The sequence below is a fragment of the Botryobacter ruber genome (assembly GCF_003347595.2).
In the GTDB taxonomy this organism is placed as follows: Bacteria; Bacteroidota; Bacteroidia; order Cytophagales; family Hymenobacteraceae; genus Pontibacter; species Pontibacter ruber_A.
In genome coordinates, this window is record NZ_QCZK02000024.1 from 287,920 (window position 1) to 403,262 (window position 115,343).

At 50.6% G+C, this 115,343-nt stretch carries 100 protein-coding genes and 3 tRNA genes (2 of these 103 only partly in view); 40 read left to right on the forward strand and 63 right to left on the reverse strand.

The genetic code is table 11. The features are described from left to right. The 5 genes from DCW36_RS06555 to DCW36_RS06575 all read left to right on the forward strand — a co-directional run. Window positions 1–406 carry the 3' portion of a VPS10 domain-containing protein gene (locus DCW36_RS06555; protein ID WP_114777544.1) on the forward strand. 2,408 nt of this gene lie to the left of the window's left edge, so only the last 406 of its 2,814 coding nucleotides appear in the window; its start codon lies beyond the left edge, outside the window; its stop codon occupies window positions 404–406. A gap of 387 nt (window positions 407–793) precedes the next feature. Then, the gene (locus DCW36_RS06560) at window positions 794–1,789 is read left to right on the forward strand and encodes an arabinan endo-1,5-alpha-L-arabinosidase (RefSeq protein WP_114777741.1); all 996 of its coding nucleotides are present in this window, start codon (window positions 794–796) and stop codon (window positions 1,787–1,789) included. Between the two features lie 46 nt (window positions 1,790–1,835). After that, complete coding sequence (locus tag DCW36_RS06565; RefSeq protein ID WP_114777545.1) at window positions 1,836–2,624, forward strand: SDR family oxidoreductase; 789 nt, start codon at window positions 1,836–1,838, stop codon at window positions 2,622–2,624. 162 nt (window positions 2,625–2,786) lie between these two features. Continuing rightward, window positions 2,787–4,058, forward strand: coding sequence for a chloride channel protein (locus DCW36_RS06570; protein ID WP_114777546.1), 1,272 nt, complete (start codon window positions 2,787–2,789; stop codon window positions 4,056–4,058). A 103-nt stretch (window positions 4,059–4,161) separates the two neighbouring features. Next, window positions 4,162–4,833: an HPP family protein gene (locus DCW36_RS06575; RefSeq protein WP_114777547.1), complete on the forward strand. Its 672-nt coding sequence runs from the start codon at window positions 4,162–4,164 to the stop codon at window positions 4,831–4,833. A gap of 69 nt (window positions 4,834–4,902) precedes the next feature. Here DCW36_RS06575 and DCW36_RS06580 read toward each other — a convergent pair whose 3' ends face one another. The 3 genes from DCW36_RS06580 to DCW36_RS06590 form a co-directional block, all read right to left on the reverse strand. Next, window positions 4,903–7,140 (reverse strand): S9 family peptidase, encoded by a 2,238-nt coding sequence (locus tag DCW36_RS06580; protein WP_114777548.1) that lies wholly within the window; start codon window positions 7,138–7,140, stop codon window positions 4,903–4,905. A 119-nt stretch (window positions 7,141–7,259) separates the two neighbouring features. Beyond that, window positions 7,260–8,855 (reverse strand): OmpP1/FadL family transporter, encoded by a 1,596-nt coding sequence (locus DCW36_RS06585; RefSeq protein WP_128396955.1) that lies wholly within the window; start codon window positions 8,853–8,855, stop codon window positions 7,260–7,262. 19 nt (window positions 8,856–8,874) lie between these two features. Next, window positions 8,875–10,002 (reverse strand): hypothetical protein, encoded by a 1,128-nt coding sequence (locus DCW36_RS06590; RefSeq protein WP_114777550.1) that lies wholly within the window; start codon window positions 10,000–10,002, stop codon window positions 8,875–8,877. Window positions 10,003–10,194: 192 nt separating this feature from the next. On the opposite strand from DCW36_RS06590, the gene proS reads away from it, so the two are divergent. From proS to floA, 3 genes are all read left to right on the forward strand, one after another. Next, a complete protein-coding gene (proS, locus tag DCW36_RS06595) occupies window positions 10,195–11,673 on the forward strand; it encodes a proline--tRNA ligase (RefSeq protein WP_114777551.1) in 1,479 nt (492 codons plus the stop codon). Between the two features lie 439 nt (window positions 11,674–12,112). Next, window positions 12,113–12,589, forward strand: a complete 477-nt coding sequence (locus DCW36_RS06600; RefSeq protein ID WP_114777552.1) for an NfeD family protein — start codon at window positions 12,113–12,115, stop codon at window positions 12,587–12,589. Window positions 12,590–12,593: 4 nt separating this feature from the next. Continuing rightward, on the forward strand, window positions 12,594–13,583 hold the full coding sequence (floA, locus tag DCW36_RS06605) for a flotillin-like protein FloA (protein WP_114777553.1): 990 nt from the start codon (window positions 12,594–12,596) through the stop codon (window positions 13,581–13,583). A gap of 83 nt (window positions 13,584–13,666) precedes the next feature. Here floA and DCW36_RS06610 read toward each other — a convergent pair whose 3' ends face one another. After that, window positions 13,667–14,509, reverse strand: coding sequence for a hypothetical protein (locus DCW36_RS06610; protein ID WP_114777554.1), 843 nt, complete (start codon window positions 14,507–14,509; stop codon window positions 13,667–13,669). A 104-nt stretch (window positions 14,510–14,613) separates the two neighbouring features. Between DCW36_RS06610 and DCW36_RS06615 the strand changes: the two genes are divergently transcribed. Both DCW36_RS06615 and chrA read left to right on the forward strand, forming a co-directional pair. After that, on the forward strand, window positions 14,614–15,588 hold the full coding sequence (locus DCW36_RS06615) for an isopenicillin N synthase family dioxygenase (RefSeq protein WP_114777555.1): 975 nt from the start codon (window positions 14,614–14,616) through the stop codon (window positions 15,586–15,588). Between the two features lie 60 nt (window positions 15,589–15,648). After that, window positions 15,649–16,818 carry a chromate efflux transporter gene (chrA, locus tag DCW36_RS06620; protein WP_114777556.1) on the forward strand — a complete coding sequence of 390 codons (1,170 nt, stop codon included), beginning with the start codon at window positions 15,649–15,651 and terminating at the stop codon, window positions 16,816–16,818. Window positions 16,819–17,231: 413 nt separating this feature from the next. Here chrA and rfbA read toward each other — a convergent pair whose 3' ends face one another. The 6 genes from rfbA to prmC form a co-directional block, all read right to left on the reverse strand. Continuing rightward, a complete protein-coding gene (gene rfbA, locus DCW36_RS06625) occupies window positions 17,232–18,092 on the reverse strand; it encodes a glucose-1-phosphate thymidylyltransferase RfbA (RefSeq protein WP_114777557.1) in 861 nt (286 codons plus the stop codon). A gap of 24 nt (window positions 18,093–18,116) precedes the next feature. Then, the gene (locus tag DCW36_RS06630) at window positions 18,117–19,112 is read right to left on the reverse strand and encodes an SDR family oxidoreductase (RefSeq protein WP_317127239.1); all 996 of its coding nucleotides are present in this window, start codon (window positions 19,110–19,112) and stop codon (window positions 18,117–18,119) included. An 18-nt stretch (window positions 19,113–19,130) separates the two neighbouring features. Further along, a complete protein-coding gene (rfbB, locus tag DCW36_RS06635) occupies window positions 19,131–20,180 on the reverse strand; it encodes a dTDP-glucose 4,6-dehydratase (RefSeq protein ID WP_114777559.1) in 1,050 nt (349 codons plus the stop codon). Between the two features lie 3 nt (window positions 20,181–20,183). Then, window positions 20,184–21,221 carry a UDP-glucose 4-epimerase GalE gene (gene galE, locus DCW36_RS06640; protein ID WP_114777560.1) on the reverse strand — a complete coding sequence of 346 codons (1,038 nt, stop codon included), beginning with the start codon at window positions 21,219–21,221 and terminating at the stop codon, window positions 20,184–20,186. A 63-nt stretch (window positions 21,222–21,284) separates the two neighbouring features. Further along, on the reverse strand, window positions 21,285–21,869 hold the full coding sequence (locus tag DCW36_RS06645) for an acyltransferase (RefSeq protein ID WP_114777742.1): 585 nt from the start codon (window positions 21,867–21,869) through the stop codon (window positions 21,285–21,287). 114 nt (window positions 21,870–21,983) lie between these two features. After that, the gene (prmC, locus tag DCW36_RS06650; protein ID WP_114777561.1) at window positions 21,984–22,838 is read right to left on the reverse strand and encodes a peptide chain release factor N(5)-glutamine methyltransferase; all 855 of its coding nucleotides are present in this window, start codon (window positions 22,836–22,838) and stop codon (window positions 21,984–21,986) included. Window positions 22,839–23,021: 183 nt separating this feature from the next. Between prmC and ribD the strand changes: the two genes are divergently transcribed. Further along, complete coding sequence (gene ribD / locus DCW36_RS06655) at window positions 23,022–24,062, forward strand: bifunctional diaminohydroxyphosphoribosylaminopyrimidine deaminase/5-amino-6-(5-phosphoribosylamino)uracil reductase RibD (RefSeq protein WP_114777562.1); 1,041 nt, start codon at window positions 23,022–23,024, stop codon at window positions 24,060–24,062. A 95-nt stretch (window positions 24,063–24,157) separates the two neighbouring features. After that, window positions 24,158–24,640: a GAF domain-containing protein gene (locus tag DCW36_RS06660; protein ID WP_114777563.1), complete on the forward strand. Its 483-nt coding sequence runs from the start codon at window positions 24,158–24,160 to the stop codon at window positions 24,638–24,640. Between the two features lie 147 nt (window positions 24,641–24,787). Here the strand turns inward: DCW36_RS06660 and DCW36_RS06665 are convergent, their stop codons facing one another. The 3 genes from DCW36_RS06665 to DCW36_RS06675 all read right to left on the reverse strand — a co-directional run bounded on the left by DCW36_RS06665 (window position 24,788) and on the right by DCW36_RS06675 (window position 27,586). Then, window positions 24,788–25,471: a phosphatidylserine decarboxylase family protein gene (locus tag DCW36_RS06665; protein WP_114777564.1), complete on the reverse strand. Its 684-nt coding sequence runs from the start codon at window positions 25,469–25,471 to the stop codon at window positions 24,788–24,790. Between the two features lie 252 nt (window positions 25,472–25,723). After that, window positions 25,724–26,554 (reverse strand): phosphatidate cytidylyltransferase, encoded by an 831-nt coding sequence (locus DCW36_RS06670; protein WP_114777565.1) that lies wholly within the window; start codon window positions 26,552–26,554, stop codon window positions 25,724–25,726. Window positions 26,555–26,620: 66 nt separating this feature from the next. Further along, window positions 26,621–27,586, reverse strand: a complete 966-nt coding sequence (locus tag DCW36_RS06675; protein ID WP_114777566.1) for a CPBP family intramembrane glutamic endopeptidase — start codon at window positions 27,584–27,586, stop codon at window positions 26,621–26,623. 53 nt (window positions 27,587–27,639) lie between these two features. Here DCW36_RS06675 and dusB point away from each other — a divergent pair, with 53 nt between their 5' ends. The 5 genes from dusB to DCW36_RS06700 all read left to right on the forward strand — a co-directional run bounded on the left by dusB (window position 27,640) and on the right by DCW36_RS06700 (window position 40,281). After that, window positions 27,640–28,623: a tRNA dihydrouridine synthase DusB gene (gene dusB / locus DCW36_RS06680; RefSeq protein WP_114777567.1), complete on the forward strand. Its 984-nt coding sequence runs from the start codon at window positions 27,640–27,642 to the stop codon at window positions 28,621–28,623. Window positions 28,624–29,083: 460 nt separating this feature from the next. Further along, window positions 29,084–29,926: a DMT family transporter gene (locus DCW36_RS06685; RefSeq protein WP_240676080.1), complete on the forward strand. Its 843-nt coding sequence runs from the start codon at window positions 29,084–29,086 to the stop codon at window positions 29,924–29,926. A gap of 263 nt (window positions 29,927–30,189) precedes the next feature. After that, the gene (locus DCW36_RS06690; protein WP_114777569.1) at window positions 30,190–34,212 is read left to right on the forward strand and encodes a S8 family serine peptidase; all 4,023 of its coding nucleotides are present in this window, start codon (window positions 30,190–30,192) and stop codon (window positions 34,210–34,212) included. Between the two features lie 889 nt (window positions 34,213–35,101). Further along, window positions 35,102–38,110 carry a heparin lyase I family protein gene (locus tag DCW36_RS06695; RefSeq protein ID WP_114777570.1) on the forward strand — a complete coding sequence of 1,003 codons (3,009 nt, stop codon included), beginning with the start codon at window positions 35,102–35,104 and terminating at the stop codon, window positions 38,108–38,110. A 203-nt stretch (window positions 38,111–38,313) separates the two neighbouring features. Continuing rightward, on the forward strand, window positions 38,314–40,281 hold the full coding sequence (locus DCW36_RS06700; RefSeq protein WP_114777571.1) for a Na+/H+ antiporter NhaC family protein: 1,968 nt from the start codon (window positions 38,314–38,316) through the stop codon (window positions 40,279–40,281). A gap of 96 nt (window positions 40,282–40,377) precedes the next feature. Here DCW36_RS06700 and DCW36_RS06705 read toward each other — a convergent pair whose 3' ends face one another. Then, window positions 40,378–41,334, reverse strand: a complete 957-nt coding sequence (locus DCW36_RS06705) for a GNAT family N-acetyltransferase (RefSeq protein ID WP_240676081.1) — start codon at window positions 41,332–41,334, stop codon at window positions 40,378–40,380. Window positions 41,335–41,444: 110 nt separating this feature from the next. Next, on the reverse strand, window positions 41,445–42,620 hold the full coding sequence (locus DCW36_RS06710) for a sensor histidine kinase (RefSeq protein WP_114777572.1): 1,176 nt from the start codon (window positions 42,618–42,620) through the stop codon (window positions 41,445–41,447). A gap of 113 nt (window positions 42,621–42,733) precedes the next feature. On the opposite strand from DCW36_RS06710, the gene hemA reads away from it, so the two are divergent. After that, a complete protein-coding gene (gene hemA / locus DCW36_RS06715) occupies window positions 42,734–44,011 on the forward strand; it encodes a glutamyl-tRNA reductase (RefSeq protein ID WP_114777573.1) in 1,278 nt (425 codons plus the stop codon). A gap of 132 nt (window positions 44,012–44,143) precedes the next feature. On the opposite strand, the gene DCW36_RS06720 is transcribed toward hemA, so the two are convergent. Next, entirely contained in the window at window positions 44,144–44,452 is a 309-nt protein-coding gene (locus DCW36_RS06720; protein ID WP_018476478.1) for an ArsR/SmtB family transcription factor, read from the reverse strand. Between the two features lie 121 nt (window positions 44,453–44,573). On the opposite strand from DCW36_RS06720, the gene DCW36_RS06725 reads away from it, so the two are divergent. The 3 genes from DCW36_RS06725 to DCW36_RS06735 all read left to right on the forward strand — a co-directional run bounded on the left by DCW36_RS06725 (window position 44,574) and on the right by DCW36_RS06735 (window position 48,086). Further along, complete coding sequence (locus DCW36_RS06725) at window positions 44,574–45,644, forward strand: anhydro-N-acetylmuramic acid kinase (RefSeq protein WP_114777574.1); 1,071 nt, start codon at window positions 44,574–44,576, stop codon at window positions 45,642–45,644. Between the two features lie 64 nt (window positions 45,645–45,708). Continuing rightward, on the forward strand, window positions 45,709–46,935 hold the full coding sequence (locus DCW36_RS06730) for a Glu/Leu/Phe/Val dehydrogenase dimerization domain-containing protein (protein WP_114777575.1): 1,227 nt from the start codon (window positions 45,709–45,711) through the stop codon (window positions 46,933–46,935). Between the two features lie 8 nt (window positions 46,936–46,943). Beyond that, window positions 46,944–48,086 carry a mechanosensitive ion channel family protein gene (locus DCW36_RS06735; RefSeq protein ID WP_114777576.1) on the forward strand — a complete coding sequence of 381 codons (1,143 nt, stop codon included), beginning with the start codon at window positions 46,944–46,946 and terminating at the stop codon, window positions 48,084–48,086. Between the two features lie 471 nt (window positions 48,087–48,557). Here DCW36_RS06735 and DCW36_RS06740 read toward each other — a convergent pair whose 3' ends face one another. Next, a complete protein-coding gene (locus DCW36_RS06740; RefSeq protein WP_114777577.1) occupies window positions 48,558–51,071 on the reverse strand; it encodes an AsmA-like C-terminal region-containing protein in 2,514 nt (837 codons plus the stop codon). A 185-nt stretch (window positions 51,072–51,256) separates the two neighbouring features. Here DCW36_RS06740 and DCW36_RS06745 point away from each other — a divergent pair. Together DCW36_RS06745 and DCW36_RS06750 are read left to right on the forward strand one after the other, a co-directional pair. Beyond that, window positions 51,257–51,331, forward strand: a tRNA-Val gene (locus tag DCW36_RS06745). 165 nt (window positions 51,332–51,496) lie between these two features. Next, window positions 51,497–51,571 (forward strand) — tRNA-Val (locus DCW36_RS06750). 3 nt (window positions 51,572–51,574) lie between these two features. On the opposite strand, the gene DCW36_RS22505 is transcribed toward DCW36_RS06750, so the two are convergent. From DCW36_RS22505 to DCW36_RS06795, 10 genes are all read right to left on the reverse strand, one after another. Further along, window positions 51,575–51,733, reverse strand: a complete 159-nt coding sequence (locus DCW36_RS22505) for a hypothetical protein (RefSeq protein ID WP_164891048.1) — start codon at window positions 51,731–51,733, stop codon at window positions 51,575–51,577. Beyond that, a complete protein-coding gene (locus tag DCW36_RS06755) occupies window positions 51,726–52,193 on the reverse strand; it encodes a hypothetical protein (RefSeq protein ID WP_114777578.1) in 468 nt (155 codons plus the stop codon). Before DCW36_RS06755 ends, DCW36_RS22505 begins: the two co-directional genes overlap by 8 nt. A 269-nt stretch (window positions 52,194–52,462) precedes the next feature. Further along, window positions 52,463–53,059 (reverse strand): dephospho-CoA kinase, encoded by a 597-nt coding sequence (gene coaE / locus DCW36_RS06760; protein ID WP_114777579.1) that lies wholly within the window; start codon window positions 53,057–53,059, stop codon window positions 52,463–52,465. 4 nt (window positions 53,060–53,063) lie between these two features. Further along, window positions 53,064–54,005 (reverse strand): YbbR-like domain-containing protein, encoded by a 942-nt coding sequence (locus tag DCW36_RS06765; RefSeq protein ID WP_240676082.1) that lies wholly within the window; start codon window positions 54,003–54,005, stop codon window positions 53,064–53,066. Between the two features lie 50 nt (window positions 54,006–54,055). Next, a complete protein-coding gene (yajC, locus tag DCW36_RS06770; RefSeq protein WP_114777581.1) occupies window positions 54,056–54,358 on the reverse strand; it encodes a preprotein translocase subunit YajC in 303 nt (100 codons plus the stop codon). 33 nt (window positions 54,359–54,391) lie between these two features. Further along, a complete protein-coding gene (locus DCW36_RS06775) occupies window positions 54,392–54,931 on the reverse strand; it encodes a DUF1573 domain-containing protein (protein ID WP_114777582.1) in 540 nt (179 codons plus the stop codon). Window positions 54,932–54,954: 23 nt separating this feature from the next. Further along, window positions 54,955–55,953 carry an isocitrate/isopropylmalate dehydrogenase family protein gene (locus tag DCW36_RS06780; RefSeq protein WP_114777583.1) on the reverse strand — a complete coding sequence of 333 codons (999 nt, stop codon included), beginning with the start codon at window positions 55,951–55,953 and terminating at the stop codon, window positions 54,955–54,957. Window positions 55,954–55,957: 4 nt separating this feature from the next. Further along, on the reverse strand, window positions 55,958–56,263 hold the full coding sequence (locus DCW36_RS06785) for a YtxH domain-containing protein (RefSeq protein ID WP_114777584.1): 306 nt from the start codon (window positions 56,261–56,263) through the stop codon (window positions 55,958–55,960). Window positions 56,264–56,349: 86 nt separating this feature from the next. Beyond that, window positions 56,350–57,492 (reverse strand): transcription antitermination factor NusB, encoded by a 1,143-nt coding sequence (gene nusB / locus DCW36_RS06790; protein ID WP_240676083.1) that lies wholly within the window; start codon window positions 57,490–57,492, stop codon window positions 56,350–56,352. A 180-nt stretch (window positions 57,493–57,672) separates the two neighbouring features. Next, a complete protein-coding gene (locus tag DCW36_RS06795) occupies window positions 57,673–58,773 on the reverse strand; it encodes a Glu/Leu/Phe/Val family dehydrogenase (protein WP_114777586.1) in 1,101 nt (366 codons plus the stop codon). A gap of 152 nt (window positions 58,774–58,925) precedes the next feature. Here DCW36_RS06795 and DCW36_RS06800 point away from each other — a divergent pair, with 152 nt between their 5' ends. Beyond that, window positions 58,926–60,710, forward strand: a complete 1,785-nt coding sequence (locus DCW36_RS06800) for an ABC transporter ATP-binding protein (protein WP_114777587.1) — start codon at window positions 58,926–58,928, stop codon at window positions 60,708–60,710. Between the two features lie 137 nt (window positions 60,711–60,847). Beyond that, window positions 60,848–61,249 carry a helix-turn-helix domain-containing protein gene (locus tag DCW36_RS06805; RefSeq protein WP_114777588.1) on the forward strand — a complete coding sequence of 134 codons (402 nt, stop codon included), beginning with the start codon at window positions 60,848–60,850 and terminating at the stop codon, window positions 61,247–61,249. A 310-nt stretch (window positions 61,250–61,559) separates the two neighbouring features. Here the strand turns inward: DCW36_RS06805 and DCW36_RS06810 are convergent, their stop codons facing one another. From DCW36_RS06810 to DCW36_RS06830, 5 genes are all read right to left on the reverse strand, one after another. Beyond that, window positions 61,560–62,081, reverse strand: coding sequence for a GyrI-like domain-containing protein (locus tag DCW36_RS06810; protein ID WP_114777589.1), 522 nt, complete (start codon window positions 62,079–62,081; stop codon window positions 61,560–61,562). Continuing rightward, entirely contained in the window at window positions 62,078–63,847 is a 1,770-nt protein-coding gene (locus DCW36_RS06815) for an ABC transporter ATP-binding protein (RefSeq protein WP_114777590.1), read from the reverse strand. The genes DCW36_RS06810 and DCW36_RS06815 overlap by 4 nt, the downstream gene beginning before the upstream one ends. Window positions 63,848–64,080: 233 nt before the next feature. Beyond that, the gene (gene truA / locus DCW36_RS06820) at window positions 64,081–64,833 is read right to left on the reverse strand and encodes a tRNA pseudouridine(38-40) synthase TruA (RefSeq protein WP_114777591.1); all 753 of its coding nucleotides are present in this window, start codon (window positions 64,831–64,833) and stop codon (window positions 64,081–64,083) included. 56 nt (window positions 64,834–64,889) lie between these two features. Beyond that, window positions 64,890–65,504, reverse strand: a complete 615-nt coding sequence (locus tag DCW36_RS06825; RefSeq protein ID WP_114777592.1) for a hypothetical protein — start codon at window positions 65,502–65,504, stop codon at window positions 64,890–64,892. Between the two features lie 23 nt (window positions 65,505–65,527). After that, a complete protein-coding gene (locus DCW36_RS06830; protein ID WP_114777593.1) occupies window positions 65,528–66,727 on the reverse strand; it encodes a thiolase family protein in 1,200 nt (399 codons plus the stop codon). A 64-nt stretch (window positions 66,728–66,791) separates the two neighbouring features. Here DCW36_RS06830 and DCW36_RS06835 point away from each other — a divergent pair, with 64 nt between their 5' ends. Continuing rightward, the gene (locus DCW36_RS06835) at window positions 66,792–67,292 is read left to right on the forward strand and encodes a DUF4293 domain-containing protein (protein WP_114777594.1); all 501 of its coding nucleotides are present in this window, start codon (window positions 66,792–66,794) and stop codon (window positions 67,290–67,292) included. Window positions 67,293–67,622: 330 nt separating this feature from the next. Here the strand turns inward: DCW36_RS06835 and DCW36_RS06840 are convergent, their stop codons facing one another. Then, window positions 67,623–68,384 (reverse strand): DUF4476 domain-containing protein, encoded by a 762-nt coding sequence (locus DCW36_RS06840; RefSeq protein ID WP_114777595.1) that lies wholly within the window; start codon window positions 68,382–68,384, stop codon window positions 67,623–67,625. A gap of 199 nt (window positions 68,385–68,583) precedes the next feature. Next, on the reverse strand, window positions 68,584–69,753 hold the full coding sequence (locus tag DCW36_RS06845) for an AIR synthase related protein (protein WP_114777596.1): 1,170 nt from the start codon (window positions 69,751–69,753) through the stop codon (window positions 68,584–68,586). Between the two features lie 292 nt (window positions 69,754–70,045). On the opposite strand from DCW36_RS06845, the gene DCW36_RS06850 reads away from it, so the two are divergent. Then, window positions 70,046–70,525, forward strand: coding sequence for a hypothetical protein (locus DCW36_RS06850; protein ID WP_114777597.1), 480 nt, complete (start codon window positions 70,046–70,048; stop codon window positions 70,523–70,525). Between the two features lie 66 nt (window positions 70,526–70,591). Here the strand turns inward: DCW36_RS06850 and DCW36_RS06855 are convergent, their stop codons facing one another. The 4 genes from DCW36_RS06855 to DCW36_RS06870 form a co-directional block, all read right to left on the reverse strand. Beyond that, the gene (locus tag DCW36_RS06855) at window positions 70,592–72,541 is read right to left on the reverse strand and encodes an OmpA family protein (protein WP_114777598.1); all 1,950 of its coding nucleotides are present in this window, start codon (window positions 72,539–72,541) and stop codon (window positions 70,592–70,594) included. Window positions 72,542–72,562: 21 nt separating this feature from the next. Next, window positions 72,563–73,045, reverse strand: coding sequence for a hypothetical protein (locus DCW36_RS06860; protein ID WP_114777599.1), 483 nt, complete (start codon window positions 73,043–73,045; stop codon window positions 72,563–72,565). A 533-nt stretch (window positions 73,046–73,578) separates the two neighbouring features. Then, window positions 73,579–74,364 (reverse strand): (Fe-S)-binding protein, encoded by a 786-nt coding sequence (locus DCW36_RS06865; protein ID WP_114777600.1) that lies wholly within the window; start codon window positions 74,362–74,364, stop codon window positions 73,579–73,581. A 243-nt stretch (window positions 74,365–74,607) separates the two neighbouring features. Beyond that, window positions 74,608–75,981, reverse strand: a complete 1,374-nt coding sequence (locus DCW36_RS06870) for a 4Fe-4S dicluster domain-containing protein (RefSeq protein ID WP_114777601.1) — start codon at window positions 75,979–75,981, stop codon at window positions 74,608–74,610. Window positions 75,982–76,145: 164 nt separating this feature from the next. On the opposite strand from DCW36_RS06870, the gene DCW36_RS06875 reads away from it, so the two are divergent. Then, window positions 76,146–76,218: transfer RNA gene (locus DCW36_RS06875), tRNA-Phe, on the forward strand. Window positions 76,219–76,602: 384 nt separating this feature from the next. Here the strand turns inward: DCW36_RS06875 and DCW36_RS06880 are convergent. Further along, window positions 76,603–77,697 (reverse strand): J domain-containing protein, encoded by a 1,095-nt coding sequence (locus DCW36_RS06880; protein ID WP_114777602.1) that lies wholly within the window; start codon window positions 77,695–77,697, stop codon window positions 76,603–76,605. Between the two features lie 149 nt (window positions 77,698–77,846). Here DCW36_RS06880 and DCW36_RS06885 point away from each other — a divergent pair, with 149 nt between their 5' ends. The 3 genes from DCW36_RS06885 to DCW36_RS06895 are packed head-to-tail and all read left to right on the forward strand — an operon-like array spanning window position 77,847 to window position 79,547. Continuing rightward, window positions 77,847–78,227, forward strand: a complete 381-nt coding sequence (locus DCW36_RS06885) for a phage holin family protein (protein ID WP_114777603.1) — start codon at window positions 77,847–77,849, stop codon at window positions 78,225–78,227. After that, complete coding sequence (locus DCW36_RS06890) at window positions 78,224–78,802, forward strand: hypothetical protein (RefSeq protein WP_114777604.1); 579 nt, start codon at window positions 78,224–78,226, stop codon at window positions 78,800–78,802. Before DCW36_RS06885 ends, DCW36_RS06890 begins: the two co-directional genes overlap by 4 nt. After that, window positions 78,792–79,547, forward strand: coding sequence for a geranylgeranylglyceryl/heptaprenylglyceryl phosphate synthase (locus tag DCW36_RS06895; protein WP_114777605.1), 756 nt, complete (start codon window positions 78,792–78,794; stop codon window positions 79,545–79,547). The genes DCW36_RS06890 and DCW36_RS06895 overlap by 11 nt, the downstream gene beginning before the upstream one ends. On the opposite strand, the gene DCW36_RS06900 is transcribed toward DCW36_RS06895, so the two are convergent. Both DCW36_RS06900 and DCW36_RS06905 read right to left on the reverse strand, forming a co-directional pair. Then, window positions 79,544–80,467 (reverse strand): AraC family transcriptional regulator, encoded by a 924-nt coding sequence (locus DCW36_RS06900; RefSeq protein ID WP_114777606.1) that lies wholly within the window; start codon window positions 80,465–80,467, stop codon window positions 79,544–79,546. The genes DCW36_RS06895 and DCW36_RS06900 overlap by 4 nt on opposite strands. 161 nt (window positions 80,468–80,628) lie before the next feature. Then, the gene (locus tag DCW36_RS06905) at window positions 80,629–81,768 is read right to left on the reverse strand and encodes an acyl-CoA dehydrogenase (protein ID WP_114777607.1); all 1,140 of its coding nucleotides are present in this window, start codon (window positions 81,766–81,768) and stop codon (window positions 80,629–80,631) included. Between the two features lie 215 nt (window positions 81,769–81,983). Between DCW36_RS06905 and DCW36_RS06910 the strand changes: the two genes are divergently transcribed. Beyond that, complete coding sequence (locus tag DCW36_RS06910) at window positions 81,984–82,169, forward strand: hypothetical protein (RefSeq protein WP_125185099.1); 186 nt, start codon at window positions 81,984–81,986, stop codon at window positions 82,167–82,169. A 261-nt stretch (window positions 82,170–82,430) separates the two neighbouring features. On the opposite strand, the gene DCW36_RS06915 is transcribed toward DCW36_RS06910, so the two are convergent. The 5 genes from DCW36_RS06915 to panC form a co-directional block, all read right to left on the reverse strand. Continuing rightward, entirely contained in the window at window positions 82,431–83,111 is a 681-nt protein-coding gene (locus tag DCW36_RS06915; protein WP_114777608.1) for a zinc metallopeptidase, read from the reverse strand. Window positions 83,112–83,119: 8 nt separating this feature from the next. After that, a complete protein-coding gene (gene rfaE2, locus DCW36_RS06920) occupies window positions 83,120–83,608 on the reverse strand; it encodes a D-glycero-beta-D-manno-heptose 1-phosphate adenylyltransferase (protein WP_114777609.1) in 489 nt (162 codons plus the stop codon). Further along, window positions 83,592–84,638 carry a lysylphosphatidylglycerol synthase transmembrane domain-containing protein gene (locus DCW36_RS06925; RefSeq protein WP_114777610.1) on the reverse strand — a complete coding sequence of 349 codons (1,047 nt, stop codon included), beginning with the start codon at window positions 84,636–84,638 and terminating at the stop codon, window positions 83,592–83,594. The genes rfaE2 and DCW36_RS06925 overlap by 17 nt, the downstream gene beginning before the upstream one ends. Before the next feature lie 9 nt (window positions 84,639–84,647). Continuing rightward, window positions 84,648–84,995 carry an aspartate 1-decarboxylase gene (gene panD, locus DCW36_RS06930; RefSeq protein ID WP_114777744.1) on the reverse strand — a complete coding sequence of 116 codons (348 nt, stop codon included), beginning with the start codon at window positions 84,993–84,995 and terminating at the stop codon, window positions 84,648–84,650. An 89-nt stretch (window positions 84,996–85,084) separates the two neighbouring features. Next, on the reverse strand, window positions 85,085–85,939 hold the full coding sequence (gene panC / locus DCW36_RS06935) for a pantoate--beta-alanine ligase (RefSeq protein ID WP_114777611.1): 855 nt from the start codon (window positions 85,937–85,939) through the stop codon (window positions 85,085–85,087). Between the two features lie 138 nt (window positions 85,940–86,077). On the opposite strand from panC, the gene DCW36_RS06940 reads away from it, so the two are divergent. The 3 genes from DCW36_RS06940 to glmS are packed head-to-tail and all read left to right on the forward strand — an operon-like array spanning window position 86,078 to window position 90,157. Next, window positions 86,078–86,890, forward strand: coding sequence for a glycogen/starch synthase (locus DCW36_RS06940; RefSeq protein ID WP_114777612.1), 813 nt, complete (start codon window positions 86,078–86,080; stop codon window positions 86,888–86,890). Next, window positions 86,874–88,268, forward strand: a complete 1,395-nt coding sequence (locus tag DCW36_RS06945) for a DUF4270 family protein (RefSeq protein WP_114777613.1) — start codon at window positions 86,874–86,876, stop codon at window positions 88,266–88,268. Before DCW36_RS06940 ends, DCW36_RS06945 begins: the two co-directional genes overlap by 17 nt. Before the next feature lie 53 nt (window positions 88,269–88,321). Next, entirely contained in the window at window positions 88,322–90,157 is a 1,836-nt protein-coding gene (glmS, locus tag DCW36_RS06950) for a glutamine--fructose-6-phosphate transaminase (isomerizing) (protein ID WP_114777614.1), read from the forward strand. Between the two features lie 281 nt (window positions 90,158–90,438). On the opposite strand, the gene DCW36_RS06955 is transcribed toward glmS, so the two are convergent. Beyond that, complete coding sequence (locus DCW36_RS06955) at window positions 90,439–91,116, reverse strand: 3-hydroxyacyl-CoA dehydrogenase family protein (RefSeq protein WP_114777615.1); 678 nt, start codon at window positions 91,114–91,116, stop codon at window positions 90,439–90,441. Between the two features lie 45 nt (window positions 91,117–91,161). On the opposite strand from DCW36_RS06955, the gene DCW36_RS06960 reads away from it, so the two are divergent. Beyond that, window positions 91,162–91,542: a RidA family protein gene (locus DCW36_RS06960; RefSeq protein ID WP_114777616.1), complete on the forward strand. Its 381-nt coding sequence runs from the start codon at window positions 91,162–91,164 to the stop codon at window positions 91,540–91,542. Window positions 91,543–91,642: 100 nt separating this feature from the next. Here the strand turns inward: DCW36_RS06960 and DCW36_RS06965 are convergent, their stop codons facing one another. After that, window positions 91,643–92,665, reverse strand: coding sequence for a YihY/virulence factor BrkB family protein (locus DCW36_RS06965; RefSeq protein ID WP_114777617.1), 1,023 nt, complete (start codon window positions 92,663–92,665; stop codon window positions 91,643–91,645). A 181-nt stretch (window positions 92,666–92,846) separates the two neighbouring features. On the opposite strand from DCW36_RS06965, the gene gltX reads away from it, so the two are divergent. The 3 genes from gltX to DCW36_RS06980 all read left to right on the forward strand — a co-directional run bounded on the left by gltX (window position 92,847) and on the right by DCW36_RS06980 (window position 96,169). After that, on the forward strand, window positions 92,847–94,388 hold the full coding sequence (gene gltX / locus DCW36_RS06970; protein WP_114777618.1) for a glutamate--tRNA ligase: 1,542 nt from the start codon (window positions 92,847–92,849) through the stop codon (window positions 94,386–94,388). Window positions 94,389–94,583: 195 nt separating this feature from the next. Then, window positions 94,584–94,973 carry a hypothetical protein gene (locus DCW36_RS06975; RefSeq protein ID WP_114777619.1) on the forward strand — a complete coding sequence of 130 codons (390 nt, stop codon included), beginning with the start codon at window positions 94,584–94,586 and terminating at the stop codon, window positions 94,971–94,973. Between the two features lie 428 nt (window positions 94,974–95,401). Continuing rightward, on the forward strand, window positions 95,402–96,169 hold the full coding sequence (locus DCW36_RS06980; RefSeq protein WP_114777620.1) for a TIGR00266 family protein: 768 nt from the start codon (window positions 95,402–95,404) through the stop codon (window positions 96,167–96,169). A 32-nt stretch (window positions 96,170–96,201) separates the two neighbouring features. On the opposite strand, the gene DCW36_RS06985 is transcribed toward DCW36_RS06980, so the two are convergent. The 6 genes from DCW36_RS06985 to lptB all read right to left on the reverse strand — a co-directional run bounded on the left by DCW36_RS06985 (window position 96,202) and on the right by lptB (window position 101,914). Further along, window positions 96,202–97,938 (reverse strand): zinc metalloprotease, encoded by a 1,737-nt coding sequence (locus DCW36_RS06985; RefSeq protein WP_114777621.1) that lies wholly within the window; start codon window positions 97,936–97,938, stop codon window positions 96,202–96,204. A 400-nt stretch (window positions 97,939–98,338) separates the two neighbouring features. Further along, window positions 98,339–99,823: a GH3 auxin-responsive promoter family protein gene (locus DCW36_RS06990; protein WP_114777622.1), complete on the reverse strand. Its 1,485-nt coding sequence runs from the start codon at window positions 99,821–99,823 to the stop codon at window positions 98,339–98,341. A gap of 189 nt (window positions 99,824–100,012) precedes the next feature. Next, complete coding sequence (locus DCW36_RS23020; RefSeq protein ID WP_114777623.1) at window positions 100,013–100,255, reverse strand: DUF2442 domain-containing protein; 243 nt, start codon at window positions 100,253–100,255, stop codon at window positions 100,013–100,015. Window positions 100,256–100,257: 2 nt separating this feature from the next. Continuing rightward, on the reverse strand, window positions 100,258–100,563 hold the full coding sequence (locus DCW36_RS07000; RefSeq protein ID WP_114777624.1) for a DUF4160 domain-containing protein: 306 nt from the start codon (window positions 100,561–100,563) through the stop codon (window positions 100,258–100,260). 91 nt (window positions 100,564–100,654) lie between these two features. Then, window positions 100,655–101,062, reverse strand: coding sequence for a hypothetical protein (locus DCW36_RS07005; protein WP_114777625.1), 408 nt, complete (start codon window positions 101,060–101,062; stop codon window positions 100,655–100,657). Between the two features lie 120 nt (window positions 101,063–101,182). Then, window positions 101,183–101,914 carry an LPS export ABC transporter ATP-binding protein gene (lptB, locus tag DCW36_RS07010; RefSeq protein ID WP_114777745.1) on the reverse strand — a complete coding sequence of 244 codons (732 nt, stop codon included), beginning with the start codon at window positions 101,912–101,914 and terminating at the stop codon, window positions 101,183–101,185. A gap of 209 nt (window positions 101,915–102,123) precedes the next feature. Between lptB and DCW36_RS07015 the strand changes: the two genes are divergently transcribed. Next, on the forward strand, window positions 102,124–102,936 hold the full coding sequence (locus DCW36_RS07015) for a glycoside hydrolase family 25 protein (protein WP_114777626.1): 813 nt from the start codon (window positions 102,124–102,126) through the stop codon (window positions 102,934–102,936). Between the two features lie 57 nt (window positions 102,937–102,993). Here DCW36_RS07015 and recJ read toward each other — a convergent pair whose 3' ends face one another. From recJ to DCW36_RS07055, 9 genes are all read right to left on the reverse strand, one after another. Continuing rightward, a complete protein-coding gene (gene recJ / locus DCW36_RS07020; protein WP_114777627.1) occupies window positions 102,994–104,703 on the reverse strand; it encodes a single-stranded-DNA-specific exonuclease RecJ in 1,710 nt (569 codons plus the stop codon). A gap of 257 nt (window positions 104,704–104,960) precedes the next feature. After that, entirely contained in the window at window positions 104,961–106,778 is a 1,818-nt protein-coding gene (locus DCW36_RS07025; RefSeq protein ID WP_114777628.1) for a tetratricopeptide repeat protein, read from the reverse strand. Window positions 106,779–107,253: 475 nt separating this feature from the next. Beyond that, window positions 107,254–109,359 carry a peptidylprolyl isomerase gene (locus DCW36_RS07030; protein ID WP_114777629.1) on the reverse strand — a complete coding sequence of 702 codons (2,106 nt, stop codon included), beginning with the start codon at window positions 109,357–109,359 and terminating at the stop codon, window positions 107,254–107,256. 217 nt (window positions 109,360–109,576) lie between these two features. Next, on the reverse strand, window positions 109,577–110,872 hold the full coding sequence (locus DCW36_RS07035) for a hemolysin family protein (RefSeq protein WP_114777630.1): 1,296 nt from the start codon (window positions 110,870–110,872) through the stop codon (window positions 109,577–109,579). An 18-nt stretch (window positions 110,873–110,890) separates the two neighbouring features. Continuing rightward, window positions 110,891–111,064 carry a hypothetical protein gene (locus tag DCW36_RS22510; protein WP_164891049.1) on the reverse strand — a complete coding sequence of 58 codons (174 nt, stop codon included), beginning with the start codon at window positions 111,062–111,064 and terminating at the stop codon, window positions 110,891–110,893. Further along, on the reverse strand, window positions 111,061–111,597 hold the full coding sequence (lptC, locus tag DCW36_RS07040) for an LPS export ABC transporter periplasmic protein LptC (protein ID WP_114777631.1): 537 nt from the start codon (window positions 111,595–111,597) through the stop codon (window positions 111,061–111,063). The genes DCW36_RS22510 and lptC overlap by 4 nt, the downstream gene beginning before the upstream one ends. Window positions 111,598–111,753: 156 nt before the next feature. Next, window positions 111,754–112,983 (reverse strand): hypothetical protein, encoded by a 1,230-nt coding sequence (locus DCW36_RS07045; RefSeq protein ID WP_240676084.1) that lies wholly within the window; start codon window positions 112,981–112,983, stop codon window positions 111,754–111,756. 64 nt (window positions 112,984–113,047) lie between these two features. Beyond that, entirely contained in the window at window positions 113,048–113,767 is a 720-nt protein-coding gene (locus DCW36_RS07050; RefSeq protein ID WP_114777633.1) for a type III pantothenate kinase, read from the reverse strand. 4 nt (window positions 113,768–113,771) lie between these two features. Beyond that, window positions 113,772–115,343, reverse strand: partial view of a pseudouridine synthase gene (locus DCW36_RS07055; protein ID WP_114777634.1) — the 3' portion only. Its footprint extends 114 nt past the window's final position; 1,572 of the gene's 1,686 nt are visible here — the last part of the coding sequence; its start codon lies beyond the right edge, outside the window; it ends in the stop codon at window positions 113,772–113,774.

The following is a 115,343-nucleotide window of genomic DNA, read 5'->3' on the forward strand; positions in this document are numbered from 1 at the left end:
TAACAATATTCCCGCTGTTCCTGAATTTGTATCGGCAACCACAATTAAAGTAGTAGTACCACCAGGCGCCAAAACAGGACGCGTGCGTGTGGTTACACCGGCAGGCACAGCTACGAGTAAAAACGACTACATCATCACTACTGTAACAGGCATTGCCGGCGCAAACGAAAACAGCAAAATAGAGGTTTACCCGAATCCGGCCTCCGATAGGGTAAGGATCAGCCTCAATGCTGTTCCAATTAAAGAAATTGTCGTTTTCTCGGATTTAGGGGCAGTGATAAAAACAATGCGTGTTACCGGCGATATGGTAGACATACCTGTAGCAGGCATACCGGCGGGCGTTTACTTTATCAGGCTTCAGGCGAACGACGGAAGTTTGTACATGAAACGTTTTGTAAAACTATAACAAAAGCAGCTACTGCATTTGGGTGCGCATTATGGCTCCCCGCGAGGAGGTAAGGCTATGGTGACAGTGGCTGCAGTGCTTTTTTGCAGCTGAATGGCTTGTTTTGTTCTGCAGCTACTGTCACCATTGTCTTTGCTCCTGCTCTGGTATGCCTGTAATCCTAAAAACTGGTATTTTTCTGCAAGTTTGCATATCTTTAAACTGTTATTCCGACAGCTATTCGAACTACTGTTTTTTTCGTAACTGAACATCCCTGGCGAAAATAGAGTTTGCCTTAAACTGCATCCTGGCGCAACAGCAGTGCTTGCAGGTGAAGCTGCAAATCATGCCTGAGCCAATAATTCCGGAATGATCTTTTGCTATAATCAAATCAAAAAACCAAGCTTTATGAAGATCAGAATTCTGTTTCTGTTCACATTGATACTTGTGCAGCAGGTCTGGGCACAGGACCAGCAGCTACGGGAAAATATTCCGGTGCACGACCCGGTGATGATTAAGCAGAACGACACCTACTACCTTTTCTGCACAGGCCGCGGCATTGGCATGTGGTCGTCGAAAGACATGCAGCACTGGAAGCGGGAGAAGCCGGTTTTTGCAGAAGCGCCTGCCTGGGCCGTGGAGGCGGTACCCGGTTTCCGGAACAACCACATCTGGGCGCCGGACATCAGCTACCACAAGGGCACCTATTACCTGTACTACTCCATTTCGGCTTTCGGCAAGAACACTTCTGCCATTGGCCTGGCAACCAACACCACCCTCAACCCCGAGGACAAAGACTACAAGTGGATAGACCACGGCAAAGTAGTAGAGTCGCAGCCCGGCCGCGACAGGTGGAATGCCATCGACCCGAACCTGATTACCGACAGCTCCGGCACCCCCTGGCTTAGCTTTGGCTCCTTCTGGGACGGGCTGCAGCTCGTAAAGCTGAACAAGGATCGCCTGCGCGTGGCGGAGCCGCGGGAAGCTTACCGCACCATCGCCAGCCGCAAGTCCGAACCTACTGAGCGCGGCAACAATCCTATTGAGGCACCTTTTATCATCCGCAAAAACAAACACTACTACCTCTTCGCCTCCATCGACTACTGCTGCAAAGGCGCCGACAGCGACTACAAAATGATTGTTGGCCGCAGCAAAAACATCGAAGGACCCTATGTTGACAAAGCAGGCGTGCCTTTGGCAAAAGGTGGCGGGACGCTGGTACTGCAAGGCGACCAGAACTGGCATGGCGTAGGCCACAACGGCATCTTCAGCGAAAAAGGCAAAGATTACCTCGTTTTCCATGGCTACGACGCCAACGACAACGGCAGGTCCAGACTGCGGATAGAGCAATTGAACTGGGGGAAAGACGGTTGGCCGGTGCCGGTGGTGGTGGTGGAGCAGTAGCAACGGGCTTCCTTCGTTTTTCCTTTTTCCTCTTTACTTTAGCAGCATGAACTTAGACCTTACAGATAAAAAAGCCATCGTGTGCGGCAGCACGCAGGGCATAGGCAAAGCTACCGCCATCGAACTGGCGCAGCTGGGCGCCAACGTTACGCTGGTAGCCCGCAACGAGCAGAAACTGCAGGAAACCGTTAAAACCCTCGACAGCAGCAAAGGCCAGCAGCACAGCTATGTTGTAGCCGATTTTGAAAATCCTGAGGAAGTAAAGCGGCAGCTGGAGGCATATCTGCAGCAACAGGAAACAGTACACATCCTGGTGAACAACACCGGTGGACCTCCCGGAGGACCTATTGCAGAAGCAAAACAGGAAGAGTTTCTGAAGGCAATTAACATGCACCTCATCAACAACCACCAGCTGGTGCAACTTGTGCTGCCCCTCATGAAAAAGGCTGGTTACGGGCGCATCCTCAACATTGTAAGTACATCCGTAAAAGAGCCGATTCCGGGACTGGGGGTATCGAACACCACGCGCGGGGCTGTAGCGAGTTGGGCTAAAACCATGGCGAGCGAGTTGGGCCCGTTTGGCATTACGGTAAATAACGTGCTGCCGGGCTCCACCAAAACAGGCCGCATCTACTCCCTGATCGAGAACCGTGCCCAGAAAGCAGGACGCGACAAGGCCGAGGTACAAAAGGAGATGGAAGAAGCCATTCCGGCCCGACGCTTTGCTGAACCCGAAGAGGTGGCTGCTGCCGCTGCTTTCCTGGCTTCGCCTGCCGCAGCTTACATTACTGGCGTGAGCCTGGCAGTGGACGGTGGCAGAACAGGCTGCCTGTAATAGAAAACTAAGCACTTCCGGGTCCGGAAAAGCGTCCGGCCCCGGGAGTGCTTGCCTGCCATGCTGAGTGACTGAAGTTTGTGTTGCTCAACAGGCGTTTCGTTTTCTGCTGAGCTTTTGCCTCTGTTCCGGCAGCTCATATTTTCTCCGTACCTTTGCCCGATGGACTTTAAAACAAGAAGATTAGCTGCTACGCTTCGGAACCAGATTAACTATCCGTTACAGTTAAACCCTTTTGTGTTCAGCCGAATATTTTTGCTGTGGGTGGCGATCGGCATCATTGGCGGCTTGATTGCCGGTGCATACTGGACTGTGTTAGAAAGCTTTCTGCACTTTCTGAAGCATGTGGAAGGGCTGTATGTTATCCCGCTGATGACTGTTGCAGGCTTGCTGGCCGGCCTCATCATCCACTTCCTCGGCGATCCCGGCGAAATGGATCTGATTGTAAATAACATCCGGTTTAAAGGCGGCCGCCTGGAACCCAAGAATAATCTTTCCATGATCCTGTCGTCGCTGCTGTGCATTGCAAGTGGCGGCAGTGCGGGTCCGGAAGCCCCGCTGGTGCAGGTTACCGGCTCTACCGGCTCCTGGATTGCCCGAAAGCTTAAGTTTAAAGGAGAAGATCTGCGCTCGTTAAGTATAGCCGGTATGGCCGCAGGCTTCACCGCTTTGTTTGGTGCTCCACTGGGCGGCAGTTTGTTCGCCCTCGAGATCCTGCACCACAAGCATGTGGTGGAATATTACCAGGCGCTTATACCAGCTTTTGTTGCCAGTTGCTCCAGCTATGTTATCTTTATCCTTATCACCCACATCGGCATCGGGCCCACCTGGCAATTTCCCGTATATGCCACTCCTGAACTGAATGATTTCTTTTATGCTGTATTGTATGCGCTGGCAGGTACTGCAGCAGGCTGGCTCTTCATCTTTACGGTGCGGCAGTGCCGGTACCTGTTCCGGAAATTCGGAGTTCCTGTTTATATCAAGATGGCGGTTGGGGGCCTCCTGATTGGCACCATCGCCTACTACGTGCCCCTCTCCCGATACTTCAGCCACGACGAACTCAACATCCTGCTGGAGAAAAGTTTTACGCTGGAGTTTCTGCTTGTACTGCTGGTTGCCAAAATTCTTGCTATCAGTTTTACCGTTACTTCTGGCTGGCGGGGCGGTTTTATCATTCCGCTTTTCTTTGTCGGGGTTACGGCAGGCATGATCATCAATGCAGCTTTTCCAGGACAAAACCTGCCGCTGATCCTGGTAAGCTGTATGGCCGCCATTAATGCCTGCGTTACCCGCACCCCTATCAGTACCATTATCCTGCTGTCTACCTTAACCGGCTTTCATTATTTTATACCAATTATGTTTGCCAGCCTGACAGGCTTCTTCCTGGCTCCGAAAACGCCACTGATCAATGCACAGCTGGGCGTAAAAGAATAGTGCTATTTGCAGTCTTAGCTTTACGGTGTTACCTTTGTAGTTCACCTTATGAATACAACCCGCTGGTTCTGAGCTCTTAGCTCTGTAAGCAGCGCAGCAAAGCATGAGTAAAATTAAACGAAGATACAGGATAGCCCGGTACGTGGTTTACCGGCAAACCATTGTTAACCCTACCGATCACCTCTGGACCTTTATTGGCTCTCTTTTAGGAATAGGCATTATTGGCTTTATTCAAACGCACAACAGTTTTATTTCTGCCTCTGATCAGCTCTTCCTGATTGGCTCCTTTGGTGCCTCGGCTGTTCTTGTTTATGGCGCCACCAACAGTCCGCTTGCGCAGCCACGAAATTTAATAGGAGGGCATGTCATTTGTGCTATTGTGGGCGTTACCATCTGCAAGCTGTTCAATAACCCGGACCTGCTCTGGCTTTCGGCAGCTTTGTCGGTGTCGGTGTCTATTGTGCTGATGCAGATAACAAAAACACTTCACCCGCCGGGCGGCGCTACTGCGCTTATCGCCAACATTGGCTCCGAACAGATCAAGTCGCTGGGGTACTACTATGTGCTGGCACCGGTGTTTCTCGGGGTGATGGTGCTGTTTGCCATTGCCATTGTGGTAAACAATATTCCCGAAAACAGGAATTATCCTTACCGGAAAGGCAAGCCGCACTTCCGCCCTAAGAAGCACGCAAAAGCAAAGAAAAACCAGTCTGCTCCTTCACATTCCGCCTCTTATAAAAGAGCAGAGGCAGTGGTGGCAGGTGCAGAAAACTGATTTTGTTCTGCTGCGCCTGCCACCATTGCCTCTGCTGCTCCTGTCGGCTTCTAATATCCTTTATTACAGTTAATCCTGCCCATTTCCCGTTTCCGGGTTTATGAGGTTGCGCTCCAGGAAGTTGGTCATCATCGTGAAGCGGTGCAGGGTGGTAACGCCGCCACTTACGCCGTGGCTGCGGTTGGGGTAGTAAAAGCTCTCGAATTGTTTGTTGGCACTTATCAGGGCGTCCTGCATGGCCACCGCATTCTGGAAATGTACGTTATCGTCGCCGGTGCCGTGGATGAGCAGCAGCTTGCCCTGCAGTTTATCGGCGAACAGCAGCGGTGAATTTTCGTCGTAGCCTTCCGGGTTGTCCTGCGGCTTTTTCAGGTAACGTTCGGTGTAGATGGTGTCGTAGAAGCGCCAGTTGGTTACAGGTGCTACCGCTATGCCTGCCCGGAACACGCCGTTGCCTTTGGTCAGGCCCAGTAGCGTCATATAGCCGCCGTAGCTGTGGCCCCAGATGCCGATGCGGTTTTTATCGACGTACGGCTGCCGGCCCAGCCATTTTGCTGCTTCTACCTGGTCTTCTATTTCGTATTTCCCCAGGTTGGCATAGGTTACTTTTTTAAAGGCTGCGCCCCGTGCTCCCGTTCCCCGGTTATCCACACTTACCACTATCACACCTTTGCCTGCCAGTGTCTGGTGCCACAGGTAATTTGCGCCGCCCCAGCTGTTGGTTACTGTCTGCGAACCCGGACCACCGTACACGAACATCAGCACCGGGTACTTTTTGTTAGGGTCAAAATCGGTTGGTTTCATCATCCAGCCGTTCAGTTCTGTCCCGTCTGCGGTTTTCATAGTGAAAAACTCCTGCTGTGCCATGTCGTACTGCGCCAGCCGGTTTCGCAGCACCTGGTTGTCTTCCAGCACCTTCACCAGCTTGCCGTCTTTGGCCGTGTGCAGGCTCACCGTTAGCGGCACGTTGGCGGCGGTGTGGTAGTCTAGGTAGTATTTGAAGTCGCGGCTCATGTTGATGGTGTGCGTACCGGCCACATCGGTAAGGCGTTTTTTGTTTTTGCCTTTGATGCTGATGCTGTAGAGGTGCCGGTCGAGCGGCGATACTTCCGTAGACATATAATAGAGCACGTCGTTCTTTTCGTCGAAGCCGGTAAAGCTGCTGACTTCCCAGTTGCCTTTCGTGAGCTGGCGCACCAGTTTACCGTTCATGTTGTAGAGGTACAGGTGGTTGTAGCCGTCTTTTTCGGAGGAATGAATAAAGCTCTTGCCGTCTTTCAGGTACGTCAGGTCGTCAGTGATGTCGATGTAGGCTTTGTCGGTTTCGGTGAGGATGACGCTGGCGTTGCCGGTGGTGGCGTTGGCGTGCAGCAGTTCCAGCGTGTTCTGCAGACGGTTCATGCGCTGCATGGAAAGCAGGTTGCTGTCGCTGGTCCACTTAATGCGCGGAATGTAATTATCTGTCTCCGTGCCGGTATCCATCTTCACCGTCTGCCCCTTGCCGATATGGTAAACCGAAACCGTTACGACCGAGTTAGCCTCGCCTGCTTTCGGGTATTTAAAGCGGTAATCCTGCGGGTACAGCTCGCCCCACACCTGCATGTTAAACTCCGGTACCTGCCTTTCATCAAAAGTATAGAAGGCGATTTTAGAACCATCGGGCGCCCAGGTAAAAGCCTGCGCAAAGCCAAATTCCTCTTCGTACACCCAATCGGTATAACCGTTGATCACCTCGTTGTACTTCCCGCTGGTGGTAATCTGCGTTTCCTGCATCGTGTTCAGGTCTACAAAAAACAGGTTGTTATCTCGGGCAAAAGCTACGCGGCTGGCATCGGGCGAGAAGGTGGCATAAAGCTGTTTGCCGCCGCTACTGAGCCTGGTCAGTTTTTTGGAGGCAATGTCGTACACGTAATACTCTGCCCGGTAGGAATGGCGGTAAATCTGCTCGTGCGCCGTAGAAAACAGCACCTTCTGCTCATCGGAGCTAAAGGTATAATCCTCGTAACGGATGGGCTGGCTGCTGCCTTGCGGTACCAGGTTTTCGCCTTCGATAATGGTGTTTACGGGCTGCCCTGTGGTCACATCAAACCGTACAATGTCTACCACCCGGTTCTGCTCATCCACCACTTCGGAGCTGTAGTAGCGGCCATCGTTCATCCAGTTCACGCCATAAACCGACTTCGCCACAAAAGTACCTTTGCGGTAAATATCGTCGAGGGTGATTTCCTGCTTTTGCTGCGCCTGCGCTACAAAGGCCAGGCAAAAGAACACGACAAACAGGTAAGTTGCTTTTATTTTCAGGTACATATGTTTTGTGATGATTTCTTTATTCCAGGTTAGCAGAATATGCCGGATTCCGGAAGATTTCAAAAAGAACGCGGCAGTCCTTGCAGGGGCTGCCGCGTTATAATAGTTTTTAATTTTCTTTAGAAGTTGAAGCCGGCTGTAAACATGATGTTTGTTAACCTGTCGGTGATGGCTACTTCCGGCGATGGTCCTTCATTAAAGGAGTAAGGTACATAGCGGTTGTCGGAGTTGCTGCGGGAGTAAGCTGCATCCAGGTAAAAGTTCTGAAGCCGTATGCCTGTTCCCAGGGTAAAGGTATTTACAGTGCCGTTTAAGCTGGAGCTTTTGTACGGGTCGCCGGTTCTGGCATAACCTGCCCGGAAGCGGAATACCTCATATCGTGCTTCTGCTCCCAGCCGGAGGTTCACAGCAGACTGGTAACTATTGGCAACACCGTCGTTGAGGTTGCTGAAGAAACTGCCGCTGCTACCAAAATCACTGTCTCTTTCGCTGAAGCGGGCGTTGCTGTAGTTTACATACTCCACATCGGCCGTTAAAAAGCCATTTTTCGAAATAAAGTAAGCTAAACCACCCGTCGCCCGGAAAGGCGTAACGAGCGTGTACGAAAACTGCCCCGGCATTTGTGCCACAGATTGATCCCCGATATCGCTGTGCGTTGTATGCAGGAAGGTATCGTAATTTTCATCAAAGGTATAAAGGGTCGGGGTCTGGATAGAAAGACCGGCACGGAAGGCATCTGAAAAGCGGTAAATGGTACCAACTTTCAGGTTTATACCGCCGCCCCTGGAATTAATTTCATCGCGAAGCGACAAATCTGTTGTTACATTTGAGGTGGAGCCATCGTCGTTTGTAACCTGGTGCGTAAAGCTCTCGCGGTAAATGCGCTCCTGTTTAAAATTTGAACTCGTGATGCCGATGGCCGCTCCTAAATAAAGTTTATCCCGGTAATTTGTACCAGCGCCAAAATCAAACTGTTTCTGCGAACCGCTCCGGAGCACCTCCTCTTCAAAATCTACTCTTCCTATTTTATTTAGTGGAGCGGCAAACTCACCCTGCTCATCTTCAAAAACATCTATCAGAAAAGCACCATAGGCCATTCCCTGCAAAGTAGCGTAACCTCCCAGCGAACTAGCATTATCATACTCGTCATTCAGCTGGTCCAGTACACGGGTCTGCCCACCAACCACGTTCGCATTATTATTCGCCAGCTCCGCAAAATAGTCAACAATAGTCCAGTCGTTCACACTGCCTCCTGTCATGCCCCGGTAGGTAGTCCGGGAATTGAAGTTGTTGAGGCGGTTAATGCTTAAGCCAAAGCTTGTGCCGCGCCAGTCGCTGCCTTCTTCATCGCCTCGCCTGTCGGAGAGCACGATACCGACCTGCGGGATGTTTAACGAGTTGCGGCTGTCGGTGGTAGAAGGGCCAAAGTAGCTGCCTTCGCGGTTGGCAATATCTGTCTGTACATTGGCTGTACTGAAGCCGGCACTGATGGTCACTTCGGATCTTCTGAAAAAGCCTAAGCCGGCGGGGTTGGTAGACAAGTTGGAGATATCGGCGCCTAAAGCCGTATTGGCGCCTCCTATACCTTGAATGCGGGCAGAACCGGATAAACCTAATCGGGAGTAACGCAAGGCATCAGCTTCCGTTTGGGCAAAAGCGGTTCCACTCCAGCCTAGCACGAGTGCTAAGCTGGCTGAAACTATTTTGTTGATCATGAATTTAAATTTCTAAGGTTTAAAAACTCCCTCTCGAAGGTCGCCCGCCTCCGCTGTTAGAGGGTCTTGAAGGGGTACTTTGTGATGGGCTGCTACGCTCGTAGCTTGGTGTGCTGCGCTCGTAGCTCGGGGTGCTTCGCTCATAGCTTGGCGTGCTGCGCTGCTCATAGGTTGGCTGCTGGCGTTGCTGCCTGGCCGGGCGCTGACGTACCGGAGCAGGCTGGCTTGGCTGCGAACGCTGCTGGTTTACGCCGGCAGGCTGTTCTGTTGTTCTTACTCTTGAAGGTCTGGCAGGAACAGAAGGCCTGGTAACAGGCGCTACAGTTGTCTGCTGCGTTTGCGTAGCTTGCTCCCTTACAGTTCCGCTGCTACGAACCGGACGGGAAGGACGTGCATTATGTGCACCCGGCGTAACCATCATGCGCTGCTGTCCAGTAGCGGAAAGATCTTCACGCGCCGGTCTGCCCGAAGCGCTGCGTACAGCTCCGGATGTGCTTCTGTCTGTTCTGGGTCCGTACTGCACCCGGCGTACCGCTCCCGGACGGTCTATATAATTGCCGGTATAAAAGCCCTGGTAAAAACCATTGTAGTAGCCATTGTAATAGCTGTTATACGGGTTTCCCCACATGCCGCCATAGAACGGGTTGCGGTAAGCGCCCCATCCCATGCCATACCCTATGCTGATGCTGAACCTGTTATACGACGGCCCCCAGGGGCTGTAGAAGGAGCTGTAATAAGGATCGTAGAAGGGGTCGTAAAACGGATCGTAGAACGGATCATAAAAGGCGCTGCCGTACCGGTAAGAATAACGAGGATAGGCACTTGCAGCGTACGCCGCTCCGCCCCAGTAAGGATCTACAAACGAGTAGCTGGGCTGGTACCAGTTGTTGCGCGGGTTATATTCGCGCCCGTCGTAGTACTCGTCGCCCTGGTAATCTTCAGTGCCGGTAGCGGCAACCGTGCCGTCCGAGTTATACTGCTCAGGCTGGCTGCTTACCTCTGCCCCGGGTTGCACATACTCTGTTTTGTCGGATGATGTATAGTACATATCATCATACTCGGAAGACTGCAGCGCCACGGGGCTGCTGCAACCTGCCACCAACAGAGAAAGCACAGGGACTATGGCCAATATATTAAACTTTTTCATATGCTTTCTATTTATAGTTACAAACGCTGCTATCTACTCAAAGATAACACACATTCGTGCAAAAACTTAGTAAATACTATAATTATTAACGTAATTTTAGGCGGGTTTGATATATTTTCTTTCTTTAGAAGAAGCAAATATTATTCCAGGTTATACTACTTTTGCAATACATTATTAATAATCCTACAAAAAATGAGTAAAGGGCTACCAAAAAGAAGCGAGGATTACTCCTTATGGTACAATGAACTGGTAAAAAAAGCAGGCTTAGCAGAAAACTCTGCCGTGCGTGGTTGTATGGTCATCAAACCGTATGGCTTCGCCATCTGGGAGAAGATGCAGCGCGTGCTCGACGATATGTTTAAGCGCACCGGGCACGAGAACGCCTATTTCCCCTTGTTTGTGCCGAAAAGCCTGTTTGAGGCAGAAGAGCAGAATGCCGAGGGCTTCGCAAAAGAGTGTGCCGTGGTTACACACTACCGCCTGCAAACCGACCCGGACAATAAAGGAAAGTTGCGCGTAGATCCGGCTGCCCGCCTGGAAGAAGAACTGATAGTGCGCCCTACGTCTGAGGCCATTATCTGGAGTACCTACAAAAACTGGATACAAAGCTACCGCGACCTGCCCCTGCTCATCAACCAGTGGGCTAACGTGGTACGCTGGGAAATGCGTACCCGCCTGTTCCTGCGCACGGCAGAGTTCCTTTGGCAGGAAGGCCACACGGCACACGCCACAGCAGACGAGGCAGTAGCAGAAACAAAGCAGATGCTGGACGTGTACGCCGAGTTTGCCGAAAACTACATTGCGCTGCCGGTAATCCGGGGTGTAAAAACACCAAACGAACGCTTCGCCGGCGCCCTCGACACCTACTGCATCGAAGGACTGATGCAGGACGGCAAGGCGCTGCAGGCCGGAACATCGCACTTCCTGGGCCAGAATTTTGCCAAGGCCTTTGATGTGAAATTCGCTACCAAAGAAGGCAGTCTCGACTACGTGTGGGGCACCTCCTGGGGCGTGAGCACCCGCCTGATGGGTGCGCTCGTTATGGCGCACTCCGACGACGAAGGCCTGGTGCTTCCGCCAAAGCTGGCGCCTATCCAGGTGGTCATCGTGCCTATCTACAAAGGCGAGGAGCAGCTGGCGCAGATAAGCGAGAAGGTGAACCAGCTGAAGAAGGAGCTGGAAGCCAAAGGCATCAGCGTGAAATACGACAACCGCGACACCGAGCGCCCGGGCTTTAAGTTTGCCGAGTGGGAGCTCAAGGGAGTACCGGTACGGATCGCCATCGGGGGCCGCGATCTCGAAAACGGGACCGCCGAAGTTGCCCGCCGCGATACCAAAACAAAAAGCACGCAACAATTCGACGAACTGACTAGCCTTATCCCTGCCTTGCTCGACGAGATACAGGACAACATTTACCAGAAGGCGCTCAACTACCGGGAGGAGCATACTACCAAAGTAGATACCTACGAGGAGTTTAAGGAGGTGCTGGAAAACAAAGGCGGCTTTGTGCTGGCCCACTGGGACGGCACACCTGAAACCGAAGAACGCATTAAGGAAGAAACCAAAGCCACTATCCGCTGCATCGCCCTCAACACGCCCGAAGAAGAAGGCGTGGACATGCTGACCGGCAAACCATCCAAGCAGCGCGTTTACTTTGCCAAAGCTTACTAAGCCTCCGTTTTCGGTCAAAAAATACTGCTGCAGCTGCCACCACAGCCTCTGCTGCAGCTCTGTTGAACATTACACTTATTCCACTTACCATGGCCTGTCCCCCGACAGGCCATTTTTTTGACCGTTGATGGTAGGATTTCTATGATTTTATGTTTGTCTGAATCTTTGCTGTTTCGGGCACGAGGACACAGGTGTCTGAAGAGCTAATTTTGTTTTAACGCACCTTGTCGTACACCCAAAACTTTCACTTCCTCCTGTTGGCGCACAGCAGCAGAGGCTGTGGTGGCAGCTGCAGTGGCATTTTCTGAATAGAATTATTTGTGAAATCCCCAATCCGACAGTTTAACACCACAACAAGAGCCCGCTTCGTAAATAAACAGTAGAAGTACACTTTGTTAATACCAAAATTCCTATATTTACCTAACACGCACAACGGCCTATGTTTCTCGACTGGATTACAGTAATCGCGCTGATCGCCATTGGGCTTACCCTGATCATTGTGGAGCTCATTTTTGTACCGGGCACCACGCTTGTAGGCATACTGGGCTTTGTGCTGATCATAGCAGGCATCTGGATCGGGTACGCCACCCTGGGCACCGGAACCGGCCACCTGGTGCTGGCTACCACGGTGCTGCTTGGCTTTTTTGTCGTATTCTACAGCTTACGCTCCGATGCCTGGACACGCTTTGCCCTGAAAAACCGGATAGAGTCGCGGGTAAACGATGAGCTCCTGCACAAGTTCCAGGTTGGGGATAGAGGCAAAGCCATTTCAGCCCTGCGCCCCAAAGGCACTGCGCTCTTTGGCGAGCAGCAGCAAGAGGTAGAAACAAATGGAGAGTTTGTAAACACCAACGCAACAGTTCGCATTGTTAAGATCACCCACCATAAAATATTTGTAGAAGAAATAAGCTCATAAACCTATGTTCGAAGATTATTCCGTACTCTTTCTCGTTGCCGGCGGCATCATCCTGCTGCTTATCTTCCTGTACTTCTTCCCGATCAGCCTCTGGATCACGGCGCTGTTTTCAGGTGTTAAGGTTGGCCTGCTGGAACTGGTGTTCATGCGCATCCGGAAAGTACCGCCAAGCCTTATTGTAAATTCCATGATCAACGCCACCAAGGCTGGTATCGATGTAAGTACCGTAGAACTGGAAACACACTTTCTGGCTGGCGGCAATGTACCCAACGTTATCCGGGCGCTTATCTCCGCCGACAAAGCCAACATTCCGCTCACCTTCAAGCAAGCCACCGCCATCGACCTGGCTGGTCGTAACGTGTTCGAGGCCGTAACGACTTCCGTAAATCCGAAGGTGATCAACACCACCAGTGTGGCTGCCGTGGCCCAGGATGGTATTCAGTTGCTGGCAAAAGCGCGCGTTACCGTACGGGCCAACATTATGCAGCTGGTAGGTGGCGCCGGCGAAGAGACTATCCTGGCCCGTGTTGGCGAAGGCATTGTTACCTCCATCGGTTCTTCCTCGTCGCATAAGGTGGTGCTGGAGAGCCCGGACATTATTTCGAAACTGGTACTGCAGAAAGGCCTGGATGCCGGAACCGCTTACGAGATTCTTTCTATTGATATTGCCGATGTGGACGTAGGCGAGAACATTGGCGCCAAACTGCAGATAGACCAGGCCAACGCCGATTTAAAAGTAGCAGAAGCAAAAGCCGAAGAGCGCCGTGCCATGGCCGTAGCCATAGAACAGGAAATGAAAGCAAAGGCACAGGAAGCACGTGCCTCCGTTATTGCGGCAGAGGTAGAAATTCCGCAGGCCATTGCGGCAGCTTTCCGAAGCGGCAACCTGGGCATTATGGACTACTACCGCATGCAGAACATCCAGTCCGACACGGATATGCGCAACTCCATCGCCGATCCGGGACAGGGCGGCTCTCAAAAGCCAAAATCGTAACAGCAGCCACTATACAAACAAAAGAGGCTGCCCCCAAAATCAGTTCGGGGCAGCCTCTTTTTTATTAATTTTAATTTTGAATCTTAGCTTGCGCTCAGCGTAAAGGTACGGGTTACGCTGTTGAATGGTCCGGGCAGCTGGTTTCCGTTATTATCCACCAGTTCCAGCTTTATCGTATTTTCACCCATCGGCAGGCCTTCGATAATGTAAGGCAACCAACGGTCCAGCATAAACTCGGTGCCATTAATCGTAGCGCGCACCTTATTGCCGGTAGTCGACAGGTCCGTATTTACCAGGTAGAAGTCGAGCATGATACGTTCAGCTTCTGCACCGGTGTAGGTACCTTTCGGGCGACTGTAGAACATATGCGGCGCCTTTACATCAAACTCCATACGTTCAGTTGGCCTTCCTGCCGTTACCATGCGCAGGTCGTAGGCGCCCGGGTGCTTAATGCTCTCGTGGTAGGACCTGGACAGGAACGAAAGGATCACATGGTCCCCTTCGGCCAGATCTTTGGTGAACTGTGTTTCATAGTGTGCCGTGTAAGGCTCGTTGTCAATAATATTATGGATGTGCTGTCCTTCATGCGAGTTAGCCAGGTGTTGTGCATTGGAGTGCGGCGTCTGGCGTGTTAGCTGGAAGTTAGTCAGTTCATAAACAAACTCTACCGAACCAGGCTCCACAACGCCGCCTGCCGGTGGAACCGTTAATCTTAACTGAGCCTCCGGGTTTGAAGGAGAGTTATCAAATGCATACACACGGAGACCATCTTTGGACATAATGGCACCTGAGGGCGTAGGGCCGGTTGTTGTAGCAGCTACAGAAGTAGTAGTCTGCGTGTCAGTTTCTTGGGTCTGACGCGCTGTATCGCAGGCAGACAACCCCAACAAAGCTACTGCAGCTAGGGATAGATACGTTTTTTTCATCTATTTGTAATTTGGTTGAGATATAGGGCTAAGTTAGCGTTTTTATTTTTTGTATATTGCGAACTACGAAATATTTGCGAAAAAGTATACAGTAATTTTAATATATGAGCGAAATTTTGTTTGATGAAATACCTTCATTGGACTTAGCAGATTTCATGTCAGGCGACGAAACGCGCAAAGCCCGGTTTGTGGAGCAGTTGGGGGAAGCTTACCAGAACATCGGCTTTATTGCCCTGCGCAACCATGGGTTGAGCTATGAGCTGACTGACAAGCTGTATACTACCATCAAAATTTTTTTTGCGCTGCCCGACCCTGTTAAGCAGCAGTACGAAGACCCGGAACTGGCCGGTCAGCGGGGCTATGTGGGCAAAGGGAAAGAGCATGCCAAAGGCCGCAACACCGGCGACCTGAAGGAGTTTTACCATGTGGGGCAGGAAGTAGAGGATGATGATCCGATAAAGGAAGCTTATCCTGCCAACATCTGGCCACAAGAAGTACCTGAGCTTGAAGCGGTAACGCTGGAGGCTTATAAAAAGCTGGAAGCTGCCGGCAAGCAGGTGCTCCGGGCCATCGCGCTGCACCTGGGGCTGGAAGAAAGCTACTTCGATGCCAAAGTGCACAACGGCAACAGCATCCTGCGCCCCATCCATTACTTCCCGATCGAAAACCCGGACAATGTGCCTGCCGATGCTGTGCGCGCTGCCGAACATGGCGACATCAACCTGATCACGCTGCTGATGGGCGCCAGTGCCGACGGCCTGCAGGTACTCCGCCGCGACGGCAAATGGATTCCGATAACCGCCCTGCCGGAGCAGGTGGTGGTAAACGTGGGCGATATGCTGGCGCGCCTCACCAACAACAAGCTCAAATCTACAATACACCGTGTGGTAAACCCGCCGCGCGAACTCATGAATACCTCCCGCTACTCTATTCCTTTCTTCATGCACCCACGCTCCGAAATGGACCTGACCTGCCTGGAAAGCTGTATAGACGAAGCAAATCCGAAAGCCTATCCAGACGCCACCGCAGGCGAGTACCTGAACGAGCGCCTGGTAGAACTGGGACTGAAAAAAGCATAAGTTATTTTTGCAGAAAGAGAGATGGCCAACAGGGCTGTCTCTCTTTTTTTGATTTTGAGCATGAGCCTGCGCTACTACATTTTTCTGCGAGATGTCCTTCAGCTTTCCCTTACGGCCTTCGGAGGACCGCAGGCGCACATTGCCATGATGTTTAAGCTGCTCGTTCACCGGCGGCGCTACATTACCGAAAAGGACCTGATCGAGCTGAACGCCCTCTGCCAGATCCTGCCAGGCCCAACCTCTACCCAAACCTTAACGGCCATTGGTTTCCGGATTGGCGGCCCTAACCTGGCGTACCTCACCCTGCTCGTCTGGATAGCCCCGGCGGCTACCGTTATGGCGATTGCTGCTATCGGCATAACCTACCTGCAGCAGAACAACATATCCCTGGATTTCCTGCAGTTTGTGCAGCCCATGGCGGTAGGTTTTGTGGCGTATGCCGCCTACAGCATCAGCTCGAAAGTAGTACATACCAAGCTGGCAGTTGGCATCATGATCGTTTCTGCCATTGCCGGTTATTTTTTCAACTCGCCCTGGGTCTACCCCCTGCTCCTGATAGCAGCTGGCGTTATTACAGCCTTCCGGTTCAAACAACACCCCGAACTGGAGGGGAAGCCGTTGCAAATTCAGTGGTCAAATTTTATCCTGTATGTTGGCGTACTCATTACAGCTGCTGTCATAGGTGGCGCTACCTCTTCCCTTCCAGTAAGGCTTTTCGAGAACTTCTACCGAAACGGCAGCCTGGTATTCGGCGGCGGACAGGTGCTCATCCCGCTTATGTTCACAGAATTTGTCAGCTTTAAGAAATACCTGACCGCCGAAGAATTTCTTTCTGGATTTGCCATAGTGCAGGCGCTGCCGGGACCGGTCTTCTCCTTCTGCTCTTTTATCGGCAACCTGGCTATGCGTGATTATGGCTTCATGGGACAACTGCTGGGGTCTTTTGTTGCCACGCTGGGCATTTTCCTGCCCGGCACTTTCCTTATCTTCTTCGTGATCCGCTTCTGGGATGGCCTGAAAAAGTATCGTGTCGTTCGGGCCTCCTTAGAGGGCATCAGTGCAGCCAGTTCAGGCATGGTGGTAGCCGCTGCCATTATGCTCTACCACCCCATCGAAAACACGCTGCTGAACTTTGGCATTGTGGTTACCACCTTTTGCCTGCTGCAGTTCACCAAAATCCCGCCACCGGTGCTCATCCTGCTCGGGCTTGGGCTGGGATTTGTACTGTAAGTTTAGGAGTTAGAGAGTTTAGGAGGTAGAAAGGTAGAATTTGTAGGGGTTGAAGATTTTCAACCCTGTAACAGGGAGGTAGAGAGGTTGGGGGTATTAGCTGTAGAGACACGGTGCCCGCGTCTCCTGCACGAACCACAGAAAAACTTAGTCAATCCTGCTATTCCTTAAATCTTCTTAATCGTGTTCAGACAAATCTAATCCTGAAAATTCTAAAATTCTGTAAATCCAGATTCAGACCAACAAAAGCTTTCTGCTCCTGCCACCATTGCCTCTCCTCCTGGCAATCTGGTAATCTTCTTAATCCTGTTCAGACAAAAAATCAAGTCAATAAGTAAAATCACAAAAATCAGAGGTTCAGACAATAAAAAAAGCCGGCTTTCACCGGCTTTTGTCGTTTCTGATAGTTTAGTTTACCGCAGCAGGCTGAGCAGGTAATCGCCGTAGCCGCTCTTGCGCAACGGCTCGGCTACTTTGCGTAGCTGCTCGTCGTTAATGAAGCCCATGCGGTAAGCCACTTCTTCAATAGAGCCGATCTTCAGCCCCTGGCGCTCCTCAATTACCTGCACAAACGTAGCAGCCTGCATCAGCGACTGGATGGTACCAGTGTCGAGCCAGGCCGTACCCCTGTCCAGGATACCCACTTTCAGCTTGCCGCGTTGCAGGTATTCTTTGTTTACATCGGTTATCTCGTACTCGCCGCGTGCACTTGGCTTAAGCGCTTTGGCAATAGCCACCACATCGTTGTCGTAAAAGTACAGTCCGGGCACCGCATAATGCGACTTTGGCTGCTTCGGTTTCTCTTCTATCGAAACAGCCTTCAGGTCTTTGTCGAACTCCACCACGCCGTAGCGCTCCGGGTCGTGCACATGGTAGGCATACACCACACCACCATCCGGGTCGTTGTTCTGCTGGAGGAGTTTGCTCATGCCTGATCCGTAGAAGATATTATCGCCCAGCACCAGGGCTACTTTATCGTTGCCGATAAACTCCTCGCCTATCACAAAAGCCTGCGCCAGTCCGTTTGGCACTTCCTGCACGGCATAGCTGAAGTTACAGCCAATCTGACTGCCATCGCCCAGCAAACGTTCAAACATGGGCAGATCGTGTGGTGTAGAGATGATCAGGATATCTTTGATGCCGGCCAGCATGAGCGTAGACAGCGGGTAGTAAATCATCGGCTTATCGTAAACCGGCATCAGCTGCTTGCTTACAGCCAGCGTCAGGGGGTGCAGGCGTGTACCAGAACCTCCGGCAAGTACAATTCCTTTCATTTGTTTTCGTTTATTAATAGTCGCTTAATCTTTTTTAAGAAAATCCCGGTTGTGCTTATACCACTGGCAGGTGCGGCGCAAACCTTCTTCAATACTTACCCGTGGCTGATACTCCAGCAGATATGTTGCTTTGGCGATATCGGCTAAACTGTCGCGGATGTCGCCGGGGCGGGTGTTGCCATACACCGGCTCCACGTTTACCCCTATGGCCGCTTCCACTATTTCCAGTACCTCCAGCAGCGATTTACACGCACCTGTGGCAATGTTGTAGACCTGGTTTACTGCGGCAGGATTATCGGTTAAGGCTGCCTTTATGTTGGCCTGCACACAATTCTCTACAAACGTAAAGTCGCGGGTCTGCCTTCCGTCGCCATGCAGTTCAGGTGTTTGCTCCTGCAGCAGCGCATTGATGAACAAGGGGATAACAGCCGCATTCTCCCCCTGCGGGTTCTGCCTGGGCCCAAATATATTGAAGTAGCGCAGCCCTATCGTTTCCAGCCCATACATCCTGCTGAACACATCGGCATACAGCTCGTTCACCTGCTTGGAAACGGCATAGGGCGAAAGCGGTTTCCCGGTATGCAATTCTACCTTGGGCAACACTTTGCTGTCGCCGTAGACCGACGAAGAAGACGCATAGACAAAGCGCTTTACGCCTGCCTCTTTTGCAGCCGTCAGCATGTTCACGAAACCGCCCACATTTACCTCGTTGGTCGGCACCGGGTTGCGCACGCTCCGCAGCACAGAACCTAACGCCGCCTGGTGCAGCACCACATCCACACCGGCACAAGCTGCTGCACAGGCACCCAAATCGCGGATATCCCCTTCCAGCAGCTCGAAAGCCGGATCTGACCTAAACGGAGCCAGGTTGCGGCGATACCCACTCGAGAAGTTATCCAGCACCCGCACCTTACCTGCACCAAACTGCAAGAGGTACTCTACCAGGTTAGAACCAACAAACCCACCGCCACCTGTCACCAGGAAGGTGAGGTGGCTGATGGGTTTATTGTGGAACGGCAAATCGTACAAAGCAGCTGATTATCTGTCGGTATACTGTTGCTCGTAATAGGCTTTATAGTTTCCGGAAGTTACATTGTGGAGCCACTCCGTATTTTCCAGGTACCAGTCTACTGTTTTGCTCAGCCCCTGTTCAAACGTAACAGACGGTTTCCAACCCAGGTTATTCATCAGTTTGGAAGAATCGATGGCGTAGCGCAGGTCGTGACCGGCACGGTCTTTTACAAAGGTGATCAACTTACGGGAATATCCCTGCGGACGGCCCAGTTTCTCATCCATCGTATCGCAGAGCAGCTCGATCAGGTCGATATTGCGCCACTCGTTCACGCCGCCAATGTTATAGGTATCGCCCACTTCACCTTTGTGGAAGATATCGTCGATGGCACGGGCATGGTCCAGCACATACAGCCAGTCGCGCACGTTTTCGCCTTTGCCGTAAACCGGCACCGGCTTTTCTTCTTTTATATTGTGGATGGCCAGCGGAATCAGCTTTTCAGGGAAGTGGTTCGGGCCATAGTTGTTGGAGCAGTTCGACAGCTTAACCGGCAGGCCGTAAGTGTGGTAGTAAGCCCGCACAAAGTGGTCGGAACTGGCTTTAGAGGCAGAATAAGGCGAACGCGGATCGTAGGCGGTTTCTTCGGTAAAGAGACCATCCTCTCCCAGTGTGCCATATACCTCGTCGGTAGAAACATGGTAGAACAGGTGCTTCTGCAGGTTCTCCTGCCAGTATTTGCGTGCCGTATTCAGCAGGTTAACCGTACCGATTACGTTCGTATACACAAAAGCCAGCGGATCCACGATAGAGCGGTCTACATGCGACTCAGCTGCCAGGTGGATGACCGCATCGAACTGGTATTTGGCAAAAATGTCATCAACATACGCTGCATCTACAATATCACCTTTCAGGAAGGTATAATTTTCCTTCTGCTCGATATCCTCCAGGTTGGCCAGGTTTCCGGCATAGGTCAGGGCGTCGAGGTTAAAGATCTGGTACTCCGGGTATTTGTTTACAAACAACCTTACCACATGCGAGCCTATAAAACCGGCCCCACCTGTTATTAAAATTTTCATTATTTAAACGTTTGTAACTGAATCCTGTAAAGATAACTGCCAGTCCCAGGCGCTTTTCATAGCTTCTTCCAGCGTACTGTTTGTCCGGAAGCCGAGTACTTCGGTAGCCTTGGTAACATCGGCATAAATTTTTGGCACGTCACCGGCACGGCGCGGGCCCACTTTATAATTCACTTTAACACCGGTAGCACGCTCAAAGGCTTGCACCGCCTCCAGCACCGTGTTACCGGAACCTGTACCTACGTTAAAGAACTCAATCTTGTCGCCTTTGGCTTCCAGCAGGCGCTCTACAGCCGTTACGTGTGCCTTCGCCAGATCCACCACATGCACATAATCGCGCACGCAGGTGCCATCGGCAGTATCGTAATCTTCTCCGAAAATTGTTAACTGCTCACGTATGCCGGCCGCTGTCTGCGTAATGAAAGGCACCAGGTTATTTGGAACACCCAGCGGCAACTCGCCAATTTTAGCAGAAGGATGCGCACCAATCGGGTTGAAATAACGCAGAGCGATTGATCTTAAGGTGCTGGCACTCTGGGCAACATCGGAGAGGATTTCTTCGCAGATTTTTTTGGTATTGCCATACGGTGAATTGGCTTTCTGCACCGGCGTTTGCTCGGTTACCGGCAGGTTTTCGGGAATGCCGTAAACAGTGCAGGAAGAAGAGAATACCAGGTTTGTCACGTTGAACTCACGCATTACCTGCAGCAGCGCCACCAGCGACCCCACGTTGTTGTGGTAATACTCCAGCGGCTTCTCTACTGACTCGCCCACGGCTTTGTAAGCAGCAAAGTGAATGACGCCTTCCAGCCCAGGTTCCTGCTCAAACACCTCGCGCATGGCTGCAGCATTGGTACAGTCCACGCGGTAGCAGCGGAACTGCTGGCCTGTTATGGCTGTAATGCCATCTAAAGCACTTTCTTTAGAATTGGAGAAATTATCGATGATAACAGGTTCGTAGCCCGCTTCGTGCAGTTCCACCACCGTGTGGGAGCCAATATAACCGGCGCCTCCGGTCACTAATATTTTTTTCTTTTCCAAGGCGTATAAGTTTTTCTACTTGTGTTTTCAGGTGATATTATCAGTAGTTCTCTTCAAAGCTGTTTATTCAAGTGGCCTTACCAGCCCCTTTGCCAGCAGATACCATTCACCGCTTTCCGGACAGGTGGCCTCGCCTGCTTTATTGAAATGCAGCGTGTGCCCATAACGGCTTACCCACCCCTGTTGCTTTGCCGGATTGCCATATACCAATGCAAAGGCCGGCACATTTTTCGTTACCACGGAACCTGCGCCAATCATGGCAAAGGCTCCTATCTCCACCCCGCAAATGATGGTAGCATTAGCACCGATAGAAGCTCCTTTCCGCACCAGTGTCTGCTTAAACTCCTCTTTGCGGCTGATGAAGCTGCGCGGGTTGATCACGTTTGTAAACACCATCGACGGCCCCAGGAAAACATCATCTTCACAGATAACGCCGGTGTAGACAGAGACATTATTCTGCACCTTTACATTCCGCCCCAGCACCACCCCCGGCGATACCACCACATTTTGCCCGATATTGCAGTCTTCCCCGATCTCACAGTTTGCCATGATGTGCGAAAAATGCCAGATTTTGGTATTGTTCCCAATCCGGCTTCCGCTGTCGATAACGGCTGTTTCGTGTGCAAAATAGGCTGTTGCTAAGGCCATGCCTCCTGTCTTCTCGTGCAAAATCAGGTACAATGATGGTAATCAGCACCTTTATCGGCTACAAAGGTAACAGTTTAAACAATATCAGGCTATTTTTTGCAAAAAACCGGTATTTTACAGCACAGCCCGCACCATCCGTTCTTTTCCGAATAGATCTTTTAGCACTTCGGCATGGCTGTAGCCTGCCTGCAGCAACAGTTCCTTTACACCGTTGCCATAGCGCTCATTTATCTCGAAGTACAATTTACCGCCTTTTTTCAGCAGCGTCTGCCCTACCTCGGTTATCCTTCTGTAATATTTCAGGGCATCCTCGTCGGGCACGAAAAGCGCCAGGTGCGGCTCGTAGGCCAGCACATTTTGCCGCATCAGTTCCTTCTCCGATTCCAGCACATAGGGCGGATTGCTCGTGATGATGTCCAGCGACTGTGGTGGCAGGTGCTGAACGGGTTCAAAGATATCCTGCAGCAGCCACGACACCCTTACCTGGTATTTTTCTGCATTGGCACGGGCAACAGCCAACGCTCCTTCCGAAATATCCATGCCATACACCTGCGCCTCCTGCAGGTTAGCAGCCAGCGCAATGGGTATGCAGCCGCTCCCTGTGCCGATGTCCAAAATATTCAGGTGCTTACGCCCCTGGTGTTCCTGCAGGATCAGGTGCACCAGTTCTTCGGTTTCGGGTCGTGGAATGAGTACCCGCTCGTCTACCGCCAGCTCCAGTCCGTAGAAGTGCGCGATGCCCAGCACGTACTGCAGGGGCTCGTGCTGCAACAGGCGCTCTACCAGAGGAGCAGTGGCTGTGGTGGCAGCTGCAGAAAGCTCCTGGTCGCGCATCAGGCTCAGTTCCAGCCTTGTTTTCTGCAACACATGCTCCAGTACCTGCTGCGCCATAGCACCTGCTTCCGGTTCGGGATAAACAGCTGCAAGCGCTGCTTTGATCGAATTATGTGTATCTTTAACGGTAGCCAAGAAAGTTAAGAAGTTAGAAAGTTTAGGAGTTAAAGAGTTTAGGAGTTAAAGGTTATTGAGAATGAAATGTAGCGGCGTGATGCTCGCGTCTCCTGCACGGACAACTTCCCGGCATGCGCCGCTTTACCGGATCATGCTGCTTCAAATTTAATTATTATACCTTTGCAAAGGTAAACACTTGCCATGACATCAGCCGACGAACTTTACATGCGCCGTGCCCTGGAGCTTGCCGCCCTGGGCCGCGGCAGCACCAGTCCCAACCCGATGGTGGGCTGCGTAATTGTGCACGATAACCGCATTATTGGCGAAGGCTGGCACCGGCAGTATGGCGGTCCGCATGCCGAGGTAAATGCCATAAATTCCGTTACCGAAAAGCACCTGCTCCCGCACAGCCGCGTGTACGTAACGCTGGAACCCTGCTCCCACTACGGCAAAACCCCGCCCTGCGCCGACCTGCTCATCAACAGCCAGGTGCGGGATGTAGTTATCTGCAACACCGACCCGAACCCGCAGGTGGCAGGACGGGGCATCCGCAAAATGCAGGAGGTAGGCATACAGGTGCAGACCGGGCTGCTGGAACAGGAAGGGCTGGAGCTGAACAAGCGCTTCTTCACGCTGCACACGCTCAAGCGGCCTTACCTCATTTTAAAATGGGCCGAAACAGCCGATGGGTTTGTGGCTGGCGTACAGTGCGAGCAGCTGCAGATCAGCGGCAGCCTGGCGAAGCGGCTGGTACACAAGTGGCGCACTGAGGAGCAGGCCATTATGGTCGGCACCCGCACCGCCCTCTACGACAACCCCCGCCTGAACGTACGCCACTGGCCGGGCCGCAACCCGCTCCGCATCGTGATTGACCGGCAGCTGCAACTCCCGCCGCACACTATGCTGCTGGACAAGAGTCAGCCAACGGTGGTGTACAATTACCTGAAACAGGAAGAAGCGCATGAGAACTTGCACTATGTACAGCTCTCGCAGGAGCAGGACCTGTTAACGCAGGTGCTGCAGGATTTACATGCCCGAAATGTGGTGTCGGTGCTGGTGGAAGGCGGTACTTACCTGCTCGACAGCCTGCTGCAGGCGGGGCTCTGGGACGAGGCCTTCGTTTTCCGGAACTCGGCAAAAGCCATTGGCGCTGGCATCAAGGCGCCGGCTATGGTGTACGGAAAACTGCAAAGCACGCAAACTTTAGGCACCGATCTGCTGTTTCACTACCACCGAACCTGATGCAGCCGGAGATTAGGAGGTCTGAAGGTTAGCACCTGCTGCCACCATACCCTCTGCAGAATCAATTTTCATTTTCACACAAATATTTAGCACCCGTGGCAGAATCGCTTATAGTAGACGCAACACTCAGCAAGGAAGAAAAATATAAAAGCCTGCTCCCGCAGCTAGAGGCCTTAACGGCAGGCGAAACAGACCTGATTGCCAACCTCTCTAACCTGGTGGCGGCCCTGAAGCAGGGCATGGGCTTTTTCTGGGTTGGGGTTTATTTCAACAAGGAAGATCAGCTGGTGCTGGGCCCATTCCAGGGGCCGGTTGCCTGCACCCGCATCCCCTACCACAAAGGCGTCTGCGGCGCCTGCTACACCCGCCGCGAAACCATCCTGGTACCCGACGTCGAAGCTTTCCCGGGCCACATTGCCTGCAGCAGCGCATCTAAGTCAGAAATCGTACTGCCTGTGCTGAAAGACGGTGAAGTGAAGCTGGTATTTGATATCGACAGCGATAAGCTGAACGACTTCGATGAGACAGACCAGCACTACCTGGAGCAACTGATGCAGCTGATCGCGAGTTGGTATTGAGAGTTTAGGAGTTTGAGAGTTTGGGAGGTAGAAAGGCAGAAGGCAGAAAGATGGGAATTTCGTAGGGGTTGAAGATTTTCAACCCTATCACAAACCACAGACAAATCATATCCTCCCCAATAACTAATAACCAATAACCAACTAAATCTACCCGAAAAAGGATGGTGGTTCTGTTTTGAGTTGGGCAATTACTGTTTCGCCGCCTTTTGTTTTCTGGCCCAGCTCTACTTTTACGATCGTGTCCAGTGGCAGGAAAACGTCTACGCGGGAGCCGAATTTAATAAAACCGAACTCCTCGCCCTGGCTTACCTCGTCCTTCTCCTTCACATACCACACAATACGGCGTGCCATGGCTCCGGCAATCTGGCGGAAAAGTACTTCGGGACCGGCTGTAGATTCTACCACTACGGTAGTACGCTCGTTCTGCGTGCTCGACTTCGGGTGCCAGGCAACAAAGTAATTTCCGGGATGGTATTTGAAATAGCTCACGATGCCGGAAACCGGGTTACGGGTGACGTGCACGTTTATCGGCGACATGAAAATGGAGATCTGCTTGCGCTTATCCTTGAAATATTCCGGTTCCTCCACTTCTTCTATCACCACCACTTTGCCATCGGCAGGGGCTACAATCAGGTCTTCGTGCAGGAGCAGGTTACGATATGGGCTACGGAAAAACTGCAGGATCAGGAGGAACACAATTACAGAAATGCCGGAGAAAATTCGGTTAAACGTCATGTTGGCTGCATTGTAGTTATACAGCAACAAGTTGAATACTAGCAAAATAAGCAAGGTAAAAAACAGTATTCGTCTTCCTTCTCTATGAATTTTCATCCTTATGTAAATTTGCCGCAGTTCTATCCTTTAACTCGTTATCTCCCGGGTGGTTACAGGAATGAGTAATTAGCGGCTTTAAAATTATGTAAACTTAAACTTATTTAACAAAAAAATTACAAGAAACCGCCCATTTACTTGCAGAGTATACACAATTTATCGGCAACTGTTACGTTTGCTGCAATTTACCCGGTAAATAAAGGCATTTTCCTGCACCTAAAGCACTGGCTGCCAACACGCCGGCGGAAGCGCTTAAAATATTTTCAGAAAGGCCACAACAAAAGGAATTACCATTAACAGGCTGTCGAAGCGGTCCAGGATGCCGCCGTGGCCGGGCAGCAGCGTACCGGAATCTTTCACCCCCAGGCTCCGCTTCAGCAGCGACTCGGCCAAATCGCCGAGTACGCCGAAAACAGACACAATCACGGCAACACCGATCCACTGGTACAGCTCCAGGTCAGCGAAGAAAAAGGAAAGCAGCCAGGCTACGGCTACGGCCATGAGCACACCTCCGGCCCAGCCTTCCCAGGTTTTTCCCGGCGATACCCGCGCCAGCAGCTTGTGCTTTCCAAAACTTTTTCCGAAGATATAAGCGCCTGTGTCGGCGGCCCAGATCAGGAGCAGCAAACCCAGCACCGGCTGCCAGCTATAGGCCTCCTGCAGGTAAGCCAGCAGGTGCAGCAACCCGAACGGAATGGCGATGTACAAGGCCCCCAGCACCGTAAAGGCAACGTTGGTGAAAGGCTGCGGCAGCTTGCGGTACAACTCCAGCACGAACACCAGGAACAGCACAGGCGGCAACAGGTAAAGCAGTTCAGCAGCAACCAATTCCCGTTCTACCAGGAAAGCGGCTACGTAAATAAAACCGCCGAGCGTTACCCCCAGTCCTTTGTTTGGCTTTACCCCCTCCTGCAGCGCTACCAGCCTGTAAAACTCCAGGATGCCGAGCAGGGTAAGCCCCAGGAACAACAGAAAATACGTCCACTCGCCAAAAAGTATACCGCCGATAAACAGGGCAGCGCCCAGCACACCGACAATAACACGCTGCTGCAGATTACTCAGGGTAGATATAGTTTTGCTCATGGAGTAAAGTTTGGTAGGAGGTGCAACAGCACCAAATTAGCACTTAATGTATAAATTACAAAAGCGCTATACTTCCGGCACGTTTTCGCTTGTACTTTCTAGGCTGCGTGTGCGAAGCGGCAGCTCCTTAAACTGCTGGTAGAGGTAATACAGTATGCCGGCACTAAGCACCACCGAGATAACGACAGTATAAACCGGCATGGGCTCCGTCGATTCGATGTCCATATCTACCCGGCCTGTCTGCTGCAGGTAGAGCACCAGAACGGTGAAGCCATTGTTTACAAAGTGGGCTATTATTGGCACGCTGATTCTGCCGGACCACAAGTAGAGGTACCCAAACAAGGCCCCCAGCACCATCCGCGGAATAAAGCCGAAAAACTGCACATGGATGGCACTGAAAACGGCTGCCGCTATCCAAACGGCCAGGTGCCCGCTGCCCCACCAGCGGTGCAACTGTTTTTGCATCACGCCCCTGAACAGCAGCTCTTCGCCTACTGCAGGAATAATGGCGATCACCAGCAGCCCTACCAGTAGCTCCATCACCGTCACGAATTTGGCAAACAGTTTGGTTAGTTCAGCTGCTTCGGTTTCTTTTTGCCGGGCCCATTCCTCAAAGCCTTTCATGTATTCCGGAAACTGCACATCTGCGTTCCAGTTAATGATAACCGAGTTGGCAGGCATAATCAGCACGATCAGTAAGCCGCTGAGGAGGAGCAGCCCGAGGGTGGGCGATCTTTTCCAGTTCAGGTAATCGCCCAGGTTATAGCCCAAGGCCATGATGAGAAAGAGCGGCGCCAGCACAAACATAAACAGCGACACCACGCCCTGGTAAAACATGATAGCATCTCTTCCTTCCGGGAACTCGGCAGGATTTCGCAGTGCCCGCTCCAGTTCAAAGATCCCCACCCCGAAGAGCCATTCGCCAAACACAGCATACACAAACGACGCTATAAAAACGCCCGCCAGAATAAAGGCAATTAGCAGCAACAAGACGACAAATGGATGTTGTTCTTTCGAGATGAAACCTTTCATAGGGAGTTTTAGGTTTAATTGACGTAAATTTACGTGAAAAATTAAATTTTGCTTTGGTAAAGATTGCGAACATAGAACTGGGCGAGTTCCCGCTGCTGCTGGCACCAATGGAGGACGTGAGCGATCCGCCCTTCCGGAAAGTATGTAAAGCCAACGGTGCCGACCTGATGTACACCGAGTTTATCTCGTCTGAGGGTTTGATACGTGATGCAGCCAAAAGTGTGCAGAAACTGGACATTTTCGATTACGAACGCCCCATTGGCATACAGATTTTTGGTTCTGAAATAGACTCGATGCGCGAGGCCGCTATTGTCTCGTCGCAGGCCGGTCCTGACCTGATTGACATTAATTATGGATGCCCGGTAAAACAGGTGGCCTGCAAGGGAGCCGGTGCCGCCTTGCTGCGCGACATCCCGAAGATGGTGCAGATGACCTCTGAAATTGTGAAAGCCACGCACCTGCCCGTAACGGTAAAAACGCGCCTGGGCTGGGACGAGAACACCAAGAATGTGGTAGATACGGCGGAGCGCCTGCAGGATATCGGCATCCAGGCCATCAGCATCCACGGCCGCACCCGCGTGCAGATGTACAAAGGCGAAGCCGACTGGCGCCTGATTGCCGAGGTAAAAAACAACCCGCGCATGAAGATTCCTGTGTTTGGCAACGGCGATATCGATTCGCCGGAGAAGGCGCTGGAATACCGTAATAAGTACGGCGTAGACGGCATCATGATTGGCCGCGCCAGCATTGGCCATCCCTGGATCTTTAACGAGATCAAACACTACATGGCCACCGGCGAACACCTGCCGGAGCCTACGCTCGAAGACCGGGTGGAGGTTTGCCGCCAGCACTTCACGCACTCGCTGGAGTGGAAAGGCGACAGGCTGGGCATTTTCGAAATGCGCCGCCACTACACCAACTACTTCAGGGGCCTGCCGAACTTTAAGCCGCTGCGCATGCGCCTGGTGCAGTCCGAAGACATCCAGGAGATCTACGATACCCTGGACGAGATAGCGCATACGATGAGCTATGCGTAGGAGTTTTGGAGGTAGAGAGGTAGAGAGTTTAGGAGTTAGAAAGGTTAAAATTGCAGGGGTTTAAAATCTTCAACCCCTACAATTTTCTTTCTGCTCCTGCCACCATTGCTTCTGCTGTTTGTCTGAACCGTTGATTCGTGTGATTTAATTGATTTTTGTGATTTTTTGTCTGAACACGATTAAATGATGGCAGGATCAACAGGATTATTTGTCTGAATCAGGATTTGCAGAATTTTAGGATTTACAGAATTTGGTTTGACTGTGGTTCGTGGAAGGGTTGAAAATCTTCAACCCCTACCTTTTAACTTTCTAACTCCTAAACTCTCTAACTCTTAAACTCTCTAACTCCCAAACTTTTTCTGCTGCTCTTTCATCCACCACATACAATTCTACTGCAATCAAAACAGCAACTACACCTCCGCAGGAGAAACCCGCTACGGCTGCACTGGTGTGGCTGCTGGTGGCAGTGCTTACCCTGATCTGGGGCACTTCGTTTATCCTGATTAAAAAAGGGCTGGTCGTTTTCAACTCCGACGAACTTGGTGCTATGCGTATTGTGATCGCCTGTGCCTCGTTGCTGCCTTTTGCTGTGGCTAACCTGCGCAAGGTGGAGCGGCACCGCTGGAAGTTCCTGCTCGCCAGCGGGCTGCTGGGCAACCTGTTCCCGGCGTTCCTGTTTGCTTATGCCGAAACACATCTGGCCAGTGGCCTGGCGGGTGTGCTCAACTCGCTCACGGCCCTGTTCACGCTCCTGATTGGCGCTTTGTTTTTCCGGCAGCAGATCACGTGGCTTCGCATGGTGGGTATTGTAGTAGGCATGGCAGGTACCGCGATGCTGATCTTCTCCGGCGGCGGCGGCACCAACCTCAGCAATATGCGCTACGGACTGTTTATCGTAGTGGCCACCATTTGCTACGGGGGGAGCGCCAACATCATTAAATACCGCCTACAGGGCATTAAGCCCATCGTCATGTCGAGCCTGGCGTTGCTCACGGTTGGGCCAATGGCTGCTGCTTATCTTTTCACCACCAACGTTTCCGCTAAGTTTGCCTATGCGCCCGGTGCCTGGGAAGCTTTTCTTTACATTGCTATCCTGGCAGTGTTCAGCACGGCCGTCGGGCTTATCCTCCTTAACAAGCTTATCCAGATTTCAACACCGGTTTTTGCCAGCACCATCAACTACCTCATCCCTGTTGTGGCGCTGCTGTGGGGCGTGCTGGACGGTGAAACCATCCACCTCTGGCATTATGTGAGCATGGTCGTAATTTTAGCAGGTGTGTTTATCGTGAACAGGGCCCGTTAAGGCCCGGAAAATTTAAGTTCAGCTGCAGGAGCACCACCTGTTACTTCTCTATATATTCATGTATTCATAAAAAGAACTTAATTTCAACGAAAGCTGTTGAGGAGAACACGAAACAGAAGAAAAATTCTAAATGCTTAAGAGGCTGTTTTGTATTCCGGAATGTAAAAATTAGCTGTTCTTCCATTTTCAGAACATATTTCAGATATTCGGAAATCTATATATAATTTTAAAAAGTCCAAATCCTCATTTTTAGCCAATCATACATGAAGAAGTTTTTGCTTTTGTGCTTACTGTCTCCTCTGTGGCTGCACACTTCGGCACAATCACTTCAGGCAAGCAAACTAAAGGCAGCTACGCCAACGCAGGAACCGCTGGAACTGGTTACTTCTGGTGCAGTTACCGCGCAGTTGAGTGCCGAAACACGAAGCAAAGCTACTATGGAGGATGTAGTGCATCTTAACATCACCTATCCCGAGTACTGGCCTGATCGTATTTTCATTAAAATGAAAGACCTGCAGGGGGTGCAACTGGAGACGTATGAGTCGAAGGCGGCCCGGGTACAGATTGCAGCCAAAGGCAAGGTAAATGCCACCCTCCGCCGTTTCGAATCGAGTAGGGTAACAGAACTGCCGCGGTCGGCTAAATTAGCTTCGTTTAAAAACACCTACGAGGTGGTGGTAGACAAGCCGGAGCAGCTGAACCAACTGCTATCGGAACTCAACGCGATGCCCGAAGTAGCTTACGCCGAAAGAGTACCCCTTTATTATACTTCTGCCGTCCCCAACGATCCGTTTTATGCCTCCGGGCAGCAGTACGCGATTAATAAAATAAACGCAACAGGCGCAGCGGGCATACACACAGGCACTGCCAAAACACTGCTTGCCATTGTAGACGACGCGGTGCTTATCTCCCACCCCGACCTGCAAAGCAACGTGGAGGCGAACAGGAGCTATGATGTAGCTGATAAAGACAACGATCCGCGTCCGCCTGCAGCAGGCACAAACAAAGCTACTGCGTACGAATTCTCTCATGGCACACACTGTGCGGGCATTGCAGGAGCTGTCACCAACAACAGTGTGGGCGTATCTTCTGTGAGCAACAACAAAGTAAGCATTATCGGCATCAAGTGCACCAGCGACCAGACAGCTGACTCCAGGATGATTGAGCGAAGCGCTGAAGGCATGGTGCATGCCATCAACCAGGGCGCCCGCGTGATCAGCATGTCGTTTGGCGGGACCGGCACCAGCCAGACCATCCAGAATATAATAAACGAAGCGACAGCCAACGGTGTGGTGTTTGTAGCAGCTGCAGGCAACGAAAACATCGAAACCAAACATTACCCTGCCGCCTACGACAATGTGATAGCCGTAGCCAGCACCGACTCGAAAGACCTGAAAAGCAGCTTCTCTAACTTCGGCACCTGGATCGATGTTTCGGCTCCGGGCTCTGCCATACTCAGTACCGTAGCCAATGGCGCAGCAGGCGAATATGTTTCGTACAATGGCACTTCCATGGCTACACCCATGGTAGCCGGCCTGGTAGCACTTATGCTTTCCGAGAACCCGAACTTAACACCGCAGGCTGTCACCCAGATTTTAAAAAGCACAGCCGATCCGGTAGATAACATTACAGGTCAGTCGGCAACGTATGCGGGCAAGCTGGGAACAGGGCGTATTAATGCTTATAAAGCAATTCAGGCCATACAGGCACTAACACCAGGAGTGGCCCCTTCGGCTATTACCAGTTTAAAGATAAACCGCACCGGCAAAACAGATGTGGACCTGGCCTGGACGGCTCCGGCAATAAACACCACCGATCCGGCTGTGCTCTACGACATCCGGTATGCAACAGCACCTATTACGGCAGCCAACTTCGGCGCAGCCACCAGAACAGTAAAGAACATCACGCCGGGCACACCGGGCACTGCCCAGGCAGTAACGATCAGCGGACTGAATCCCGGCACAACCTATTATTTTGCCATTGTGGCCAGGTCGCTTTATGGCGATGGGGCGCCTTTGTCTAACGTAGTAAACACCACCACGCTTGCAGCTCCCGACATAGCGGTAAGCGCAGGCATTGTTTCCTCCTTTAACATCAACCGAAGCAACGGCACCACCGCCTCAGGCGCATTTACCGTAACAAACAGCGGCACGGAACCGCTTACCTACAGCCTTAACCTGTACCCCAGGACAGGCACCAACATCCTGCATCATGACAGGCTGAATGGCAATGCTGACAACAAGTTTGGCTATGGCAGCGCCAGCTTTATGGTTGCTACCAGGTTCGTTGCCGGTATCAGAGGGTTTAACCTGTCGCATGTGCAGAATTATTTCTATAATACCTCCACCGTTAACAATGCTGCCGTTGGCGTGCGCATCCTGAAAGGCGGCACCACGCCTGCCAATGCCACCCTGTTGGCAAGCCAGAGCTTTACCACCACCATACCGGCAGGCGGCGACCTGCTGACGTTTAAGCTACAGCAGGCGCACCAGCTACAGCCCGGCGAAGTGTTCTGGGTGGTCTTTGTAATTCCGGCGGGTTTAAGTTCGCCCCAGGGCATCGATACCGGCATGGGCGCCAGGCCCGGCACTTTCTTTCTCAGCAGCGATGGCGGCTCCAGCTATTCCGACGCCCAGCCTCTGGCTGGTTTCCTGAACACAGCAGCTTTTAAAACACGCGCCGTAGATGCCAATTGGATGACCACGACACCAGCTACCGGCACCATACCTGCCGGACAGGCAAAAGAGGTAACCATGCACGTGGACGCCGCAGGTGTTGTAAACGGCACTTACCAGGCCGATATCCTGTTCAGCAGCAATGCTCCGCTTACGCCTGTCGTGAGCAGACCTATCACCGTAAATGTAACCGGCGGACAGGGAACGATGGCCGTAGAGAATGCCGCGGTAACTTTTGGCACGCTCTTCACCGGCACCAGCAGCACGGCTAAAGTTGTGGTAAAAAATACAGGCGTAGCTTCTTTAAATGTAACCGCTGCCACGTTTAACGGAGGCGAGTTTCCGGCTGCAGACTTTGCCCTTGCACCAGCACTGCCGCTTACCATTCTGCCCGGTTCACAGCAGGAGCTCAGCGTTACCTTTACGCCTTCTAAAAAAGCAACCTTAGCCGGCACGCTCACGCTTGCCTCTGATGCCGCGTCAACACCGTCAGCTGACGTCAGCCTGTCAGCCACACTTATCAGTCCGCCGGTTGCTGTTGTTACGGCCACCGGTATGGATGTAGTGCTGAACAAAACGGTAGATACAGTGGCAACACGAACCATCACCATAGCGAATGCCGGTGAGGCCCCCTTAACGTATGCGGTACGCGTAAAACCTGATCCGGCCAGTACAATGGCGCATGATGCAGACCGAGATGCCGACAGCTTTATTGGTTTCGGTACTACCACCGTTCCCCTGCACCTGGCTGTTAAATTTAAGGTAACAACGCCCCGTTACACACTGGCCCAGGTACAAACCTACTTCAGAAGCATGGCTGCTGCACCACACGAGGCAACTTTAAAAATCTACAAAGGCGGAACCACGCCTGCTGAGGGCACTTTACTGCTGCAGCAACAAGTAAAAGACGCGGCCTCTGCCAATGGCGGCGGGATGGTAACGGCACCTTTGCAGCAACTGCAGCAGTTTGTACAGGGTGATACCGTATGGGTAGTGTTCGTACATACGGGCGTTACTTCGCCACAAGGCGTTAACGCGCTAACCCCACCCGACAGCACCAACTTCTACAGCTCCGATGGCAGCACCTGGTCTGCCTGGTCTGTAAATAGTTTTAAAATAAGAGCGTTAGGCACCCCAACCTGGTTAAGTGTTGCGGCATCTTCAGGTACCATAGCCCCTGCCGGAGAAGCCAGCGTGGATATTACAGTGAGCGCTACCGGCCTGGAAGCCGGAAACTATACCGGCAGCCTTGAAGTGGTCAGCAATGCGATGATACCACGCGAAGTAATACAGGTAAACCTACAGGTACAGAACAGCCCTGCCATCAACCCGACAGCGCTGCTGCGCGACAGGGAAGCGTTAGATGGCGTTTCTGTGTATCCGAACCCGGCCTCCGGGAGGTTTATGCTGGAGTTTATGGTTCAGAAGGCGGAGGACCTGCAGATCAGGATGCTTTCGCTGTCGGGGCATGTGGTGTTTGAAGAAAACTACCGGAACTACAGCGGTTCTTTTAAGCAGCAGGTAGAGACGCACAGGTTTGCAGCCGGTGTTTATGTGCTCCAGGTGCTGCAGGGCGATAAGCTCTTTACCCGGAAGCTGATTATCCGGTAACCGTAAAACTTTATACTATTTTCAGCCTCTGTACTCCTGTGCAGGGGCTGATGTCGTTTTACACCTGCAGCAGTGGCTATGGTGGCAGCTGCAGCAAACCCGCTTCCCTGCAGCTTTTCCTCCAGTTCATGTTCAGCCCCGGCACCTCACAAAACAACTACCTGAAAACTAGAAACATACACCTTAAAACCACCTAAACCTCCTGCTACTACTCATGGATAACATAAAAATAACATGCCGCTTGCATCCCTTTACCTTTTACTAAGTACTGCTTACCAAAAAAACAAAAATAACATGAATCCTACAGCACAATTCATTTACAACATCGTAAAATAATACAACTCAGCATATAACATTATTCAAGAACAAAATAAATAACCTTACCGGCACCACGATCAGCGTGCACAACCACTCCACATCAGCATGGTGGAGCATGAGTTTGTTTGTCTGCTGCAACAGGAACAGTGTATCACTATAGTTAAAAAACCATATATAACAACAAAATAATAGTTTGACAACAAACACCTCCAGAGCCTTTTAGGAGATAGATTAGTTCGACCAGGAACCTGAACAACACCGGCACCACAGAACCTATGGAAATAACATAGAATAACCTGCCTGCAGGAACAGCTGCTTAAGGAAAGTTATAGCCCCCCCGGATACTACACAAACGCAGCACCCTGTCAGCAATATGCCAGTATATCCTTTTTTTCAGATACTGCCCTAGTACCAAAGCGCCCTTCACGCTCCGTTGCTTCTCACCAACTGAAGCTGCACTTATCCTTTAAGTATGACGACAAAGAAGCCGGTATGCTGGCTCTTGCAGGTCGGTTTACCACTGCAGCTTTCTTCGTCGGTCTAAAGCCACTATCAAACACTACCGAAGACTATGTACAAACTTTTTATCTGCATTATAGTTGCCCTCTTACCTGTCCTGCAGGCAGCAGCGCAAACGCCCATCATTTCATTTGGAGAAGTGTGGTATTTTCTGGATGATGGTTCAAACCAGGGCACAGCCTGGGTTGCTCCTGACTTTACTATGAGTAATAACTGGAAAAGCGGCCCTGGCAAGTTCGGATACGGCATCACTGGCACTTTTACTCCTGTAAACTATGGCCCCAATGAAAAAAAGAAATTCATTACCACCTACTTCCGAAAAACCATCACTATTACTAATCCAGGTGCCTTTGACTTCTTTACCTTCAATGTGTTAAGAGACGATGGCGTGGTGGTTTATATTAACGGCACCGAGGCTTTTCGTAATAATATGCCGACAGGCACCATTACCTACACCACGCTGGCCACAGAAGCAAAAGACAACGGAACCGTTCCCCAAACCTTTACCATCGATAAATCAGCTTTTGCAAATAGTGCTGACGGAAAACATGTTATTGCCGTGGAAGTGCACCAGCAAAGGGCAAACAGCCCGGACCTGGCGTTCGACCTGGAGCTAATTGGCAACACCAATCCGCCACCGCCAGCCGACGAGGCTCCCACCGTACAGAGCATCAGCTATCAGTCACCGGCCACCTCGCTCACCAATGCCACCGCCGTTACCTTCAGAGTGACTTTTTCGGAAGCGGTAACAGGCGTGGACGCAGCCGACTTTTCCGTTAGCGGCACTGCTGGCGGCACGCTGGCTCCTGACGCCGTTGCCCCTGCAGGCAGCAATGGCTCCACCTACGATGTTACCGTCAGTGGCATTAACAGTTCGGGCACAGTGCGCCTGGACCTGAAGGCTACGGGTACTAACATTCAGGATATTGCGGGCAACGCTATTGCAGGAGGCTTTACTACCGGCCAGACCTACACCATCGATCAGGCTGCGCCAACAGCGACCGGCATTATCCGCCAGTCGCCCACTTCCCCAACCACCAGCGCTACTTCCGTCACCTTCAGAGTAGCCTTTTCCGAAAAAGTAACGGGAGTAGACAAAAACGACTTCAGCGTTAGTACTACTGGTGAGTTATCCGCAACCCTTGGCAACAACGCTGTAGCAGCTGTTGGCACCGATGGCACCACCTACGATGTCACCGTATCTGTCAACGGCGGTGGCATACTCCGCCTGGACCTGAACGCTACGAACACCGGCATTGCAGACGCAGCGGGCAACGCGATAGCAGGAGGCTTTACTACCGGCCAGACCTATACCATCGAACATGCGTCGTCTGCTATACTTGAGGTAAAAAGCATCACCCGCTATTCGCCGCTCGAAGAAACCACCTTCTCGTCCAGCGTTACCTACCTGGTCACGTTCTCGGAACCGGTAACCGGCGTCGACAGAAGGGATTTTACCATCGCCTACCTTAGTGGCTCGGCAAGTGGTTCGATTGGTGGCAACGGAGTGGTAGCAACAAGCACAAAAGATGCCTATTACGTTACCATCAGCTCCATCAGCAAGAGTTGCACGCTGCGGCTTTTGCTCAATAACAGCGGCACCGGCATCACCAGCTTAACCACCGGCAAAGCTATTAGCGGCGGCTTCACCGGCGGCGAAACCTACACGATCGAAACACCCTCAACAGCGCCGCCTGCGGTAGTGAGCATCAACCGCCAGGATCCTTCTACCGGCTACACCTATGGCACTACCCTCACCTACCGGGTTACTTTTACGGAAGCTGTAACCGGCGTCGACGCAGCCGACTTCACGGCTACACCATTGAGCGGCAACGTAAGCGGCATTTTGGCCGGGGCCATACAGCCTGTCAGTTCCTCCGTGTATGATGTAACCGTAAGCTCCGTTAGCGGCGATGGCATGCTGCGCCTGGACCTGAAGGATAGCGGCACCGAAATTTACGATACAGGCGGCAGCATACTTTCCGGCGGCTACACCGGCGGCCAGGCCTACTCGGTGCTGCAGTCGGCTGCCGGCACTGGCGTTATTTACTCAGAAGACATGGAAGGCACTGCTCCCTTCTCCTCGGCGCATAGCCTGGAGGTTGGCGACTGGCCTCATGCCATGCAGTTCGTCACCAGCCCTGTCTTCCGGGATGCGAAGGCTGTCAGGCAGGAGATACGAGATACGGACCCGCTGGTGAAGGATGGGTACCGTTCAGAAGTAACCATTATCAAAGGAGAAAACCTTCCAGGCATTGACATGTGGTATTCCTTTGCCGCCTATTTCCCTTCTGATGGTTTCGCCTTCGATTCGGAGCGGGACATGATCAACCAGTGGTACCAGGACGGCAGCCCGGCTACCTCGCTGCGCATTCAGAACGACCGGTTTCTGCTGGAGGCCGGCAACGAATCGGGCAAATTCGACAACCGCGCTACAACGGATTTAGGCGAAGTAACGAAGGATGTGTGGCACACCTTTGTTTTCCACTTCATCCACTCCTACGGCCCCGATGGCCTGATAGAAGTATGGCATAACGGCACGCATATACTTACCCGAAACGGCGGCAACATGTACAACAATGGCATCCTGCCCAAATGGAAAATAGGCATTTACAAATCGGCCTTTAAGTACGGCACATCGCTGATACACCACCGGGTGCTCTACTACGACAACATCCGGGTTGGCAACAAGGACTCCAAATTTGATTATATGTACCCTTCAGTACCACTCGGCGGAATTTCAGCGTCACAAACAGCAACAACTGAGGGAAGCAGCACTTCCATGGCACGCATAAGCACATCCAACACCTTAGCGTCTTCTATAACACTTTACCCGACCATCGTTAAAAGAGGCGCAAGTATTATCATAGAGGCAGCTACAGATGAGGACCTTAAAGCAGTGGTAACAGATGTAAGCGGGCGGGAGGTGCTGAAAAAAGAGTTTACCGGCACCGCTAACCTGGAAACTCACGAGTTGCCTTCGGGTGTCTACTTTACCAGGATCTGGACAACCTTGCACAAACTGCCGGTTACTGATCTGAAATTTATTGTTTTGGATTAAGACAGGTGCAGCGGCTATGGTGGCAGGCGCAGCAGAATTTATAGCCATGCTAACTCAACACCAGGATGTGCCGGCGTAACAGGATTGCCGGCACATCCTCTTTTTGCGTTGCGCTAGCCTGCCGTACAACCTGCACCGCCTGCTTAATTTTAGATTATGCTTTTTATTTGCTTATTTAAGGGGTTTTAAAACAACGCTACTACATGAAGCTGTTTCGCCCCCTGCTAAGCCTGATTTTCTTTTTCCTGCTCTCCTGGCAAGCGCTTGCGCAAACCGAGACGAGCAAAAGTGCTATTGAAGAGTTCAGGCTGCAGGCGATAAACGACACCGCTTTTATTCTGCATACCACCAAAAAGACGGGCAATTTTGTAAAGTACAATGGCGTGCTCCCGCTCCGGATAAACGGAGAACTGGAGGAAATTAACTTTACGTTGGGCAGGGCCCGGTTTTCGATCGTGGAGCCGGTAAAGTTGTTGCAGCTAACAGCTAACCTGGATACCCACACCATTGCCCGCCTGTACCAGCCGAATGCCAAAGCCAGGCATGGCATCCGGGAATTCCCGATGTGGCTTTCGCTGCTGCCGCCCCTGCTGGCTATTGTGCTGGCGCTGCTCTTCCGGGAGGTGCTGCTGGCGCTGTTTGCGGGTATCTGGGTGGGAGGATTTGTTATTTACGGCCTCTCCTTTACCTCTCTCTTTACAGGCCTGCTTGCTGTTGCCGATACTTACCTGGTGGGCGCTTTGTCCGATGTCGACCATGTGTCGGTTATTATTTTCTCGATGCTGATTGGCGGCATGGTGGCTATAATTTCCAGGAACGGCGGCATGGCGGGTGTTGTGAACCTGCTCTCCAGGTATGCCCGCTCCGCCAAAAGCTCCCAGTTTGTAACGTGGCTGTTAGGCATCGCCATCTTCTTCGACGACTATGCCAACACCCTGATTGTGGGCAACACCATGCGCCCCGTAACCGACAGGCACTACATTTCGCGCGAAAAACTGGCGTATATCGTTGACAGTACCGCTGCCCCGGTGGCGGCCATTGCCTTTGTTACCACCTGGGTGGGCGCCGAACTGGGATACATCAAAGATGCCGCCTCAACACTGGGCATAGCCGAAGGTGCTTATTCGCTGTTCTTCAATTCGCTGCAGTACGCCTACTACCCTGTCCTGACGCTGGTGTTTATGCTGCTGCTGATCCTGATGAACCGTGATTTTGGCCTGATGCACACCGCCGAAACACGTGCCCGCACGACCGGAGCCGTAAGCGCTGTCACCAAAAAACAGGAAGGAACGCAGCAGGAACTGGCAGCATTTTCAGCCATCGACCCGGACAGGACCAGGGCTGTGAATGCCTTGCTCCCGGTGCTGGTCGTGATCCTGGGCACAGTTGCGGGGCTGGTTTATACCGGCTACGATGCCGCCACCTGGGCCAGCCCGGATATGGGCTTCTTCCGGAAACTCTCTATCACCATCGGTAACTCCAACTCTTACACGGCGCTTATCTGGGCCTCGCTGGCGGGGGTGCTGGTGGCCGTGGTGCTAACTATCAGCCAGCGCATTATGAGCGTGTACGACACCATGGAATCGCTTGTAACGGGCTTTAAAACCATGCTGCCTGCCATCCTGATCCTGGTGCTGGCCTGGTCGCTGGCAACGGTGACGAAGGAGCTGTACACGGCAGAATATCTGACCTCACTCTTCTCGGGCAACGTATCGCCACATTTCATGCCGGAGATCACGTTCTTCCTGGCAGCTGTAATTGCCTTCTCGACGGGCTCCAGCTGGGGCACCATGGCTATTTTGTACCCGCTCATGCTTCCGGCCGCCTGGTATGTGTGCCAGTCGGAAGGGATGCCGCTGGATGAAACGATGCCGATTATCTACAACGTGATTTCGGTGGTGCTGGCAGGCTCGGTTTTCGGCGACCACTGCTCCCCCATCTCCGACACTACCATCCTCAGCTCCCTGGCCTCGGGCTGCAACCACATCGACCACGTGAAAACGCAGCTTCCGTATGCCATTACGGTAGCGCTGGTCGCTAATGTCGCCTGTACCAACCTCTCGAGCTGGGGTGTGCACTGGTTTTTGGTGTACCTGCTGGGGGCAGCGCTGCTATGGCTGATCGTGCGGCTGGTTGGCAGGCCTGTGGCAACCAAAGCAACGGTAGGCTGAAGTTGAGGCCTGAAAGCCGGCAGCAGTGGCTGTGGTGACAGCAGCAGAAAACTTTTTTAACGTCTGAAAACCGTACTGCTCCTGCCACCATAGCCGCTACAGCTGCAGCTCATAAAAATCCTGCACAATGCCTCTGCCCCCAAAGCTCTCTTTGTTCCAGATCAGCCCTTCGTTCAGCTCCCGCCCCTCCTGCTCGGTAGATTTGCCAAAGTCGAAATATTTTTTGTGCGGGTAAACCGTGTGCAGCAGGTAGTGCACCAGCGCATCTAAAGCGTAAATAGCCCGTCCGCGTGCCGTGGTGGCGATGTACTGGCAATGCGCTACTTCCGTCGTTTCGTAGATAATGATACCGGCCTGTATTACGCCTGCTTCGGTGGCTGTGAAGAGTTTGATGTTCTTCGGAAAGCGCTGCGCCAGCTGCCGGAGTTCGGCTGCCGTGTGCACCGGGCAGCTCCCGTACTTTTCCTGCAGGAGCTGCTGCTGCACTTTCATAAAGTTTTCATAATCGCCGGACTGGCCAAGTTGCAGATTCATTCCGGAGGCTTTGGCGATCTGCCATTTCCGGGTACGGGCATAGCCGGGAGCCTGCTGCAGTTCGATGGTGGAGCCGATGTCGCGGCGGTACAGGCGGGCGTTAAACCGGAACAGGGCGTACAGGTCTTCTTCGGCGGGCAGCCGGTGGTAGATGTGCGGAATGGCTTTGTAGAACAGCTTTTTTGCGCCCTGCAAAGCAAAATAGCGGCACAGGGCTTCGAACACCTCCAGCATCAGGGCCACTTTCATGGTGCTGTCGCTGACGATGCCGCCATAAGTTACGCCGCCATGCGAGTAAATTGCTTCGCCTTGCTGGTTGGCGGGCAGCAGCGCGAGCAGCCTGCCTTTGCGGTAGAACAGCAGCGAATGGTCCTGAAAGCGGTCGGCGTGGTACTCCAGGTAGTCCCGGTACAGCAGAAAGGTGCCGTTCTTCGAGCCGGCCACAAAAGCATCCCAGGCTGTTTTGTGCCGGGTTTCATACCTTACTACTTCAATCACCTGCTCGTCTTTAACACGCATTGCCTATTATGCTATTCCTGTAGAAGACGCTCGCAGGTCTGAAAGACGCTGCGAGGTCACCACAACTTTCTAACTCTCTAACTCTCTAACTCTCTAACTCCTAAACTTCCTCACCTGTTCAGCACAATCCGGAAGGTGGCGCCCTTTCCTACTTCCGACGATTTTACATACAACCGGCCCTGGTGGTAGTTGTCGATGATGCGTTTGGCAAGTGCCAGTCCTAAGCCCCAACCTCGCTTTTTGGTGGTGTAGCCGGGCAGAAATACCGTATCCATTTTGCTTTTAGGGATGCCTTTGCCGGTGTCGGTAATATCGAGGGCGATCTGGCTTTTGCCCAGCAGCGAGAGGTGGAGCGTAATGCTGCCTTTTCCTTCCATGGCATCTACGGCATTTTTGCAGATGTTTTCGATCACCCAGTCGAACAGCGACACGTTTACTTTGGCCGTAATTTCAGGCGGAAAATCGGAGAAGACTTTGAACACCACTTTGCTCGAAATGCGGTTCTGCAGGTAATTGATGGCATTCTGGGTGACCTGGAAGATGTTTTCGTCGCGGAGCAGCGGCACGGAGCCAATGTTGGAGAAGCGCTCGGTTATCACCTCCAGCCTTCTGACGTCCTTCCAGAGTTCCTCCACAATCGGCTCGTTCTCAAACTTGGGGCTGTACTTCATGTACTCGTACCAAGCCATGAGCGACGAGAGCGGCGTGCCCAGCTGGTGCGCGGTTTCCTTGGCCAGCCCCACCCACACCCGGTTCTGCTCCGCCCGGCGCGAGTAGCTGAAGGTAAAGTAGGCAATCAGGGCAAAGCTGGCAATCACCATCAGCTGCACGTAAGGGTAGTACCGCAGCTCCGACAGCAGATCGGAGTCTTTGTAGAATACATAATTGACAGAACCCTCGGCCCAGGGCACCACAATCGGCTCGTGCTGCGCCTTCATTTTCCTGATTTCGCGCTGCAACAACTCATTTTTTCGCTCTTCGGAAATGTTTTCGGGCAAATCCATGTTCTTGGTATCGAGTATGTTCTCGTCCTCGTCTGTCAGGATAACAGGAACTGTGTGATTCGACGACAGGATTTCCTGCTCGATAAACACGATGTTGTCGTCGCTGGAGGCATTGATCATGTACCGCAGGCCCTTGGCATACAGGTGCACAAGCTCCTGCTCCCGCTCCGACAGCTTACTGACCAGAATATTGGTGTAGGTAATGGTAGCAGCGCCTATAATTAAAGCGACAACAACGACAATAAGTTTAATCCTGTTCTTTTGGGAATAGATGAGTATCATGCACGGTAGACGAAAATCAGCTGAAATTAGTATAATTTCGTTTATATGACCAAGGAACTTTCATTTTAAAGAATCAAAACTTAAATTTGCACCCTAGTATCTCAACTAATATTATGCTTCAGAATTTCAAAGCAATCAGCCTGTCTCATAAGAAAGCGCCGCTGGATATCAGGGAACTGATTGCCTTAGATGAGACCGCCTGCCGGCAGTTCCTGGAAACGCTGAAAAATTACCTGAAAGCTTCTGATATCCTGGTGCTCTCTACCTGCAACCGCACCGAAGTTTATTACAATGCCGACATCGACTACAGCGCCGAAATTGTGAAGCTGCTCGGTATTACCAAAGGCATTGCCAACATCAGCAACTATTTCGATTTTTTCACCATCCTGAACGAGCACAACGACGCCGTACAACACCTGTTCGAAGTGTCGATGGGGCTGGAGTCGCAGGTGGTGGGCGATATGCAGATTACCAACCAGGTGAAGCAGGCGTACCAGTGGGCCGCCGACAGCGAAACCACCGGTCCGTTCCTGCACCGCCTGATGCACACTATTTTCTTCACCAACAAACGGGTGGTTCAGGAAACAGCTTTCCGCGATGGCGCAGCTTCTACCTCTTATGCCACTGTAGAACTGCTCGAAGAATTAACATCCGAAATTACAGACCCGGCCATACTGGTGGTAGGCCTGGGCGAAATTGGCGCCGACGTTTGCCGCAACCTGCGCGACTCCGGCCACAAAAACGTAAAGATCACCAACCGTACGCTGGCCAAAGCTGTGCCGCTGGCCGAGGAGTGTGGCATGGAAGTACTGCCTTTCGAGGATATTGTGCAGGGCCTGAAAGAAGCTGATGTCATTATCTCGTCTGTTTCGCGCGAAACGCCGTTCTTTACCAAAGAAATGATCAAGCGCCTGAACGTGCTGTCGTTCAAGTTCTTTATAGACCTGTCGGTGCCGCGCAGCGTGGAGGCAAATGTGGAAAGCATACCAGGCGTGCTGGTGTATAACATCGACACCATTCAGAACAAAGCTTCGGAGGCGCTGCAGCAACGCATCAACTCCGTGCCGAAGGTAAAAGAAATCATTACCGAATCTATCGAGCAGTTCAACGACTGGTCGAAGGAGATGATGGTATCGCCTACGATAAACAAGCTGAAGAATGCACTGGAAGCGATCCGGCAGGAAGAGATGGCGCGCTACCTCAAAAAGCTGGACCCGGCAGAAATGAAGCGGATGGATAACATCACCAAATCCATGATGCAGAAAATACTGAAGCTCCCGGTGCTGCAACTGAAAGCAGCCTGCAAACGGGGCGAGGCCGAAACGCTGATCGATGTGCTCAACGACCTGTTTAACCTGGAGAACCAGTCGGCGGATGTGGAGCACCGTTAATTTAGTGAACCTGCAAATTTTCTTAGTGAATATTTAAATACCAAAGCCCCTGTTACTACTTTTTCAGCTGGTAACAGGGGCTTTAACATTCTGTCGACTTAACAGGCGGGTGCTTCTCCGTATAGTCTTTTTTTAGATATCGATGCAGCATTCTTCAAGGCAATCTATTACATCAATTAATTTTGGGATTGAGAGTGAATAATAGATTTTGGTGCCTACTTTAAAAGAGGACAGTACGCCTTTGTCTTTTAAAGTGATAAGGTGCTGTGATGCAATAGCCTGAGGCAGGTCCAGATACTTATAAATTTCGGTTACAGTCATCTTTTCCTCCTTTCCCAACAGGTCCACAATGGCCAACCGCTTCGGGTGAGCCAGCACTTTGAGCATGGCAGCCGCCTTATCTATTTTTTTTGATTCAATTCGAGATAACAAACTTTTCATAATTTAAAAATCTACCTAACAGTTTCTACATACATTTAACTTTCTTTTTGTCACTTTAAGAATTATACGGCAATTGCAATATTTGGCTGATAACCATTCAAAGCTTTTTAAATTTGCTCATATGAATACTTATCACGTGGTCGGATTAATGTCAGGCACCTCCCTGGATGGCGTTGACATAGCATTATGTAGATTTACGTATGAAAACCGAAATTGGATATATAAGATACTTTATGCTAATACATTAGAATATGACCACCGTTGGATTGGCTGTCTCCGCGATGCCGAAACGACAACGGGCCGAAACTTAATTGCATTAGATCATGATTATGGAAAGCACCTGGGGCAGCTGGCAAAAAAATTTATTAGTGAACATGGTATCCGTCCCGACTTTGTTTCTTCGCATGGCCACACCATCTTTCACCAGCCCCAACAGCACATCTCGCTGCAGCTCGGAAACGGCGCTTACCTTGCCGCACATGCCGGTGTACCCGTGGTGTGCGACTTCCGGACGCTGGATATTGCCTTAGGCGGACAGGGAGCGCCACTGGTACCCATCGGCGACGAACTGCTTTTTAAAGAATATGATTTCTGCCTGAACCTGGGCGGCATTGCCAACGTGTCTTTTTCTGAAAGCGGACGCAGGGTTGCGTTCGATACCGGCGCCTGTAACATGCTGCTGAATACCCTTGCCAACGAAACAGGCCTCCCCTACGACCAGGACGGGCAGCTGGCCCGCCGGGGCACATTGCAACAGGTCCTGCTGCAGGAACTAAACGCCCCGGCTTATTTTTCAGCACCATACCCTAAATCACTCGGGAAAGAATGGGTATTGTACAATAGTTTAGCTTCACTGGCTGCCTCCAAAGCCTCTCCGGCAGATAAGCTGCATACGGCCTGCCACCATATCGCCGTTCAGGTAAAAAAGGCATTGCCCGTCCTGCACCAGGGGCAGCACCGGGTCCTGCTGACTGGCGGCGGCGCGTTTAACGTATACCTGGTAGAGCTGCTGCAGCAATACCTGGGCGCGGATTTCCGGGTTGAGGTGCCGGCTCCGGAGATTGTTTCGTTTAAGGAGGCGCTTATCTTTGCTTTCCTGGGGGTGCTCCGCTGGCGGGGCGAGGTAAACTGCCTCAGCAGCGTTACAGGCGCTTCACACGACAATGTCGGGGGAGCCATTTATTACGGATAGCACCTGCGGTCCGGCTTTCTCCTTTATTATAATGTACCTTTTTACAATTCTTTAAAAGCAACGTATGCAAGCACTGCTCGAAAAGTTTGAGAACAAAAGGCCGGAAATTGTTTTTGAATGGAAAGACGCTGAAACAGAGGCCGAAGGCTGGGTGGTCATCAATTCCCTGCGGGGTGGTGCTGCCGGTGGCGGTACCCGCATGCGTGCCGGCCTCGACCGGCAGGAAGTGGAGTCGCTGGCCAAAACAATGGAGGTAAAGTTTACGGTTTCCGGTCCGGCCATCGGGGGCGCCAAGTCCGGCATTAACTTCGACCCTACTGACCCGCGCAAACGGGGGGTGCTGGAGCGCTGGTACAAGGCGGTGTACCCGCTGCTCAAAAACTACTACGGCACCGGCGGCGACCTCAACATCGACGAAATAGAGGAGGTTATCCCGATAACCGAAGAGTATGGGCTGTGGCATCCGCAGGAGGGGATTGTAACCGGCTATTTTAATGCGACGGAGCCGCAGAAAATAAAAAAGATCGGGCAGCTGCGGCAGGGAGTTAGCAAGGTGCTGGAAGATCCGACCTACACTCCCTTCGGGGAACGCAAATACACCATTGCCGACATGATTACAGGCTACGGTGTAGCCGAAGCAGTACAGCATTACTATACGCTCTGGGGCGGCCATCCGGAAGGCAAGCGCGCCATTATACAGGGCTGGGGCAACGTGGGGGCAGCGGCAGCATATTACCTGGCCGCCAGGGGCGTGCGGATAGTGGGCATCATCGATCGGGCCGGCGGACTTATTAATCCCGATGGCTATTCATTTGACGAAGTGCAGCAGCTGTTTTACGACCGGCAGCAGAATGCGCTGCACGCGCACAACCTGCTTCCGTTTGAGGAAGTAAACAGCCGCATCTGGTCTGTAAAAACAGATATTTTCATTCCGGCGGCTGCCTCGAAGCTGGTAACGCGGCAACAGCTGGAGCAACTGATCAACTGCGGCCTGAAAGTAATCTCCTGTGGCGCCAATGTACCGTTCCAGGACCCGGGCATTTTCTTTGGTCCCACCATTGATTTTGCCGACCAGCACGTGTCTGTTATTCCTGATTTTGTGGCTAATTGCGGCATGGCGCGCGTGTTTGCCTACCTGATGGAAAGCGGCGCTGCAATAACAGACGAAGCCATTTTTTCGGATGTGTCTGCCACCATACGCCGGGCGCTGGAACAGACGTATACCCACAACTCAAAAAAAATTGAAATAGCGAAAACAACGCTCGAAATTGCGCTCAGCCAACTTCTGTAAAAACGTTTATGAACAGGGAAATCAGAGAAATTTTAGGTTATGAATTTCTGGGTAACACCGTTACCAACTTTTTAATTTTTGCCGGCATCCTGCTGCTGGGCTTTATCTTAAAGAAAGTACTTTCCAAGCTCTTGTCGCACATCATGTTCCGGCTGGTCGACCGCTTTTCGCAGGAAGAAGGCCAGGACGAGAATACCTTCAAACGCTTTTTGCTGCAGCCCCTCGAGGTGCTGATCATGCTGGTGGTTTTGTTCTTTGCTTTCCAGGCGCTAAAGTACCCGCTCAACCCTTCCATCAAACCTGACGATGCTATCATCATCAAATCTTATGAGCCGATACTAAAAATAGTAAGGGGCATCTATAAAATCTTTATGATTGTGGCCGTTACCTGGGTTATTCTTCGCTTCGTTGATTTTATAGGCTTAATCTTCAGAAGAAGAGCCGAGAAAACACAATCGAAGCTCGACGACCAGCTGATCCCTTTTTTCAAGGATTTTGCCAAAGCCCTGATCTCGATTTTTGCGTTCCTGGTGATACTTGGTTCTGTTTTCGGGCTGGATGTAGGCACGTTTGTGGCAGGCCTGGGAGTAGGCGGCCTGGCAATTGCCTTTGCAGCCAAGGAAAGCCTGGAGAACCTGCTGGCTTCGTTCACCATCTTCCTGGACCAGCCTTTTGTAGTCGGCGACCTGGTGGAAGCGGGCGGCATTACCGGCACCATCGAGAAAATCGGTTTCAGGAGCACGCGCATCCGCACGCTCGAAAAAACTTTTGTTACCGTGCCGAACAAGTCCATGATAGACAAGCCGCTCAACAACCTGACGCTGCGCACTTTCCGGCGGGTTAACTTCGACATTAACCTCACCTACGACACCACCTCCGAACAAATCAAAGCCATTACACAGGACCTACAGGAGTTTATCGACAACCACCCCAAAACCAACCAGGATGGCCGCATCCGGTTCCATAACCTGGGCGCTCACTCCAAAGATGTGATGGTACTTTATTTTGTAGATACAACCGACTGGAACGAGTTTATTGATGTGCGGGAGGAAATCGCTTTTAAGATCATCGATATTGTGGAAGGCCACGGCGCAGACTTTGCTTTCCCGACAAGTACGGTTCTTCTGCAACAGGTACCGGACAGGCCATAGTAGCTATTTTATTTACCTGGCTTCTAAAGCTGGCTATTTCCAGGCTGCTGCACCCGCCACCACAGTCTCTGCAGCTCGAAAATGATAAAACTGGCAGCAGAGGCTGTGGTGGCGGGTGCAGCATAAAAAAGCCGGAGAAGCTCCGGCTTTTTTTCACCCTTATATCTTCAACCATTGGTTCTGAAATAGTTATGCTGTTACTGCTGCACAATATCAGAACCCGGATTTAAAAGTAATAATTCCAATTTATTTTATAAATTCTTTCATTTGCCATAATCTGGTAGTATAACGGGCGGCAAAACCTATAGTTTTATCAGAAGTGGAAATTATACCATTTATGGCCTTAAAAGTTAGTGAATTGCTAAATTTTATGGGTATACGTATATTTACCATGTTCCATATTTACAATTTTATGGAGCAAAAGCAACTGCTGAAATGGATTTTGTTGTGGCAGAGCGGGTTGTTCCTAAATCAGAAATCAAAGTACTCGCCGGTTTGCGGCTCTGCTTCTTTTACTTCCTGTTGGCGGGGCTTTTTGCCGCGTAACAAGTCGCGGATTTCACGGCCTTCCTGCTTCAGGTCTGTTTTTATTTTTTCGCGCACCCTGGCTTCGTCGTAGCTGATTTTAAAGTTGCTCTCTTTTCCCTTCAGCTTCAGGAAGAGCATGCTGTTACCGGCATCCGGATCTTCGGCCACTACGCCATACACCGAATCCTTGTCCGGCTTGCGCCCCCTGGACAGCGGCAGCTTGATCTTGTAATCCATGTCCTGGTCGAAGGTGTGCATGCCCGACACCGACACCACAGGCACCGACGACAGGTTGGAGCGGATATCCATTTCGGGCATGTAGATGGTGCGCCGCTGAATCCAGAAGCTGTTGTGCAGCTCGGAAAACCGCATGTTCGACAGCTCCGAGCGCTTTACGAAAACAGCCATTTTCTGCATCGGCTCAAAGTTGATGAGCTGGCCATCGCGTACCGTGGCCACTATCTCGGCCTGTATCAGGTCGGTTTTGGGGCTGAGGTGGCTGTCGAAGTACAGTTCGGAGGAAATGTTGGCCGTCAGGCTGCCGCGCAGGTGCTTGTCCATCACGAAGGTCTGCCCGAAATTCTCGAACACATAAAACAGGCTGTCGACATTCATGTTGCTGAGCCTGGCAGCTGTAGCTACTTTTATATGGTTTCGCGAAGTGGCATCTAAGGTACCCCGCACGGCAAAAGCCCCGCCAATGGCCTTAAACGAGATGTTAGGCGACGACAGCACCTGGTTGCGCAGTTTCACCTGCCCCTGTATCTGCTGCCCCTTAAACCGCCTGAAATTGAGTTTCTGCACAGACGCGCTCAGGTCGAAGGCAATATAAGGCGACACCGCCAGCCTGTAACTGTCGCTGGCGCCGGTACCGGAGGCAGAAGCGCTTTGCTGCTCCTGCAACAGCTGGTCGAAGTTAAGGTGGTTGCTTTTAAAATCTGCCTCTACCAGCAGCCTTTGCTTGTCCAGCAGCGTCCAGGCGATGATGTTTTTAAACATACCGTTCAGCACAAAATCGGAGGCGCCTATCCGGCCTTTGAAGTCCGAAACAGCCACATCGTTGTGCTTGAACATGAAGTTGCCATACAGGTTAGCGAGCGGGTGCGGCAGTCCTTTCAGCGAGAGGGCCACGTTGTGCAGCGTAACTTCCCCGGAGGTATTCACGGTACTGTTGCCCGGCCTGTTTTTAAAATCATTGAAGTTTCCTTTAAAGGCAATCCGCACATGCGCCAGTCCGCTCCCGCTGCGCACCTGCTCCAGCTTGGCCAGCCCCAGCGCATAGCCCACATCCAGCATCCCGTCCAGGTCGAAGGCGATGGTGGGGTTGTTGAAGTTATGATAAGCGAAGTTGCCGGAGAAGGGGCGGCCATTCAGGCTCCCGTTCAGGTTGCTGATTTCGAGTGCTGACGTGGAAGCATTGTTCTTAGCCCCGTTAGTAAAGGAGCCCGTAAAGCTGACATCGTCCACGCGCCGCTTAATTTCGGGATGATAAAAAGAGGCATTTCGGCAACCGAAGCTGAACGTAATTTTGGGTTGCTGTTTGGCTGAGACCTGGCCTTTTACCGTGCCGTTGAAAAAGATATCGCCTTCGCTCCGGTACTGGCTGTAGGCCCGGGTAATGTCCTGGGGCAGCAACGACAGCAGCGACTGCACATTGGTATTCCGGCCGTTCAGGGCCAGATCCAGCTCCGTGGTTCCGGCATAGCCTACAGTGCCTGCCACTTCGTAGGAAGCGCCTTCTATTTTCAGAACCGATGGCTCCAGCTGCACCGTTTTGGCCAGCTGATCTATGTTGAGCGCAGCCTGCAGGTCTACGGTTTTGCCTTTCAGGTACTCGCCGCTCTCCAGCTGAATGCTGTTCACGGTGGCGTTGCCGGTTGCCTCTACAGCTACAGCATCAGCGGCTATGGTGAGAGCAGCAGTAAGCTGGTGGGCATCCAGGGCATAGGTTTGTTTTAGCTGCTGGTCTGTGTAGTGCAGCGCCACGTTGTTCAGGATAATTTTTTCCAGGCTGAACGAAAAGGCTTCGTCAGAGGCTGTGGTGTCTGTGGCTATGATGTTGTAGTTTACGTCTCCATTTTCCAGCACCTTTACATGCACCTCCCCGTCCTCCAGGAACAGCTGGTTTACCCTGTATTTCCCCAGCACGATATCAACCAGGCTGAAGGTAAAGTAAATCTTTTCCAGTTTCCCCAGCGATTCCTCGCTTTCGGGCAGGTTTTCGTGGATGTTTACCTTGTCGAGGCTAACGGAAACATGCGGGAATTTATCGAACAGCGAGAGCGATATTTTCTCGACATCTACCTTTGTAGTGATGTGCTTGTTCGCTTCTGCTATAAAAAGAGAAATTATTTTGTCCTGGTACTTGTACACCAGCCCCAACGGCACGCCAACTACAGCCACCACTACCACGGCAGCATAGAATAGCACTTTTCTTACAGCTCCTCTTCTCTTCAATGGAATACACACATTTTAAGCACCTTACCAACGTCAAAGGTACAGCAGTAAATACAGACGGTCAACAGGTAGTTTTGTTCTGAAAAAAAAATTCAGTTTTTTCAGCAAACATTTTGCGGTTTCGGAAAAAGCCTTCATATTTGCACCATCAAACGGGAAACAGCAGGTTTCCGGAAACAAAAATCGGGGTGTTAGCTCAGCTGGTTCAGAGCACCTGCCTTACAAGCAGGGGGTCACTGGTTCGAATCCAGTACGCCCCACTTTAGCAAAAGCGCTTACAAGATTGGCTCTTATAAGCGCTTTTTTGTTTCTTTCCGTTTTGTTTGCTTTACGCCGCTTTTCGAAAAAAACATTTTGCGGTTTCAGAAAAAGCTTTCATATTTGCAGCATCAAACGGGGACAAAAGGTTTCCGGAATCAAAAATCGGGGTGTTAGCTCAGCTGGTTCAGAGCACCTGCCTTACAAGCAGGGGGTCACTGGTTCGAATCCAGTACGCCCCACATTTAGCAAAAGCGCTTACAAGTTGGTTCTTGTAAGCGCTTTTTGTTTTTCAGCTTTATTGTATATTTTCGGAATGTGCCTGAAGCAGCACCTGCAGCATGACCGTATTTATAGAGTTTTTTTGCTGCTCTTCCCTGCTTCAAACCAGGTAACTTACTCACTACTAATCTTTTCGATGTGCACGCCTTTGGCTCCTGCCGTCACCAGTGCCTCTGTTATGGCGTCTTTCATCCTGTCCAGGATGTTTTCGTGGCCTTCGAGTAAATTGGCTGCATAATCCGGCACATCCTCTCCTGCCGCCATTGCCTTCATGGCGCCTATCTGCTCAATCATGTAGCACATGGCTTTTATTTTTTTTCCTCTCACATAAACCGTCGGGCTGCTGAAGCGGACCAGGTTCTTGTGGATGTGCTTTTTCACTAACTCTTCTTCCGAAATTCCCGAAGCAGAAAGCTTCATGAGCTGAGAGTAGCTCTTTTCATGCATGAATTCCTTCAGCATGGGCTCCAGCATTTTCTGAACATTGGGTTCGCTGATGTGGTAGGCATAGGCAAATACATCGAAAAGCCACTTCAGGCTGCCGTCGGTTTCTTCAAAAATCAAGGTTACTTCTGATTTCATAGGGTTTGTTTTAATAGCCAGCTAAATTATTGTCGGTAAATTGGAAGTAAACGCAGGGCGTGGCGTTTGGTTGGGAATTGGGGTTGTTCAGCTTATACTATCTCACATTTACCAGGTTCCTTTATGCCAGCAGCAGAGGGTGTGGTAGCAGTTGCAGCAGAATTAATTTGACAATCAGAAAGCTTATTTTGAGGAGCAGCGGGTGTGGTGGCTGCTGCAGAACACCTTTTGGGCCGTTGTAACGATGAAGTTATGCGGGAAGGAGAGCATTATGCCTTCCGGGAGCAGAACTGCTGGTGCAGGGCCAGTACCTGCGGGATGAGGAGGTGCTGTTCGTCGTTGTAGATGATGTGGTTGGCCCGCGCCATTTTCTCTTCTTCCGTCAGCTGTTTGGAAATAATGGCTTTGATGTCGGCTTCGGTGCGGTGCGGGTCGCGCTGCTGCAGGCGTTTGAGGCGCACTTCCAGCGGGGCGTATACGGCAATCATTTCATCCATCTGCCGCCACGACTCCGATTCGTACATTAAAGCAGCTTCTTTGATCAGGTAGGGCGCTGCGGCATGAGCGGCTGCCCACTTTTCAAAATCGAGGCGCACGCGCGGATGCACCAGCCCGTTGAGCTGCGCCAGACGCTCCGGGTTGTTAAATACAATGCCCGAAATAAAAGGACGGTTCAGGACGCCTGTAGCGTCGTAGGCTTCAGGACCAAAAGCTGCTGTTAATTCCTGCTTCAGAACCGGGTCGTGGTGCATCACCCATTTGGCACGCGTGTCGGCATCGTAGACAGGAGCGCCCAACAGCTCGAACATGCGGCAAACTACAGTTTTGCCTACGCCAATACCACCGGTTATTCCAACTTTCAGCATCCTCTTAATCTCTCTCCAACACGGCTTTCATACGGTCGGGCCACAGCCTTACCTGCCGCACGCCTGCCGGCTTTTGTACCAGCTCCGGCACCACCGTAGAGTCCTGGGGGCTGTATTTGGAATAGTCAACAATCACCCGGAAAGAGTCGCGGTTGAGCAGGGCTACAGAATCTTCTATAATCTGGTAACGGACCAGCACAAAGGGCGGGTTCAGCCTCAGTTCACGTCCGGCAGGAACATTTACGGGCATCGGCACCACCTGCCGCTCTTCCTGGAGCAGCCCTTTGATGTTAACCGTTACAACAGCCTCGCTGATATCGGCCTTCACCAGTGCTTTGTAGTCGTAGTTGATAGGCACTTCCACTTTAGCCGAGGAGGTAAGCCGCTGCTGCGGCAGCCGCAACAGGAAAGGACTCCGGATACTGTCTACCATAGACGAAGGTCCGGTAAACGTAATAGAATCGGGGCTAATCCGCACAGGTCCGACAAGGGTATGCCGTTCGCCGGTCAGTTGCTGCCTGGGGTCCAGTTTGAGCGGAATAGTACGTGTTATTTTTTCATTGAAATCGAAAAACAACGTGTCGGTAACTACAAAGTTGAGCTGCAGCCCATCCAGCACATTTACCAGGCCAGGGCGCAGGGCCGAGCCCAGGATGTAATTGTTGCGCGGCAGGCTCCGGATGTAGATATCGGTAGGCTGCACCTCCACCATCAGCGATTTGCGCAGCAGTTTCCAGCCTTTGCCCGTTACGTTGATAAGCACTTCTTCAGGGAGCGGCTTAATCGGAACGAGCTCCTTTTCGTTATAAATGAAATTGATCGGGTAGGTAGTTTGTGTAGAATAGCTTTTATTCAGTGCATTAAGCAGCCAGAATGTAGAAGCCGCCACAAAACAAAGCACCACTACCCGCCAGTACTGCTTTGTTTGTGGCCTGAATGGCTTCACAAACCATATTACTATATTTTTAGCTTTCTCAAACGGCAACTTTCAGCTATTTATTTCACCTTAACGGTGGACTCCATGGAAATAGAAGCTTTATCAAATGTAAGGCGGATGCCTTTGTCTACTTCTATCACCACAATATCGTCTTCTACAGCTACAATTCTTCCGTGTAAACCGCCAATAGTTACCACGTTCATGCCTTTGGTAAGCGCATCACGGAATTTTTTCTGGTCGCGCACCTTTTTCTGCTGCGGCCTGATCATGAAGAAATAGAAAACAAGAATAATAGCGCCAAACATGAGCAGTTGTGGCAACATGCCCCCGTCTGTAGCTGCTTGTAAGAGGATGGTTTGCATAAGGTTGGATTTCTCTTATTTGAGAGTAGGGTTTTAGTTTCGTCTTACAGGGCCTTCAGGACCTGCCGTTGGTATTTTACTGGCTTCTACGGTACCTTTCATAGATACCTGCACAATGCTGGGCTGGGTGTTTGCTCTCACTTCTACGGTAGGCGACTGCTGGCCCATTTTTCCGCTCGTGTTAAACTGAACTTTAATTTCGCCGGTTTCGCCCGGAGCAATCGGGTCTTTTGGCGGTTCAGGTACTGTACAGCCACAGGAGGCAGAGGCGCTCTGGATGATGAGCGGCGATTTGCCTGTATTTTTAAACTTAAAGGCATGATGCACCACTTCGCCCTGCTTTACAGTGCCGAAATCGAACACAGGCTCTTCAAATTCAATTACCGGTGCATTTTCTGCCGAAGCTGATTCTCCCTCCGTAGAAACCACATTCGGATTATCTACAACAGCCTCCGACTCCGTTGTGACAGTCTCTGAGGCTGTAGGGGTGTTACTTGCTGTATTGCTCTGCTCGCAGCCTGCCGTAAGCAAGGCAGCAGCCAGCGCACATGAAAAAAACAGGTTCTTTTTCATATCAAACGTGTACTAATTATTTACTAAAGTTTATCAATAATATGCTGTGCGAACTCTTTCGTGCCGGCGTTTCCGCCAAGGTCGCGGGTGCATTCTTCCCTGTTTTTCAGGGTTGCCTCCAGGGCCGCTTCTATGCGGTAGGCCTCGTCTTTCAGATCGATGTGGTGCAGCATCATAATGGCAGAGCGCAGCAAAGCGGTAGGGTTTGCCAGGCCTTTGCCTGCAATATCAGGCGCAGAACCGTGTACGGCTTCAAATATAGCCATCTCATCGCCCACGTTAGCGCCAGCCACCACACCCAGACCACCTACCAGTCCGGCACATAGGTCTGACAGGATATCGCCAAACAGGTTGGTAGTAACAATCACATCGAACTGCTCCGGTTTCATTACCAGCTGCATGCACATGTTGTCGATGATCTTGTCTTCCATCTGTATGTGCGGGTAATCTTTGGCAATAGTGGCGGCCACATCCAGCAGCATAGCGCCGGCATTCTTCAGGATATTGGCTTTGTGGGCTACGGTTACCTTTTTGCACTTGTGCTTGTTGGCATACTCAAAAGCTGCGCGCACAATTTTTTCGCACCCCACGCGTGTCACCCGCGAAATGGAGTCGGCAATCTGCAGGCGCTGGTCAAAAATTTCGAGACCGGAATAAAGGCCCTCGGTATTCTCGCGGAACAGCACCAGGTCTACCTTATCAAACCTGGAGTTGATGCCAGGGGTAGTTTTGGCCGGCCTGATGTTTGCGTACAGGTCAAACATTTGCCTGAGCTGCACATTCACACTTTTAAAGCCTTTGCCAACCGGTGTGGTGATAGGGCCTTTTAAAGCTACTTTATTTTTTTTGAGGGAATTAAGCAGGGATTCAGGCAGCAGCTCGCCCATGGAATCGAAGGTAGTCTGACCGGCATTTTCTTCTTCCCAGGCTACCGGCACCCTGGCTGCAGTAAATATTGCTTTTACAGCTTCCGTAATTTCGGGCCCAATGCCATCGCCGGGTATTAGTGTTACCTGTTTCATTCGCCTAGATTCCTTTTCTGCTGTTTATTTCATTTATTAACGAATCCACATCGCCCAGCAGTTTTTCTGCTTTATCTTTTGCATCTTTTATCACCCGTTGCCCTTCCGTTTTGGCAGAAGATGCTACAGCATCGCGGTTTTCCATTAGTTGCTCCATCAATTCGGAAAGGGTATCGCGGTATTTTTCCAGGCGATAGCTCAGCCAGCTGCGCGTCTCTCTCCCTTTTTCAGGCGCAAATAAGATGCCAGCTGCGGCGCCAACGGCAGCCCCTGACACAAAGGCCAGTACAGTGGTAGTTTTCTTGCTCATCGTTTTTCTGTTTTCGTATAGTTCCGGGTACGTAATTTCTTTTGTTTACGATGCTTCCTACAACGTATCCCGACCTAAATTAATTTTTATTTGTTATCGATCAAACCTCTGCCAGACTTACGGATATCGCCTTTGGTGGTAAGCTCCTGTGCCATTTTGTCCAGCACACCGTTAATAAACTGCTTGCTTTTGGGCGTACTGTAGAGTTTTGATATTTCGATATATTCGTTGATAGTAACCTTAACCGGTATACTCCTGAAGATGTGCATTTCGCAAAGGGCCATCTTGAGTATGATCTTATCGAGGGCGGCAACCCGCTCCACATCCCAGTTTTTAACACTACCGGCAATAAGGGCTTCATACTTTTCGTCGTCCTGCAGCGTCTGGTCGTAAAGTTCCTCAAAAAACGCTTTGTCTTCTTCCCAGTTGGCAGATAAATCCAGCAGGGCAGGCTCTTCATCGGCAGGTGCTTCTGCAAAAACCTTGATGGTTTTATTTACCAGGCTCTTGACAATGGCTTTGTTTTCGACCCAGTTTAAATCCTGCTCCTCAAACAAAGATTGTAAGTTTTTTTCTTTAAAAATAATGTTTTTAAAAATATGTTTGACAACCTCGAAGTCGTCTTCGGGGGTAGGCTGGGGCAAAGCCAGGTAAGCCAGAAAAGCTTCGTCCTGCTTCAGTATGTTTTTGTAAGCAGCCCGGATGGCGCTTATATCTGAGCCCCAGCTAATGTTCCGCCGGATGATGTGCTGCTGGTACGATTTGCTGTTGAGCAGGCGCTGCACCAGGGTGTTTTTGGTAAAACGCTGTACGTCAGGGCCGGTTGCTGCCGTAAACCGTTTCTCCTTTTTCTCTTCCTCTTCTTCCACCAGGCTCACCAGCACTTCCAGTATCTGCAATGTGGCCAGGTAATGGTCGTAGATGCGCTCTACGGCGCTTATCATCTGGTTGCCGTAAAACTTATTGTCTTTCCGGATCAGGTTCTGATAAAAAACAATGGCCCTGTTTACCGCCCCTACAATTTCCTGATCGGCTTCTTCTGCATCGAACCGACCTGTTTCGTGCCACTCTTTAAAAAGCAGCGTCGCAATCTGCTTTTTCCCCTCCAGCAGCTTTCGGTCCTGCACCTCCATCGAATTTAAGTCTGGTGCAAATTCTTCCCCTATCTGGTCCAGCGCCAGCAGATAATCTGAACCTTCGGCCTGCCGGTAAGCATAAATGGCCTGCATAACCTTGATTCGTAATGTTCTGCGGTTGAGCATAATGTTTAAATGTAAAGAGCGTTTTGTATTGAGTATGTACTAAATTAAGCAGCGGGTAAAGCTACTGGTAAAACGGCTAATATCCATCAAAAAGAAAGTGCCACAGGTTGTGCAGCACTTTCTGATATTCTTTGACAGAGGCTACTATTAATATGTTGAGCGTACGCTGCTGATTTCAGCAATACGTTTTTCGGCTAATTTGGTGGCTGCCAGTTGCGTGTGTATGCCCTCCTTTTCTGCTTTCTCCAGCACATCCAGTGTGTAGCTGTAAATGCGTTCTGTATGGGCATAAGCGCTTTCGCGGTTGTAGCCCACCAGTTCGGAGTACACGTTAATCAGGCCGCCGGCATTAATCAGGAAGTCCGGCGCATACAGAATATCACGCTCTACCAGCGCCGGGCCATGCACCGCCTCGTCGCGCAGCTGGTTGTTGGCGCTCCCGGCAATTATCTTACACTTCAGCCGCCCAATGGTATTATCGTTTATAGTGCCGCCCAGGGCGCATGGGGCAAAGATATCCATGTCCAGGTCGTACAGGTCGTCCATGCCAACTACCTGCGTACCAAACTTGGATGACACTTCGTGCAGACGGTCTTCGTAAATGTCGGCTATGGCAATCTGTGCATTTTCTTTGGCCAGCAGTTCTACCAGGTAACAACCGGCCTGCCCTACCCCCTGCACCGCCACTTTTTTTCCATCGAGCGAATCGGAGCCGAAAGCTTTTTTAGCTGCTGCTTTCATGCCCATATAGGTGCCATAGGCAATCAGCGGTGCCGGGTCGCCCCCGCCTCCCATCGCTTCGGAAACGCCAGCCACATGCTCCGTCTCCATCCGGATGTACTCCATGTCTTTTATGGTTGTGCCAATGTCTTCTGCTGTAATAAAGCTGCCGTTCAGGTTCTTGATAAAACGCCCGAACTTGCGAAACAGGGCTTCAGACTTATCTTTCTGGGCATCCCCAATGATTATGGCTTTACCGCCGCCTACATTCAGGCCGGAAATGGCGGCCTTGTAGGTCATGTTCCGGGAAAGGCGAAGCACGTCGTCCAGGGCTTCTGATTCTGATGCGTATGCCCACATGCGGGTGCCGCCCAGGGCGGGGCCTAATACAGTGCTGTGGACTGCGATAATGGCTTTCAGGCCGGTAGCATGGTCGTGGCAGAAAACAACTTTTTCGTGGTTACTGGCAGCTAACCGGCCAAAAACCGACTTATCCTGTTGTACTTCTGTTTCTTTAATTTTGACCATGTATGAAATTGATAAAGGGTTATTCTATCTTTGTAAAACGCTGTGCGCTGTTACCTGCCCTTTTTCGACTGTAAAATTAACTCTTTTTTCCATTAATTCAATTTGCACAGCGCCTGTCTACGTAAAAGCTCTCAGATCCCAAGTTAATAATTGTGAAATCGTTAAGCTACTTAAATAAATACCTGCTCAAGTATAAATTCCGTCTCCTGTGGGGGCTGGTGTTTATTATTATCTCCAACTTTTTCCAGATTCTGCCGGCACAGGTGGTGCGTTATGCCTTTGATCTGATTAAAGAAGGCATCAGCCTGCACAATCTTTATGAGGGCCTCGGCCAGCAGGAGCTTATCTATGATGTTTTTGCCAGAAGCATCCTGGTATATGGCGTCGTCATTCTGGCCATGGCGCTGCTGCGCGGACTGTTCCTGTTTTTTGTGCGCCAGACCATTATCGTGATGAGCCGCCTGATTGAGAACGACCTGAAGAACGAGATTTACGAGCACTACCAGAGCCTGCCGCTCAGCTTTTACCGCAAAAACAACACCGGCGACCTGATGTCGCGCATTTCGGAGGATGTGAGCCGGGTGCGCATGTACCTGGGCCCTGCCATTATGTATGGCCTGAACCTGGTGGTTTTGTTCCTGATGGTGATCCCCTACATGCTGGCTGTTAACGTAAAACTAACCTTTTACACGCTGATCCCGCTGCCCATTCTGGCCATCAGCATCTACTATGTCAACAACATCATTCAGCGCAAATCCGACGAGATACAGCGCAGCCTTTCGGGCATTACCACCTTTGTGCAGGAGGCATTTTCCGGAATACGGGTGCTGAAATCGTTTGTGCGGGAAGATGATTCGCACAACAACTTCACCAGCGCCAGCAACAAGTATAAAGAAAAATCGCTGGAGCTGAACTTTGTAAACTCGCTGTTCTTCCCGCTGATCCTGTTCCTGATAGGCCTGAGCACCATTATTACCATTTACATTGGCGGGCAGGAAGTTATCAATGGCAGCATTACCACGGGCAATATTGCAGAGTTTATTATTTACGTGAACATGCTTACCTGGCCCGTTACCTCGCTCGGCTGGACGGCCAGCCTGGTGCAGCGGGCAGCGGCATCGCAGCAGCGTATAAACGAATTCCTGCATACCAAAACCACCATCGTTTCGCGCCAGCACATCAGCAGATCCATCCAGGGCGATATTGTGTTTGACAACGTAAACTTTGTTTATCCTGACACGCACATTCATGCCCTGAAAAATATCTCGTTCCGGATACGGCACGGCGAAACCCTGGCGATCATTGGCAACACCGGCTCGGGCAAGAGCACGATTGCCGCCCTGCTGCCCCGCATGTACGACACCACAAGCGGCCGCATTCTGATCGATGACATTGATGTTCGTGACTATGACCTGAAGAGCCTGCGCAGCCAGATTGGGTATGTACCGCAGGATGTGTTCCTGTTTTCCGATACCATCAGCAACAACATTGGCTTCGGGCTGCCCAATATTACGGAGGAGCAGATGCAGCAGGCCGCCCGCGATGCCGACGTGTATGAGAACATTATCCGCTTTCCGGAGCAGTTTGAGACCAAGCTGGGCGAACGGGGCATTACCTTATCGGGCGGACAAAAGCAGCGCGTATCTATTGCGCGGGCACTTGTGCGCGAGCCCAGCATCCTGATACTCGACGACTCGCTTTCGGCGGTAGATACCAAAACGGAAAATGCCATTCTCAACAGCCTGCAGCGCATCATGGCCAACCGTACATCTATCATTATTTCGCACCGGGTGTCATCGGTAAAACTGGCTGATCGCATTCTGGTAATGGAGGACGGCGAGATTGTGCAGCACGGTACACACGAAGAGCTGATACGGGAACAGGGCGTTTACAAAGAGCTGTACGAACGGCAGTTACAGGCCGAAGATTCGGAGTAGATTTGTTTTTGCAGCAAGGCACTTTTACTTCTGTTTCAGCACTTTTGGCAGACAATATATTGATGAAAGGAATTTTTTAGACTATATTATGCTTTATATACGTATAGAAGTTATTTAAAAACCCAAAATTCCTGTGTATGGCTATCGACTTACAACAAATCGGCAAAAGATTTAAGTTTTATACCAATCTAAAGGAGCTGACCATAGACGAGCTGCAGAAAATAACCGGAACCGACCGCAAATGCCTCGAAAACATCATGTGCGGCCAAAACTTTCTGCTGGATGAACTTGTGGCTATTGTGAAGCATTTTCCCGATCTGAATACCCAGTGGCTTATTTACGGCGAAGGCAGCATGTTTAAACCCGACAGCGAAGCGGCCAAAGCCCACCTGAAGAAAGACAAGACCCAATACCTGAAACAGATGCAGCACATGCTGCAGGAACTGGACGCTGCCGAAGTTGCCAAAGACCACAGGCCAGATATGGATGCCCTGAGAGCCAAAATTGCAGGAATAAAAGATATTGAAGAGCAGGAGTAGGTAAAGCTGCTCTGCAGATACAAAGGCAGGAGCTTTGGTTATAGTTTTATAGCCAGCGCTCCTGCCTTTTTTTTGTTGGCTACAGGAGCAGTGGGTATGGAGGCTGCAGCAGTAGCGTTTTATTTCGGGATGGTTGGCCTGTTTTATTCTGCTGCTGCAGTCACCATTCCCGCTGCTGTTGCTTTGGATTGAATGTGGGGGTGTGGGGGCATGAGGCGTGGGGGCAGAAAACAAGGGGGTTTGGGGGCATGAGGGTTAACACGTGGGTTAACCCCTACGTTATACAATAATACAATAATACAATATTCGATTACGGGATTACCGGCACCTCTACCACGCCTTTGTGATCTTCGGGAAACCACTCTACGTAAAATTCCTCCAGCTTCAGGTTCTGTTCTTCGGCGTATTCGAACACGGCGGCATACAGCTTGTTTGGCGATAGCATGTAATGGGCATCTACCTCGGCACGGACTACTTTGCGGCCTCCGGGTACTTTGCGCAGCTCAAAACCTGCGGGCAAGTTGACAGTTGTATCGGGTACTACTACGCCAATGAAAGCTTTCACACTGTCTTTGCCTTTTTCGGGATTGTTGTAGTAGATGTTGCCCAGCACGCCCTCCAGCTCGTTCTTCTCCAGCACTTCGGATGCCCGCTGAAACGCTTTGCCAAGCTGCTCATCTTTTATGTGTGCTTTTACCGGCTGCCCCGCCACATACAGGGGTTGTGAAGTGGCTGTGGTGACGTCTGCAGAACTGAATCCGCCGAGGTAAGCATAAAAAGCTACCACTATTATCACGAGCACTGCCATTACCAGCAGAAAGGTTTTATTCATAGGTTAATCATGTTTTTGTACTGCATCTGGTAGAGCTGTGCGTAGTACCCATTGTGCCGCAGCAGCTCTTCGTGGTTGCCTACCTCTTTTATCTCGCCGCGCTCCATCACAATAATTTTGTCGGCTTTCTGGATGGTGGACAGGCGGTGGGCGATGACGATGGAGGTGCGGCCGCGCATCAGCTGCTCAATGGCATACTGAATCAGCTCTTCGGTTTCGGAGTCGACGCTGGAGGTGGCTTCGTCGAGGATAATGATTTGCGGATTGTAAACCATGGCGCGCACGAACGAGATCAGCTGCCGCTGCCCCACCGACAGCGTGGCGCCCCGCTCCATTACCTCGTAATGCAGCCCGCCAGGCAGCCGCTCGATAAAACGACGGGCGCCTACCAGGTCGGCGGCGTGCCACATCTGCTCTTCGGTAATGCTTCTGTTACCCAGGCTGATGTTGTCGGCGATGGTGCCCGAGAACAGGAACACGTCCTGCAGCACCACCCCTATCTGGTGCCGCAGCACCGCCAGGTCGTATTCCTTCAGGTCGTGCCCGTCTACCAGGATATGGCCTTTGTTGATTTCGTAGAAGCGGTTGAGCAGGTTGATGACGGAGGTTTTTCCTGCTCCTGTAGCACCCACGAAAGCCACTGTCTCGCCTGCTTTTACATCGAAGGAAATATCGCGCAGCACCCAGTCCTCCTCTTTATAGGCAAACCACACGTTCTGGAACGACACATCGCCTTTGATGGTAGCAGGGGCATAGGTGCCGGTGTCGGTAATCATTTCTTTACTGTCGAGCAGGCGCATGAGGCGTTCGGTACTCACCACCCCCAGTTGCAGCGTATTAAAGCGGTCGGCAATCATCCGGATGGGGCGGAAGAACATCTGGATGTACAGGATAAAGGCCATCAGCATCCCCAGCGACATCTCTTCGTCTATTACGCCGTGCGCGCCGTACCATACCAGCAGGCCCAAGCCAGCTGCACCAATTATCTCTGCCACCGGGAAATACACGGAGTAGTACATCACGGAACGGATGTTGGCGCGGGTGTGCTCCTTGTTTATCTCCCGGAACTTCTCCATCTCGCGCTCCTCGTTGTTAAAAATCTGCACAATGCTCATGCCCGTAATATGCTCCTGCACAAACGAGTTCAGCCTTGCCACGGCCGTGCGCACCTCCTGGAAAGTATCTTTTATTTTCTCTTTAAAAATATAGGTACTGATAAGCATCAGCGGCAGCGTGGAAAGGCTTACCAGCGTCAGCTTCACATCGATATAGAACATGAAGCCCAGGATAAACACCAACTGGAGCACGTCGCCTATCATGGCAGCCAACCCTTCGCTGAACACATCCGACAGGGTTTCGACATCCGATACGTTGCGGGTAACGAGAGTGCCGATGGGGGTGCGGTCGAAGAACTGGAGGCGCAGGTTGAGGATGTGGCGGTAGAGCTTGATGCGGATGTCGCGCACCACATGCTGCCCCAGCCAGCCCGCAAAATAGGTATGCAGGTATTGCACAATGGCATGCGCCACCAGCAGCACCGTCAGTATCACGAACATGCGCGTGAGGCCTTCCCAGTCGTTGTTCAGTATCTCGTGGTCCACGGTGTACTGGATGAGGAAGGGGCGCACGGCAGCCAGTATGGCCGATGCAAAAGTCAGGAAAACGATAAAGTAGAAGGTTTTTATGTACGGCTTCACGAACTGGAACAGCCGCTTTAAAACATCCGAATCAAATACTTTACCGGTTGCTTTTGGTTTATCTTCCAAAATAGAGATGTCTTTGTTGTAGCAGAATTAGCTGCAGTAGCAGTTTCTACTGTACGTACTTTTAATTCTGACGGATTGCAAAGTTAAGACTTTCGCTTTGATTGTTACACCTGTTTTGCTTCGGGTGTAGAGAATGCCTGTTGATAAACTGGTGCGGAGGTCCGCATACGTGTAACGGGGACACGGATGTCCCCTGCAGAGAGCTTCAGGACATGGATGTCCTGAAGAGCAGACTATTCATTCTGTAACAACTGCTCCGGATACTCCACCCTGGCCAGGTACAAGCCTTCGGAAGGGGCCGCGCCACTGGCTTTGCTGCGGTCCTGGCTCGCAACCAGTTGCTCAAACGCTTCTACGGTTAGTTTTCCTTTGCCCACATCCAGCAATGTGCCCACTACCAGCCGCACCATCCCCCGCAAAAAGCGATTAGCCCGGATGGTGAACAGCAACTCGTCTCCCTCCTGCTGCCAGTGCGCTTCGTACATGAGGCAGTTGTAGTGTTTGGTATCGCCTTTTACTTTCGAGAAGGTGGTAAAATCTTCGTAACGCAGCAGCACGGCAGCCGCCTCGTTCATGCGGGCTACGTCGGGTTGCCTGCTCAGGTAGTAAGCGTAGTAACGTGTAAACGGGTTTTTAGCCAGCGTAATGCGGTAATGGTAGGTGCGGGCGAAGGCGTCGTAGCGGGCATGGGCCTCGTCGGGCACCGGGTACAGGTGCTTCGCCACGATATCACCGGGAAGCAGGCGGTTGAAACGGTACACGGCATGGGCAGTATCAGCGATCGGCTCCGGCACATCGAAATGCAAAAACTGCTGGCTCGCATGCACGCCGGCATCGGTTCTGCCACTGCCGGTAGAGCTGATGGGGTGGCGCAGCACTTTACTCAGGCAATCGTCGAGCACTTCCTGAACGGTGTGCGCGTTGGGCTGCGTCTGCCAGCCATGGTAATTGGTGCCGTCGTAGGCTATTTCGAGAAAATAACGCATTAAGGGTTGAATGGCTAAATTGTTGACTTATTGAATGATTGAACAGCGCACCATTCTCAGTTCAGCCCCTGGCAGTAGCCATAGTAAAAAGGCACATCATTTTTGACGCTATTCGCTGTGTTGCTTATGGTTATTAATTGCTGGTTCTTGTTATCCATTAATATTTTGTCGCCAAACCTACGAGGCTTCTGATCTTTGTAGTTCAGGTAAAGTGTATCCCCAACCTGTTGATACGTTCCGGTAAAATATTCATCATAAAAGAATACCCCTGTCCAATGGAGTTCAAAGCGGTTTTTCCCACGGAGCTTAAATGTTGCCTGGTTCTGGGTACCTTCATAGCATGCCTTAAAGGTTACATCACCGTAAAGCTTTTCCAAGTCAATCCAAAAGATGTTAGAAGTTACATCAAGCCAAAAAAGGGATAATATACCAATAGGTACAAAACTCAAAAGTGACAATCTTTTTCTGTTCCTGATGATGCTGACAATTTCGATTATAAACTTGATGATAATCCAGAAAAAGAAAACAGCTATCACCAAGTAAAATAAAATATTCCAGAATCCACCAATTTCTCTCTCCCAAATCGGATTTGTCTTAACCAAAAGCATGAAACCAATGACAATAACTACTGAAGTTATAATTCTCTTCTTTAACTTTTGATCTTCCTGCATTTTCAGACTTTTATTACAACCTCCTACACCTTCTCATAAATCACTGCTACGCCCTGTCCTACGCCTACACACATAGTCGCGAGCCCATAGCGGGTGCTGGGGCGGCGCTGCAGCTCGTGGAGCAGGGTGGCGGTGATGCGGGTGCCGCTGGCGCCGAGCGGGTGACCAATGGCGATGGCGCCGCCGTTCACATTTACTTTTTCCGGATCGATGTTAAGCTGCTCCATACAAGCGACTGCCTGCGCGGCAAAGGCTTCGTTTATTTCAAACAGGTCGATGTCGTTGATGGTGAGGCCTGCCCGTTTCAGTGCTTTCTGGGTGGCGGGAACTGGTCCCATGCCCATACAAGCCGGGTCTACGCCTGCTACGGCAGCAGCTACTATGCGGGCCAAGGGCTGCAGGTTCAGCTGCTTTACCAGTTTCTCACCGACTACCAGCGCAGCGGCGGCACCGTCGTTTATGCCGGAGGCGTTGCCGGCGGTTACGGTCCCTCCTTGCTGAAAGACCGGCGCCAGCGAGGCCAGTTTCTCCACCGACGTCAGCCGCGGGTGCTCATCCGTATCAAAAACAACTGCAGCGCCTTTTGGCTGCGGCACCTCCACCGGCACGATCTCTTCATTAAACTTCCCGGCATCGGCAGCCTGCCGGTACTTGAGCTGCGACTGGTGGGCAAAGGCGTCCTGTGTTTCGCGTGAAACATTATATCTGGCTGCTACATTCTCGGCTGTTTCGCCCATGCTGTACGGGTAGTGCAGCGACGACAGCTTTGCATTTACAAAGCGCCAGCCCATGGTAGTATCGAAAACTTCGGCGGTACGGGAAAAAGACGTTTCAGCTTTGGCCATGACGAAGGGGGCACGCGTCATACTTTCTACTCCACCTGCCACCATTGCCTCTCCTTCGCCACAGGCTATCGCACGTGAAGCATCGATAATGGACTGCAGTCCGGAAGCGCAGAGGCGGTTTACCGTTACCCCGGCCACCTCCTGCGGCAGGCCCGCCAGCAGCAGGGCCATGCGCGCTACGTTGCGGTTATCTTCACCGGCCTGGTTGGCGGCTCCTAAAATTACATCCTCCAGCAGCGTGGGGTCCAGTTGAGGTGTGCGGAGCAGCAGTTGCCTGATAACATGCGCGGCCAGGTCGTCGGGGCGCACCAGGCGCAGGGCTCCTGCAAACTTCGCCACAGGCGTCCGCACCACATCTACAATATAAGCCGTGCTCATGGGTTTTGGTTTTACAGGTCTTTGTCTAATTTTGCAACTCTTTGCAAGTTAAACGAACCCTTATATGATACAAAGAATCCAAAGTGTATTTCTGTTCCTGCTGGTACTGTCGATGGTCGCTATCCTGTTCCTGCCGCTGTGGTCTAAAACCGACACGACTACGGGCCAGGTAGTAGAACTAACAGCGTTCTCGCTCGACTCTCATTTTTATACCGAAGAAGGTGAAGCCACCAACGAAGGGAAAGCCCAGTCGCAGGGCGCGATTGCCATTGGCCTGCTTGCAATTGCAGCTGCCGTTATTGCGTTGTACGAGATTTTCCAGTTCAAGAACCGCTTTACGCAAATGAAGCTCGGCCTTTTTAACGCCCTGATCCTGGTAGCGCTGCTGGGCGTCACCTTCTACCATGCCCACTATGTTGGCGATGAACTGATACAATCAGATGATTCCGGCACTTTTGAGGCAGGCTTTTACCTGATCATCCTGGCGCTGCTACTCAATGCGCTGGCCAACCGCTTCATCAAACGCGACGAAGACCTGGTGCGGTCGATGGACAGGCTGCGTTAATGTGCTGATTTTTTAATGTGCTGATGTGCTAATTGGGGAATAGGTAAATTCTTTTCGCTTACAGCTACAGCATAAAAAGAAGAGGGTCTCTGTCGTTGAACAGGGGCCCTCTTCTTTTTGTAAAGTTGTGTATTGACTTAATATCCCGCGATTCCAAAGAGAAAGCAGGATCTTCCATGATAAAAATTGTAGTAGCTGGCCGATCTGCAGTTCGCCCACAAGATCCCAAAGGGATGACAAAGTGGGAATAATTTTGTGGTACTTTGTAAAATATATTTGGTATTACCACATCAGCACATCAGTACATCAGCACATTAAAAAATCAGCACATTACCTCCTGCGGCTGGTGTAGTTCTGCAGTTCCTTAATGCTGGTGTCGAATTTGAAGGCGTCGTAGACGTAGTAGAAACGCTCTTTGTCGCACACGTAATCGAAGGCAAATTTGGCAAATTCCAGGCGCGAGGTTTCGAATTCGAACTGCTCCAGCAGGATTTTCAGGTCTTCGGACAGGATGCTGTTTTTGCTGATGGCTTCGCGGGCTATCGCCATTCTGGTGCTTTCCGATTCTCTTGCCTTAATAGTGGTTACCAGTTTGTCGAGATCATATTTGCTGAGCATGTTCTGGCAGAAGCCGTCTTTCTTTTCAGCGGGTTCGGGGGCAGGCGCTTCGGTAGGATAGTCGCCGGGATAGGTTTCGGTATAAGGCGGATTGGGCTGCTGCGGAGGCACAGGCTGTGTGGAAGCTACCGGTGGCGGCAAGGGCACAATGCTTATCTTCTGCAGGCGCACTCTACCCCTGCGGCCCGACGGCGTGTGCACCAGGTAATTCGTCTGATGGCCTAGCGGTACCGTTATCCGGAAGCCCGAGGTAATAAGCCCGTATCGCCCGCTGATCCTGAACTGAACATAATGCCGCCCCGGCTGCAGGTTGGCTACCCGCACGACGTTTGTAGCCACCGGATTGACCGGCTTGCCATTTAATATCAGCAGGAAAGGTTCGCCTCGTTTGGTGGTAAACGATAAAGCGGAAGCTTGTGCCCATACCGGCAATACCAGCAGCACAAGCAGAAACGGGAGTAGCAGTTTTTTCATGACAGTACAGGCTTTTGCTCTACTTGCTACAGGCCAATTATTGTGCCAGATCGGTTGCTGCTTTAGCTGCTATACAGGCTACGGTGTCACTTGTTCTAATTTTCAGGAGCAGAGGGTGTGGTGGCTGCAGCAGCAAACGAAAAACGCCCACAGGCAACCGGTGCCTGTGGGCGTTTTTCATTTTATTTTAGATTAACGGCTATCCTCCGTAATAGAACCTGCCGTGGCTGCTTTTGATGGTGAGCTCATTGCTTTTGCTGCTTTCCACGTGGCCGATGATCTGCGCTTCTACGCCGAACGAGCGGGAGATGGCGATCAGTTCTTCGGCGTATTGCTCGGGCAGGTAAATCTCGAGGCGGTGGCCCATGTTGAAGACTTTGTACATCTCCATCCAATCGGTCCGGCTTTCCTGCTGGATGAGCTGAAACAATGGTGGCGTCGGGAACAGGTTGTCTTTTACGATGTGTACCTTGTCGGTGAAGTGGAGCACTTTGGTCTGGGCGCCGCCGCTGCAGTGCACCATGCCGTGGATGTGCGGGCGGTGCGCCTTCAGAATTTCCTTGACAATAGGAGCATAGGTGCGGGTGGGTGAGAGCACCAGCTTGCCTACTTCCATGCCTGTTTCCTTGTTCACATCCGTAAGGCGGTAACTGCCGGAGTACACCAGGTCTACGGGCACCTCGGGGTCGTAGCTTTCCGGGTATGACTTGGACAGGTATTTATGAAACACGTCGTGGCGGGCGGAAGTTAGGCCGTTGCTGCCCATGCCACCGTTGTATTCGTCTTCGTAGCTGGCTTTCCCGAAAGAGGCAAAGCCTACAATCACGTCGCCTGCCTGTATGTTATGGTTGGAGATAACCTCGTCGCGGCGCATGCGGGCGGTAACAGTGCTGTCGACAATGATGGTGCGCACCAGGTCGCCTACGTCGGCTGTTTCGCCGCCGGTGCTGTAAATGCCGATGCCGTTGTCGCGGAGCATCTGCAGTACTTCTTCGGTACCGTTTATGATAGCGGCAATCACTTCGCCAGGCACCAGGTGCTTGTTGCGACCGATGGTAGAAGAAAGCAAAATATTATCGGTGGCTCCTACGCACAGCAAATCGTCGGTGTTCATGACCACTGCATCCTGGGCAATGCCTTTCCAGACACTCAGGTCGCCGGTTTCTTTCCAGTACATGTAAGCCAGCGACGATTTGGTGCCGGCACCATCTGCGTGCATGATGGCGCAGTAGTCCGGGTCGCCGGTCAGGATATCGGGTATAATTTTGCAGAAGGCTTGCGGAAACAGGCCTTTGTCTATGTTCTTGATGGCATTGTGCACATCTTCCTTAGAAGCGGACACGCCGCGGCGTAAATATCTACTTTCCATAATTCTGGATAATGAACTACAAATTTAAGAAAGCCTTTGAAGGGATAAAGGCAGAAAAGCATAAATTTAAATATAAAGACGTCATAAGCGGGATAAGCAGCAGTATGCTTTCCGGATGTTTCAACATTTTTTCTGTCAAAAGTTGTACGAAAGCAAGTAGCGTTTAGTAATTTTGCCACCAGGGCTTTATCTTTAAAAAGTACCTGTTTTTTTTATGAAATACATTCTACGCGCTTTTCTTGTTTCCCTTCTAATTACTTGTTTTTCTGCACCCTTACTTGCACAGGAAACAATGCCTGAACCCAGGATTTACGACTCCAGTTACAAAATTGCAGCCGGCATAAGTTATACTGCTATCAAGGGTAATGAAGCGGCTTTGAAAGCAAAATATTTTGTAAACCGCAATATTGGCTTCGAAGCCCATGCCGGCAGTTCTACAGGCTCAGAGGTCGGGTATCAAGATGTATACCTGGCTGTTATCTGGCAGCCACACCTGGAAGGAATGGGACTTTTGCGTCCGTTTGTAGGCGTAGGCCCGGCGCTGCTCCAATTAAATTCTTATCCCAGCAATTACAGGCACCTTTACGGCCAACCCAAAAAGAACAACTTTTACGGTGTTTTCCCCTTCGGCCTGGAATTCTCGTTTGCAAGTCTTCCTGTAGCCTTATCGCTGGATTGCCAACTTCCTTTCGTAAAGTTAACCAGTGACGAGTTATCAAGAGCCAAGGCTTACACTACTGTTGGCTTCGGCGCAAAGTACCTGGTCAGGTAACAGGAAACAAAAAAGCAGCTGCTATTGATGTAATGCAGCTGCTTTTTTGCTGATGTCCTGGTTACGCTACTCCTGCACGCGCACCACTTTAAACTCGGTGCGGCGGTTACGCTGGTGCTCTTCCTCGGTAGTGGCATTTTTTACCACCAGCCGGCTTTCGCCGTATCCTTTTGCCGTTATCCGTTCCGGGCTTATTCCTTTCGATACGATATACTCCACTGCCGACTCCGCCCTTCGCTGCGACAGGTCCTGGTTGTATTCATCGGAACCGCGGGCATCGGTATGGGAGCTGAGCTCGATGGAAATGCGCGGGTTGTCTACCATTATCTGCACCAGTTTGTCGAGCTCAATTGCTGCGTCGGGTCGAATTTCTGCCTTATCGAAGTCGTAGAAGATGTTCTCCAGCACAATCGGTTTGTCTTTCACAATCTCATTCAGCACCAGCGTTGCCGTCAGGCGCACATCGGTTTCGGGCTCAGTGAGCTCAGCCTGCGACGGCATCTTGCCAACGGTCGTGATGCTTTGGCGGGCCGTAAAGAAGCCGGGTTTCGTGGAGATCAAAGCATAGGTGGAGGCGCTGTCGAGGGGGAAGGAGAACTTGCCGGCGGCATCGGTGGTGGCTTCGCTTATTTTTTCTCCTTTCTCGTTCTGCAGTTCTACCGGGTGTTCCGGCACCGGCACCTGCTGCCGTGCCCCTTCACGCTGCTGGTACAGGGTGCCATCTACAAAGAAGTTTACGCGTTTGCGCATCGAGCGCTCAAAGGCATAAATATCGTCGCCACCTTTGCCACCTTCGCGGTTAGACGAGAAGAAGCCGGTGGAACCGTTTTTAAAGAAGATACCAAAGTCGTCGCCGGGGGAGTTGATCGGAGGTCCCAGGTTGACGGGTTTCCCGTTTTCGATCCGGAACAGGTCGAGGTTGCCTAAACCGGGCAAGCCATCAGAGGCGATGTAAAGGGTACCATCAGGCGCTACGGATACAAAGCTTTCGTTGCCGGGCGTGTTGATATCAGGCCCCAGGTTTACTGGCGCAGAAAAGCGCCCGTTGGCATCGATGGTGGTTTTATAGATATCGTTTCCGCCCAGGCCACCCCTGCGGTTAGACGAAAAGTAAAGTATTTTACCGTCGGGGGAGAAAGCCGGAGACGAATCCCAGCCCGTGGGGTCGCTGATGCCGAGGCGTTTGGCTTCTGTCCAGCCGCCGGAGCCGAGGGTAGAGGTAAACAGGTCGACATTGCGGCGGCCTTTTTTGGTGCCCTCGTTGCTACGGGCAAACACCATAATGCGGCCGTCGTTGGTGAACGTGGCCAGGGCATCGTGCATGCCTTCGAGGTTAATGCTTTCATACCTGTTAACTGTTGCGCCCAGGCCTGCCACAGAATCGGTTAAAGCAGTGGCATACAGATCTAAAAAGCCTTCGCCGTTGCCCAGGTACTTTTCATCGGCATTCCTGGTAGAGGAAAAGACAAGTTCATTGTTCACGACAACAGGTGCAAACTCCGATGCCTCGGTATTGAGTGCATCCAGGTGCTGTATTTCAAACTCAGGATGCTTTTTCAGGATGTCGTTCAGGGAGCTGTAGTTATTCAGTTCGCGCAGGGCCTGCGATTTCAGGGTAGCATTGCGGGCTATCTTTACATACTCCTGCAGCTGACGCTCCGATGCGTCGTACTTGCCGTTTGCTTTCAGGGCCAGGCCGTAGTAGTAATACAGTTCCTCGCTGCGGTAGTTGGCATCCAGGGCTGCCTTGTAATACTGCTCTGCCTGCGCCAGCCTATTGGAACGCCGGTAAGCTTCGGCTATTTTAAAGTTAATTTCGCCAGGCTTGTCTGTGCTGCCCAGCGCCTTTGTGTAGTACTCGATTGCCCGCTCATACTGCTCCTGCTCAAAGCGCTGGTCGCCTTTGCTGATGTATCTGCCAGCCCCACACCCGCCGAGCACCAACACAAGCAACATAAGAATACCCACCTGCTTTAGTCCGGAAACAAAGGGCTTTAATGGAAGTATCTGAAGCATGAGTTAGTATTGTTTGATCATCTAAAAATATCTTGAAAGCCAGCTGCTGCCTGCAGGCCGGGGCCAGGCAGCTTTCAGCTCGTCGTATTTATTTACCAAGGTATCGAAGTAGAGCGAGTCTTTCGTTATCACGCCCTCCGATACTTTTTCTTTCAGTTCATTCAGGGCTACGGTTAGCACCTCGTTGCCGTTTTTGAAGACCAGCGTTGTACGGTCGAAGAAGGAAACCTTGAAGTGTTTTTCCAACTCCCGCACAAAATTAACAGATGCATCGATAGAGCATCCGCTGGCAGATGCGGCGCTTTCGTTGTTGGCCAGCACCAGGAACTGATTGTGCAGTAATGCTGCTGATGCTTCCAGCCCTTTTCCGTGGCTACTCCATTCAGTAGCAAAACGTTCCAGCATCGGTTTTATTTCGGCCTGTTCTGCCTCTGTTAACGGGCGGTTTGCCTGGTAAATCCAGAGGCGTGCATGCGGCGGCAATTCATCAAACGGAATATACATTGTAATAGGTTAATCTAATTTTAAAAAAATCGTGTACGCGTTGCACATTTACAACTGGTACGTAATTTACAGATATTTTTTTGAGTTAGAGAGTTTGGAGTTAGAAAGGTAGAAAGGTAGAAAAGTAGGGATTTTGTAGGGGTTGAAGATTTTCAACCCTTTACTTGATAAAAACTTTTCTGCGCCTGCCACCATTGCCTCTGCTGCTTGTCTGAACCGCTGATTTTTGTGATTATTTGTTTGAATTTGGATTCGTCAGATTATTGGATTAACAGGATTTTTTTGTCTGAACAAGATTAAGAAGATTTAAGGAATAACAGGATTGGGTTTGTTTGTGGTTCGTGCAGGAGACGCGAGCATCGCATCTCTACAGCCGTACCCTTAATTTTTCTACCGCTCTACCTTTCTACCTCCCAAACTCTCTACCTCTTAAACTCTCCAACTCCCAAACTCTCTAACTTTCTAACTCCTAAACTTTCTAACTCCTAAACTTTCTAACTCCTAAACTTTCTAACTCCTAAACTTTCTAACTCCTAAACTTTCCCCAGTCCTTCGGCCTGGGCAATCAGTTCGGCGATATCGAATACCTGCACCTTTTCTTCCTGCTCTTTTATTTTCACGCCGTCCGTCATCATGACCATGCAGAAGGGGCAGGCGGTGGCAATAATGCTGTTGTCGTTGCCCAGGGTGGCCAGGGCTTCTTCGGTCCGCTCGATGTTGACGTCTTTTTTGCCGGGTTCGGGCTCTTTAAACATCTGGGCGCCACCTGCACCGCAGCACAGGCCGTTGGCGCGGCTGCGTTTCATCTCTACCAGGTCGGCGTCGAGCACGGCCAGCACGTCGCGGGGCGCTTCGTAAATGTCGTTGGCGCGGCCCAGGTAGCAGGAATCGTGGAAGGTGATGCGGCGACCTTTAAATTCCTCCCCTCCTGCCACACGCACTTTGCCCTCGTTTATGAGCTGCTGCAGGAAAGTGGAATGGTGTATTACTTCGTAAACACCGCCCAGATCGGGGTACTCGTTTTTAAGGGTGTTGAAGCAGTGCGGACAGGCAGTTACGATCTTCTTTACATTATAAGCATTGAGCACCTCGATGTTGGAAATGGCCTGCATCTGGAAGAGGAACTCGTTTCCGGCACGTTTGGCCGGATCGCCAGTGCAGCTTTCTTCTGTTCCGAGTACGGCGTATTTTATGCCCACATGCTCCAGTATCTGCACAAAGGCACGCGTGACACGCTTGTACCGGTCGTCGAAGGCACCGGCACAGCCCACCCAAAACAGGATTTCGGGTTCTTCGCCGTTGGCCGCCAGTTGCGCCATGGTAGGTACTTTAACTAATCTTTTATTTTCCATTCAGAATGAGCGTTCCAGGGTTTGCTGATGTTGTGATTGAATTTTTTGTAGCCCAGGGGTTTGAAGGCAAAACCTGACGTAAACTTTTTATCAACGAAAAGTTATGCCTCCGTAAAATTGCCGGCAAAGGCTGCAGCTACAAGAAATACAAATAATATTTTACTTTATATTTAAAAATCTTCTTCCAAATCTTGGTTTCAAGCAAAAATGCTAGCTGTTAACCGGCACATAGAGTTCATCGGCCCAGTTAAACCGGTCGGATGGCGAGAAGGCCCAGGGCGCGCCGTTGTTCTCGATGTTGGTGAACATGGCATTAAGCGAGGCCGGGGCAGCAGACTCCTCCAGCACCAGGTAGCGACGCAGATCCATGATGGTAGAAAGCTGGTCGATGTTAACCGGGCACGATTCGGTGCAGGCATTGCAGGTGGTGCAGGCCCAAAGCTCTTCCGGTGTGATATAGCCCCGCAGCAGCGTCTTTTCTTCGGTTACTGCCACCCGCTCCACGCCCAGCTCTTTGTAATGATTCGGCGCGAAAATAGCCGGGTGCTCCCCTTTTTCTTCCATCCGGTCACGGGTATCCATGATGATCTTACGCGGCGAAAGCAGCTTGCCGGTAATGTTAGCCGGGCAGACAGAGGTACAGCGGCCGCACTCGGTGCAGGTGTAGGCATCCATCAGCTGCTTCCAGGTCAGGTCTTCCACATCTTTGGCGCCGAAGCGCTCGATTACCGGGTTCCCTTCGGCATCTGTTTTGGGTGCAGGCGGCTGGTAGCTGGGATCCAACATGGCTTTTATCTCGTGCGTGATGGCAGGATTGGTGGTAAATTTTCCTTTGGGCAACAGCTTGGAGTAATACACATTCGGGAAGGCCATGATGATGTGGAAGTGCTTGGAGCTGGGCAGGTAGTTCAGAAAAGCCAGGATTCCCAGGATGTGGAACCACCAGCCAATTTTAGCGATCACATACAGCTGCCCCGGATCGTTGCCAAACGCATCCACAAACAAATGACTGACCGGGTAAGCTCCTACCACTTCGCCGCCTGCCAGCAACACGCGTTTCATGTCGGCGATGTTGAAAACGAACAGCGCCAGCATCAGCACGATTTCGGTGATCAGGATCACATTGGCATCCAGCTTGGGCCAGGCGCGCATTTCCACACCGTTCCATAGTCGCGGCAGTTTGGTTACGTTTCGCCGCCAGAGGAAGATAGCACAGGCAATGATCACCAGCGCTGCCAGTATCTCGTTTATCGCCATCAGGCCACTGTAAAGCGGGCCGACAAACCCCAGCACCCGGTGCGTGCCAAAGATGCCGTCGATGAGTATCTCCAGCACTTCGATATTGATCACGATAAAGCCCACGTACACGAACAGGTGCAGCACGGCGGCCAGCGGACGTTTAAACATTTTCTGCTGCCCAAAGGCAACGAGCAGCATTTTGTTCATTCGCTCCGAAGGGTTATCCAGCAGCTCCGTATCGCGCCCCAGCAGCACGTTTTTTCGAATTTTCCGGACTTGCCAGATAAACAGGCCAATACCCAGCACCGCCACTAGCAGGAAGACAATATTCTCTATTCCTATCACGACAAGTTATTCGTTATGCATACAGTTTACAATAAATATAGCCTAATCTACAGAATAAAGCCATAAAACAGATTTTTTAAATTTTTTTGGCGATAATGTTTGCCAGTTAAAAGTTAGTTGCTACTTTTGCATACCCTTTCGGAACAAGGGAAAACAATTGAGCTGGTGATGTAGCTCAGTTGGTAGAGCAAAGGACTGAAAATCCTTGTGTCGTTGGTTCGATTCCAATCATCACCACTGAAACCCTCGCCTTAACCGGTGAGGGTTTTTTGTTTTTGTACCGCTTTATTCCTGACAGCATTCCAAACAAGGTTATGAAGCAGTACTCTGGCTGTGAAAAAAAGTTGTTGACGTTGTCCCTCATCCACCACCTGTTTTTTTCATAGCAGCAGCGGCAATGGTGGCAGGGGCAGCAGCATATACTGTGCTAATTTTTTAATGTGCCAATGCCTGCATCATCAAATCGGTGGACTATGGAAGCGATAGTTCCTGTTCATACAAAGCAGCAGTGGCTGTGGAGGCAGGTGCAGCAAATAAGGTTGGCGGCTCCATAACCCGCTGCATCCTTCCGGAATGTTTATTACATGCCTCACAGCCTGCATTTCAGTATCAAAAAAAGACTTACCTACAGTAATTACGAAGCTCCGGCAGAGCAGCCGAATACCCCAGTTTGTAGGCTTCGCTGAAGTGCATGCAGGCCAGGTGCTGTTGTTCCTGCTCTTTTTCGGTGCGGCCAAGGAGGTAAAAGACACGACCGTTGGTAGGATCGGCAGCCAGCACCCGCTTGTAGTCGGCCTCCGAGAGGTTAAAAGTTCCTTTTATATAATACCCAAAGCCCCGGTAAGTTAAGGCTGTTGTCCATGCCTCCCCGCCCTGGCTATGTTTGAGAAACGTTGTTAAGTCAGTGATAGCCGCTTCTGTTTTCCCGAGATAAAACAGCCTTACCTCACCCCGGTCCAGGTAGGCAGCGTAGAGGGTGCTGTCGGTGGAAATGGCCTGTGTAAGATCGCGCTCTGCCAGTTTGTACTGCGAGAGCTGCTTGTAACATTTCCCCCGCATATAATAGGTGTAAGCCGGCACTGTATCCTGCAAAGCGATGGCCTGGTTAATATCCTGGAGCGCGGCTTTAAAATTTTCGTACACGTTCATCTCCAGGCCGGCCCTTGCCAGGTACACTTCCGGGCGCTTCGGCATGAAATGGATGGCATCGTTGAGCAGGCTATGGGCGTTGCTATATTTGCCTTGTTCTATATAGGTTAACGCTGTTTTATATTTATCTTCGCCTGTAATGTGGTCCATTACCAGCTTGAGCAGCAGGCTGAAAAGCAGGATGCCGCCAATCAGGGCCAGCGTAATGTACAGGTCTTTCCGGGAGAAGCGGTTCCGGTTTACCGGGATGCTCTGGTAATACCGTTCCGACACCGAAGCAGGCGGCCTGGTCTGGCGGTAGCGGGGATTGTAGTAAGCCTGTTGTTGCTGCATCATGCGCCGGCGCTCGCGCTGGTACTGCAGTTTCAGGTCGTACATGGCGCGCTTGTTTGCGTTCGAGAGCGTCTGGTAAGCCGTGTTAATCAATTTAAACTGCTCCTCGGCAAGCACATTGCCCGGATTTTTATCCGGATGATACTTGAGCGCAAGGCGTTTATATGCCAGCTTTACTTCCTGCGATGTAGCTGTAGCGCCTATGCCTAATACGGTATAGAAATTAATATCCAAGGATGCCAGTATACAAAATATAAATCAAACTGCTGCCAAATTCGTTCGAGATACTGCAATATCCGTACTACAATCAAACTTGCAAACTTTGCGTAAATTATACAGTTTATACGCGTATACAGAAAAAGCAATATAAAAAGCCTGACACTATGGTAAATAAAGACAACGGAACACGGGAAAAAAATCCTAACCTGATGGAGAACCTGATGGGCTACATCGATACCCGCATCGATATTATCCGGCTCGAGATCCAGGAAAAGCTAAAAGGAGCCTTTGTAGGAATTGTACATGGTATTTTACTCGGCTTTTTTGCTTTTATGAGCGTTATTTTTGTTAGTATTTTTCTGGGTCTGCTCCTTAACCACCTCCTCGACAGTACCTTTTGGGGTTTTGGCATCATAGCACTTCTTTATGTCATTATCCTGGTTGTACTGGTAGTTGGTCTTGATAAAAAGGTGTTTAATAATATTGCTGACAAGACATTTGATAATACGATTTATAAGACTGATAAAAGAGAAAAATCGATATGAGCGAGTTAAAAAACCCCCTGTTTGACAACGAGCGTGATCTCCTGGAACGGCAGAAAGAAGAATACAAAAATGCCCTGATGGGCGACGTGGCACAGCTAAAAACACAGTCGCAGGAAATTGGCAAGAAAGTAGCCATTGCCGGCGGTGTGCTGATGGCCGGCCTGCTGTTATCGCGGATGTTTGGCGGCAGCAAAAAAAAAAGTAAAAAACTAACGAAAGAAGGTCCTTCCGCCGTACCTGTCGGCTACATTCCTCCCATACCTCCCGAAGCCGGATACCAGCACTACAACCCGCTGGTGCATGAGCAGGCACAGGGTTATAATATGCCCCCGGAAGCGATCCACTACGCACCGCCTCACCAGGGCCAGCACACCGGCGTTGCCAAATCCTTTATGAATTCGGAACTGGTGCAGATGCTGACAAGCCAGCTGGCAGCGCTGCTAATGGTGTACCTCACAAAAAAGGTAGAGGAATATTTAAACAGTGTATCTAAAAATCCCGATATTGCGCCTATACCCATCGTGGTAAGTGATACTGAAGCGACAGAATATTATCCGGAAGAGGATGCCCTTTGAGAAATTTCACATAAAACATACGTATGAACCAGGCAGGAAGTATTTTGCGGTACTGCTCGATCCGGACAATGTGGATGACAGCTCCTGCCTTCAGTTGCTTGCTTTAAGTGAGGCCAACCCAATAGATTTCTTTTTTATTGGCGGCAGCCTGCTCACCACCGACAACCAGGCCCAGGTAATCAGGCTGATCAAATCGAGTACCGATGTGCCTGTTATCCTTTTCCCGGGCAACAGCCTGCATATCGACACGCAGGCCGACGGTATATTGCTGCTTTCACTTATCTCGGGTCGTAACCCGGACTTCCTGATCGGGCAGCATGTGCTCTCGGCGCCCATATTAAAAGCCAGCAAGTTAGCCATTTACCCGACCGGCTATATGCTGGTTGACTCCGGGCGCCAGACTACCGTTTCGTACATGAGCGGCACCACGCCTATTCCGTATGATAAACCGGCCATTGCGGCCTGCACGGCTATGGCCGGCGAGCTGCTGGGCCTGCAGTACATTTACATGGATGGCGGCAGCGGCGCACGTGAACCTATAAGTGCAGAAATGATAGCGGCTGTACGGGCAGCTGTTGACATTCCGATAATAGTGGGTGGCGGCATTAACACAGCAGAGAAAGCACAAGCAGCTTTAACAGCCGGTGCAGATGTGATTGTGGTAGGTAACCACATAGAAAAAAACCCCGGCTTTTTAGCCGAGGTTTCTCAGATTGTCTCTTCTTTTAATCAGGTAGTACCTTAAGCGCTGGTAGCCGATTCGCGGCGGCGCATTTTACCGGCAGGTATACCAAACATCATTTTAAAGCGACGGCAGAAGTACGCAGTGTCTTTGTAGCCTACGTCTTTGCCAATTTCACGAATACTCTTCTTGGTAGTGCGAAGCAGGAATACGGCACGCTCCATGCGCTGGTACTCGATGTAGTCCTGCGGATTGATGCCGGTCAGCATTTTGAAATACTGGCCTACATAATCTTCAGAAACGTTTGCCACATTAGACAGCACCTTGTTGGAAAGGTCGCCGCCGATGTTCTCTTTAATGTAGTTAAAGAGGTCGATCAGGCGCGGATCTTTGAAGTAGGTGCTGTTTGTTGCCAGCTGCTCCACGAACATCTTGTTACGCAGGATGTGGCGGATAATCTCTACAACAATGTTTTCGGTGTAGATGCTGATTAAACGCTCCTTGCCCGGCAGGTCCTGCATAGACTCTTCCACAACTTTGATAACCAGGTTGGCCAGCTTGTTGTTGTTAGAGATCAGGAAAGCCGGCAGATCCAGCGATGCAAAGAAGTTAACCGAGTCGAATACTTTCGCTTCGAAGCTAACGTAGCTGTGGCTGTCTTCGGCATCTCCAATCAGATCCAGATCGTTGTTTGCTTTAAAGAATTTCTCCCTGTTGGTGATAAGGTCGTCGTTCGTAATGCTTCGGCCTTCGCCGGAACCATACGTAATTCTTGTACTGCGACCTCCCGGAACAAACAGAAGCTCCCCTTCTTCTACCATTTGTTCCTCTTTACCAAAAAAGATGCTTCCTTTATGAAGCAGGATCAGATTGTTGCCGACATCGTAGAAGTTGCGCACCGTAAACGGTTGTTGCAACACCAGATTTTTAGCTTTAATGAATCGCACCCCAAGCGACTCAATAATCTTATTGTAATCTTCCATTTTGTGTTACCAACTAACTTTTATACTAATAAACCCTTTTATTTGGCCTAAAGCTAAGGTTTATCTTCATAAAATTCAAATTATATTTAAAAAATAAATTTTAATTCAAAAAACCATATCTAGGCGTAATGCAGCCCAAAAACAAAGTTTTAACAACGTTGTTACTTGAGCAATTCTCTTGAAATTACAATTTTCTGTATTTCAGAGGTCCCCTCGTAGATCTGCGTGATTTTTGCATCGCGCATCAACCTCTCCACATGATATTCTTTCACATACCCATACCCTCCATGAATTTGTACAGCTTCTATAGTTGTTTCCATTGCCACCTTTGAGGCAAACAGTTTTGCCATTGCTCCGGATGTTGTGTAATCCTGGTGCGAATCTTTATGACTTGCCGCTTTAAAGCATAACAAACGAGCGGCCTCAATGTTTGTAGCCATATCCGCTAATTTAAACTGTATGGCCTGGTGCTTTGCAATCTCCACTCCAAAGGCCTTTCGTTCTTTTGAATAGTTGAGGGCAAGCTCGTAGGCACCGGAAGCTATGCCGAGCGCCTGAGCTGCTATTCCTATTCGTCCGCCTGCCAGGGTAGCCATGGCAAATTTAAAGCCGAAGCCATCCTCTCCTATCCTGTTTTCTTTCGGCACCTTTACGTCGGTAAACATTAAAGAGTGCGTATCGGAACCGCGTATCCCCAGCTTGTTTTCTTTGGTGCCTACCACAAAACCGTCCGAATCGCGCTCTACAATAAACGCATTAATGCCATGCGAGCCTTTCTCGGGATGCGTTTGCGCCATCACCAAATACACCGAGGCTGTACCTCCGTTCGTGATCCAGTTCTTGGTGCCGTTCAGCAGGTAATAGTCGCCCATGTCTTCGGCTGTAGTATGCTGCGAGGTGGCATCTGAACCAGCCTCCGGTTCCGATAAGCAGAAGGCGCCGATAACCTCGCCTGTTGCCAGCCGGGTCAGGTACTTTTGCTTTTGCGCTTCGGTTCCGTATTTCTCGAGCCCCCAGCACACCAGCGAATTGTTTACCGACATTACAACAGCAGCAGAAGCATCTACTTTGGAGATCTCCTCCATGGCCAGCACATACGAAATGGTATCCATGCCGCCGCCGTTATACTTCGGGTCCACCATCATTCCCAGAAAGCCAAGCTGCCCCATCTTACGGACCTGCTCCGCCGGAAACTTCTGGTGCTCATCTCGCTCTATAACGCCAGGTAAAAGCTCTGTCCGGGCAAACTCACGGGCAGCATCCTGTACTGCCAAGTGCTCTTCTGTAAGTTGATAGTTCATACCTGTTTAGCGTTAAGCGTCGGGTGAGTAGACTTCTACGAAAGCAAAACTATGAATTTTTATATTAGTAACGTACTTTCTACGTAAATTTATTATGCACGCCTACTAAAAAATTTTAAAAAAATTAAAAACTGCCACACAAAAATACAACAGTACCTTTAATAGGCTTCGTTCAGCTGTTTTAAAACAGGCCCTCAGGCAGCAGAAACGGCCTTTTGGGCACAACAGAAAAAATACTTAGTGATTTATACGGATACTGGCAAAAAGTTATATCTATGCTGCTGTTTTTCTGCTGTTGCCGTCCGGGCAAGGCTGTGGTAAAAGTGGCTGCAAAAAAATTTAAGCCATCAAACAAAATGGTTCAGGACATACTGCTTTGGCAGCAGCAGCCAGAAGGTTAACCATCAAACCTTTACCGCCACCCGCCGCTGAAGTGCAGCAGCGGCTGTGGTGGCAGGAGCAGAATACTTTTTACAGATACACAGCCGATTCATAGGCACTATTTAATTCTGCTGCACCAGCCACCACAGCCTCTGCTCAAAATTGTGGAAGCAGGTTTACGATAGTATGACAACTTATTTACCCAGGAAGGGCTTAAAAAAAATGCCCGGCAAGTACGCCAGGCATTTTGTCTGTATTCTAAATGTATCGTTTATTTTGATTTAGTCACGCCGCCCGAGCAGCAACGATGCGTAGTAAAGCAGTGTGGCCAGCGAGCCCAGTGCCGCCACCACATAGGTTAAGGCAGCCCATTTCAGGGCATCTTTAGACAGGCCGTACTCCTGCTGCGTTACAATGTTGTTGTTCCTGATCCAGGCCAGCGCTCGCTTACTTGCGTCAAACTCTACAGGCAAGGTCACAAAGCTGAAGATGGTGGTAAGCGCGAACAGCGATACACCTATCGCCAGTGGCACCGGCGTAGACTGCAGCATGAAAATACCGATCAGGATAATCCACTGCATGTAACGGGAGGCAATGCTCAGTGCAGGCACCATGGCCGAACGGAACTTCAGGAAGCTGTACGCTTTGGCATGTTGCACAGCGTGGCCACATTCGTGCGCGGCTACCGCTGCGGCGGCGGCACTGCGCGCTTCATACACGTATTCGCTCAGGTTTACCGTTTTATCGGCCGGGTTGTAATGGTCCGTTAAACGGCCTGCCACCGAAATTACCCGCACATCGGTAATGCCATGGTCGGCCAGCATCATTTCCGCTATCTCGCGGCCCGTGTGACCGGACTGCAGCGGAATTTCGGAGTATTTTTGAAATTTACTTTTCAATCGCCAGCTAACCAGCATACTGGCCAGCATAAATACGATGACTATTATATATATTCCAGGCATAGCTATACTTATTTAGTTTCTTGGTTCTCTATTTTCTTTACGATATTGGTTGTAGAATAGCCTTTTACCAGCGGCACAGTTTTTACTTCGCCTCCCCTGCCTAAAACGATTTCGTGCCCCACAATATTTTCGACACTATAATCGTCGCCTTTTACTAAAATATCAGGTTGCACGGCTTTTATAAGCTCGAGGGGTGTGTCCTGGTCGAAAAGCACTACCGCATCCACAAACAATAAGGATGCCATGACGCGTGCCCGTGACATTTCGTCCTGAAGCGGGCGGCTCGGACCTTTTATACGGCTAATGGAGCAGTCTGTGTTGAGTCCTAAGACTAATTTATCGCCAAGTTGTCGTGCTTTCTCCAGGTAATCGACGTGGCCCAGGTGCAGCAGATCGAAGCAACCGTTGGTAAAAACAATTTTAAGGCCCTGGCGGCGCCAGGTTTGCAGCAGTTCCTGCAGTTGGGGGAGGGTTAGAATTTTATCCTTTGAGTTCATGTGTTTGTGCTTTTGCATCTACAGCCTGTGCCACAGCGCTTGTACGCGGCCGCAGCATAGTTGCCATAAAGCTAAGCACTCCCATCAGAACAACCAAAAGCGTTTGCGAAGTATGGGCCAGCAGCGCATAAGCCATGCCTGCTTCTTTGGGCACACCATACAGCAACAGGGTAGTTTGCACAGCCAGATGATACACCCCTATACCACCCTGAACAGGCGCTGCCATCCCTAAACTGCCAATCACCAAAACAGATAAGCCGGCAGAGAATGAAAGACCGGAGGTAGCAGGCAGCGCATACAGCACCACGAGGCTCATGAAATAGAACATCACCCACACAAATACGGAATGGCTCCAGAAAGCAAACTGCTTATCTACTTTTGTAATACTGAAAATTCCCTGCAGCATTCCTTTTATAAAAGAAACAACACGTATAAAATAACTGTTGCGGCGCAGTTTGTTCAGAAACAGGAGTATCAGCACAGCCACTGCCACCACACCGGCCAGCAACAGGCTGCCAAATACGTACAGCGTACTGAGGCCCTGTTCCACACTATTGTACTTCTCGGTAAAGGAACTGAAAAAGAAATCGCGGAGGCGGTCGAACTCGAAGAGCAGCGTTAAGCCCAAAGCCCCCAGCAGCATGAGCATGTCGATAAAACGTTCCGCGATCACCGTTCCAAAACCGGTATTTACAGGCAGGTTATCAGTACGTTTCAGGACACTGCACCGCACCACTTCCCCCATCCGGGGCAGCACCAGGTTGGCAAGGTAACCTATCATCATGGCATGGTAGGTATTGGCCAAGGACGGCTGGTAACCCGTTGGTTTTATCTGCAACTGCCAGCGGTAGGCCCTGCTTACATAAGCCACCACTCCCATTACCAGCGAAACGATGATCCAGAAGTAGTTGGCATGCTTGAATTCGGCCCACATTCTTTCAAAGTCGAGTTCTCTGAGGGCATACCACATCAGAAAAACAGATACCCCCAGAAAGGAAATATACTTTAAAACAGAAAGCAGTTTGTTCATGCAGAAAAGCTATACCAGGCGGTTGTGCTGGTCGGGGAAAATTAAGGTTGGCTTGTGTGTTTTAGCGTCTTCGAACCGGATAGAACAATAGGAGATAACAATAACAATATCGCCCACCTGCACTTTGCGGGCAGCAGGCCCGTTTAAACATACCGTGCCTGTACTTCTTTCGCCTTTGATAACGTACGTCTCGAACCGCTCGCCGTTGTTAATATTAACAATCTGTACTTTTTCATTCTCCACGATGTTGGCCGCATCCATCAGGTCCTCATCAATGGTAATGCTACCCACATAATGAAGCTCGGCCTGCGTAACCTTACACCGGTGAATTTTGGATTTTAAAACCTCGATTTGCATGGTTTGGTAAAATAAAAGCGCAAAGTTATAGAATAAGCCGGACATTCACTATTAAAGGAAACGCAAGGCTCTTGTACAAGCTAAACAAACTACACTTCCTTTAAATTCACAAGCAGGTTATCGATAAGCCTTACCGGCCCTACATAGGCCGCAATGCAAAGCGCTACTTCCGGCAATGCCAGTACATCCGTTACGGGTTGCATGGTTTTTGGATTGGCAATTTCAAAGTATTCCAGCTTTACCTGGTCTACCTGCTGCAGCGCACGGGCCACCTCTTCTTTTATTTCCGCAACGGATTTGCTGTGCAACTGTGCTTTCGCCAGCTGCAGTACCTTGTACAGGTTCACGGCCAGCTTGCGCTGCTCCGGGTCAAGCCTTTTGTTCCGCGACGACATCGCCAGCCCATCCTGCTCCCGCACTGTGGGGTAACATACCAGTTCCAGATCAAAACTCAGCGCCTGCACTATCTGCCGCACAATGGCCACCTGCTGCAGATCCTTTTGCCCGAAGTAGGCCCTGTGCGGCTGCACCAGGTTAAAAAACTTACTTACTACCGTCGCAACGCCACTAAAATGGCCCGGGCGGTGCTTTCCTTCCATCACGCCCTCCAGCTCTCCGAAACTAAATCGGAGCGGCGACTGTTCCGGATAAATATCCAATACTTCAGGCACAAACAGGTAGTCGCAGGCTACTGAGTTCAGTAATGCTATATCCTGTTCTAATGCGCGGGGATAGAGCTTATAGTCATCGGAGTTGTTAAACTGTATCGGATTGATAAAGATGCTACAAACAGTAATATCATTTTCTTGTGCGGCGGCACGCAGCAGTTGCAGGTGCCCCTCATGCAAAGCACCCATAGTAGGTACAAAGCCGATGCTTTTTCCACTGCAACGAAGTGCCTGTACAACTGCCCGGAGGGAATTCCCCTTCTCAATAACTTCCATGTGAGCGGATTTTTCTAAATTTTAAACCGGTGAAGGCCGACAAAAGTAACTTATAGCCGAAAAAATTGAAAATTAGAAAAATTTTGACTAATTTTGCACGTCCCATTACTATTGCGTTTTAATTTTAATATCATATCCATGTCCAAATTGCGAATCTTATACATTGCCACCGAAATCCTTCCATTTTTACAGACTACCAAGGTAGCAGAGTTTTTGCAGACCTTACCACAGGGTATGCAGGAACGAGGGATGGAAATCCGCATTTTTGTTCCAAGATTCGGCTTAATTAACGAGCGTAAAAACCGATTGCATGAGGTTGTGCGTCTTTCTGGTATTAACATAGCCGTTGGAGATGATGAAAAACCACTTGTAATCAAAGTAGCTTCAATTCCGAATGCTAAGTTACAGGTTTATTTTATTGACAACGAAGACTATTTTCACAGAAAATCCGTTTTTGTTGACAAGAACAATAAATTTCACCAGGATAACGACGAGCGGGCCATCTTCTTCTGCAAAGGAGTACTGGAAACCGTGAAGAAACTTGGCTGGCAACCAGATATTGTACACTGTAATGACTGGATGACGGGCCTTGTTCCCATGTACCTGAAGACTACCTTTAAAAAAGATCCGATATTTAAAGATGCAAAGTCTATCTTTACGGTTTATAACCACGACTACCAGCATAAATTTGGCAGCGATTTGCTGGCAAAGGTAAAAATGCTGGATATTGATGACAGCATGCTGACACACCTGGAGTCTGGTGATATCGACAGCTTTATTAAAATAGGTATGCACTACGCTGACTCTGTTATCAAAACGAATGAGGATTTCAGTGAAAACATAAACGCGCTTTTTACTGATTTTACTCAGACAAACTGCATTAACACCATCAGCGCCGACGACAACTTATTAGATTCTTACTACAACCTGTATAATGAACTTAGCCGTTAGGAGACTTTTTCTTTTCTTCTTTTCTATTACTGCCCTTAGCGCCTGTGACGACCCGAATGAAATTGGACTTGAATTGCAGGAGGGCAACCAAATCGGGACCGAATTTACTGATACAATTACCATCAATACAGGTACTGTACTTTTAAGCGACTCTGTTTCTTCGTTCAAACTTACGCCATCTTTGGTTGGGTATTACGCCGACCCTGTGCTTAACACCCAAACGGCAACGACCTACACTGAGGTTGGAGCAGGCAGCTCTGATCTTACGACGTTAGCCAATGGCACAACCCTGACCCTTGACTCGCTGGTGCTCACCCTCGACTACTCCTTTATTTATGGAGAAAAGTCAGCGGCCTTAACCGTGAGTGTACACGAGTTAACAGAAGGCTTTTCGGAAAGGGGCTCCTATTTCACCAACTCTACGCTCGCATATAAACCAAATCCTGTTGGCTCGACGACGTTTACACCAAGTATTCTCAAAACCAAGGTTACAAACGTAGATTCTGCCGTAGTAGCCAGAATTAAACTGGATGCGGATTTTGCCCAAACCTTACTGGAACAGGCGGGTCAGGAAAGCCTGGCATCGCAGCAGAAGTTTAATAATTTCTTAAAAGGGATCGCCCTTGTTCCGTCTACTGATAATCCGGCCAGTATTGTAGGTTTCAATATGAATTCTACAGCAACAGCCATGCGGTTGTATTATAAGGCAGGCACAGAAGCAACGCAGAAAGTACATGTGTTCAATTTTTCGGGCAGCGACGTCCGAAACTTTTACAGTGTAACAGCAGACCGTGCAGGAACTACCCTTGCCACCCTGGAAGGGAATGGCAGCTTTGTACCTGCTTCTGAAACCGGAAACGAGAGCTTCGTTCAGGCAAATACACAACTACTAACTAAAATTACGTTCCCGCACCTGGATGAATTCAGGGAGAAAAAAGGAAACATTATTATTAACCGTGCAGAGCTGATTTTACCGGTGACGCCTTCTTCAAACAGCACACTGCCGTCGCATCCAGCCTTTGTATTGTATGAAGCGACCAACTCTAACCGCATTAAAAGGAATGCTGCAGGGTTGCCTTTAGCCGTACAGCAGGAAGGAACCTATAACCTGAACTCTACACTTTATCCTGCAACGGTAGCCTATAACGCCAGTAAAAACCACTATCGCCTGAACATGACTTCTTTTGTTCAGGGGATTATCTACGGCAACAAAGAGAATACAGGACTGCTGTTATCATCAGGCAACGCAAGTGTTGTATCCGGTAGCCAGGTTAGCGAACGCCAGGTAACGCCGGAGCCACGTCCTTATAGAACCATCATTAGTAACACAGCCGCAGAGCCTGTAAAACTGCTTATCTATTACTCAAAACTAAATTAACACTGTTTCTGACAGGTGCTGTTAGGCACCTGTTTTACTAGAAAGACAAATTTATGTGTGGTATTGTTGCTTATGTAGGACACCGCGAAGCATGTCCTATTATTATTAAAGGGCTTAAACGCCTGGAATACCGGGGCTACGACAGTGCCGGTATTGCACTCATGAACGGCGACCTGAATGTATATAAGAAGAAAGGAAAAGTAGCTGATTTAGAAGCCTTTATTTCTGACAAGGATGTACATGGCAATATTGGCATGGGCCATACGCGTTGGGCAACACACGGTGAGCCAAACGATGTAAATGCGCACCCACATTACTCCAGTTCCAGGAATATCGCCATTATCCACAACGGGATCATCGAAAACTATGCAGCCCTGAAAACGCTCTTGATAAGCAAAGGACATACCTTCCAGAGCGAAACGGACTCCGAGGTTTTCATCAACCTGATTGAAGATATCCGGATAAACAACAACTGCACGCTGGTAGAGGCTGTACGCCTGGCGCTGCACGAGGTAGTTGGCGCCTATGCTATTGTAGTGCTTTCAAAAGACGATCCGAACCAGTTGGTAGCAGCCCGCAAAGGAAGCCCGCTGGTGTTAGGCATTGGAAAAGGCGAATACTTCCTGGCATCCGATGCTACACCAATCATTGAGTATACCAACGAAGTGGTGTACCTGAAAGACTACGAGCTGGCAGTTATAAAAGACGGTGAACTCGACATTCGCTCAAAAGAAGATATTAAGCAGACGCCTTATATCCAGCACCTGGAGCTAACACTCGATTCGATTGAAAAGGGTGGTTATGAGCATTTCATGCTGAAGGAAATATTTGAGCAGCCACGCTCAATCATGGACAGCATGAGAGGCAGAATGATTGTGGAAAGCAATCATTTGATGATGGGCGGTATTCGCGAGTTTGAAAACAAATTTGCGAATGCAGAGCGTATCCTGATTGTAGCCTGTGGTACCTCGTGGCATGCCGGTCTGGTAGCCGAATACCTGATCGAAGATTTTGCCCGCATTCCGGTTGAGGTGGAGTATGCTTCCGAATTCCGTTACCGCAACCCGATTGTTCGGGAGCGGGATATTGTAATTGCCATCTCACAGTCCGGCGAAACTGCTGATACGTTAGCGGCCATCGAGCTTGCCAAATCAAAAGGGGCCACCATTTTTGGTATTTGCAACGTGGTTGGTTCTTCTATTGCCAGAGCTACCGATGCAGGCGCCTATACACACGCAGGTCCTGAAATTGGTGTGGCCAGTACCAAAGCCTTTACAGCCCAGGTTACGGTGCTGACACTGATCTCGATGATTATCGGCAGCAAGCGTGGTACGCTTGAAACATCTAAGCTGCACCAGTTGATGGCTGAGCTGGAAAATATACCAGCCAAAGTAGAGCAGGCGCTTGCGCTGGATGAGCAGATCAAACGTATTGCAGCGCAGTACCAGGATGCTACTAACTTTATCTATTTAGGACGTGGCTACAATTATCCTGTTGCACTGGAAGGTGCGCTGAAGCTGAAAGAGATATCCTACATTCACGCTGAAGGCTATCCTGCAGCTGAAATGAAGCACGGCCCGATTGCCCTGATAGACGAGCAGATGCCTGTGGTGGTAATCGCCACGAAAGATAGCTCGTACGAAAAAATTGTTTCGAACATCCAGGAAGTGCGGGCACGTAAAGGAAAAGTAATTGCGGTTGTTACAGAAGGTGATACCACCATTCCAACCATGGCTGACCACGTGATAGAGGTGCCGGAAACAAGCGAACACCTGGCGCCCTTGCTGTCTGTTATCCCACTGCAGTTGCTTTCTTACCACATTGCCGTAATGCGCGGATGTAACGTAGACCAGCCCCGTAACCTGGCAAAATCAGTTACAGTTGAATAAGAAGAGTAACTAAAGCTATAGCGAAGCGGCTGTTCCGGTTATACGGGGCAGCCGCTTTTGCTTTTATCATTCCGCTACAATTTCTCCCATAGAAGAGCTGCAGCGGCTATGGTGACGGGAGCAGCATAACAATAACTGCTAAAATGTGCGGTTAAGCCAGTGTAAATGTTGCTGCACCTGCCACCATAGCCACAGCACAAGCCAACTTATGCAGGCAGCGCAGAGACTATGGTAACAGCTGCAGAAACATTCCAAACGGAGAAGCGGCGCAAAACATGCAGTTAAAAAGTCTCCGACTTCAGGGCCTTTGTCTTTAGCAGCGGACAAATTTTGTAGCGCTCTTCCCGAGTGTCGTTGTACACCGCCTCCAGTACTTTACAAACCGTTTGCAAGCCCAGTTGGTTTGCCCACTCAAAAGGCCCCTTCGGATAATTTGTGCCGAGTTTCATGCTTAAATCTACGTGGGAGCTGCTTGCGGTTTTTTCCTGCACAGTGTAACAGGCCTCGTTGATGATCATACAAATAATACGGGGCGTCACCATTCCTACCCGGTCCTCAACCAGTAAAATGTCAGTACCCAACTGCTTACATATTGTCCCAAGTTCCTCCTCATCGGCAGCGTAAAGCAGGCTCACCTCTAACACCGGACGGTTGAAAAGCGTAGGCAGGCCATTGAAGCCAAACAAGGTGCAGGAGAAATCCTGCGCAGCAGCTACCGAAGCGAGTTGTACCAGCACGGCATTCACGAAAACCGTGAGGTGACTGTAGCCGGCATACACCCGAAGCTGCTCAGGATTCTCTGTCAGCAAGAAATCGAATACCACATCCGTCTGCTCCAGGTGTGGCGGAAGTTCCCCGTGCTTTTGCAGATAAACTGGCTGTAGCCCGGCTTCCTTGTCAGCAAACTTAGCTTTGAATTCTGCAGCCATTTCAGGTGGCGCCAAAACAACTATCCGCATATTTCTGTACTTTTGGGATGAAAGATTCAAAACAAACTATACATTATGGCACATACCATCATCAACTCATCTAACGCTCCTGCTCCTATCGGGCCTTATAGCCAGGCAACCATGGCTAACGGTGTTCTTTATGTTTCCGGTCAGATAGCCCTTGATCCGCAAAGCGGCGACTTAGTGAACGCGGACATCGAAACCGAAACGCACCAGGTTATGAAAAACCTGAAAGCCATTTTAGAAGAGGCCGGTCTTGGTTTTGAGCATGTGCTGAAGTGCAGCATCTTTGTAAAAGACTTAAATAATTTCGGACGAATCAACACCACCTACGGCAGCTACTTTACCAGCAACCCGCCTGCCCGCGAAACAGTAGAGGTGAGCCGTCTGCCCAAAGATGTAAACGTAGAAATCTCCTGTATCGCTGCGAAATAGGTAGCTACAGTGCTAAACAGCGCAGCAGCACCTGCAACATTCCGCAGGCATGCTGCGCTGTTTGTAACCCGTCAGCCACTCCAGATGCTGTTCCTGCGCCTCAAATGTTTTCTCCCGACGAGGAACTGCCTGCCGCCGGTAGCCCTTCTGTAGCTTCCTCGTCGCCGTAGACTTCTTTGTCGTGTTTGCCGGGTTCTGCGTTTACGGCCGTATGCCCTACCTCCATCTCCTGCCGTACAAACCGCACGGCGTAATCGGAAGGATAAATGTTGTGCCCGTACTTACGGGAATAGACAAACGTAAAAACTGCTCCGAAAAAAATGATCTGCGAAGTAAAAAACACCCAGGTCAGGATAACGATTACGGAGCCCGCCGCCCCATAAATAGACCCCACATCGCTTTTGCCCAGGTACATCCCGATAATGACCCTAGCCAGGGAAAAAAGCAGTGCCGTTACCAGCGCCCCCACCCACACATCGCGCCACTTTATTTTGGCATCGGGCAGGTACTTGTAAATACTGGCAAACATGAACGAGATAATTACCAGGTTGAGCAGGAAGTTGGCGCCATGCAGCACATACACCACCCAACCCGAAAAGCGCACCGTCAGGTAATCGCCTACCACCACCAGCAGGGTGTTGGCCAGCAACGACACGAGCAGGAGAATCGCCATCGCCAGGATCATCCCGAACGAAAGCACACGGTCGAACAGGAGCTTCAGGTAGGCGCGTTTCGGGTTTGGCCGCACGCACCATATTTCGTTTAAGGAATCCTGCAGCGAAATAAAAACACCGGTCGCCGCCACAAACAGCATTACTACCCCAACTATGGTGGCAAAGTTCATGTCGGTGAAGTAGTTCACGTTCTCCACCATTTTCTGCACCTCGTAGGCTCCTTCCGAGCCTATCATTTCTTTAATCTGGTAGTAAATTTCGCCGGAAACGGCCCGCTCTCCAAAAACATAACCTGCCGCATTAATAATGATGATCAGCATGGGAGGCAACGCAAAGATGGTATAATACGCCAGGGCAGCACCTTTCTGGAAAGAGTTGTTATCCACAAACTCCATGGATGTTTCCTTTAGCAGGAGCCAGATGGTAGTATGTACGTGCTTGATGGGCATTAACGGCAGCTTTTTATACACAGGTGTACTTTGACAGATACGAAATCCGCTGATTATGTTTGTACCTGTACTGCCTTCTGCACAGGCTTTACCAGAATGCCACACGCTGCAATTACGGAAACGTAACATTATTTTGTAACTTTAGGGCAGAATTAGAAAAGCTTTGTTCAGATAACCATTCATGGAAAGAGAAGTTAGAGTACGCTTTGCCCCGAGCCCGACCGGGCCTCTCCATATTGGCGGCGTTCGCACTGCCTTATACAACTACCTGCTTGCCAAAAAAGTGGGCGGTAAAATGATTTTACGCATCGAGGATACAGACCAGAACCGCTTTGTGCCCGGTGCTGAAGATTATATTCTGGAGTCGCTGAAGTGGTGCGGCATTGAGCTGGATGAGAGTCCGGTGGTGGGTGGACCCTATGCGCCGTACCGCCAGTCGGAGCGCAAGCCCATGTACATGCAGTATGCCATGCAACTGATTGAGAGCGGCCACGCCTACTATGCTTTCGATACAGCGGAGGAGCTGGATGCCATGCGGGAGCGCCTGAAAGCGGCCAAAGTAGCTACGCCACAGTACAACTCCATCACCCGCAACACCATGCGCAACTCCCTCACCCTGCCCGAGGACGAGGTGAAGCAGCTCCTGGATTCGGGAGCGCCGTATGTGATCCGCCTGAAGGTGCCGCGCAAAGAGGAAATCCGCCTGAAAGACCTGATCCGGGGTTGGGTAATGGTACACTCTTCTGCCATCGACGACAAAGTGCTGATGAAATCGGACGGCATGCCGACGTACCACCTGGCCAATATCGTAGACGACCACCTGATGCAGATCACGCACGTGATCCGGGGTGAGGAATGGCTGCCATCGGCGCCGCTGCATGTGCTGCTGTACCGCTACCTGGGCTGGGAAGACACCATGCCCGAGTTTGCGCACCTGCCCCTGCTCCTCAAGCCCGACGGCAACGGCAAACTGAGCAAGCGCGACGGCGACAAACTGGGTTTCCCGGTGTTCCCGCTGCGCTGGACCGATCCGTTTACAGGCGAAGTGTCGAGCGGCTACCGCGAGAGCGGCTATTTGCCGGAAGCTTTTGTGAACTTCCTCGCTTTCCTGGGCTGGAACCCGGGCACGCAGCAGGAGCTGTTTACCATGGATGAGCTGGCCGATGAGTTTACCATTGAACGTATCGGCAAGTCCGGTACCCGTTTCGATATTCAGAAAGCCCGTTGGTTTAATGAGCAGTACCTGCGCGCCAAACCCGATGCCGAGCTGGCAAAGTACCTGCTGGCTGCCCTGGAGGAGCACAACATTTCCTGCACCCAGGAAAAAGCAGAAAAGATTGCCGGTCTGATGAAAGAACGTGTAAGCTTCCCGCAGGAGTTCTGGCGCGAGGCGTCTTATTTCTTTGTGGCGCCAACGGAGTATAACGAGAAGGTAGCAACCAAAAAATGGAACAGCCAGGCCGTGGCCGTATTCGAAGATTTTAAAAACGAGCTGCCAGCGCTGCAGAACTTCAATGCCGACAGCGTAAAAGAACTGCTGCTGGGCATCCTGGAGCGCCACAACATGAAAATTGGTCAGGTAATGCAGGCGCTTCGTTTAGCTGTAACAGGCGCCGAAGCTGGTCCGGACCTGATGCAGATCATCGAAGTAATTGGCAAGGAAGAAACTGTTTCGCGTATCGGAACAGCCATCGAAAAGTTAAGTCAATACGCGACAGCATAAGCTATCGCTTACTATTCAGGAAAGGCTGATCCGGGAAACGGGTTAGCCTTTTTTGCTTTTACAAGCCATAAAAAAGTTCTCTGCAGCTACCACCACAGCCGCTGTGCCACATCAGACAGGGCATTAGCAGTTCAACGCCGCAACTTATTTCGTGCTTTTTCCTTATAACTAGGTAGCATACAAATAAAGAGAACTATGGCTAAGAATAAAAAAGAAGGAAAAAGCTCCAAAAAGCCCAAAGTACACAAAGATTTGGAAGGCTTCGAAATAAAGGTAAACCCGCAAGGCGAGATCATCACGAACTACAGCATCGATAAAATAAATGAGTTCCTGAACAAAAACGTGGAAGACAAAAAGCTCATGAAGCGCGATGCGGCTGAGAAAGCAAAACGGGAGGAAGAAGAGGCTTATCATATAGAGGAGACAGAAGAAGTAGAAGAGACAGATGAAGATTTTGTAAAGAATACAAATGCTGTTTCTGACGATGAAGATGATCTTCCTATCAAAAAGAAGCGAAAAAAGGGCGACGATGACGATGATGACGACGATGAGCTCGATGATGAAGACGATGACGATCTGAAATAACAAAGCGCCTGAGAAAAAGGAATAGCACCTCCAACGGGAAAAGGATGAACGACTGGAACCAGGTCTTTCATCCTTTTCTGTTTCCAGGCCTTAGGAGCAGCGGCTGTGGTGGCAGCTGCAGCAGACTTTTTTGGACCACAGATTTACCGGATTAAAGGATGACACGGATGTTTTAGTACCGGATAGCAAGCGGTTTATACCAAACAGTATTTACTCAGTTCCATAAAACTACTCCTCCTTTGTCATCCCTGTAGGGACCTTGTGGGCTTTAAATTGGGCCCCTACCCCAAACTGCAATCAAGCTAGCTACTGGAGGTCGTGTAATGGAAGATCCTTTTTACTATTTGGTATAATTTACCAGCTACAAAACTTGCCCCCTTTCTTCAATAAATGTATTTTGCTCTTACAACCTTTCTATCAACAGAACTATGAGAAACTCACACGAAATCGACTACAAAATTTTTGGCAACGACATACAGGTGCTGGAGATTGAGCTGGACCCAAACGAAACAGTAATTGCCGAAGCAGGCGCCATGGTGTACATGGAAGAAGGCATCGATTTCCAGACGAAGATGGGCGATGGCTCCAACCCGAACCAGGGCTTTTTTGGCAAGCTGGCCTCCGTTGGCAGTCGCCTGATTACCGGCGAGTCGCTGTTTATGACGCACTTTACGCACCGGGGCTATGGCAAGAGCCGCGTGGCCTTTTCAGCTCCGTACCCGGGTACCATCCTGCCCATCGACCTGAAGGAAGTATACACCAACAGCCTGATTGTGCAGAAAGATGCGTTTCTGGCAGCAGCGCTGGGCACGAAAGTAACCATGCATTTTAACCAGAAGCTCGGTTCGGGCCTGTTTGGCGGCGAAGGTTTCATCCTGCAGAAGCTGTCCGGCGACGGACTGGCCTTTATCCACGCGGGCGGCACTATTGTAGAAAAGCAACTCAACAACCAGACGCTCCGCGTAGACACGGGCTGTGTAGTTGCCTTTGAACCAGGTATTGATTTCAGTGTGCAACGCGCCGGCGGGTTGAAATCCATGATATTTGGCGGGGAAGGACTTTTCCTGGCTACGCTACGCGGCACGGGCCGGGTGTGGCTGCAGTCTATGCCGGTGAAGAAGCTGATTGAGGCACTGATGCCGCAGGGCGAGAACCAGAACAAGGAAGGCGGCTTTATGAGCTCTTTCCTGGAGTAGCAGCTTTAGAAGCAACAGCACCAGCAGGTGCATTAAAGTGTCTCCCGCCACAGCCTGTCCTCCCGGATGTGGCGGGAGCGACTGTTTACTTTGCCATTCCCCTCGAAGGAGATGGCACGGGCGGAGGAAATGTAGTCAGCAGGTTTGGGCAGAACAGCAGTATTTACGCCGAACCGCCTGCCTTTGTGCAGGTTAATCACACTGTGCTCGTCCTGGAGCGTGAGCCGGGCACTGTTGCTGATGCTGATGTAGCCGCCTTTCTGCACCGAGATACGCCCGCTGTCATACAAAGTCACCAAGGCACTGTCCGGTACGACCAACGTACCGCCTTTATTTACAGTGATGGTATAGTTTGCCACGTTTGCGTTTCGGAGTTCGAGCACGCCGCCATCGTTTACCGCGATGCCCTGCCACGGCTGAGCCGTAAACGGCTGCACCTGCCCCCCATCCAGCACCAGTTTCCCACCAGCGTTAACGGTTATGCCCGCTTGCAAAGGCATTGCCAGGCTACAGGTCAGGTGCAGCGAGCCTCCCTGCTCCACCACAATATCCTGGTACATGCGCATCCGGAAGCTCCAGCTTTCTTCTTTTGTAATGCTATACGGTACCGGAGCATAGGCTTCCTGAATGTACTTCTGCACACTGCCCATCACGGAAGCACGATGCATCACGCCTGCCTGCATAGGCGAAATGTAAGTGTAGTTATCCGGACCGAAAGACATTAAGTTGTTCGTTATTTTATCGGTAGCAGATGCACCTGCCGCGACCACCCAACCCTGGTTCAGGTGCGGACAATTGCTGTTTCCGGCACTGCCATAGATATCTTCCAGGTAATCGGGCGGATAGCAGTGCCTGCCGCTGAACGTATGATCCAACTCTAAAATATGCCCCAGTTCGTGTGCCAGTACCGTGACGGAGCGATAGCCCGCGTGATGCTTCAGCATTACGGCATAAGCATCGTCAGTCGGCAGAAAGTCGAAACTTGTAAAGCCGTTTGCTCCCGTTGTTAACACAGCTTCTGCCGTCGCACCACTACCTCCTCCGCCTTCTATGGCAACAGTCGCAACAGGATGATTAAACATTCCCGGGCTTAACACCTGTATTTCCGTCACCTGCCCATCTACCACTACAGCCTTAGCTGTTGCACCATACGCAGGAACAGGAGAGGAAATGGTGACTGCAGGAGGAGCCTCCGCTGTGTAGCCTGAACCACCGTTTGTAACGTTTATCTTGCTCAGCTTTACCTGGTAAGAACCGTCTGTAAACAAGATATTCAGCTGCCTGGTGCGTTCCGGATCAGTGGCTTTAACTTTATCCATCAGCTTTTTGGCATCACAACTTTGGTAGAGTGCATCGTCCTGGTAAAAATAAATGCGCTCCTGCCCCGGTGACCCCAGGTCGAACCGGAAACGGGTGTCGTTGTCTGGCAAAGCAGCAGGAAACCCAGGTATGGGATCGGTGGGGGCTATAACATCGCCGAATATCTGGTTTAAGCGGGTAATCCAGCTTAGCAGGTGCTCTTTGTCTGACTCCTGAAAATTACCCTGCCCGTTTGCAGGCTGAAAAATATTGAAATTCAGTTCAATGGTTTTGATGGGCGCATTGTGCAGCGGGAAGTCACCTCCTTTGGGTACCCAGTTTTTCAGATCTCTGTAAAAGTTGTAAGCAGTCCCGGTTTGGCGGCAATGGCTGTAAGCCGGTGGGGCAACCTGTGCGGTAAGGGAATAGGTACTGAAACAAAGCAGCAGAAACAGGATAAGTTTTTTCATGATCAAACATTTTCCAGATGCAATCTTTTTCTGAGTCAGGCGATCCTGATTAACTAAAACAGACAGCTGGCACAGCGGCCTTTCCTCAACTAACTGTGTAAACTCAAAAAGCATGCCCGTTGCGCTCCTGCCAGTAATACGCACCCTGCAACGTAGCTGCTGTTTGATTCTCCGAGACTATCCCCTTGAGGGGATTATAGGGGTGTAAAGCTCGGAGGTAAAACGTCTAAAATTATGTTCTCAGAGTTTATTCGCAGCTGTAAACACCCCTCTCGCTCCCCTCAAGGGGAGAATCCGCTAGAATGAAACGCCCTTATCCTGCACCGGATTAGCCGTATAAAAAGAAAAGCGCCTCAGCGTGTGTATTGCCAAGGCGCTCGCGTGATGAAATGCTGCAAGCTTACAACCCGTTTACCTGCATAATCTCCTCCAGGTATTCGCGGCTGTTGCTGAGGCGGGGCACTTTGTTCTGGCCGCCCATTTTGCCTTTACTGCTGAGCCAGTTCAGGAAGGTACCTTCGGGGGCAGCATGTACGATGGGCGCCTGCAAGGCAATGTCTTTGTGACGTTTGGCGTCGTAGTCGGAATTGATTTCGCGCAGGGTTTCGTCGAGTACCTGCGTGAACTGCTGCAGGTTATTTGGTTCTTTCCCGAACTCGATAAGCCATTCGTGCCCACCGCGCTTGCCGCTCTCCATGTACACGGGAGCAGCTGTGAAATTGGTGATAATGGCGCCAGTGGCTTGGCAGGCTTTGGTAACGGCTTCTTCTGCATTCTCCACAATCACTTCTTCGCCGAAGGCATTGATAAAGTGCTTGGTGCGGCCCGAAATTTTGATGCGATACGGGCTCAGGCTGGTAAACCGGACGGTATCGCCGATTTTGTAGCGCCACAAGCCGGCGTTGGTTGAGATAACGAGGGCATAGTTTTTCCCCAGTTCCACCTGGTCCAGCGTCAGCGTTTTAGGATTTTCGGCATCGAACTGGTCCATAGGGATGAACTCGTAGTATACGCCGTAATCCAGCATGAGGAGCATTTCGTCTTCGGTGCCGCGTTGGTCCTGTATGCCAAAGAAGCCTTCGGAGGCGTTGTATACCTCCAGGTAATTCATTTTATCGGATGGGATGAGCTCCCGGAAAAGCTGCCGGTACGGTCCAAACGCTACGGCTCCGTGCGTGAACAGTTCCAGGTTTGGCCACACCTCCAGGATGTTGCTCTTGCCGGTCGTTTCCAGTATCCGCTTCAGGAGCACATAAGTCCAGGTAGGCACACCCGACATGCTTGTTACGTTCTCCTGCACCGTTAGCTCCACCATTTTGGCGATCTTCTCCTCCCAGTTATCCATCAGCGCTACTTTCAGCGGCGGCGTGCGCATGGCTTCGGCCCAGATGGGCAGGTTCTGCATGATCACCGCCGACACATCGCCGCAGGAAGTTTTGGAATTCAGTTCGTTGGGCCGATGGCTCCCGCCTATCGAAAGGCCTTTACCGGAGAACAGTTTGGTATCGGGGTACAGGTTGACGTAGATGGAGAGCATGTCTTTACCTCCTTTGTAGTGACATTCTTCCAGCGCCTCGGGGCTTACCGGGATATACTTGCTGCGGGCGTTGGTGGTACCCGACGACTTGGCAAACCATTCAATCTCGCTTGGCCACAGGATGTTCTGTTCCCCCTTCATCACCCGCTCTATGTAAGGAAAGAGGTCTTCGTACGCCGAAACCGGCACCCGCTCCTGGTACTCCCGCACAGACTTGATGTCGGCATACCCGTACTTTTTGCCCCACTCCGTGTTTTTAGCCGTGCTGATCAGGTTCTGGAACAACTCCTCCTGCACTTCGTGCGGGTACTTCCTAAACAGATCGATCTGGTGGATCCGCTTCTTCATTACCCAGGTTACTATTGAATTTATTATTTCCAAGTTTGATTGCTAAATGGTTAAACTGGTGTTTGTGTACTTAAGCCGGCAAATAATTGTTTTGGCTGCTTTAGCACATTTTAGGCACATATTGAAATTGCTTTTAGTGAGGTGGTTGAAGCGAAGCGAAAGTCATGGCAGTGGCTGGTCCATGTTATTCTATATATTTCCTTCATGTAAGTCCCATATGGGGAAACACAACTCATAGTCATTCCAGACAATATCCCCATATTCAATACTGAAGCTTTTGAATTCTTCCTTATCAAGATACTTTTTAGTCATCGGATTCTTCGCTGATTTTAAGAAGCTTTCGAAGTCGACGGTCTGGCTAACACCATCGGAGAAATCAAATTTTATTTTATATCCGTCCAGATATACAGCTTTGTCAATTGAAACGACCATGCTTAATCAATCTTTTTAGTGATTACTTCAGATTTTACTTCTTTATTATATACGAAGAAGTCTACCCATTTCTTTACAATATCTTCCCTAAAGTGCTCAACTAACTTCCTTAGCCTTTTTTCATTTTTACTGTCGAGAGGTTCTTTACCTTTCACTTCTGATATTCGAACTTCTTTAAATTCTCCATTCTCATAAATTATTTCAGCTTTGCTTTCCCGCCCTTGATACTTGCCATGAACATGGATAGGTTCATGCTCATTTGAATAAAATAAAATGATTAGCCCGAAATATTCATAAAGCTTTGGCATAAGTAATTTCTTTAAAGTAAAAAATTACTTTTTGTAATTAATATATCAACGTACTGGGCTTTGCCGTGGCGTAGCTACGGTAAAGGTGTGGTTACCTAAGGTTATTTTTTAATTTCATTATACCAGTTGCCACAATAACTGTAGTTACCAACCCAACTAAAGGTATGAAATGAAACATTGCTATTTCTTCAGCATATTCATCGGTCACAGCTTCATAAAAGTAGTAACTGAAAATAAGAGTAATTATACTTAGTAGAGTCAGGAGCAAAGAACTGCTTTTTAGTTTTACTTCTGCACCTAAGAAGGCTCTAAACAGAAGTATAGCTGTCATTGGCATTATAGCTAACGATATCAGAAGAACGACTTGAAAGTCAAAATCAAGGTTTTCAAAAGGATGAGCGGCCATTGCAAATACAGGAACAATGATGCTAAATCCCAAAATTCCCAATGCATATAAAGCTGTGAATGGAATCAGAAGTCCTGAGTTGCTTTCTTTCATAATTATTATCAAAGGTAACTAACAGATAGCAGTAACACCTCCCAAAACATATGCTTATCTGCACTATGTATACAGTATCTTCCTTTCTGTTTTCGATACTGCTATCCAACAATTGGATTCCTAAATCTTCCGTTTCAGCTCGAAGTGTTTGCCCAGGTACACGCGCCGCACCTGCTCATCAGAGGCCAGGTCTTCGGCAGTGCCTGATTTCAGGATTTTGCCTTCGAACAGCAGGTAGGCCCGGTCGGTTATGGAAAGGGTTTCGTTTACGTTGTGGTCGGTGATCAGGATGCCGATATTCTTTTTCTTCAGCTGCGCCACGATCGACTGTATCTCTTCCACGGCAATGGGGTCTACCCCGGCAAAGGGCTCGTCGAGCAGCACGAATTTCGGATCAACGGCCAGGGCGCGGGCGATCTCGGTTCGTCGTCGTTCGCCTCCTGACAGCACGATGCCTTTGTTTTTACGCACGTGTGTGAGCGAGAATTCTTCCAGCAACTCCTCTACCTTCTCGTGCTGCTCCTCCTTGGTTTTGTTCGTCATCTCCAGCACGGCCAGTATGTTTTCCTCCACGGTCAGCTGCCGGAACACCGATGCCTCCTGCGCCAGGTATCCTACCCCGCGCTTGGCCCGCTGGTACATGGGCAGGTTGGTAATATCTTCAGAATCGAGGTAAATGCGGCCCTGGTTTGGCTTCACAAGTCCCACGATCATGTAGAACGAAGTAGTTTTTCCGGCTCCGTTCGGACCCAGTAAACCAACAATCTCGCCTTGGTTCACTTCCACGCTTACGTCGTTTACCACGGCGCGCGATTTATATTTTTTGTACAGGTGTTCAGCTCTTAGTATCATCGCCTTAAAGTTAGTCAATATACGTACGCACTGCAATGCAGGCCAGACCTTAATAGCTACAACCGTGCCACCAGGCCACAGCACTACCACCTTTCTCTGTAAACCTCTCCCCGGTGAAGTTAAATATTAAAATATATTTATGCTATTGGCATACATTTGGTTCTTGCCCCAAATTTTGCTAGTTTGTGCATCGATAAGTTATCCTGTTTATGTTTTCCGCTTTTTACTTTTTGTCCTGCCAGAAGCTGATTTCTGCCAGTTTGTTGCTGCTGGTGAATTTTGCCAGTGTGCTGAATGATTCTACCGATGCGGCCGTAACTAACGATCCCACGCCCATTGCTGCTGCGGCCCCGAAAGCTGCTACGTTAAGAGGCATTGATGTGTCGCGGTGGCAACTGCATGTAGACTGGCAACAGGTAAAGGAAGCAGAAATCACCTTTGCTTTTGTAAAGGCAACGCAGGGCGACGTACGGCAGGACCCTTTCTTTTTCCGGAACTGGGAAGAGACCAAGCGGGTGGGCATCAAGCGTGGCGCGTACCACTATTTCCTGGCCGATGCTCCTCCGCTGGAGCAGGCAGCGCTATTTAAAAGCACCGTGTGGCTGGAGGCAGGCGATTTGCCGCCGGTACTGGATGTGGAGGCTTCTGTTCCGGGGATGGATGCCGCGGAATTCCGGCAGAATGTACGCACCTGGCTGGAGACCATCGAAAACCACTATGGGTTCCGGCCTATCATTTACACCAACCAAAGCTTTTACCGCCGCTGGCTGAAAGGCCACTTCAATGAATACTTTTTCTGGATTGCCCGCTACAGCAGCGCAGAACCGCAGATACATGAATCTGACAAATGGCTCTTCTGGCAGTTCTCTGACAGGGGCCGGATTCCGGGGATAAAAGCAGACGTGGATCTGAACACTTTTACCGGCGACTGGGAGACGCTGCATGCGCTTTGCCTGCCCGAGCTGCCGCATACCGATAACACGCCGCTGTTCCGCTTTAAAAGCATGCTCCCGCTGCCTTAACAGGTGCAGGAAAGGCGATGGTGACTGTGGCTGCAGAAAAAAATTATTTGCTGCTCCTTACTTCCTCATCCGGATATCTTTGATGCTCAGTTGCAGCGACGATACGCCCCGGAACACATTTTCTTCGATGGTATAGCACACATCAAACGGAAGCCCTTTGGAGATGGCGTTGTAAAAATCGCCAAGGCCAAAGCCGATGGCGTCGATGGTGTGGTAGCCGTCCTGCGTGAGGCTCAGCTTTAAATGCGTAGTACCTACCACCCGCACAGCCCCCGTATCGTACACGCACTCCGACATAAACACAGGACGCATGTTTCCCGGGCCAAAGGGCTCCATCTGATTGATGATCTTATAGAAGTTCCGCGTGATCTGGCTGATCTTAATTTTGGCGTCTATCTCAATCTGGGGTATTTTCTGCTCTTCGGTAATAGTTTTGGCGACCACCTCCTCAAAGCGCTCCCTAAAGGCAGGAATATTCTCAACAGGCAAGGTCAGGCCGGCGGCGTACATGTGACCCCCGAACTGGTCGAGCAGGTCGGAGCAGCTTTCGATGGCATGGTGTACGTTAAAGCCATGCACCGAGCGGGCCGAGCCCGAAGCTTTGCCATTAGACTGCGTCAGGATGATGGTTGGGCGGTAATATTTTTCGATGCACCGGGAGGCGACGATGCCGATTACGCCTTTGTGCCACGACTCCTTGTAGAGTACCGTAGAGTTGGCCGAGCGGAGGAAATCGTCTTCCTCTATCATCTGCAGCGCCTCTTTGGTGATGTTGGTATCTTTGCTGCGCCGCTCCTTGTTCGATTCGTTGATAACATCGGCTACCTCGAAAGCCTCTTCTTTTGAGTTGGCCAGCAGCATACGCACTGACCGCTTGGCATCGCCCATCCGGCCTGCCGCATTAATGCGCGGCGCAAAGCCAAATACGATGCTCGAAATATCCATTTCACCGGTAATAGCGGCCAGCTCTTTCAGCGCCGCCAGCCCCGGGCGCATGGGCCTCGGGCTGTTGATGTAGCGCAGGCCAAAGTAAGCCAGTATCCGGTTTTCGCCGGTGATGGGTACAATATCAGAAGCAATGCTTACCACCACCAGGTCCAGTTGCCTGAACACCTCTTCCTGCGCAATGTCGTTCTGCATGCAGAAGGCCTGTAGCAGCTTAAAGCCAACGCCACAGCCCGAGAGTTCTTTGTAAGGATACTGGCAGTCCGGGCGTTTGGGGTCGAGCACTGCTACGGCCTTGGGGATGTCTTCGTCGGGCAAATGGTGGTCGCAGATAACAAAATCAATACCGAGCGAAGCAGCATAGGCTACCTTGTCGGCCGATTTTATGCCACAGTCCAGGCTGATGATGAGCTTAAAGCCGTGTGCAGCCGCATAATCGATGCCTTGTGTAGACACGCCATAGCCTTCCTTGTACCTGTCGGGGATGTAGTACTCGATGTGTTCGGTATGATTACGCAGGAAGCCGTACATGAGGGCCACGGAGGTGGTGCCGTCTACGTCGTAGTCGCCGTAAACCAGGATTTTTTCGGCGTTGTGCAGGGCCTCGTTCAGGCGGTTAACGGCACGATCCATGTCTTTCATCAGGAAAGGATCGTGTAAATGATCTAGTGAAGGACGGAAGAAATGCCGGGCATCGTCGAAGGTGCAGAGGTCGCGCTGGCACAGGATGCTGGCAAGGGTGGAGCTGATCTTCAGGCTTTCTGCCAGACGTTCAACTGCTTCCGGCGATGCCTCCTGCTTAAATTCCCATCTTTTCTCCATAGTCTTCGCTACGCTTCTCTGTTGCTGCTGCAAAGGTAGTCAAATTAGCAGGATTATAGGTACCTATCGCTGCCGCCGCACACACCTTCCGTTATAAATTCGTATTTTTGTAAAAGCACAACAGAGTTTAACATGAAACGATTCAGAGAGTTCTATAAAAAGTGGAAAGATTATTCGCTGGATTTAGTGATGTACGGTTTCTTCATTATTTTCCTGCTCATCCTCTTTATCTTCTTCAGCTAATATAACAACACCGCTTAATTTACTGTGTCGCCACGCAGCTTGCGGAAACGCTTTCGTGCCTCCGCCACATAAATGCTGCCCGGGTGCTTTACCAGCAGGTCATTGTATAGTTGCTTTGCCTTCCCGGTGTCCTGCAGGTTCTCTTCATAAATAAAGGCCATTTTGTACAAGGCATCGTCGCTCAGGATGTCGGTTTTGGGGCTGCTCACAATTTTTTCCAGGTTCGTTACGGCCTGCTCAAAATTGCCCATGCGCTCGTAAATTTTCGCTTTCTGAAAATAGATTTCGTCTGTCAGGCTATGGCCCCTGTACTTTTGCAGCATGCCGTCGAGCTGTTTCAGCGCTTCCGGAAGCTTGTTCTGGAACACCAGCAGGTCGATGGCGGCATATTCCTCCATGGCCGTAGACGAGGTGTCGAGGCCGGTGTTGTCGGTAATGAGCAGGCTCAGGTCCATGGCATCGTTGGCTATTTCGCGGCTGGTGGCCAGCTTCAGGATGTCGAGGTGCGCCTGTGCCAGTTCGAAATCACCTTTGTAGTAGTTGAGCCGGGCGTTACGTAGCTTGGCCTCGTGCCCTACCGGCGTGTCCTTGTGCGACTTCTCTACCTGCGAGTACAGCAGCGTCGACTCCCAGGGCTCTCCCTTCAGCAGGTAAATATCGCCTAAGGTAAGCTTGCTATCGGCCACCAAATCCGGGTTGGCGCGAGGCATGGCAATGGCTTCCTGCAGCAGGGCAATGGCTTTGTCTTTTTCGTCGAGGTAAAAGGCATACAGCTCCGCCATGTGCTGCAGCGCCTCCACGGTGCTGGCATTGCGGCCTACTTCAGCCAGCAGGCCTTCATAATCGGCGATCAGGGCCTGTATCTTGGTTATATCTACCGGGAACGTATTCTCTACCTGCTCCTCGCGTGCATTTATCAGCCGCTGCCGCGCCGACAGGTAGAAAGGCCCCTCCGGGTATTCCTTTACAATATACTCGAACGCCTCGATGGCCCCCTGATAGTCTTTGTTCTTGGCACTGATGGCGCCCAACTCCATCACGCGGCTGCCACCGCTGCGCGTGCGCTTGTCTACGGCACGGGCCTGCAATAGGGCGCTGTAAAAATCTTTGCGCTGGATGTAGAGCCAGATCAGCAGTTCGTTAAAGGCCAGCTTGTCCGGGTGCTGCTGCACTTTCAGGATCAGTTCTTTTTCGAGGGCATCGAAGGCTTCTTCGTCGCGGAGGCTGTTCTGTAGTATGTTCTGCACGTAAGGCAGTTCGTTTTCGTTGCTCTCCAGCAGCGTCAGGACCTCGGTTATCAGGTTGTTCTTCTTTTGCCGGTGAGCATAGAGGGCGATCAGCTGACGGTTGTGCTCCAGGGGATTATTGCTCAGCTCACGGCCCTTTAAAAAGGTTTTCTCGGCCTGGTCTAGCAGGTTGTTCTGCATAAACGCGCTGGCCAGGGCTATTACCTCTTCCGGCTTCAGCTGGCTTATCAGCTTTTCGTAATATTTGTCGGCTGCTGCTTTATCGCCGGCTTCCTGGTACACGATGCCCAGGTCTACGGCATAGAATGGTGAGTTAGGATGGCGCTTGATGGTTTTCTTTACCAGCTTCTCGGCGTCTTTGTAGTTGTGCTGCGCCAGCAGCGTTTTCAGGTACTCCGGGTACACCATGCTAAACAGCCGCTGGTTGTCTATCAGCTTGCTATAAATGCCCTCTGCCTTGGCAAAATCGCCTTTATGGAAATATTCACGCGCCAGCTCCAGTTCCTGCGCCTGCGCCCGTGCTGCCGGAGCCACGGTTAGCAGCAGCAGCGACAGAATCAAACTTAGATAAATTTTTAACTGCATAGTGATAATAGAACGCTTGCCCGGTTATTCTGATATTTCTTTCAGGCAAAAAATTTGGCAAAGTTGCGAATGTAAGACAGAACGGTAGTCCAGGTGCTTGAATGCTGCGCACTGATGATACATACGAAGTTAGCATGTTTTAGTACAAAGCAATCTGTTGCCGGTAGCTTCTGCTGCAGAGGCTGTGGTGGCAGGCGCAGCAAAGCAAAATAGCTGCTAAAACCAACGAGTAAAAAGCACCTTCCGTTGTATTACTTCCTATAGTAAGCGTTCCTGCAGTTTTCCCACAAGCCCCCCTACGGGGATGACAAAAAAGGGAACTACTATGGAAGTAACTAAATACTAGTTGGCATAAAACCCCTGAAAAAGCTTTCTGCAGCTGCCACCACAGCCGCTGCTCCTGCAAACCAGCACCTAAAACTAAAAGAGCCACCCCGTGCAGAGTGGCTCTTTTAGTTTTAGGACTTTGGTTGAATTAGAAGAATTTCACACGGTTATCTTCCACTTCCGCTTTGTCTTTTATGGCTTCGTAAACATTCGATTCGTTACGGGAAGCGCGCTGGGTAGCCAGTTGCTTTTTCACTTCCGACAGGTCCTGGATTTCAGGTGCCTGCACCAGTTCTACCAGTTCCACCATCAGCACACCGTTCTGGCCTTCTATTGGCGCTGAGCGGGTTCCCTGCTTCAGGCCAAAAGCGCGGCCTACTGCAGCAGGCTCGAAACCTACACCCTGGATGGTAGCAGAGGCTAAGGTAACAGCTTCAGCTGTTTTTACAGAAGCTTGCGGGCCGTATTTAGTTGCAATCGCATCCAGCGTACCGCTTGCGCCTTTCAGCTTCTCCATAATCTGCTTTGCTTTCAGCTCGTTACGAACAGCAGCAGTTAACTCTTCTTTGATGTTTTCGACAGAAGCATATCCTTTTTCGCGTGTGCCGGTCACAACAGCTACTACAAACTGGTCGTTGATTTCGAACACAGGAGATACATCGCCTATCTCGGTGTCTTTTGCATACGTCCAGCGTACCAGCTCGCGGGCATTGGTCAGGTTGTTTACCAGGATCTGGTTTTTACCAATGTTTGCGGCTTCCTCTTTTACAAGAGCAGGATTTTTTGCTGCGTTTTCTCTGAACTCTTCCAGGCTGCCACTTGTGCCAGACAACTCGTCGGCTATGCTGTAGGCGGCATCGCGGCTGGCGTCGCTTGGCGTAAAGGTGCGGTGAATAGCGGCAACTTTATAGGTCTGCTTTGTTTTTGGAGCAGTTATTTTAATGATGTGATAGCCGTAATCTGTTTCTACCGGGTTAGGCAGTAAGCCTTCTGAAGAGGCGCCGAACACGGCTTTCTCGAATGCTGGCACCATGCGGCCTTCCGGGAACCAGCCCAGATCACCACCAACCGATGCCGTTCCGTCTGTTCCGTACTGGGCAGCCATCTGCGCAAAGTCAGCGCCATTCTTAATCTGCGCCAGCACATCATTGGCTTTTGCCTTAGCAGCAGCTTTTGCCTCCGGCGTATCGTTTTCCGGCCTGATAAGGATGTGGCTGGCACGTGCCACACTGGTAGTGCCTTCTTTGGCATCAACTACTTTGTAAAGGCCCAGGGTCCCGTTCTCGTTGTATGGCCCGTAAACTTTACCTTCTTCCAAGGGCAGCTGGTTGCGGAGTTGCTCCGGCAGATCGGCTACTGTTTTGTAATCGCCGCTGTAAGCCATATCTGAATTTGCGTTTACAAAAGCAGAGTCGTTGTCAGTAGTGGCAAACTGGTCTTTGTACGTAGCAATTTCGTTCTGATAATAGGTACTGTCATCTCCCGAAGCCGTAACAGGTACGGTTACATATTCAATAGAGCGACCGGCTTCTACTTTATACGATTCCTTGTTACGCTCATAATAATCCTTCAGCTGTGCATCTGTTGGCTTAACAGCAGAATCCGGAATAGCCGAATAAGGCACAAACAGGGTTTTGATGTTTGCCCGTGCATTCTGCGCTTTGTAGTAATCTTTTGCCTCAGCAGAGGTGATGTATACCGACTTGGTGAACAGGTTGGTGTATTTGCTCTGGATACGGCTTTCTACCAGGTTCTGCTCAAAAGCTGTCCACATGGGGCGTGCTCCGGTCTGGTCCAGGTTCTGCAGGTACTGCTTTACAAAGTTCACATCAAACTCGCCTGTCTGCGGGTTTGTGAAGGCCTGCTTTACAGAAGGATGGATGTTGTTCCCCTGCACCATGTCGTACAGTTCTTCTTCTGTTACTGTAATACCGAGCCTGTCGTATTCTTTCTGAAGCGCAATTTTGTAGATCAGATTGTTCCAGGCCTGCTCACGGATCATCGCCAGCTCGTTTTCGGTGGCGGCGCGGCCCGACTGGTTTTCATAATTGGCTTTGATCTGCTGGAAAACAGCATCAAACTCCTGGTAAGTGATTTCCTCGCCAGCTACCTCGCCTACAACGTTCTGGTCATTGCCCAGAAGCCGTGAATTGGGGCCAAGCAGGTCACCGCCCACTACGAAAATACCAAGCCCTATGGCTATAAAGCCAATTGCCCATCCAGACTTCTCTCTAATCTTGTTAATTAATGCCATTTTATATACTACTTAATAAAGGATTTGCAAAATAAGGTTAAACGTGCTAAAATTCAAAATTTTGTCGGGCTCTGTTTGGCGCTTATTCAGACTTTATTCTTTCGTGCAGAAAAGACACGCTGCAATAACGTACGTTCGCTTTTATCTCGCCCTCAAAGCTGCTGAAGAAGCCTGCCTTGGCGCTTATAAACGTCGCCTGCACCCGGCCCGATTTTTATTATTCTGATTCTTTCGGCACCTCTTTGGTTTTTACCAGCTTTACCACATTTATCCGGTTCTCATCCATGGAGAGTACCGAGATGGTGAACGGTTTTACTTTTATTACATCGCCCTGCTTCGGAATCTCCCCCAGCACTGAAAGCACAAAGCCTCCGAGCGTTTCATAGTCGCCTTCCGGAATGTCGAGCTTGTATTTATCGTTCAGGTAATCTATTTCGTGGCGCCCGCTCAGAAAGTACTGCCCCTGCTCCTGGAACACATGCTCCAGCAGCGAGTCCTCGTCGAACTCATCGTGTATCTCCCCGACAATTTCTTCTATAATGTCTTCTACTGTTACAATGCCCGAAGTTCCGCCAAACTCATCTACCACTACCGCCACCGTACGGCGCTCCGACACGAAGCGCACAAACACCTCGCTGGCCAGCATATTTTCCGGCACCAGGCTCACCGGCGCCAGAATTTCGGCTATCGTAGCCGGGCGCTTAAACATATCGAGTTGGTGGCAGTAGCCTACAATGTTATCGATGGTATCGTCGTAGATGAGGATTTTGGAATGCCCGGTACTGATAAAGGCCTCCCGTAGTTCCGCTATCGGGGCGTTCAGTTCCACTGCTTCTACTTCGGTTCGCGGCACCATACACTCCCGCACCCGCACCGTTCTAAAGTCTAGGGCATTGTGGAAAATCTTGGCATCCACTTCCGGGGCATCCTCATTTTCAGGATGGTAAAGCCTGCTTTTGATATAGGCGTTTACATCGGTAACACCAAAAACCGGTTTCTCTTCTGAAAATTCTGTTTTAAGCACCTTCTCGGCTACCCATTTGCTCAGGCGCACAATCAGGTACACCACAGGGTAGAGCAGGTAATAAAAGAGCAGAATCGGGATGGCAAGCGCCTCCAGCATTCGGTTGGAGTTGATCACAAACAGGCTGCGTGGGATGTACTCCGCCGTTAGCAGCACCACCACCGAAGCAATCAGGATCTGCAGTACCAGTACAAGCGCATCGAACTGCAGCACCTCCGGCAGGTAATGCCACAGTAGGTTATTGAGTACGCCGGCTATCACAAAGCCGTAGAGCACCAGGGCAAGCGTATTCCCGATCAGGGTGGTCCCCATCAGGCGCGACGGGTTCCGGAGCAGAAAGCCCAGGATACGCCCCGACAGCACACCGTTCTTTTCGATCAGTTCTATCTGTATCCTGTTTGCAGACATAAAGGCGATCTCTATGCCTGAAAAGAAGGCAGATAAAAGCAAAGCGATAAACAGTAATAGGATCTGACTCGGGTCTATCATTTAGAATTAATACATGTTTCAGGCGCTGCCACTTTTCTTTTTGTAACGGTACAGCAGGTAAAACACCAGCGACACCATAAAAATCCAGTAGTTACCGGCTACATCGGACTCTGAAATGCTCCGGTGCAGCCCGATTACGCCTGCTACAAAGGATAATGATAATAAAATGGTTGTTAGCAGTTTTTGGTTCATTCTTCCTCTAATTCAAACTCTCCGGTCAGGCGCTTCAGGCTGTAAGGCGAGAAATCCTGGTTCGTCCTGAGGCCGTAGCCGGTAATAATTTCTTTCTCGGTGGTTATTTTAACAAACTTCTCGTTGTAGATCTTGTCGCGGCTCCTGTTCCAGAAAAGTTCTTCGGTTTCAATCTTCTCATTCTTTTTGCGGTTGTTGATTACTACATTTCCCCGCACGTGGTAGAGGTTCTGGTTCCGGTCCTGTTTGCCGTAGTTCGCTTTCAGGGTCGAATTAATATTACCTAATTCGTCGTAAAACTCGATGTAAATGCCTTTGGGAAACACGGCGTTGCCGTTTTCAAAATCCTGCTGCACCGGAGCCGTCATCTTGATAAGCAGCTTGGCCGAATCGCTGTAGAGCGTTACCACATCGGAGGTTTCGCGCAGGGGACCCGTGTATTTTACTTCCTGGTCAGGATCTTTCAGGTCTTTACCGCAACCGGCAGCAGCGACAACCAGTAAGATCAGTCCTATTATCCATGCTTTCCGCATAACTTGTACAGCTTCTTGTTCAGGTGAAATTACTAAATTTTATGCTTTTATAACATTATGTGCAACAGGTATAGCCCGCTTCTTTAATAGCCACAAAAAAAGCCGCTTCTACAACGGCCTTTTTATTCTTGTTAAAATATCTTTTACAAAAGCAGCCTATTCCAGTCGGCGCTTCAGGAACCACCTGCTGTTGATGGTAAAGCCTGCGCTGAACTGAAAGTAGGTTTCCTGGATCAGGCCATTGGCGGTAGTGCCACGGCGGCCCACAGAAAAGGCAGTATTCAGCTGGTACAGTTCGTACATGGTAGACTGACCAAGCGGGAAGGTGGCTCCCCAGGTAATTGCCATATCTTTTAACTGCTCGCCATTTACTATATAAGGCGTATTGCCGTACTTCACCCCTGCCCGGTAGGTTACACGCTTCAGATAGCTGCTGATAGAAACCGGGTCCGGCGTATACTCGCCTCCAAGTGCAATGCTGTAGCTGTCTGCCAGTTCGCTGGAACCATTGAAGCTGGTAAACTTCGACATTTGCTGCGAGTAAAACTCGGCACTTACAGACAGGTTGTCGCCATTGTCGATACTCAGGCCGGCACGCAGGCTGGAAGGCAGCGACGCAGCGCCTGAAGTACTGTCGCCCAGTATAGTTTCCTGCTGGGTTGATGCAAAAACGGAACGGCGCTCGAAAGCGGCTTTGCGGTCGCCGCTAAGATTTGTTTGGAAACTATAAACGGCCCCTGCTCCCATGAACAACTTGTTCGTTAATTTTCGTCGGTAACTTGCGCCGGTTCTGAACAGGAAATCGTTGTACTTGGTGCGCTCGCTGTAAACCACAAAATCCTGGTTATCTGCCACCAGCGAGGTATCTATAACATACGAAGAGGCTTCTTTGGTGATGGTGCCGAAAAGGTAAGAGCCGCTGGCGCCAATGCTTAAGCCCTCTGCCAGCCGCACACCATGACCGAAATAAAGTTCTGATATGCCGCCTTCGCCGTTATAACTGTTAAGCACGGTAGCATCCGATCCTGCCGGTCTGTTTTGCAGGGGAGTTAATGAGTTTATCTCGTAGTCGACCGTGCTGAAGGGCCTCAGGGCCAGCGCAGCAGACCATTTCTTGCCGATCGGCACACCCAGCACCAGGTACGACAGGTTTGCGTTGGCATCGGTCTGCGACTGGCTCGCATTTTTAAGGTTCTTCACCTGGCCTGCAATGCCAATATCAAAAACAGTGGTGGTGTTATAAACGAGCAGGGAGGGATTGGCCATGTTCGACTGAAAGCCATTGGCTGCACTTACCGCTACATCGGCCATGCCTGCTGCGCGAATTGTGCCCAGATTGGTGTTCAGCTCTCCCAACCCGAAGCGGGAATAGGGAGAATTAGCCATGTTTTGCGCCTGCACAGCCTGTGCCAGACAAAGCACTGCAGCACAAATTACTACACGAAAGGATTTATACATTATAAACTAAAATTCTTTGGAGCCCGATTAAGACTAACTCAGGAATTACAAAGATGCGTCCTTTTAAGTTAGTTTCAAAAAATCCGGCATCTCCTCCGCAAAGTATAACTACCAGATCCGGCGCTTTCTGCAGATATTCTGCCATTATGCCTTTTACTTCAGCTAAGGTACCGGCCAGCACGCCGCTGCGTATACTTTCTTCTGTTGTCTGGCCGATAAGGGAGAAGGCGTTTTCGGTTTGCTGTACTAACGGCAGCCGCCCCGTAAAATTATGCAGGGCTTTAAACTTCATACCTAACCCTGGTGCAATGCCGCCTCCGTGGTACTGCCCGCTGCTGTCGGTAAAGTCGTAGGTGATGCAGGTACCGGCGTCTATTACCAGGCAGTTTCGGCCCGGGAAAAAATAATGCGCCCCTACAGCCACCGCTTTACGATCAGCGCCCAACGTTTCGGGTGTTTTGTACCCGTTACGAACAGGCAAGGCTGTCTGCGCCGAAAGCTCCAGAAAGCTTCCTGACACAGCCAGCCTTGTCTTTATAAATTGCGTATCGCCGGCCACCGAGGCCACAATGGCATGGTCAAAGGACTGGTGCAGCAACTGTGGTGGCAGCTGCTGCCGGTTTTCGAAGTAGCCTTGGTCTACCAGGGCCTCTCCTTCAAATATCCCGTACTTTGTGCCTGTGTTCCCTATGTCGATGGCGATGCTCCGCATGTGATTACATGAAGTATTTCAGTCGGATAACTTCTTTTTCGGTGAGGTAACGCCAGTTGCCGCGTGGCAGGTCTTTTTTGGTTAGCCCGGCATACTGTACCCGGTCCAGCGACACGACATCGTAGCCCAGGTGCTCGAAAATACGGCGCACGATGCGGTTACGGCCAATGTGAATCTCGATGCCCAGGAACCTGTTGGTATCGCCGATCAGGGCCAGGTCGTCTACCATTGCCTTGCCATCTTCCAGTTCCAGCCCTTCGGTTATCTGCCTGAAGTGGTCTTTGGTAATAGGCTTGTCCAGCTCTACCTGGTAAATCTTTTTGATGTCGTTGGACGGGTGCGTCAGCTTGTGGGCCAGCTCTCCGTCGTTGGTAAACAGCAGCAGACCCGTAGTGTTGCGGTCGAGGCGGCCTACCGGGAAAATGCGCTCTTTGGAAGCTGTTGCCACTAAGTCCATGACCGTTTTACGTCCTTCCGGGTCTTCGGTGGTGGTGATAAAGTCTTTTGGCTTATTGAGCATCACGTACACCATCTTCTCGCGGTTCAGCACTTTTTTGCCGTACTGGATGGTATCGGTTGGCTTTACTTTATAGCCCATCTCGGTAATCACCTCACCGTTCACTTTTATCTCGCCGGCCTCAATCAGGCTATCGGCTTCGCGGCGCGAGCAGATGCCTGCGTTGGCGATGTAGCGGTTCAGGCGAATGGTGCCGTCGTCTTCTTTTTCCCTTACTTCTTTTTTGATGCGGGGATTATCTTTGTAACGGCTCAGGTTATAGGTTGGTGCTTCGGCATCAGCATCCCGGCCACGGCCTCTGCGGTCGGCTGGGCCTCTGCCTAAGCGTGGGTTACGCTCTGCATCAAAAGGTTTTCGGTCGCCTGCAAAAGGCTTTTTACCTTCTTCACCTTCTCCTGCCGGTTTGCTGTAACGGGATGCTCTGTCGTCGTCGCGCCTGTCTTTGCGGTACGCCGGGCGGTCGTTTTCTTCGCGGTCCTCTCTTCCGAAAGAGCGGCGGTCGCTGTACGGTTTCCGCTCGCCACCATAGCGGCGGTCGTTATCGGAGCCGTAGCGGTTTCCGGGTGCTCCCGGGCTGTAGCTGCGGCGTTCACCATTCCCTCTGCTTTCGCGTTCTTCACGTCGGTCGTTGCCATAGGAGCGGCGTTCGCCACCTTCTCTTCTGTCAGCGCCATAGGATTTTCTTTCAGCACCTTCGCGGCGATCGTTGCCGTAAGCGCGTCTTTCGCCGCCTTCACGGTTGCCATAGCTGCGGCGCTCTCCGCCTTCTCTTCTTTCGCCTCCAAACGAACGGCGTTCGCCTCTGTCGTTACGGTTCGGGCGGTCGCTGTTAAAGGACCTGCGTTCGCCACCTTCTCGGCGGTCGTTGCCGTAAGCGCGTCTTTCGCCGCCTTCGTTTCTGTCGTAAGATTTTCTTTCATCACGACGGCCCCCTTCGCGGCGGTCGTCTCTTCTGTCGGAATTAAAAGGCTTTCTTTCCCCTCCTTCTCTTCTGTCAGCGCCAAACGAGCGACGTTCGCCGCCTTCTCTGGCTGGTCTGTCCGCTTTGTCTCTTCTGTT

Excerpts from the sequence above, each read along its gene's own strand:
- DCW36_RS06560 (WP_114777741.1), top strand. The coding sequence starts at position 794 with ATGAAGATCAGAATTCTGTTTCTGTTCACATTGATACTTGTGCAGCAG.
- DCW36_RS06565 (WP_114777545.1), top strand. The coding sequence starts at position 1,836 with ATGAACTTAGACCTTACAGATAAAAAAGCCATCGTGTGCGGCAGCACG.
- DCW36_RS06570 (WP_114777546.1), top strand. The coding sequence starts at position 2,787 with ATGGACTTTAAAACAAGAAGATTAGCTGCTACGCTTCGGAACCAGATT.
- DCW36_RS06575 (WP_114777547.1), top strand. The coding sequence starts at position 4,162 with ATGAGTAAAATTAAACGAAGATACAGGATAGCCCGGTACGTGGTTTAC.
- DCW36_RS06580 (WP_114777548.1), bottom strand. The coding sequence starts at position 7,140 with ATGTACCTGAAAATAAAAGCAACTTACCTGTTTGTCGTGTTCTTTTGC.
- DCW36_RS06585 (WP_128396955.1), bottom strand. The coding sequence starts at position 8,855 with ATGATCAACAAAATAGTTTCAGCCAGCTTAGCACTCGTGCTAGGCTGG.
- DCW36_RS06590 (WP_114777550.1), bottom strand. The coding sequence starts at position 10,002 with ATGAAAAAGTTTAATATATTGGCCATAGTCCCTGTGCTTTCTCTGTTG.
- proS (WP_114777551.1), top strand. The coding sequence starts at position 10,195 with ATGAGTAAAGGGCTACCAAAAAGAAGCGAGGATTACTCCTTATGGTAC.
- DCW36_RS06600 (WP_114777552.1), top strand. The coding sequence starts at position 12,113 with ATGTTTCTCGACTGGATTACAGTAATCGCGCTGATCGCCATTGGGCTT.
- floA (WP_114777553.1), top strand. The coding sequence starts at position 12,594 with ATGTTCGAAGATTATTCCGTACTCTTTCTCGTTGCCGGCGGCATCATC.
- DCW36_RS06610 (WP_114777554.1), bottom strand. The coding sequence starts at position 14,509 with ATGAAAAAAACGTATCTATCCCTAGCTGCAGTAGCTTTGTTGGGGTTG.
- DCW36_RS06615 (WP_114777555.1), top strand. The coding sequence starts at position 14,614 with ATGAGCGAAATTTTGTTTGATGAAATACCTTCATTGGACTTAGCAGAT.
- chrA (WP_114777556.1), top strand. The coding sequence starts at position 15,649 with ATGAGCCTGCGCTACTACATTTTTCTGCGAGATGTCCTTCAGCTTTCC.
- rfbA (WP_114777557.1), bottom strand. The coding sequence starts at position 18,092 with ATGAAAGGAATTGTACTTGCCGGAGGTTCTGGTACACGCCTGCACCCC.
- rfbB (WP_114777559.1), bottom strand. The coding sequence starts at position 20,180 with ATGAAAATTTTAATAACAGGTGGGGCCGGTTTTATAGGCTCGCATGTG.
- DCW36_RS06645 (WP_114777742.1), bottom strand. The coding sequence starts at position 21,869 with ATGGCCTTAGCAACAGCCTATTTTGCACACGAAACAGCCGTTATCGAC.
- ribD (WP_114777562.1), top strand. The coding sequence starts at position 23,022 with ATGACATCAGCCGACGAACTTTACATGCGCCGTGCCCTGGAGCTTGCC.
- DCW36_RS06665 (WP_114777564.1), bottom strand. The coding sequence starts at position 25,471 with ATGAAAATTCATAGAGAAGGAAGACGAATACTGTTTTTTACCTTGCTT.
- DCW36_RS06670 (WP_114777565.1), bottom strand. The coding sequence starts at position 26,554 with ATGAGCAAAACTATATCTACCCTGAGTAATCTGCAGCAGCGTGTTATT.
- DCW36_RS06675 (WP_114777566.1), bottom strand. The coding sequence starts at position 27,586 with ATGAAAGGTTTCATCTCGAAAGAACAACATCCATTTGTCGTCTTGTTG.
- DCW36_RS06690 (WP_114777569.1), top strand. The coding sequence starts at position 30,190 with ATGAAGAAGTTTTTGCTTTTGTGCTTACTGTCTCCTCTGTGGCTGCAC.
- DCW36_RS06695 (WP_114777570.1), top strand. The coding sequence starts at position 35,102 with ATGTACAAACTTTTTATCTGCATTATAGTTGCCCTCTTACCTGTCCTG.
- DCW36_RS06700 (WP_114777571.1), top strand. The coding sequence starts at position 38,314 with ATGAAGCTGTTTCGCCCCCTGCTAAGCCTGATTTTCTTTTTCCTGCTC.
- DCW36_RS06705 (WP_240676081.1), bottom strand. The coding sequence starts at position 41,334 with ATGCGTGTTAAAGACGAGCAGGTGATTGAAGTAGTAAGGTATGAAACC.
- DCW36_RS06710 (WP_114777572.1), bottom strand. The coding sequence starts at position 42,620 with ATGATACTCATCTATTCCCAAAAGAACAGGATTAAACTTATTGTCGTT.
- hemA (WP_114777573.1), top strand. The coding sequence starts at position 42,734 with ATGCTTCAGAATTTCAAAGCAATCAGCCTGTCTCATAAGAAAGCGCCG.
- DCW36_RS06720 (WP_018476478.1), bottom strand. The coding sequence starts at position 44,452 with ATGAAAAGTTTGTTATCTCGAATTGAATCAAAAAAAATAGATAAGGCG.
- DCW36_RS06725 (WP_114777574.1), top strand. The coding sequence starts at position 44,574 with ATGAATACTTATCACGTGGTCGGATTAATGTCAGGCACCTCCCTGGAT.
- DCW36_RS06730 (WP_114777575.1), top strand. The coding sequence starts at position 45,709 with ATGCAAGCACTGCTCGAAAAGTTTGAGAACAAAAGGCCGGAAATTGTT.
- DCW36_RS06735 (WP_114777576.1), top strand. The coding sequence starts at position 46,944 with ATGAACAGGGAAATCAGAGAAATTTTAGGTTATGAATTTCTGGGTAAC.
- DCW36_RS06755 (WP_114777578.1), bottom strand. The coding sequence starts at position 52,193 with ATGAAATCAGAAGTAACCTTGATTTTTGAAGAAACCGACGGCAGCCTG.
- coaE (WP_114777579.1), bottom strand. The coding sequence starts at position 53,059 with ATGCTGAAAGTTGGAATAACCGGTGGTATTGGCGTAGGCAAAACTGTA.
- yajC (WP_114777581.1), bottom strand. The coding sequence starts at position 54,358 with ATGCAAACCATCCTCTTACAAGCAGCTACAGACGGGGGCATGTTGCCA.
- DCW36_RS06775 (WP_114777582.1), bottom strand. The coding sequence starts at position 54,931 with ATGAAAAAGAACCTGTTTTTTTCATGTGCGCTGGCTGCTGCCTTGCTT.
- DCW36_RS06780 (WP_114777583.1), bottom strand. The coding sequence starts at position 55,953 with ATGAAACAGGTAACACTAATACCCGGCGATGGCATTGGGCCCGAAATT.
- DCW36_RS06785 (WP_114777584.1), bottom strand. The coding sequence starts at position 56,263 with ATGAGCAAGAAAACTACCACTGTACTGGCCTTTGTGTCAGGGGCTGCC.
- nusB (WP_240676083.1), bottom strand. The coding sequence starts at position 57,492 with ATGCAGGCCATTTATGCTTACCGGCAGGCCGAAGGTTCAGATTATCTG.
- DCW36_RS06795 (WP_114777586.1), bottom strand. The coding sequence starts at position 58,773 with ATGGTCAAAATTAAAGAAACAGAAGTACAACAGGATAAGTCGGTTTTT.
- DCW36_RS06805 (WP_114777588.1), top strand. The coding sequence starts at position 60,848 with ATGGCTATCGACTTACAACAAATCGGCAAAAGATTTAAGTTTTATACC.
- DCW36_RS06810 (WP_114777589.1), bottom strand. The coding sequence starts at position 62,081 with ATGAATAAAACCTTTCTGCTGGTAATGGCAGTGCTCGTGATAATAGTG.
- truA (WP_114777591.1), bottom strand. The coding sequence starts at position 64,833 with ATGCGTTATTTTCTCGAAATAGCCTACGACGGCACCAATTACCATGGC.
- DCW36_RS06825 (WP_114777592.1), bottom strand. The coding sequence starts at position 65,504 with ATGCAGGAAGATCAAAAGTTAAAGAAGAGAATTATAACTTCAGTAGTT.
- DCW36_RS06830 (WP_114777593.1), bottom strand. The coding sequence starts at position 66,727 with ATGAGCACGGCTTATATTGTAGATGTGGTGCGGACGCCTGTGGCGAAG.
- DCW36_RS06835 (WP_114777594.1), top strand. The coding sequence starts at position 66,792 with ATGATACAAAGAATCCAAAGTGTATTTCTGTTCCTGCTGGTACTGTCG.
- DCW36_RS06840 (WP_114777595.1), bottom strand. The coding sequence starts at position 68,384 with ATGAAAAAACTGCTACTCCCGTTTCTGCTTGTGCTGCTGGTATTGCCG.
- DCW36_RS06845 (WP_114777596.1), bottom strand. The coding sequence starts at position 69,753 with ATGGAAAGTAGATATTTACGCCGCGGCGTGTCCGCTTCTAAGGAAGAT.
- DCW36_RS06850 (WP_114777597.1), top strand. The coding sequence starts at position 70,046 with ATGCCTGAACCCAGGATTTACGACTCCAGTTACAAAATTGCAGCCGGC.
- DCW36_RS06855 (WP_114777598.1), bottom strand. The coding sequence starts at position 72,541 with ATGCTTCAGATACTTCCATTAAAGCCCTTTGTTTCCGGACTAAAGCAG.
- DCW36_RS06860 (WP_114777599.1), bottom strand. The coding sequence starts at position 73,045 with ATGTATATTCCGTTTGATGAATTGCCGCCGCATGCACGCCTCTGGATT.
- DCW36_RS06865 (WP_114777600.1), bottom strand. The coding sequence starts at position 74,364 with ATGGCGCAACTGGCGGCCAACGGCGAAGAACCCGAAATCCTGTTTTGG.
- DCW36_RS06885 (WP_114777603.1), top strand. The coding sequence starts at position 77,847 with ATGGTAAATAAAGACAACGGAACACGGGAAAAAAATCCTAACCTGATG.
- DCW36_RS06890 (WP_114777604.1), top strand. The coding sequence starts at position 78,224 with ATGAGCGAGTTAAAAAACCCCCTGTTTGACAACGAGCGTGATCTCCTG.
- DCW36_RS06895 (WP_114777605.1), top strand. The coding sequence starts at position 78,792 with ATGCCCTTTGAGAAATTTCACATAAAACATACGTATGAACCAGGCAGG.
- DCW36_RS06900 (WP_114777606.1), bottom strand. The coding sequence starts at position 80,467 with ATGGAAGATTACAATAAGATTATTGAGTCGCTTGGGGTGCGATTCATT.
- DCW36_RS06905 (WP_114777607.1), bottom strand. The coding sequence starts at position 81,768 with ATGAACTATCAACTTACAGAAGAGCACTTGGCAGTACAGGATGCTGCC.
- DCW36_RS06915 (WP_114777608.1), bottom strand. The coding sequence starts at position 83,111 with ATGCCTGGAATATATATAATAGTCATCGTATTTATGCTGGCCAGTATG.
- rfaE2 (WP_114777609.1), bottom strand. The coding sequence starts at position 83,608 with ATGAACTCAAAGGATAAAATTCTAACCCTCCCCCAACTGCAGGAACTG.
- DCW36_RS06925 (WP_114777610.1), bottom strand. The coding sequence starts at position 84,638 with ATGAACAAACTGCTTTCTGTTTTAAAGTATATTTCCTTTCTGGGGGTA.
- panD (WP_114777744.1), bottom strand. The coding sequence starts at position 84,995 with ATGCAAATCGAGGTTTTAAAATCCAAAATTCACCGGTGTAAGGTTACG.
- panC (WP_114777611.1), bottom strand. The coding sequence starts at position 85,939 with ATGGAAGTTATTGAGAAGGGGAATTCCCTCCGGGCAGTTGTACAGGCA.
- DCW36_RS06940 (WP_114777612.1), top strand. The coding sequence starts at position 86,078 with ATGTCCAAATTGCGAATCTTATACATTGCCACCGAAATCCTTCCATTT.
- DCW36_RS06945 (WP_114777613.1), top strand. The coding sequence starts at position 86,874 with ATGAACTTAGCCGTTAGGAGACTTTTTCTTTTCTTCTTTTCTATTACT.
- glmS (WP_114777614.1), top strand. The coding sequence starts at position 88,322 with ATGTGTGGTATTGTTGCTTATGTAGGACACCGCGAAGCATGTCCTATT.
- DCW36_RS06955 (WP_114777615.1), bottom strand. The coding sequence starts at position 91,116 with ATGCGGATAGTTGTTTTGGCGCCACCTGAAATGGCTGCAGAATTCAAA.
- DCW36_RS06960 (WP_114777616.1), top strand. The coding sequence starts at position 91,162 with ATGGCACATACCATCATCAACTCATCTAACGCTCCTGCTCCTATCGGG.
- DCW36_RS06965 (WP_114777617.1), bottom strand. The coding sequence starts at position 92,665 with ATGCCCATCAAGCACGTACATACTACCATCTGGCTCCTGCTAAAGGAA.
- gltX (WP_114777618.1), top strand. The coding sequence starts at position 92,847 with ATGGAAAGAGAAGTTAGAGTACGCTTTGCCCCGAGCCCGACCGGGCCT.
- DCW36_RS06975 (WP_114777619.1), top strand. The coding sequence starts at position 94,584 with ATGGCTAAGAATAAAAAAGAAGGAAAAAGCTCCAAAAAGCCCAAAGTA.
- DCW36_RS06980 (WP_114777620.1), top strand. The coding sequence starts at position 95,402 with ATGAGAAACTCACACGAAATCGACTACAAAATTTTTGGCAACGACATA.
- DCW36_RS06985 (WP_114777621.1), bottom strand. The coding sequence starts at position 97,938 with ATGAAAAAACTTATCCTGTTTCTGCTGCTTTGTTTCAGTACCTATTCC.
- DCW36_RS06990 (WP_114777622.1), bottom strand. The coding sequence starts at position 99,823 with ATGAAGAAGCGGATCCACCAGATCGATCTGTTTAGGAAGTACCCGCAC.
- DCW36_RS23020 (WP_114777623.1), bottom strand. The coding sequence starts at position 100,255 with ATGGTCGTTTCAATTGACAAAGCTGTATATCTGGACGGATATAAAATA.
- DCW36_RS07000 (WP_114777624.1), bottom strand. The coding sequence starts at position 100,563 with ATGCCAAAGCTTTATGAATATTTCGGGCTAATCATTTTATTTTATTCA.
- DCW36_RS07005 (WP_114777625.1), bottom strand. The coding sequence starts at position 101,062 with ATGAAAGAAAGCAACTCAGGACTTCTGATTCCATTCACAGCTTTATAT.
- lptB (WP_114777745.1), bottom strand. The coding sequence starts at position 101,914 with ATGATACTAAGAGCTGAACACCTGTACAAAAAATATAAATCGCGCGCC.
- DCW36_RS07015 (WP_114777626.1), top strand. The coding sequence starts at position 102,124 with ATGTTTTCCGCTTTTTACTTTTTGTCCTGCCAGAAGCTGATTTCTGCC.
- recJ (WP_114777627.1), bottom strand. The coding sequence starts at position 104,703 with ATGGAGAAAAGATGGGAATTTAAGCAGGAGGCATCGCCGGAAGCAGTT.
- DCW36_RS07025 (WP_114777628.1), bottom strand. The coding sequence starts at position 106,778 with ATGCAGTTAAAAATTTATCTAAGTTTGATTCTGTCGCTGCTGCTGCTA.
- DCW36_RS07030 (WP_114777629.1), bottom strand. The coding sequence starts at position 109,359 with ATGGCATTAATTAACAAGATTAGAGAGAAGTCTGGATGGGCAATTGGC.
- DCW36_RS07035 (WP_114777630.1), bottom strand. The coding sequence starts at position 110,872 with ATGATAGACCCGAGTCAGATCCTATTACTGTTTATCGCTTTGCTTTTA.
- DCW36_RS22510 (WP_164891049.1), bottom strand. The coding sequence starts at position 111,064 with ATGAACCAAAAACTGCTAACAACCATTTTATTATCATTATCCTTTGTA.
- lptC (WP_114777631.1), bottom strand. The coding sequence starts at position 111,597 with ATGCGGAAAGCATGGATAATAGGACTGATCTTACTGGTTGTCGCTGCT.
- DCW36_RS07045 (WP_240676084.1), bottom strand. The coding sequence starts at position 112,983 with ATGGCTAATTCTCCCTATTCCCGCTTCGGGTTGGGAGAGCTGAACACC.
- DCW36_RS07050 (WP_114777633.1), bottom strand. The coding sequence starts at position 113,767 with ATGCGGAGCATCGCCATCGACATAGGGAACACAGGCACAAAGTACGGG.